A 112,159-nucleotide genomic window follows, 5' to 3' on the forward strand; every position below is an offset into this window, starting at 1 on the left:
TGGGCCTGGCGGCAGAAGCGCGTGCTGAAGATCCGTGAAGGCTGCGACCTGATGCTGACACTGCTGCCGTTTGAGGCGCGGTTCTACGAAGAGCAGGGTGTGCCGGTGCGCTTTGTCGGCCACCCGCTGGCCGACACCATCCCCCTCGAAGCGGATCGGCAGGCGGCGCGCAGTGAGCTTGGCCTGGGCCATGGCCCGGTGGTTGCACTGATGCCAGGCAGCCGTGGTGGGGAGGTCGGGCGCCTGGGCGCGCTGTTCCTCGATGCGGCCGAGCGCTTGCGCGAGCGGGTGCCAGGTGTGCGCTTCGTGCTGCCGTGTGCCAATGCCGCGCGGCGTGCCCAGGTCGAGCAGATGCTCGAAGGGCGCGAGCTGCCGCTGACCCTGCTCGACGGCCAGTCGCACCAGGCCTTGGCGGCCTGTGATGCGGTGCTGATTGCGTCAGGTACCGCCACCCTGGAGGCCCTGCTGTACAAGCGGCCCATGGTGGTGGCCTACCGCCTGGCGCCGCTGACCTACTGGATTCTCAAGCGCCTGGTGAAAAGCCCCTACGTGTCGTTGCCCAACCTGCTGGCCCAGCGTGCGCTTGTGCCTGAGCTGCTGCAGGATGACGCCACCAGCGAAGCCCTGGCGCAGACCTTGGCCCCCTTGGTGGCCGACGGCAGCCAGCAGACCGAACGTTTCGACGAGATTCACCGCACCCTGCGCCGGGACGCCTCCAACCAGGCGGCCGAGGCGGTGCTGGCTTTGCTCAAGGACCACTGACATGCAAATAGGACTGGATTTCAACCTGGTCGAAGACCTGGTCGCCGGTGTCGATGAAGTCGGCCGTGGCCCGCTGTGCGGGGCGGTGGTCACCGCTGCCGTGATCCTCGATCCGGCACGGCCGATTCTGGGCCTGAATGATTCGAAGAAGCTCACCGAAGCCAAGCGCGAAGCGTTGTTCGACGAAATCTGCGAAAAGGCACTGAGCTTTTGCATTGCCCGCGCCGAGGTCGACGAAATCGACCGCCTGAACATCCTTCAGGCCACCATGCTGGCGATGCAGCGCGCGGTCGAGGGCCTGCACGTTACGCCCAAGCTGGCACTGATCGACGGCAACCGCTGCCCGAAACTCGCAGTGCCTGCGGCGCCGGTGATCAAGGGCGATAGCCAGGTGCCGGCGATCGCGGCGGCGTCGATCCTGGCCAAGGTGACACGTGACCGGGAGATGAGCGCGTTCGAGCTGATCTACCCCGGTTATGGCATCGGTGGGCACAAGGGCTACCCGACGCCGGTACACCTTGAGGCCCTGGCGCGGCTTGGGCCGACGCCCATTCATCGGCGTTCCTTCGCGCCTGTGCGGGCGGCCTGGGAAGCGCGTGAAGGCGTTGTCGATTCCTTGATTTAGCCTGTCAGTGCCGCTGCGCGGCCCTTCGCGGGGCTGCACAGTAGCCCCAAAATACCCTCGCTTTTACGCTACAATCCCGCCCTTGTCGTTCTGCTACAGGATCATCCATGTCGGTTCCCTTCGTTCACCTTCGCGTGCACTCCGAATTCTCGCTGGTCGACGGTCTGGTGCGGATCAAACCGCTGGCCAAGGCGCTGGCGGGGATGAACATGCCGGCGGTGGCGATCACCGACCAGAGCAACATGTGCTCGCTGGTGAAGTTCTACAAGACCGCCATGGGCGCCGGGATCAAGCCGATCTGTGGTGCCGACCTGTGGCTGGCCGGGGCCGACCCGGAAGCACCGTTGTCGCGCATCTGCTTCCTGGCGATGAACCCGACGGGCTACCGCAACCTCACCGAGCTGATTTCGCGGGGCTGGGTCGAAGGCCAGCGCAATGGCCTGGTGATTCTGCAGCGTGAATGGATCGCCCCCGCCAGCGAGGGCCTGATCGCCTTGTCCGCCGGCAAGGAAGGTGACATCGGCGCGGCGCTGCTGGGTGGCAGGGTTGAAGAGGCCGAAGCGCTGCTGCGCGATTGGCTGGGCATGTTCCCCGAGCGCTTCTACGTCGAAGTGCAGCGCACCAACCGCGCGCGCGACGAAGAATACGTGCACGCCGCCGTGGCTCTGGCCGACAAGGTTGGCGCACCGCTGGTGGCGACCAACGATGTGCGCTTCATCAAGCAGGCCGACTACGATGCCCACGAAACCCGTGTCTGCATCGGTGAGGGCTGGACCCTGGACGACCCGCGTCGCCCGCGTAACTACAGCGACCAGCAGTACCTCAAGAGCTCGGACGAAATGGCCGAGCTGTTCAGCGACCTGCCCGACGCCATCGCCAACACCGTCGAAATCGCCAAGCGTTGCAACATCCAGGTGCAGTTGGGCAAGCACTTCCTGCCCGACTTCCCCACGCCCAACGGCATGGGCATCGACGATTATCTGCGCCATGTCTCCCATGAAGGCCTGGAGGAGCGCCTGGCGGTGCTCTGGCCCAAGGAGACCACGCCAGACTATGAAGAAAAGCGCCAGGTCTACCTGGACCGCCTGAAGTTCGAGCTGGATATCATCATCCAGATGGGCTTCCCGGGCTACTTCCTGATCGTTATGGACTTCATCAAGTGGGCCAAGAACAACGGTGTGCCGGTGGGCCCGGGCCGGGGTTCGGGTGCCGGTTCGCTGGTCGCCTACGTGCTGAAGATCACCGACCTCGACCCGCTGGCCTACGACCTGCTGTTCGAGCGCTTCCTCAACCCTGAACGTGTATCCATGCCCGACTTCGACGTCGACTTCTGCATGGATGGCCGCGACCGGGTCATTGAATATGTGGCCGATGCCTACGGGCGTAACGCGGTCAGCCAGATCATCACCTTCGGTACCATGGCCGCCAAGGCGGTGGTGCGCGACGTGGCGCGGGTGCAGGGCAAGTCCTACGGCCTGGCCGACCGCCTGTCGAAGATGATCCCCTTCGAAGTCGGCATGACCCTGGAGAAGGCCTACGAGCAGGAAGAAATCCTGCGTGACTTCCTCAAGGGCGACGAAGATGCCCGCGAGATCTGGGACATGGCCCTCAAGCTCGAGGGCGTCACCCGTGGTACCGGCAAACACGCCGGTGGCGTGGTAATCGCCCCGACCAAACTCACCGACTTCTCGCCGATCGCCTGTGACGAAGAAGGCGGCGGCCTGGTGACCCAGTTCGACAAGGACGATGTCGAGGCCGCCGGGCTGGTCAAGTTCGACTTCCTCGGCCTGCGCACACTGACCATCATCAAGTGGGCGATGGAGACGATCAACCGTGAGCAGGCCAAGCAGGGCCTGCCGGACCTGAACATCGACTTCATTCCGCTGGATGACCGCAAGACCTACGAGCTGCTGCAAAAAGCCGAGACCACGGCGGTGTTCCAGCTCGAATCGCGCGGCATGAAGGAGCTGATCAAGAAGCTCAAGCCGGACTGCCTGGAAGACCTTATCGCACTGGTGGCGCTGTTCCGCCCGGGCCCGCTGCAGTCGGGCATGGTGGACGACTTCATCAACCGCAAGCACGGCCGCGCCGAGCTGGCCTACCCGCACCCGGATTACCAGTATGACGGCCTGCAGCCGGTACTGGCGCCCACCTACGGCATCATCCTGTATCAAGAGCAGGTGATGCAGATTGCCCAGGTCATGGCCGGCTATACCCTGGGCGGTGCCGACATGCTGCGTCGTGCCATGGGTAAGAAAAAGCCCGAGGAAATGGCCAAGCAGCGCGGCGGTTTCATCGAAGGTTGCGCCAATAACGGTATTGATGGTGACCTGGCAGGTAACATCTTCGACCTGGTAGAGAAGTTCGCCGGTTACGGTTTCAACAAGTCTCACTCTGCCGCCTATGGCCTGGTGTCGTACCAGACCGCCTGGCTCAAGACCCACTACCCGGCGCCGTTCATGGCGGCGGTGTTGTCGGCGGATATGCACAACACCGACAAGGTGGTGGTGCTGATCGAGGAAGTGCGCAGCATGAAGCTGCGCCTCGACGCGCCTGATGTGAACACCTCCGACTTCAAGTTCACCGTCAACGACGATGGCCGTATCGTCTATGGCTTGGGCGCGATCAAGGGTGTGGGCGAGGGGCCGGTCGAAGCCATCGTCGAAGTGCGTGCGCAGGGCGGGCCGTTCAAGGACCTGTTCGATTTCTGTGAGCGCGTCGACCTCAAGCGCGTCAACAAGCGCACCCTCGATGCGCTGATCCGCAGTGGTGCACTGGACCGCCTCGGCCCGTACTTCCATGACGAAATCAAGGCCTACCAGGCCAACATCGACCGCAACCGCGCAACCTTGCTGGCGGCGCTGGAAGAGGCGGTCAAGTCTGCCGAGCAGACCGCACGTACCGCCGACAGTGGCCATGTCGATCTGTTCGGCGGGTTGTTCGTGGAGGCCGATTCGGACGTCTATGCCAACCACCGCAAGGTCCGCGAACTCACCCTCAAAGAGCGCCTCAAAGGCGAGAAGGACACGCTTGGCCTGTACCTCACCGGCCACCCGATTGATGAGTACGAAAGCGAGATTCGCCGTTTCGCCCGCCAGCGCATCATCGACCTGAAGCCGTCCCGTGAGTCGCAGACGATCGCCGGCATGATCATTGCCCTGCGGGTAATGAAGAACAAGAAGGGTGACAAGATGGGTTTCGTCACGCTTGATGACCGCTCTGGGCGTATCGAGGCGTCGCTGTTTGCCGACTCCTTCATGGCTGCCCAGTCACTGTTGCAGAACGATGCCATGGTCGTGGTCGAAGGCGAGGTCAGCAACGATGACTTCTCCGGTGGCCTGCGCCTGCGGGTCAAGCAGGTGATGACCATGGAAGATGCCCGCACGCGTCTGGCCGAAAGCCTGCGCCTGAAAGTCGCCCATGACGCGCTCAAGGGCGACCGCCTGAACTGGCTGGGTGAGCTGATCACCCGGCACCGCGGCGGCTGCCCGATCACCCTGGAGTACACCGGCAGTGACGCCAAGGCCATGCTGCAGTTCGCCGATGAATGGTCGATCGACCCGGCCGACGGCCTGATTCAGGCACTGCGTGACCAGTTCGGGCGTGAGAACGTCTTCCTGCAATATCGTTGAATCGACGAATTTTAATCTCGACCTGAATGCGCCCGATCCCTTAAGGTAGGGCGCCAAACGGATCAACCGGCCGGCCGCCTGGCCGTAGACCCAAGACGGATGCCTATGAACCCGAATTTCCTCGATTTCGAACAGCCGATTGCCGACCTGCAAGCCAAGATCGAAGGGCTGCGCCTGGTGGGTAACGACAACTCGCTGAACATCAGCGATGAAATTGCCCGTCTGCAAGACAAGAGCAATACCCTGACCGAAAGCATCTTCGGCAACCTGACCAGCTGGCAGATCGCCCGCCTGGCCCGTCACCCGCGTCGTCCATACACCCTGGACTACCTGCAGCACATCTTCACCGAATTCGAAGAGCTGCACGGTGACCGCCACTTCTCCGACGACGCCGCGATCGTGGGCGGTACCGCGCGCCTGGATGGCCAGGCGGTGATGGTCATCGGCCACCAGAAGGGCCGTGAAGTGCGCGAGAAAGTGCGCCGCAACTTCGGCATGCCACGCCCAGAGGGCTACCGCAAGGCGTGCCGCCTGATGGAAATGGCCGAGCGCTTCAAGATGCCGATCCTGACCTTCATCGACACACCGGGCGCCTACCCGGGCATCGACGCCGAAGAGCGCAACCAGAGCGAAGCGATCGCTTGGAACCTGCGCGTCATGGCACGCCTGAAGACGCCAATCATCGCCACCGTGATCGGTGAGGGTGGTTCTGGCGGTGCGCTGGCCATTGGTGTGTGCGATCAGCTGAACATGCTGCAGTACTCCACCTACTCGGTGATCTCGCCAGAAGGTTGCGCTTCGATCCTGTGGAAGACCGCCGACAAGGCTGCCGATGCCGCCGAGGCCATGGGCATCACGGCCGAGCGCCTGAAGAGCCTGAACATCGTCGACAAGGTGATTCAGGAGCCGCTGGGCGGCGCCCACCGTGACCCGGCGCAGATGGCGGAAAGCATTCGTGCCGACCTTGTGCAGCAGCTGGACATGCTTGGCAAGCTTGATAATGACGCGCTGTTGGCTCGTCGCTACGAGCGTCTGATGAGCTACGGCCTCTGATGCATATTGCTGGGGCCGCTTTGCGGCCCCAGCGATTCCAAGCCGTGTGAGGCCCTCATGCTCAACCTCACCCCCTGGCTTCAAGCCCCCGCCTGGCACATCGCTTTCTCCGGCGGCCTCGACTCCACCGTCCTCCTGCACCTGCTGGCCGATTACGCCCGTACTCACCCAGCGCCTCCTCTGCACGCCATCCATATCCATCATGGCCTACAGCCTGCGGCTGACGCCTGGCCGGCGCACTGCACGCATGTCTGCGCCACGCTAGGCATCCCGCTCAGCGTGATACACGTCCAGGTCGCACCCGGTGCCAGCCTCGAGCAGGCTGCCCGCGATGCCCGTTACGCGGCATTCAAGCAACGGCTCGGCCCCGGTGAAGTGCTATTCACCGGGCAACATCGCGAAGACCAGGCAGAAACCTTGCTCTTTCGTCTGTTGCGCGGCAGCGGCCTGCGCGGTTTGGCCGCGATGCCGGCCCAGCGGGCGCTGGGGCAGGGCACCCTGGCCAGGCCATTGCTGGGGATTGCGCGCCAACAGTTGCAGGCGTATGCCCAAATCCAGGGGTTAAGCTGGATTGAAGACCCCTCTAACAGCGACACCGCCTTTGCCCGCAACTATTTGCGCGGCAAAGTGTTCCCCGTGCTGCAGCAGCGTTGGCCGCAGGCCAGCCAGAACCTGGCCCGTTGCGCCGAGCACCTGGGTGAAGCGCTGGGGCTGCTGGATGAAGTGGCCCAGGCCGATCTGGCCAAGGCCGGGGAGGGCGCTGCTGCGCCCTGGGCGCGGCTGGATTCCCTCGACCTTGCAGTGCTCACGGCGCTGACGCCCGCTCGTCAGCGCAATGCCCTGCAATACTGGCTCAGCGTTCGCACCCGGTTGCCCGACGCGCGTCACTGGGCTGGCTGGGCCGATCTGCGTGATGCCGCAGCCGACGCCCAGCCGGTCTGGCGCCTGGCCGACGGCCGGTTGCTGCGCAGCAACGGCCGTATCTGGTGGTTGAGCGGTGACTGGCTGCAGGCACCGCAAGGCGAGTTCGCCTGGCCCGAGCCCTCTGTGGTGCTGACATTGCCAGGCAACGGCAGTGTGCGGTTGACCGCGCCCCAGCCCCTGGCCGGGCTGTGTATCCGCTATCGCCAGGGCGGTGAAGTGCTTGAACTTGCAGGGCGCGGCCGGCGCGACCTGAAGCGTTTGCTCAACGCGCTGCAGGTGCCGTATTTCGTGCGTGCGCGCCTGCCGTTGCTCTATCAGGGCGAGCGCTTGCTGGCAGTGGCCAATCTGCCCGAACTCGGTCAGGCGGATTGCCAGCTGCATTGGCTGCCTCCGACGAACGCGCAAGGTTTGAGCTGAAGGGTACATTCCGGTAGACTACCCTCCCTTCTTGATACAACTTCTGTGCGTTCCTCGAAAACACAGCAGTTGCCGATTACCACGCAGTTTTTTGCTGGGCTGATTCTGGAAATGACGAGCGAGCTCCATGCCGGGGATACCCTGGTTTGTACAGACGCGGCAGTTTTTCGAGATGCACTGTGATTGACGCAGGTGATCGGGGGCTTCGGCCTTCCTTCGCTTTCTCCGGCGGCGCTGGCCGCCTTAACGCAGACTTCTAGGGTTTTTCATGACGCGCTACATATTCGTCACGGGCGGTGTTGTTTCTTCATTGGGGAAAGGCATTGCCTCGGCTTCCCTGGCGGCCATCCTGGAAGCGCGGGGGCTCAAGGTCACCATGCTCAAGCTGGATCCGTACATCAACGTCGATCCTGGCACCATGAGTCCGTTCCAGCACGGTGAAGTCTTCGTCACCCATGATGGCGCCGAGACTGACCTTGACCTGGGCCACTACGAGCGGTTCATCCGCACGACCATGACCCAGAACAACAACTTCACCACTGGCCGCATCTACGAGCACGTGCTGCGCAAAGAGCGTCGTGGTGACTACCTGGGCGCGACCATCCAGGTCATCCCGCACATCACTGACGAGATCAAGCGTCGCATCATCAAGGGTGCCGGCGATGCCGACGTGGCCCTGGTGGAAATCGGCGGTACCGTCGGCGACATCGAGTCGCAGCCGTTCCTCGAGGCCATCCGCCAGTTGCGTTTCGAAGTCGGCGCCAAGCGCGCGATGCTGATGCACCTGACGCTGGTTCCGTACATCGCCACTGCTGGCGAGACCAAGACCAAGCCTACCCAGCACTCGGTCAAGGAGCTGCGCTCCATCGGCCTGCAGCCTGACGTGCTGGTATGCCGCTCCGATCACCCGATCGACAGCTCGTCGCGTCGCAAGATCGCCCAGTTCACCAACGTTGAAGAGCGTGCGGTGATTGCGCTGGAAGACGCCGATACCATCTACAAGATCCCAGGCATCCTGCATGCTCAGGGCCTGGATGATTTCGTCACCGAGCGCTTCGGCCTGCAGTGCAACAGCGCCGACCTGTCCGAGTGGGACAAAGTGGTCGACGCCAAGCTCAACCCAGAGCACGAAGTGACCATCGCCATGGTCGGCAAGTACATGGAGCTGCTGGATGCGTACAAGTCGCTGATCGAAGCGATGAGCCACGCCGGCATCACCAACCGCACCAAGGTCAACCTGCGCTACATCGACTCCGAAGACATCGAGAACCAGGGCACCAGCCTGCTCGAAGGCGCCGATGCCATCCTGGTACCGGGCGGTTTCGGCCTGCGCGGCGTCGAAGGCAAGATCACTGCGGTGCAATACGCCCGTGAGAACAAGGTGCCGTACCTGGGTATCTGCCTGGGCATGCAGGTTGCCGTGATCGAGTTCGCCCGTAACGTGATGGGCTGGAAAGACGCCAACTCCACCGAGTTCGACCGCAACAGCGGCCACCCGGTCGTCGGCCTGATCACCGAGTGGGCCGATGCCACCGGTGCCGTCGAGACCCGCACCGAAGCGTCCGACCTGGGCGGCACCATGCGCCTGGGCGCACAGGATTGCCAGATCGTCTCGGGTTCCAAGGTTCACGACTGCTACGGCAAGGACGTGATTACCGAGCGTCACCGTCACCGCTACGAAGTGAACAACAACCTGCTGCCACAGCTGCTCGACGCTGGCCTGGTGGTCTCCGGTCGTTCCGAAGACGGCGCGCTGGTGGAAGTGGTCGAGTCCAAGGACCACCCATGGTTCGTCGCCTGCCAGTTCCACCCGGAGTTCACCTCGACCCCGCGTGACGGCCACCCGCTGTTCAGTGGCTTCGTCAAGGCAGCCCTGGCTCAGAAGAACAAGGCCTGATCAATGACCCAGAAGATCATTCGCGTCGGTAACATCGAGATCGCCAACGACAAGCCGTTCGTCCTGTTCGGCGGCATGAACGTTCTGGAGTCCCGTGACCTGGCCCTGAAGGTCTGCGAAGAGTACGTGCGGGTGACCGAGAAGCTCGGTATTCCGTACGTGTTCAAGGCCAGCTTCGACAAGGCCAACCGTTCGTCTGTGGCGTCCTACCGTGGCCCGGGCATGGAAGAGGGGCTGAAGATCTTCGAAGAGATCAAACGCACCTTCAACGTGCCGGTAATCACCGACGTACACGAGCCCTACCAGGCCGAGCCGGTGGCCAAGGTCTGCGACATCATCCAGTTGCCGGCCTTCCTGTCGCGCCAAACCGACCTGGTGGTGGCCATGGCCAAGACCGGCGCGGTGATCAACATCAAGAAGGCCCAGTTTCTCGCACCCCAGGAGATGAAACACATCCTGGCCAAGTGCGAAGAGGCCGGTAACGATCAGTTGATCCTCTGCGAGCGGGGTTCGAGCTTCGGCTACAACAACCTGGTAGTGGACATGCTCGGCTTCGGTGTCATGAAGCAGTTCGAGTACCCGGTATTCTTCGATGTGACCCACGCCCTGCAAATGCCGGGCGGCCGCTCGGACTCTGCCGGTGGCCGCCGCGCCCAGGTCACCGACCTGGCCAAGGCCGGCATGAGCCAGGGCCTGGCTGGTCTGTTCCTCGAGGCCCACCCCGATCCGGACAACGCCAAGTGCGATGGTCCATGCGCCCTGCGCCTGGACAAGCTGGAGCCGTTCCTGGCCCAGCTCAAGCAATTGGACGACCTGGTGAAAAGTTTTCCGACGGTAGAAACCGCGTAAAGCTCATTTCTCGGGTAAAGTACCGCCCGTTCTCTCCCTGACCGTTTGGTCAGGGAGTGCTTTTATCAGGCCTGCCTGCTGCATACCCCGCCTGGTGAAGTGCAAGGATTTCCTAAGCTGCGTTGTTTTCGTCAATTCTGGAGTGCTTACAACAATGGCAAAAATCGTCGACATCAAAGGTCGTGAAGTTCTCGATTCGCGTGGCAACCCCACCGTGGAAGCCGATGTACTGCTCGACAACGGCATCATCGGTAGCGCTTGCGCGCCGTCCGGTGCTTCCACCGGCTCGCGCGAAGCGCTGGAGCTGCGTGATGGCGACAAGAGCCGTTACCTGGGCAAGGGCGTGCTGAAGGCCGTCGCCAACATCAACGGCCCGATCCGCGACCTGCTGCTGGGCAAGGACCCTTCCGACCAGAAGGCTCTGGACCGCGCCATGATCGACCTGGACGGTACCGAGAACAAAGCCAAGCTGGGCGCCAACGCCATCTTGGCTGTTTCCCTGGCTGCCGCCAAGGCCGCTGCCCAGGACCAGGACCTGCCGCTGTACGCGCACATCGCCAACCTGAACGGCACCCCGGGCCAGTACTCGATGCCGGTTCCGATGATGAACATCATCAATGGCGGCGAGCACGCCGACAACAACGTCGATATCCAGGAGTTCATGGTGCAGCCGGTTGGCGCCAAGACCTTCTCCGACGGCCTGCGCATGGGCACCGAAATCTTCCATCACCTCAAGGCGGTACTGAAGGCTCGCGGCCTGAACACTGCCGTTGGTGACGAAGGCGGCTTCGCGCCGAACCTGGCTTCCAACGAAGACGCCCTGGCCGCCATCGCTGAAGCCGTGGAAAAAGCAGGCTACAAGCTGGGCACCGACGTGACCCTGGCCCTGGACTGCGCGGCTTCCGAATTCTACGAAGACGGCAAGTACAACCTGTCCGGCGAAGGCAAGTCGTTCGACGCCGAAGGCTTTGCCGACTACCTGAAAGGCCTGACCGAGCGCTTCCCGATCATCTCGATCGAAGACGGCCTGGACGAGTCCGACTGGGCTGGCTGGAAGATCCTCACCGACAAGATCGGCGAGAAGGTGCAACTGGTCGGTGACGACCTGTTCGTGACCAACACCAAGATCCTCAAGGAAGGCATCGAAAAGGGCATCGGTAACTCGATCCTGATCAAGTTCAACCAGATCGGTTCGCTGACCGAAACCCTGGAAGCCATCCAGATGGCCAAGGCTGCCGGCTACACCGCGGTGATCTCGCACCGTTCCGGTGAAACCGAAGACTCGACCATCGCCGACCTGGCCGTGGGTACTGCTGCTGGCCAGATCAAGACCGGTTCGCTGTGCCGTTCCGACCGCGTTTCGAAGTACAACCAACTGCTGCGCATCGAAGAGCAACTGGGTGCCAAGGCGGTTTACCGTGGTCGTACCGAGTTTCGCGGTTAAGCAAGAGATGGTAAAAAGACAGCAGCCGGAGCTGTAGGAACATTCGTACTGAATGTTCCTACACTTCCAACGGGTTTCTGTCGACGAAGCCTGGCCTCGGCCAGGCTTCGTGCTATTCGAGGCCCCGAAGTGAACAGTACGCGGCGGTCTTTTTAACCTGGATACCTTGATGCGCAGTCCCTATTGGTTGTTCCTCGTTCTGCTTCTGCTGTTGGGTGGCCTGCAGTACCGCCTTTGGGTGGGCAACGGCAGCCTGGCGCAAGTGACCGAGCTCAAGCAGCAGATCGCCGAGCAGCATGCCGAAAACGAGCGTCTGCTTGAACGTAACCGCGTGCTTGACGCAGAAGTCCTGGAGTTGAAGAAAGGTATGGAGACCGTGGAAGAACGGGCTCGTCATGAATTGGGGATGGTCAAAGAGGGCGAAACCCTCTTCCAGTTGCCGCAAAAATGACTGATACATTACCGGCCTTCTGGGCCGTGATTCCTGCTGCGGGCGTTGGTGCCCGCATGGCTGCCGACCGCCCCAAGCAGTACCTGGAGCTGGCCGGGCAGACTATTCTCGAGCACAGCCTCGACTGTTTTCTTGGCCACCCCACGCTCAAGGGCGTAGTAGTCAGCATTGCCGAAGATGACCCGTACTGGCCAGGCCTGCGCTGCGCCAGCGACCCGCGCATCCAGCGCGCGGCGGGTGGCCGCGAGCGCGCCGACTCGGTGCTCAACGCCTTGCTGCTGCTGCACGCGCAAGGGGCTTCGGACAACGACTGGGTACTGGTGCACGATGCTGCGCGGCCGAACCTTGCGCGTACCGACCTGGACAAACTGTTGTCAGCGTTGGCCAATGACCCTGTTGGCGGCCTGTTGGCAGTACCGGCGCGCGATACATTGAAGCGTGCCGATGCTACGGGCCGGGTCACGGCCACCGTAGACCGCAGCACCATCTGGCAGGCCTATACACCGCAGATGTTCCGCCTCGGCGCCTTGCACCGAGCGCTGGCCGAGTGCCTGGTTTCCGATGTGGTGGTCACTGACGAGGCGTCAGCCATCGAATGGTCCGGCCAGGCGCCGCGGCTGATAGAGGGCCGCAGCGACAACATCAAGGTGACCCGGCCGGAAGATTTGGAGTGGTTGCGCCAGCGCTGGGCTGGGCGGCGCTGAAGTCAGCCCAGTCGGTACTCCGGCAACCCCGCCAGCCCTTCTTTCAGGTAATCCACCAATCGCCGAACCTTCGGCGACAGATGCCGTTGCTGTGGGTACAGCGCCCACACTGCCGTATTCGGTGGCTGATGCGCCTCCAGCAGGGATACCAGCGCACCACTGTTGAGGTGCTCCAGCACGTAATAGTCCGGCAACTGGCACAGGCCCATCCCCAGCAAAGCCGCGTCCAGCACGGCTTGCCCGCTGTTGCAGCGCCAGTTGCCCTGCACCCGCTGGCTGATCTCGCGGCCGTCCTGCAGCAGCGCCCACAGGTCCGAACTGCCAATCAGGCAGTTGTGCCGGGCCAGTTCCGACAGGCTGTGCGGCCGACCGTAGCGCTCCAGATAAGCCGGCGAGGCACACAGGAACATGCGCCGCGGTGCCAGGCGGGCGGCAACCAGCCTGGAGTCGGCCAGCCGGCCGAGGCGAATGGCCAGGTCCATGCCTTCATGCAGCAGGTCCAGCGTGCGGTTGCTCAGTTCCACGTCAACCCGCAGTTGCGGGTACTGCGCCATGAAGCGCGTCACCAGTGGCACGATGAAACGCTCGCCATAGGCCACTGCACAGGTCATGCGCAGCAAGCCCTTGGGTTCGCTGGCCAGGTCGCCCATCGCGCGCAGGGCTTCATCACGGCCATCCTGCAGGCGTTGGCAGTGCTGCAGGAACGTCTGCCCGGCTTCGCTCAAGGTGACGCGTCGGGTGCTGCGGTACAGCAGGCGCGTCTGCAGGCGCTCCTCCAGCCGCGCGATCTGACGGCTGATATGCGAGGACGACACACCCAGTCGCTCAGCTGCGGCGGTGAACTGGCCAGACTCGGCCACCGCAACGAATTCGTCGATGCCTTCCCAGCGGCTGCTCATTGATTATCCCTGCATGGCAATAATGTTTTGTCTTTGCCTGGATTATTCATCAAAAAAGCATGAATTACACTGCGAGACTGAACTGACCTTCTGTCTGGAGACCTTTGATGATCAAGTCCCGTGCTGCCGTAGCCTTCGAAGCCAAGAAACCCCTGGAAATCGTCGAAGTGGACGTGGCCATGCCCAAGGCTGGCGAAGTGCTGCTGCGCGTGGTTGCCAGCGGTGTCTGCCACACCGACGCCTACACCCTGTCCGGTGCTGACCCTGAAGGGATCTTCCCCTCGATCCTTGGCCACGAAGGTGGCGCGATCGTCGAGGCGGTGGGCGAGGGCGTGACCTCGGTGGCCGTGGGCGATCATGTCATTCCGCTCTACACCCCGGAGTGCGGCCAGTGCAAATTCTGCCGTTCGGGCAAGACCAACCTGTGCCAAGCCATTCGCGCCACCCAGGGCAAGGGCCTGATGCCTGACGGCACCACGCGCTTCTCCTACAAAGGCCAGCAGCTGTTCCACTACATGGGCACGTCGACCTTCTCCGAGTACACCGTGCTGCCGGAAATTTCCGTGGCCAAGATCCAGAAGGAAGCCCCGCTGGAGAAGGTCTGCCTGCTCGGTTGCGGCGTCACCACCGGTATCGGTGCCGTGCTCAACACCGCCAAGGTCAAGCCCGGTGATACCGTGGCCATCTTCGGCCTTGGCGGCATCGGCCTGTCGGCGATCATTGGCGCAGTCAAGGCCAAGGCCTCGCGCATCATCGCCATCGACATCAACCCGGCCAAGTTCGAAATCGCCCGCCAGTTGGGTGCCACCGACTGCATCAACCCGAAAGAGTACGACCGCCCGATCCAGGAAGTGATCGTCGACCTCACCGACGGCGGCGTGGACTTCTCCTTCGAGTGCATCGGTAATGTGCAACTGATGCGCGCGGCCCTGGAGTGCTGCCACAAGGGCTGGGGCGAGTCGGTCATTATCGGTGTTGCCGGTGCCGGCCAGGAAATCGCCACCCGTCCGTTCCAACTGGTGACCGGTCGCGTCTGGCGCGGTTCGGCGTTCGGTGGCGTGCGCGGGCGCAGCGAGCTGCCAAGCTACGTCGACATGGCCGAGAAGGGCGAGATCCCGCTGGATACGTTCATCACCCACACCATGGGCCTGGAAGACATCAACAAGGCCTTCGACCTGATGCATGAAGGCAAGAGCATCCGTAGCGTGATCCACTTCTGAGGTCTGCCATGAGCCTGGACAACATCTCTTGCCAGAAGAGCTTCGGCGGCTGGCACAAGCGGTACCGTCATCACTCCAAGGTGCTCGGCTGCGACATGGTGTTTGCCGTGTACCTGCCGCCACAGGCCGAACAGGGCGCGAAGCTGCCGGTGCTGTACTGGCTCAGCGGCCTGACCTGCACCGACGAGAACTTCATGCAGAAGGCCGGCGCCCAGCGCCTGGCTGCCGAGCTTGGGCTGATCATCGTCGCACCCGACACCAGCCCGCGCGGCGAGCAGGTGCCCGGCGACCCCGACGGCGCGTGGGACTTTGGCCTGGGGGCCGGCTTCTACCTCAATGCCACCCAGCAACCCTGGGCGCAGCATTACCGCATGCATGACTACGTGGTGGAGGAGCTGCCAGCCCTGATCGAGGCGCACTTCCCGGCGTCCGACCAGCGCAGCATCAGTGGCCACTCGATGGGGGGGCATGGCGCATTGGTGTGTGCCTTGCGCAACCCGGGGCGCTACCGCTCGGTATCGGCGTTTTCGCCGATCAGCAACCCGATGGATTGCCCGTGGGGCGAAAAGGCCTTCAGCCGCTTCCTGGGTGACGATCGTGCACGCTGGCGCGAGTGGGATGCCAGTGTGCTGCTGGCGGAAACGCCTGCAGGCAGCTGCCCACCGTTGCTGGTGGATCAGGGCGACCGTGACGACTTCCTCGAGAAGCAGCTCAAGCCCGAGGCGCTGGAGCAAGCGGCGCGCAAAGGTGGGCATGAGCTGACCCTGCGTCTGCAGCCTGGCTATGACCACAGCTACTACTTCATCGCCAGCTTCATCGACACGCACTTGCGCCATCACGCGGCGGCACTGGGGCGGGTATAAGCGCAGCCCCAATACGGCACAAAGCAGGTAGAATCACGCCCTGACTCAATCAGGGCGTTTTTCTATGCGTATTGGCCATGGCTACGATGTGCACCGTTTCTGTGACGGTGATTTCATTACCCTGGGCGGGGTCCGTATCCCCCACAAACATGGCCTTCTGGCCCACTCCGACGGTGACGTGCTGCTGCACGCCCTCAGCGATGCCTTGCTCGGTGCCGCTGCGTTGGGTGACATTGGCAAGCACTTCCCCGATACCGACCCACAGTTCAAGGGCGCCGACAGCCGTGCGTTGTTGCGCCATGTGGTCGGCATCGTCCAGGGCAAGGGCTGGAAGGTGGGCAACGTCGACGCCACCATCGTCGCCCAGGCACCGAAAATGGCGCCGCACATCGAGACCATGCGCCAGTTGATCGCCGAGGACCTGCAGGTGGAACTCGACCAAGTCAACGTCAAGGCCACCACCACCGAGAAGCTGGGGTTCACCGGCCGTGAGGAGGGTATCGCCGTGCACGCGGTGGCCCTGCTGCTGCCAGCATGACCGAACTGGAACTGCTGGGCCCGCGCGCATCGGGCGAACCCCTGGGGACTGCGGTACTCAAGGCCGTGGCTGAAGACTTCCAGGTCGACGAGGTGCTGGACATTCCGTTGTCCGGCCAAGGTGAGCACCTGTGGCTGTGGGTTGAAAAACGCGACCTCAACACCGAAGAAGCCGCCCGCCGACTGGCTCGCGCCGCTGGCGTGCCGGCCCGTTCGATCAGCTATGCCGGGCTCAAGGACCGCCAGGCCCTGACCCGCCAGTGGTTCAGCCTGCACCTGCCCGGCAAGGCCGACCCCGACCTGTCGCGTGCCGAGGATGCCAGCCTGCGCGTGCTCAAACAGGTACGCCACCAGCGCAAGCTGCAGCGTGGCGCGCATTCGGCCAACGGCTTCACCCTCCGCCTGACCGGCCTTGCCGCCGATCATCAGGCGCTGGACGCGCGCCTGGAAGCGCTCAAGCAGCACGGTGTGCCGAACTACTTCGGCAGCCAGCGCTTCGGCCATGCTGGTGGCAATGTCCACGACGCGCTCGACTGGGCCGCACGCAAAGCCCTGCCCGAGCAGCGCAACGTGCGTTCGCGCCTGCTCTCGGCGGGGCGCAGCTACCTGTTCAACCAGATCCTCGCCGCCCGTGTTGCCGACGGTAGCTGGGCACGTGCGCAGGTCGGTGACCTCCTGGCATTCACCACTAGCCGTAGTTTCTTTCCTGCTACAGAGCAGGAATGTTCAGATCCGCGGCTGGATATTCTCGATCTGCATCCCACCGGTGCGTTGTGGGGCGAGGGCGAAACGCCCGCCGGGGGTGCCACTGGCGAGTTGGAAGCGGCAATTGCGGCACGGCAGCCGGCACTTTGCCATTGGCTGGCCCAAGCGGGCATGGATCACGAACGGCGCATTCTGCGGCTCCCTATTGGCGGCCTGACGTGGCATTATCCGGAGCCTGATATCCTGCAACTGGAATTCGTCCTTCCGGCCGGATGCTTCGCCACCGTAGTAGTGCGCGAAGTCGTGGATCTGGTGCCGGCAGGGCAGACGGACAGCCCATGCGTATTCTGATTTCGAACGACGACGGTGTTACCGCACCAGGCCTCGCCGCGCTGCATGCTGCGCTGGTGGATTACGCCGAGTGCGTGGTAATTGCCCCGGATCAAGACAAGAGCGGCGCCAGCAGTTCGCTGACGCTGGACCGGCCGCTGCATCCGCAGACCCTGGCCAACGGCTTCATCAGCCTCAACGGCACGCCGACCGACTGCGTGCACCTGGGGCTCAACGGGCTGTTGGCGCAGACGCCGGACATGGTGGTGTCGGGGATCAACCTGGGGGCCAACCTGGGCGACGACGTGCTGTATTCGGGCACGGTCGCCGCCGCGCTGGAAGGCCGCTTCCTGGGCAACACGTCGCTGGCGTTTTCGTTGCTGTCGCGCCAGCCCGACAACCTGCCCACCGCAGCCTACATCGCCCGGCGCCTGGTGGAGGCGCAGTCGCGCCTGCAGTTGCCGCCGCGTACCGTGCTCAACGTCAACATTCCCAACCTGCCGCTGGAGCATATCCGTGGCATCCAGCTCACCCGCCTCGGTCACCGGGCGCGGGCGGCGGCACCGACCAAGGTGGTCAACCCGCGCGGCAAGGAAGGTTACTGGATTGCCGTGGCTGGTGATGCGGAGGACGGTGGCCCTGGCACGGACTTCCACGCGGTGATGCAAGGCTACGTATCGATCACCCCGCTGCAACTCGACCGCACCTTCAACGATGCTTTCGAGCAGCTCGACGGTTGGCTGGAGGGCCTGCTCTGATGCGCGAGGACGATATGCTGCGCCGGGGTATCGGCATGACCTCCCAGCGCACCCGGGAGCGGCTGATACAGCGCCTGTGCGAAGAGGGCGTGGCGAACACCAAGGTGCTCGACGCGATCCGCCGTACCCCGCGCCACCTGTTCGTCGACGAGGCATTGGCGCATCGCGCCTACGAAGACACCGCACTGCCTATCGGCCACAACCAGACCATCTCGCAGCCGTTCATGGTGGCGCACATGAGCGAGCTGCTGCTTGAAGCAGGGCCGCTGGACAAGGTGCTGGAGATCGGCACTGGCTCGGGTTACCAGACGGCGATACTTGCCCAACTGGTCGAGCGGGTGTTCTCGGTGGAGCGCATCAAGGTGCTGCAGGATCGCGCCAAGGAGCGCCTGGTGGAGCTGAACCTGCGTAACGTGGTGTTCCGCTGGGGGGATGGTTGCGAGGGCTGGCAGGCGCTGGCACCCTACAATGGCATCATCGTCACCGCAGTGGCGCCCGAAGTGCCACAAGCACTGCTCGACCAGTTGGCGCCAGGCGGGCGCATGGTGATTCCGGTGGGCCCGGCAGGCGAGGCGCAGCAGTTGATGCTGATCGTGCGCGAGGAACACGGGTTCTCCCGGCGTGTCCTCGGGGCCGTGCGCTTCGTGCCGTTGCTCAATGGCCCGCTGGCCTGAACCACGGAATATTTACGGCAGCGACGAATTCTTGCGCCATCGCCCTGTCTATCTGGCGGGGTGATCCGCTATGGCGCTGCCGGTAGCGGGCTTTTGCAGCCGCCCACCTAATGCAGGTGGGCTCGGTTATAATTGCAACAATATTGCATTTCTTATCGTTATTTCGGTATTCGGCACCATGAGGGGAGCGCGGGTGGGGCACACAGGCATTCGGCAGCGCAAGGATTGGGCGGGTTTCAAGCTTCTGGTGCTTGCACTGGCCATGGGCACCTTGCTGGCGGGTTGCTCCAGCACCAGCTCGACGAGTGCGCGGGTGGTCGACCGTAACAATGCAGCGCCCAAGCGGCCGACGGTGACCTCCGGGCAATACATCGTCAAGCCGGGCGATACGCTGTTCTCCATCGCCTTCCGTTACGGCTGGGACTACAAGGAGTTGGCTGCCCGTAACGGCATCCCGGCGCCTTATACCATTCGCCCCGGCCAGCCGATTCGATTCAGCAGCGGTTCCACGGGCAGCACCACGGTGGTGTCCAGCCCGTCGTCCTCGAGCAAGACCACGGTCATCCGTCGGCCTGTTGGCAGCGCCGGCAGCGCACCTGCCAGTACCACCAAGCCGGCAACCACGGCCCCGACAACCCCTGCGCCGGTGGTGGCAACCGTGCCGGCTGCAGAGCGTGCGGTAGGGGGCTGGACCTGGCCGGCCAACGGGGTGCTGATTGGAAAATTTGCTTCAAACGGTAGTTTGAATAAAGGCATTGATATCGCCGGTGATTTGGGACAGCCTGTTTTTGCTGCGTCTGGTGGTGCAGTGGTCTACGCCGGGAGTGGCTTGCGGGGCTACGGCGAGCTGATCATCATCAAGCACAGCGATACCTACGTCAGTGCCTACGGTCACAACCGCAGGCTTTTGGTTCGGGAGGGGCAGCAGGTCAAGGCTGGGCAGTCGATTGCTGAAATGGGGTCCACGGGCACTGATCGGGTGAAGCTGCATTTCGAGATTCGCCGCCAGGGCAAACCCGTCGATCCACTCCAGTTCCTGCCACGCCGTTGATTGTTGTACCCGGCCTGTTCCTGTGATGTAGAGGGGACAGGCTCCAGCGCTGCCAGGGATACAGGTGCCGCTCGAGTCTGAGTTCGAACTCAGCAAAGGACTATAACAATGGCTCTCAATAAAGAAGCGCCGGAGTTTGACATCGACGATGACGTCCTCCTAATGGAGACGGGCATCGTTTTGGAAACGGATGTGGTGTCAGACGAACCTGCTGTACCTTCGGTTCGGACCAGGGCCAAGTCCGGCTCTTCGCTCAAGCAGCACAAGTACATCGATTACACTCGGGCACTTGATGCTACCCAGTTGTACCTCAACGAAATCGGCTTCTCGCCTCTGCTGTCGCCGGAGGAGGAAGTGCATTTTGCGCGCCTGTCGCAAAAAGGCGACCCCGCCGGCCGCAAGCGCATGATCGAAAGCAACCTGCGCCTGGTTGTCAAAATTGCCCGTCGTTACGTGAATCGCGGCCTGTCGTTGCTCGACCTGATCGAGGAAGGCAACCTGGGGCTGATCCGCGCGGTCGAGAAGTTCGACCCGGAGCGTGGTTTCCGTTTCTCGACCTATGCGACCTGGTGGATTCGCCAGACCATCGAGCGGGCGATCATGAACCAGACCCGCACCATTCGCCTGCCGATCCATGTGGTCAAGGAACTCAACGTTTACCTGCGTGCCGCGCGGGAGCTGACCCAGAAGCTCGACCACGAGCCCTCGCCAGAAGAAATCGCCACCTTGCTGGAGAAGCCTGTCGCTGAGGTCAAGCGCATGCTGGGGCTCAATGAGCGGGTTTCTTCGGTGGACGTTTCCCTTGGCCCAGACTCGGACAAGACGCTGCTCGATACCCTCACCGATGACCGCCCGACCGACCCGTGTGAGCTGCTGCAGGATGACGACCTGTCGCAGAGCATCGATCAGTGGTTGGGAGAGCTGACCGACAAGCAGCGCGAGGTGGTAGTGCGTCGCTTTGGTCTGCGCGGGCACGAGAGCAGCACCTTGGAGGATGTTGGCCTGGAGATCGGCCTGACCCGTGAGCGTGTACGGCAGATCCAGGTAGAGGGGCTCAAGCGTCTGCGCGAGATCCTCGAGAAGAACGGTCTGTCCAGCGAGTCGTTGTTCCAGTAATACGCTGTTCGCAAGCACAAGACGCCCCGATAGTTCGGGGCGTTTTTGTATGCGCGTAACAGCACTGCTGCACCGTAGCTGCCAGCCGGCATTGTGTAATGCGCCACCCCAGTAACATTGCGTGTAAGCGATTGCTTACTTGTTGTGTAAGCAATCTATGCAACCATCAGTAAATCATTGTCGTTTTCAGATCCGGTTTAATCCCAACTCATTGAAAAACATGATTTATTTGGATGCGAGGAAATGTGTCCACGGCAATATCCTGTGAGGTTCTGCGGTTGTCTGCCCCCCTGAAATCGCTAGTATTCGAACTGTGCACACGGACATGCACAGGCTTTCAGGGAGAAGGCCAAGGACATCGCAAGAAGCGATTTCATCAGGACGATGTTTGGGACAATCAGGGACTACGGAAAAAAATGTGGGCGGGTCAAACCGCCCCTTTTTTGTGCCTGCTGAAAATGAAAAAAGGCCCGCATGGGCCTTTTTCGTTTCCGGGCGCTATCAGCGTTCCAGGTCTGCAATCTTGCCAGTCTTGCCATCCCACTCTTCAGCGTCGGGCAGGGCGTCCTTACGCTCGGTGATGTTTGGCCAGATTTCCGCCAGTTCGGCGTTCAGCTCGATGAAGTTCTCCATGCCCGATGGCACTTCGTCTTCCGAGAAGATGGCTTGCGCTGGGCATTCCGGCTCGCACAGTGCGCAGTCGATGCACTCGTCCGGGTGGATGACCAGGAAGTTCGGGCCTTCGTAGAAGCAGTCCACCGGACAGACTTCCACGCAGTCGGTGTATTTGCATTTGATGCAGTTGTCGGTGACGACGAAGGTCATTTCTAGTTCTCTCCTCAGGCGACGGCGGCGGCCCTTCCTCTCAGGGCCGCGCGGTTTACGGGTATGTGGCTGCAGGCCAGGCTAATAACCTGCAGCACCAGCAAACCGCGGCGGATTCTACCAGCTTGTAGTGGGCGCCGTTATAACAGGTTCTTTAGTTGATATAGCATTTCGATAGCTTGGCGCGGGGTCATGTCGTCCAGGTCCAGCTTGCCCAGCTTCTCGATGGCCGGGTGTGGCAGGCTGGCGAACAGATCGCTCTGATGCGGGACGTGTAGCGCGTCCTTGGCCTTTGTGCTGTGCGGCTGCTCGTGCGGCAGGCTCGCCGTTTCCAGGCGGCCCAGGTGCTCGCGGGCACGCTGGATCACGGCAGTGGGCACCCCGGCCAGTTGGGCCACGGCCAGGCCATAGCTTTGGCTGGCAGGGCCTGGCAGTACGTGGTGCAGGAAGACGATTCGCTCGTTGTGCTCGGTGGCATTCAAGTGCACGTTGGCCACCAGCGGTTCGCTCTCCGGTAGTACCGTGAGTTCGAAGTAGTGCGTGGCGAACAGCGTGTAGGCGCGCAGCTGGGCCAGACGCTCGGCGGCGGCCCAGGCCAGCGACAGGCCGTCGAAGGTGCTGGTGCCGCGGCCTACTTCGTCCATCAGCACCAGGCTGCGGTCGGTGGCGTTGTGCAGAATATTGGCGGTTTCACTCATCTCGACCATGAAGGTCGAGCGCCCGCCGGCCAGGTCATCACTGGAGCCGATACGGGTGAAGATACGGTCCACCAGCGACAGCTCGCACTGGGCTGCCGGTACGAAGCTTCCGATGTGCGCCATCAGCACGATCAGTGCGGTCTGGCGCATGTAGGTGGACTTACCGCCCATGTTCGGGCCGGTGATGATCAGCATGCGGGTGCTATTGTCCAGGCCCAGGTCGTTGGCCACGAACGGCGTGGTCAACACTTGCTCGACCACCGGATGCCGGCCCTGTTCGATGCGCAGGCACGGCTCGTCGACGAAGCGGGGGCAATTCAGGTCGAGGTTCAGTGCGCGCTCGGCGAGGTTGCTCAGCACGTCCAGCTCGGCCAGGGCGGCGGCGCTGTCCTGCAGCGGTGCCAGGTGGCTGATCAGGGTTTCGAGCAAGGCATCGTAGAGCATCTTCTCGCGGGCCAGGGCGCGGCTCTTGGCCGACAGTGCCTTGTCCTCGAACGCCTTGAGCTCCGGCGTGATGAAGCGCTCTGCGCCCTTGAGGGTCTGGCGGCGAATGTAGTCGCCCGGGGCCTGTTCGGCCTGCTTGGTCGGCAGTTCGATGAAGTAGCCGTGCACGCGGTTGTAGCCGACCTTTAGGTTGGCAAGGCCGGTACGGGCCTTCTCGCGGGCTTCCAGGTCGATCAGGAACTGGCCAGCGTTCTCGCTGATCGCCAGCAGCTCGTCCAGCTCATTGTCGTAGCCGGCCTTGAGCACGCCGCCGTCACGGATCACCGCCGGCGGGTTGTCGACCACTGCCCGCTCCAGCAGGCTGGCCAGCTCCGGGTAGGTGCCGGTGATGGCCGCCAGGCGCGCCAGGTGCGGGGCTTCCAGTTCGGCCATGGCGTTCTGCAGCTCGGGCAGGGCGCCGAGGGCATCACGCAGGCGGGCGAGGTCGCGTGGGCGGGCATTGCGCAGGCCGATACGGGCGAGGATCCGCTCGATATCGCCGATTTCCTTGAGCTGCGGCTGCAGCTTTTCGAAGCGGTAGCCGTCGAGCAGGCAGCGGATAGAGTCCTGGCGCGCCTGCAGCACCTTGAGGTCACGCAGTGGGCGGTTCAGCCAGCGGCTCAGCAAGCGGCTGGCCATGGCGGTTTGGCAGCGGTCGATCACCGACTGCAGGGTGTTGTCGCGTCCGCCCGCCAGGTTGATGTCCAGCTCCAGGTTGCGGCGGCTGGCGCCGTCGAGGATCACCGTGTCGTCCAGGCGTTCGTGGCGCAGGCTGCGCAGGTGCGGCAGGGCAGTACGCTGGGTTTCCTTGGCGTAGGTCAGCAGGCAGCCGGCAGCGCCAATGGCCAGGGTCAGCTTGTCGCAGCCAAAGCCCTTGAGGTCTTTGGTTGCGAACTGCTGGCACAGCGCCTTGCGTGCCGAGTCGCGGTCGAAGTCCCAAGGCGCACGGCGGCGCGCGCCGGGGCGCTTCTCGGCGGGCAGGTCGCGCGGCCAGTCGTCGGGGATCAGCAGCTCGACCGGGTTGATGCGTTCGAGCTCGGCCAGCAGGTTTTCCCAGCCCTTGATCTCCTGCACGCTGAAGTTGCCACTGGTGATATCCAGCACCGCCAGGCCAAACAGGCGCTCATCGCCCAGCAGGGCGGCGATCAGGTTGTCGCGGCGCTCGTCGAGCAGCGCTTCGTCGCTGACCGTGCCGGGGGTGATGATGCGCACCACCTGGCGTTCCACCGGGCCCTTGCTGGTGGCAGGGTCGCCAATCTGCTCGCAGATCACCACCGATTCGCCGAGCTTGACCAGTTTGGCCAGGTAACCTTCGAGCGAATGGAAGGGAATGCCGCACATGGGGATGGACTGGCCCGCCGACTGACCGCGCGCGGTCAGCGTGATATCCAGCAGTTTCGCGGCTTTCTTCGCATCTTCGTAGAAGATCTCGTAAAAGTCGCCCATGCGGTAGAACATCAGCTGGTCCGGGTGCTGGTGCTTCAGCTTCCAGTACTGCTGCATCATCGGGGTGTGTGCGGAGAGATCAGACATTCAGGGCCTTACAGCGGGTGATCTGGTTGGCGATGGTAAACCGGCAATGGTACAGGCTTTTTCATCCAGATGCAGGCGGCTGCGGTAGGGCATGTGCGCGCAGTTCGGCGGGCAGTGATGGAGCTTCGCCGATTACTCCACTAGAATGCTCGGCCTTTTTGCCTGCCCCAGCCGTGACGTAGATGAACCTGTCCAGCAGTGTCCCTTATGTAAAGCAACAGCTGATCTACCTCCTTTATGGTGAGCGCCGGATTTATCAGCTGGAGGCCAAGTTCAGCATCCTCACAGCCCTGGCTCGCTGCAAGCCGGCCGAGCTGCCGGTGGTCCGTGTGCTGACCGACCAGCCGCAGGCCTTCGCAGGGTGGCCCGTCGAGGTGATCGCGCTGGATGAGCAGACGCTGCACGCCTGGACCGGGGACGGTGGCTACACGCATCGGCGCAAGGCCTGCGCCATTGCCTATGCCGGGCAATGGGCGGACAAGACGGTGTTCATCGATACCGACACGGTCTTCCTGCAAACGCCGCAGAAGCTGTTCAGCCAAGTAGATGTCGGGCAGTACCTGGTGGACGAAATCGAGATGAGCTGGGCCGAGGCGTCACGCAGTGACTACTACCGGGGCTTCACCACAGGGCTTGCCCGTGATGGCGCTGCGCCGGCCGCCGAGCTGCAGCTGTGCAACAGCGGCGTCATGGGCTTTACCCGTGACAACGCCGGTATCGCCGAGCGTGCGATCCAGCGTATCGATGCATGGACGCCCTACGCGCAAGCGTTGCACACCATCGAGCAGATCGCTTTCTCGTTCGAGTTGCACGGGGCGCAGATCAACCAGGCGCGTGGCGTGATCAGCCACTACTTTGCAATGAAGCAATACATCCACGCCATCCTCGAGATCTTCTTCGCCCGTCACGGTGAACACTTTGCTGCCAAGATGCCTGGCCTGGCCTTGAAGGTGCCGGCGCATCGCCCGGTGCCGTCCTGGCTCAACCGGCTATCGGTCAAGTGGAGCCTCAAGCGCGTGCCACCAGAGCTGCGCGGTATCGGCCGCAAGCTTCTTTATGGCAGTGTCATCGGCAGTGACGATTACCAGCGTGCTTGCAAGGTGATCTGGTGGCGTTCGGCGATCGAGGACATGCGCAAGCTGGGCGGCCTGGATTGGACCCAGGAGTGGCCAGCCGGGCTGCCTCGCCTTGGGCCGCGCGACGAGCTTGCGTTCAGTGCGATTGCCCGGGACAGCCTGAAGGTTTCCTGAGGCTGTACTGGTCATGGGGTGGTAGGGTAGTGCCCAGTCTTCAAGGAGCCTGACATGGACCCGATCACCACGCTTGCCGCCCGCCTGGGCGAACACCTGCGCCGCTTCAACGCCCAGGTGACCACCGCCGAATCCTGCACCGGCGGCGGCATCGCCGAGGCCATCACCCGCATTCCCGGCAGTTCGGCCTGGTTCGAAGCCGGCTACGTGACCTACTCCAATGCCCAGAAAACCCGCCAGCTGCGGGTGCCCGAGGCGCTGTTCGGCCAGGTGGGTGCGGTCAGCCAGGAAGTGGTCGAAGCCATGGCCCGGGGGGCGCAAGCCGCCAGCGGCGCACGGTTTGCGGTGGCGGTGAGCGGGGTGGCTGGGCCAGACGGTGGCTCGCCGGCCAAACCGGTGGGCACCGTGTGGCTGGCCTGGGCCGATGGCAGCCATGTCTTCAGCGAACGCCGCCAGTTTGACGGCGACCGCGATGCGGTGCGCCGACAAACGGTGATCGCCGCGCTAGACGGCTTGTTACAGCTTGGTGCCGAGTAAATCGACGACAGGGGTTTGCTCGCGCGCTTCGCTGTGGAATAATACTGGCTACTTATACAGGTATTCCGGCCATCAGGGCCAAGTCGAACACGTGAGGATTTCAATGGACGACAACAAGAAACGCGCCTTGGCTGCGGCCCTGGGTCAGATCGAACGCCAATTCGGCAAGGGCGCGGTCATGCGCATGGGCGACCACGAGCGCACTGGCATCCCGGCCATCTCCACCGGTTCCCTGGGCCTGGACATCGCCCTCGGTATCGGCGGCCTGCCAAAAGGCCGTATCGTCGAAATCTACGGCCCTGAGTCCTCGGGTAAAACCACCCTGACCCTGTCGGTCATTGCCGAAGCCCAGAAGAACGGCGCCACCTGCGCCTTCGTCGACGCCGAGCACGCCCTCGACCCGGAATACGCCGGCAAGCTGGGTGTCAACGTCGACGACCTGCTGGTTTCGCAGCCGGACACCGGCGAGCAGGCCCTGGAAATCACCGACATGCTGGTGCGTTCCAACGCGGTTGACGTGATCATCGTCGACTCCGTGGCTGCTCTGGTCCCCAAGGCCGAGATCGAAGGCGAGATGGGTGACATGCACGTGGGTCTGCAGGCCCGTCTGATGTCGCAGGCGCTGCGCAAGATCACCGGTAACATCAAGAACGCCAACTGCCTGGTCATCTTCATCAACCAGATCCGTATGAAGATCGGCGTGATGTTCGGCAGCCCGGAAACCACCACCGGTGGTAACGCCCTGAAGTTCTACGCCTCCGTGCGCCTGGACATCCGCCGTACCGGCGCGGTCAAGGAAGGCGACGAAGTGGTCGGCAGCGAAACCCGCGTCAAGATCGTCAAGAACAAGGTCTCGCCGCCGTTCCGTCAGGCCGAGTTCCAGATCCTCTACGGCAAGGGCATCTACCGCAACGGCGAGATCATCGACCTGGGTGTTTCTCAGGGGCTGGTGGAGAAATCCGGTGCCTGGTACGCCTACCAGGGCAACAAGATCGGCCAAGGTAAAGCCAACGCCGCCAAGTACCTGGCTGAGAACCCGGCCATTGGCGCCGAGATCGAGAAGCAGATCCGCGAGAAGCTGCTCAAGGCTGGTGCTGCCGCCGAAGCAGGCAAGGCTGCCGCAGTCGAGGCCAAGGCCGACGACGTGGCTGATGCCGAAGCCGGTTATTGATAGCGGTTGTAGATAGCCGATTATGTCCGCCGTACTCGACACCCCCGTCGCCATTCGGCGGACAGCCATGGACCTGCTCGCGCGACGTGAGCATGGTCGCGTCGAGCTGACGCGCAAGTTGCGTCAGCGCGGCGCTTCGGATGAGTTGATCGAGCCTGAGCTCGACCGGCTCGCCGAAGAAGGGCTGCTCAGCGAAGCCCGCTACCTCGAAAGCTTCATCCGGTATCGCTCCAATTCCGGCTATGGCCCTGCGCGTATACGCGAAGAGCTTGGCCAGCGCGGCCTGGCGCGTGGCGATATCGATAAGGCATTGCGTGAAAGCGGTGTGGACTGGGCGCAGCGGCTGATGGATGTCTGGCAGCGCAAGTTTGACGGCCAGCGCCCCCATGACCCCCGCAGCCGTGGCCAGCAGACCCGCTTTCTGGCCTACCGTGGTTTCTCCATGGAGATGATCAGCCGGTTGCTTAGTGGTCGCGACCTCGACGATTACTGAAACCTCGCGGTTCCTTGTAGGAGCGGCCTTGCCGGGGCGCCGGACCGGTCGGAAAGGGCTGCGCAGCGGCCCCAGGTTCTGTGTCGTTGCAGAGGGGCCGCTACGCGCCCCTTTCCGACCGGTCCGGCGCCCCGGCAAGGCCGCTCCTACAGAGGCCGCGATATTCGCAGAGGCCGGTTTACCCCCACCCGGCGGTGGGTGGTTCAATTGACCTTCAACGCCTCCCTGGCCCGCTGGGTCGTGTGCATGGGCTGCGGCTTGGCCCAGTTCTCCGGCAGGTTGATGAAGTCCACCAGTTCGCGCAGCCGGCCCTGGTCGCGGCCGTTGAAGGCGAACGACAGCCGGGTCAGGTGGCTGAAGTTACCTACCTCATGCTCCGCGCCACTGTCGGCGTGCTGGTGGTACTTGCCACTCAGGCGCAAATCGGCGAAACCTTCCTGAATGTCGTACAGCGCAGCCTCGCTGAGCGGGTGATGCATGCGGATCACGAACTGGTTCTTCAGCCAGCGGCTGGAGTGGTAGTTGCTGTAGAACTGGTTGATTTCCTCCACCGCCTCATCGGCGCTGTGCACCAGGCGCACCAGCTTGAGGTCGCTGGGCAGGATGTAGCGGTTCTCTTCGAGCTGGCGGCTGATGAAGGCCAGGCAATCGCGCCAGAAGCTGCCACCGGGTGAGTCGAGCAACACCACCGGCACCAAAGGGCTCTTGCCGGTCTGGATCAGGGTGAGCACTTCGAGTGCTTCATCCAGCGTGCCGAACCCGCCCGGGCAGAGCACCAGGCCATCGGCTTCCTTGACGAAAAACAGCTTGCGAATGAAGAAGAAGTGGAAGGGCAACAGTTTGTCGGTGCCGTCCACCGTGGGGTTGGCATGCTGCTCGAAGGGCAGGGTGATGTTGAAGCCCAGGCTGTGTTCGCTGCCGGCCCCTTCGTGGGCTGCAGCCATGATGCCACCACCGGCGCCAGTAATGACCATCAGGTCGGAGCGGGCCAGGGTGGCGCCCAGCTCGCGGGCCAGGGCGTACATCGGGTGTTCCAGTGGCGTTCGGGCCGAGCCGAATACCGTCACCTTGCGTCGGCCCTTGTAGCGTTCCAGGGCGCGGAACGAGTGGTCCAGCTCGCGCAGCGCCTGCAGGGTGATCTTGGCACTCCAGCGATCGGTGTCGTCGTGGGCCATGCGCAGGATGGTCAGCATCATGTCGCGGTACAGGGGCAGGTTGGGGCTGTTCGGTGCAACCAGTTGCAGTTGTTCGTCGATCTTGCTCAGGTCGATGTTGTTGTCCCTGAAATGATTGAACAACAGCTCATTGGGTTGGTAAGGCATTCAACGTCTCCTTCTGCAGCAAAACCTCTGACCGGGTCGATGGGGTGTCCCGGCCGCGACACTGCATGCGTCGCTGGCTGCTGATGCTCGAGTGTGCAGTTCGAGCGTTGCAGTAGGCCTTCAAGGCCAGGGTGCAGTAGCAATCAATCCATCTCGTCGATTCGGGTGTACTCGATATCAATCTAGACCCTCGCGCCTGATCGTGCCGCAGTCATTGCAGCCGCCGCTGGTCGGCGCGCACCCAATGGCGCTGAGGGTTTGGTTAACTGGGGAAGCGAAACGTATCGATGCAGGAGGTGGCGGTATGCATCGCTTGATCATCGAGGTGGACCAGCAGCTCTATCAGCAGCTGGAAAATGCGGCGCAGGTGCACCACCTGAGCCTTGAGGGAGAGTGTCGTCGCAGGCTTTCGGAGCTGGAGTGCCAGTCACGCTACCTACAGGCGCTTCTGGCAGAATTGCGCGCCGATGCCGAAGAAGAGCAGTGGCGCGCGCCTGATGACCAGCGGGTGGTCTAGGTCATCGGTTTACTTCTTTTTGTTGCCCGCAACGCAGCTTGCTGCATCGAATGCCTGGTCCATGACTGGTTGGTTGGTCTTGTACACCGTGAAGCGATAGACCATCACAGCGCCCTTGGACATCAGGTTACGGTAACCGCTGTTACGGCAAACGCTGTCTCCCAGTTGGCTGCGGACTTGTTCCGGGTTGCCCTGCATGCGCTCGGCATGGCTTTGGCGCACGCTCAGGTGGTTGACCAGGGCCTTGCCTTCGACGGTGTAGCCTTGGTCGAGGATGTCTTCGTTGACGGCGCGGGGCGTGCCGACGCTGCTCTCTTTGGCGACCTTCTGCAGCATCTTGTTCAGATCGTAGTCCTGCTTGGACGCCGCCTGGGCCGCCAGGGGCAGGGTGAGCAAAAGGCTCAAGGTCGGGACGATAAGGCGCAGCATGTATCTCTCCTGGTTCATTGACTGGCGGTTTGACATGCGCCGGCAGGTGGCGTTCCCTGAGGGGCGCTTGACGGCTGGTCGGGTACGCCAAAGTGTCGATTATAAGGGCCCGGGCAGTCCCGCTGCACGGCAAATGACGCCCGCTCTGGTAGACTTGCGTTTTGAGTTTCCGAGCCCTCGCAGTGTCCCTCTTCAACCTTTCCAAAGGCCTGCCAGCATGAGCCACGCGGTAGCGCGCCTGCGCGCCGAACGCCTGGCCCGCAGCAACAAGCCGTTCATTGCCCGGGGTTCTCGGGCCGTCCGTTGCCCGCAATGCCGGGTCATTGCCAGCCATTGCCTGTGTGCCTGGAGGCCCCGGGTGCCGGCGGAGTCGGGTGTGTGCCTGCTGATGCACGACACCGAGCCACTCAAGCCGACCAACACCGGTTGGCTGATTGCCGACCTGGTCGAGGACACCTCGGCCTTCGGCTGGCAGCGTACTGCAGTCGATGACAACCTGCTGGCGCTGCTCGAACAGCCTCAATGGCAGCCCTATATCGTCTTCCCCGGCGAGTTCGTTGCCCAAGAGCGGGTAGTCAACCAGGTGGTGCGCGAGCCCGGTAAACGGCCGTTGTTCATACTGCTCGACGCCACTTGGACCGAGGCGCGCAAGATGTTTCGCAAGAGCCCGTACCTGGACCGTTTCCCGGTGCTGAGCCTTGAAGCCGAACAGATGTCGCGCTACCGCTTGCGCCGTTCCAAGCGTGACGACCACTTCTGCACGGCGGAAGTGGCCGCCATGTGCCTGGAGCTGGCTGGCGATCAGCGTGCCTCGCAGGCCCTGGACGCCTACCTGGACGTGTTCAGCCTGCACTACCTGAGCGCCAAGCGGCATTTGCCGCTGGACGAGCAGGACGATGCGCATCAGCGTTTGCATACCTTCCTATAGTCCAAGGGGCAGTGACGCCGGATTGGTTCATAATGACGGGGCTGGCAGCCAGGGTGGGCGAGGACGGCAGGGCAATTGTCTTGACCACCCCGACCGTGCTCGGCATCCTTGGCGCCGATTCGGGCACGCCGAAAATGCTGTTACCCCGGACTTTGCCGTGCCTTTCCGCCAAGCGCCCTGACTACCCCGCACGCGCCTGGCACAGAACAGGATCCTTAGATCGATGGCCACTTACGAAATCCTGATTGCCGATGACCACCCGCTGTTTCGTGGCGCCCTGCGCCAGGCTGTTACCCTGGGCCTTGGCGCCGATGTACGCCTGGTTGAAGTTGCGAGCATTGCCGAACTGGAAACCCGCCTGAGCGAGAAAGCCGACTGGGATTTGGTGCTGTTGGACCTCAACATGCCGGGCGCCTATGGCTTCTCCGGGCTGGTCCTGTTGCGTGGGCAATACCCGCAGATCCCCGTGGTGATGGTATCGGCGCAGGAAGAAGCAGCGGTTGTGGTCAAGTCGCGCGAATTTGGCGCCAGTGGCTTCATCCCCAAGTCCAGCCCGCTGGAAGTGATTCAGGACGCCGTGCGCAAGGTGCTGGACGGCGAGGTCTGGTGGCCACCGCAGGCGTTCGAGAAAGTCGACGTTTCGGCCGAGGCCAAGGCTGCCAGCGAAGGGCTGGCCAGCCTCACGCCGCAGCAGTTCCGCGTACTGACCATGGTTTGTGAAGGTTTGCTGAACAAGCAGATCGCCTACGAGCTCAGCGTCTCGGAGGCCACCATCAAGGCCCACGTGACGGCGATCTTCCGCAAGCTGGGCGTGCGTACTCGCACCCAGGCGGCCTTGTTGCTGCAACAACTTGAATCGGTTGCCAGCCACTAACTGGCTGCTTCTTCACGCTTTTTTGACCCACGCTGGATTAGTCTGCCGGCCTTTTATCGGTGAAGTGACGCACATGTCGCCATTCAAAGGCCAGACCGGCCTCAAACGCATCTTCAACGCCGCCGGCTATTCGCTGGACGGCTTGCGCGCCGCCTTCAAGGGCGAGGCCGCATTCCGCCAGCTGGTCCTGCTCAACGTGCTGCTGATCCCGACGGCCTTCTGGCTGCCGGTCAGCCGCGCAGAGCGGGCGATCATGATCGCGGTGTGCCTGCTGGGCCTGATCGTCGAGCTGTTCAACTCGGCGGTGGAAGCCGCCATCGACCGTATTTCGCTTGAGCGCCACCCTTTGTCGAAAAACGCCAAGGACATGGGCAGCGCCGCGCAACTGGTGGCGCTGACCATGGTTGCCCTGGTCTGGGGTGTGATTCTGCTCTAGGCGATTGGTGGCAGCACGATCTCGTCACTGCGGGTAAAGCCCGCGGTGAAGTTGCGGCACAACTCAAGAAACTCGCGCATGGCCGACGTCTGGTACTTCTGCTTGTGCCAGATGAAATAGAACTGGCGCATCAAGTCCAGCTCCGGCGTTTCCACCGGTACCAGGCTGCCGCGGCGGAACGCATCGCGCAGGGCCAGGCGCGAGATGCAGCCGATGCCCAGGCCTGATTCCACCGCGCGCTTGATGGCCTCGGTATGTTCCAGCTCCAGGCGGATGTTGAGGTTGGCGCGATGATGGCGCATGGCCTGGTCAAAGGTCAGGCGTGTACCGGAGCCTTGCTCGCGAAGAATCCAGGCTTCCTGGGACAATGTCTGGATATCCGCGTGGCCTAGCGTCGCCAAGGGATGTTGTGGCGCGCAGAACACTACCAGCTCGTCCTCGACCCAAGGCTGAACTTCAAGGTCAGGGTGGTTGCAATCGCCTTCGATCAGACCCAGATCAATTTCGTAGTGGGCGACCTGGTGCACGATATGCGCAGTGTTCTGCACGTGCAGCTTGACCTGGCTTTCGGGGTGCACCTGCATGAAGCTGCCGATCAGCAGGGTCGCCAGGTAGTTGCCGATGGTCAGTGTGGCGCCGACCGCCAGCGAACCGAAGGCGGACTTGCCATTGAGCAGGTCTTCGATTTCCTTGGCCTGGTCGAGCAGGGCCACGGCCTGCGGCAGCAGTTGATGGCCCAGGGCGTTGAGGCTCAGGCGTTTGCCGGCGCGATCGAACAGCTGACAGCTGGATTGGCGCTCAAGCTCGGTGATGGAGGTACTGGCAGCCGACTGCGACAGCGACAGCAGGCCGGCGGCTCGAGAGACGCTTTGATGCTGGGCCACGGCCACGAAGACTTGAAGCTGACGGAGTGTGAATCGCATATCTATATAACCGATAACACATATCTTGATAATTCAGTTAACAGATATTGTCGCTGCCCCTAAACTATCGCGCAACTGCGCGTTTTGCGCGCGCTGCGTCTTTCTTCAGGAGCCCCATCGATGAGCAACATGAACCACGAACGTGTCCTCAGTGTGCACCACTGGAACGACACTCTGTTCAGCTTCAAGTGCACCCGTGACCCGGGCCTGCGCTTCGAGAACGGTCAGTTCGTGATGATCGGCCTGCAGCAGGAAACCGGTCGCCCGCTCATGCGCGCCTATTCCATCGCCTCGCCGAACTGGGAAGAGCACCTGGAGTTCTTCAGCATCAAGGTGCCGGACGGCCCGCTGACTTCCCAGTTGCAGCACTTGAAGGAAGGCGACGAGATCATCATCAGCAAGAAGCCTACCGGTACCTTGGTCCTCGACGACCTGAACCCGGGCAAGCACCTCTACCTGCTGAGCACCGGCACTGGCCTGGCCCCTTTCATGAGCGTCATCCAGGACCCGGAAACCTACGAGCGCTTCGAGAAGGTGATCCTGGTTCACGGCGTGCGTTACGTGAACGAGGTGGCCTACCGCGAGTTCATCACCGAGCACCTGCCGCAGAACGAGTTCTTCGGTGAGTCGGTACGCGACAAGCTGATCTACTACCCGACCGTGACCCGCGAGCCGTTCGAGAACCAGGGCCGCCTGACCGACCTGATGCGCAGCGGCAAACTGTTCAGCGACATCGGCCTGCCGCCGATCAACCCGCAGGACGACCGCGCGATGATCTGCGGCAGCCCAAGCATGCTGGATGAGACCAGCGAAGTGCTGGACAGCTTCGGCCTGAAAGTCTCCGCCCGCATGCGCGAGCCGGGTGACTACCTGATCGAGCGTGCCTTCGTCGAGAAGTAAGGCGCAGGCTGGTACGAAAAAGGCGACCCTCGGGTCGCCTTTTTTATTGCTGCTGAGGGATGTGCTGTTTGTGGGGGGGAAGGTCGCTGTGGGCTATTCGACGCGCGTCTCGCCGCTGTACACCAGAGTCTCCCGGCACCGCTTGCACAGGTACCGTCGCCCCTGGCGCACCAGCTTGTGCCGCTGTGCGGTAAACGGGAAATCACCTTGCGGGCACGGGCAGCGATAGATGTAGCGGGTTACCACGCGCCGTTGCACTTCATAGTTGTGGCAACGGTTGGGTGGCAGCTCATACACCCCACGCATGATCAGTTGCCACTCTTCGCCATGGGCCTGGATGCGCTCGCCAAACAGCTGGTGAGCCACAAGGTGCGCCACCTCGTGGGCAACAGTCTGGCGCAGGAAGTCTTCGTGGTTCTCGCGGTACAGCTGCAGGTTGAAGCGCAGCAGGTTCTCGTGCAGGTGGGCAACGCCGGCCTTCTGGCCGCGCAGTTTGAAGCTGACTTCCGGGCGCGGGAAGGGGCGTTTGAAGAAGGTTTCGGCTTGCTGGTAACAGGTTTCGACGCGTTGTCTGAGCAGCTCTGGCATGGCGGGGTAATTCTCCTTGCCCGGCATTATGCCGCAAGCCTTGGCGGCTTGCCGAGCCACCGGTCAGCGCACAGCCAGAGGCCGCCTTGCGGCGGCCTCTGGTTGATGCCCCAGTGTTGGTTGGATCTCGTTGGGTTGCTCTAGTTGGTGTAGACGGGCCCCACGCCCAGTCCCCAGATGATCACGGTCGCGGCCATGATCGCCACCAGTACCACAAGGCCTACCGCCAGCACCGAGCTGGAAAACAGGAAGCCTTCATCGGATGGAATGTTCATGAACGTCGGCAAGCCGACATACAACAGGTACACGGTGTAGCAGATGGCTGCAGTGCCGAGCAGCATGCCCAGCCACAGGTGCGGGTAGAGCGCCGCCAGGCCGCCGAGGAACAACGGCGTGGCGGTGTAGGTGGCGAAGGCAATGCACTGCGCCATGGACGGGTTGGCATCGTAGGTGCGCGCCATCCAGTGGATGAACGCGCCCATTACCGCCACCCCGGCGAGCATCGCCAGGTAGGACATGATGCTCATCCAGATGGCGCTTTCCATGGTCAGCATCACTGCCGGCCGGTCGCCAATCACCCAGCCGACCTGGGTGGTACCGATGAATGCGGAAACGGCAGGGATCGCCGCCAGGATCAAGGTGTGCGTCAGGTACATGTGGCTGATGGATTCTTCTTCGCCACGAATTTCCCGCCATTCCTGATCGGGATGGGTAAACAGCCCCACAACGTGATGAATCATGCCGATCACTCCTCTCAATGTTGCCAAACGCCCCCCAGATGGAGCGCAAGCGGCCCGAGGCCCGAACACCAATGCAAGCGGTAATGTGGCCTTATGTCGCAGTATAGGAAGCCGTTACCTGCACAAACCGCGCTTTTTAGAGCAAATTGCGCTGTAAGACCGCCTGCTGATTACCTTGAAGTCTTTATCGGAATGCCTACAGCGCCGCGCGGTTTGTGCGTAAAATAGCCGGCTTTTGTCACACCTCGCGGATCCAAGCGCTATGGGCACCCTCTCGGTCAACCAGAACAAACTGCAAAAACGCCTGCGTCGTCTCGCTGGCGAAGCCATCACCGACTACAACATGATCGAGGATGGCGACAAGGTCATGGTCTGCCTGTCCGGCGGCAAGGACAGCTACACCATGCTCGACGTTCTGTTGCACCTGCAAAAGGTGGCGCCGATCTCGTTCGAGATCGTGGCGGTGAACATGGACCAGAAGCAGCCCGGCTTCCCCGAGCATGTGCTGCCGGCCTACCTCAAGACCCTGGGCGTCGAGTACCACATCGTCGAGAAAGACACCTACTCGGTGGTCAAGGAACTGATCCCCGAAGGCAAGACCACCTGCTCGCTGTGCTCGCGCCTGCGCCGTGGCACCTTGTACACCTTCGCCGACGAAATCGGCGCGACCAAGATGGCGCTGGGGCACCACCGCGACGACATGGTCGAGACGTTCTTCCTCAACATGTTCTTCAATGGCTCGCTCAAGGGCATGCCACCCAAGCTGCGTGCCGACGATGGCCGTAACGTGGTGATCCGCCCGCTGGCCTACTGCAGCGAGAAGGACATCCAGGCCTACTCGGACATGCGCGAATTCCCGATCATCCCGTGCAACCTGTGCGGCTCGCAGGAAAACCTGCAACGCCAAGTGGTCAAGGACATGCTGGTGGAGTGGGAGCGTAAGCACCCGGGCCGTACCGAGAGCATCTTCCGCGCCATGCAGAACGTCGCGCCGTCGCAGTTGGCGGACCGCAATCTGTTCGACTTCACCAGCCTGAAGATCGACGAAAGCGCCACGCCGCGTTTTCTCGACGTGCTGAACATCTGACCCCATGCGCGATTACCAGTGGCTGCATGAGTACTGCCTGAACCGCTTCGGCTCGGCCCAGGCCCTTGAGGCCTTTCTGCCGCAGCCACGCACGCCTGCGCAACTGCGTGACATCAGTGACGATCGCTACCTGTCGACCTTGGCCCTGCGCGTGTTCCGCGCCGGGCTCAAGCACAGCCTGGTAGATGCCAAGTGGCCGGCATTCGAGCAAGTGTTCTTTGGCTTCGATCCGCACAAGGTGGTGCTGATGGGCGCCGAGCACCTGGAGCGGTTGATGCAGGACGAGCGCATCATCCGCCACCTGGGCAAGCTCAAGAGCGTGCCGCGCAATGCGCAGATGGTGCTTGATGTGGCAAAGGAGAAGGGCAGTTTCGGCGCATTCATCGCCGACTGGCCGGTGACCGACATCGTCGGCTTGTGGAAGTACCTGGCCAAGCAGGGCAACCAGTTGGGCGGCTTGTCGGCACCGCGGTTCTTGCGCATGGTCGGCAAGGATACGTTTATCCCGACCGACGACATGGCCGCCGCGCTGATTGCGCAGAAGGTGATTGACAAGCAACCGACCAGCCAGCGAGACCTGGCCTTGGTGCAGCAGGCGTTCAACCAGTGGCACGAAGAGAGCGGGCGGCCGTTGTGCCAGTTGTCGGTGATGCTGGCGCATACCGTCAACCATTGAGATTAGCGTTGCCCCGCGAATGGGCTGCAAAGCAGCCCTGAACTCAAGCCCCTTCGCCCGCCAGGCGCCGCTCATGCTGGAACTTCCAGCGCACGAACAGCAGCGCGCTGACGAACAGCCCCAGGCTCACGATCACCTCAATCCAGCCAAACACCGCCCGCGCCGGGTCGAACGCCGCCAGCACCCCCTTGATGAAGTAGATGTTCACCACAAAGCAGGTCCAGGCATGCGCCCGGGCACTGCCCGTGAGCATACCCGGCAGCAGCAACAGCAGCGGCACCAGCTCGACGGCCAGAATCACCTCGACCCGTGCCCCGTGCAAGTTGGCGAACCACAGGTTGTTCGCCACCAGCAACGCCATCAGCCCAAAAAAGCAGGCCAGGCTCAACGTTCGCGTCAGGCGTAGGCGCGGTGCCAGCCAGTCCAGCGGCGGCAACACCTTGGGCTTTCTAGCCACGCGCGGCCTCCAGGGCCTTGGCCGTGGTTGCCAGGCGTTGGCCGAGGGCGCGGCACAGGGTGATTTCGTGCTGATCGAGCTCACGCTTGCCGTCGGCACCGGCATGGTGGCTGGCGCCGTACGGTGTACCGCCGCCACGCGTCTCGAGCAATGCCGACTCGCTGTAGGGCAGGCCCATCACCAGCATGCCGTGGTGCATCAGCGGCAGCATCATCGACAGCAAGGTGGTTTCCTGGCCACCGTGCAGGCTGGCGGTGGAGGTGAACACCCCAGCCGGCTTGCCGACTAGCTCACCGCCCAGCCACAGGCTGCTGGTGCCGTCGAGGAAGTACTTCAGCGGCGCGGCCATGTTGCCGAAGCGGGTCGGGCTGCCCAGCACCAGGCCGGCGCAATGGCGCAGGTCGTCGAGGGTGGCGTACAGCGCGCCGCTGGCCGGGATGTCCGGGGCCACGGCTTCGCATTCGGTAGAAATCGCCGGCACCGTGCGCAGGCGTGCCTCCATACCGGCCATTTCGATACCGCGGGCGATGTGCCGGGCCATCTCGCTGGTGGAACCATGGCGGCTGTAATACAACACCAGGATGAAGGGCTGGCTCACGGCAGGATCTCCAGCACCTTCTCCGGCGGGCGGCCGATCACGGCGCGGTCGCCGGCCACCAGGATCGGCCGCTCGATCAGCTTAGGGTGCTGGGCCATGGCGTCGATCAGTTGCGCGTCGGTCAGGGCCGGGTTGGCCAGGTTCAGGTCCTTGTATTCGTCTTCGCCAGTGCGCAGCAGCTGGCGCGGGGCGATCCCCAGCTTGCCGAGCAGGGCCGCCAGGGTGGCGGTGTCCGGCGGTGTCTCGAGGTAGCGCACGATGGTTGGCGTCAGGCCACGGGCTTCGAGCAGTTCCAGCGCGCCGCGGGATTTAGAGCAGCGCGGGTTATGATAGAGCGTCAGGTCAGTCATGTCGGGTCGCATCCAGCTGGGTGTGGCGGCTATTCTAACCGCAGCGACTGAACCATTTGCTTGAAACTTCGAGAAGGATTGACCCATGGCAAGGCGTTTGGCAGCAGTACTGGCCATCACCGCGAGCCTATTGCTCGGTGGTTGCGGTGCCGACTACGGCGTGGACCAACACGGCAACACGGTAAAGGCCGAGCAGATCGAGGGGCACTGGCTGGTGCTCAACTACTGGGCCGAATGGTGCGGCCCGTGCCGTACCGAAATCCCTGAACTGAACGCGGCGGCCAAGCAATGGGCAGCGGACGGTATCAAGGTGGTTGGGGTGAACTTCGATGGCTTGCAGGGCCAAGACCTGAAGCAGGCTGCCGACACCTTGGGCATCGGCTTTACCGTGCTGGCGCAGGACCCGGCCGAGCGTTATGAACTGCCACGCAGCGAGGCGCTGCCGGTGACCTACATCATCGACGACAAGGGCAAGGTGCGTGAGCAACTGATGGGTGAGCAGACCCTGGAAGGGCTGCAGGCCAAGATCAAGGCGCTGAAGGGCGCTTGATGTAAATGGGGCTGCACAGCAGCCCCATTACCTTCAGCCTTCCTCAGGCCAGAACCGCAATGGCTTGCCCTCGGCCGGCCAGAAGCGCATCTGCTCCACAGGCGACACATCCCAGCGCTGTACGGTCTCCAGCGCCTGCAGGAAGCGTTTTTCCTGCTCCATCAGCGCCGGTGCGCACAGTTTGCGGGTTTTGCCGACCTTGCCGAAGCTCAGCTGCTCGCCGTCCAGCGTATAAGGTGCAAACCAGTGGTTGCAGCCACCATTGCCATACGCGCGACCATCACTGGCCAGGGTCAGGGTGAGGTGGCTGTAGTCAATCAGCGGGCGCTCGCCGATCCACTCCAGCACATAGCTGCGCTCCTGCTGCAGCTTCGACGGTTGCGCGGCGCAGCCGAGCAGGCCGGTGGCAATCAGCACGCCGGTCAGCAGATTTTTCACGCAGCGCTCTCCTGGCAACGCGGGCACAGGTGCTTTTCGCCACGGCTGGCCCAGCCCAGCTCAGCGATACGTGCGCTGGCAGCCGGTTGGCGGGCTTTCTTGCCCAGCTTGGCGTCCACCGCGAACTCGAAATCCAGCAGTGCGTCGCACTGGTCGCACGCGACCTGCCAGTTGAGGATTTCCAGTTCGTTGAACACCGGGCCGCTGGCCACGGCGACCCACTGGCCGCGCGGGTTGATCAGGTGTCGCACGCTTTCCACGGACAGGCGCATGGACAAGTCCTTGCTGCCCTTGAGGGTGACCAGCAAAGTGTCGCCCTTGTGCATCGAACCGCCGTTGCCGGTCACCTGATAGCGACCGGGTACCAGGGCGCGGCACTCGATCAGGGTGTGTTGCGGGTTGAATAGGGTGTAGCGGAAATCGTGCTCGACCATGGGTCCTCCAGAAATGCCGCGTATCCTAGCATTAACCCAATACCAGATTCTGTGGATTGCCTGCCATCCAGCAGTTGATGTTGTCCAGCGTGGTGGTGGCGATGGCGTCCAGGGCTTCGCGGGTCAGGAAGGCCTGGTGGGCGGTGACGATCACGTTGGGGAAGGTCAGCAGCCGGGCCAGCACGTCGTCTTGCAGTGGCAGGTCGGAGCGGTCTTCGAAAAACAGCTGGGCCTCTTCCTCGTATACATCCAGGCCAAGGTAGCCGAGCTGGCCGCGCTTGAGCGCGTCGATCAGGGCCGGGGTGTCGACCAGGGCTCCTCGGCCGGTGTTGATCAGCATTGCCCCGGGTTGCAACTGCGCGAGGCTCTGCGCGTTGATCAGGTGCCGGGTGTGCTCGGTCAGCGGGCAATGCAGGCTGATGATGCGCGCTTCGCGCAGCAACTCGGGCAGTGCCAGGTAGCGGGCGCCGAGGGCCAGCAGCTCCGGGTTGGGGTAGGGGTCGTAGGCCAGCAACTGGCAGCCGAAGCCGGCCATGATGCGGGCGAAGGCAGCGCCGATCTGGCCGGTGCCGACCACCCCGACGGTCTTGCCGTGCAGGTCGAAGCCGGTCAGGCCGTGCAAGGTGAAGTCGCCTTCGCGGGTGCGGTTGTAGGCCCGGTGCAGCCGCCGGTTGAGGGCGAGGATCAGGGCCACGGCGTGCTCGGCCACGGCGTGTGGCGAGTAGGCCGGTACCCGCACCACGGCCAGACCCAGGCGTTGGGCGGCGTTCAGGTCGACATGGTTGTAGCCCGCCGAGCGCAGGGCGATCAGGCGCGTGCCGCCCGCAGCCAGGCGCGCCAGCACCTGGGCGTCGAGTTCATCGTTGATGAAGGCGCAGACCACCTCGTAGCCATCGGCGAGGGGCGCGGTGTCCAGGGTCAGGCGGGCAGGCTGGAAGTGCAGGTCCAATAAAGTGCCGGCGGCGGCCTGGGTAAAACTCTCCTGGTCGTAGTGCTGGCTGCTGAACAACAGGGCGCGCATGGTCGGGCTTCCTTTACGAGGGGCTGGGTATTTTAGCCGCCTGGCCTGTCAGGCATTCAGGTGAGCCTGACAGGCCAGCCGGTTGATCGCGCTGTCCAGCTCATCCAGTGCCTGCTGTGCAAGCGGATGCTCCTGTTTGAGCAAGGTCTCGCTGCGCTGGCATGCCGCCCGTAGTTGCGGCACGCCGCAATAACGCGAAGCGCCGTTGAGGCGGTGTACCTGCTCGATCAGCGTGGTGTGATCGTGCGCTTCACGCGCAGCGCGTATCGCCTCGCGATCGGATTCCAGCGACGCCAGCAGCATGGCCAGCATGTCGGCCGCCAAGTCGGGCTTGCCGGCTGCCAGGCGCAAGCCCTCCTCGGGGTCCAGCACCTTCAGTTCGTCACTGTTGGCCAGTTGTTCTGCCAGGCGTTCCTGCTGTGGCATGCCAAGGCTCAGGCCGGTCCACTTCATCACCACCTGGGCCAGCTGCCGCTCGCTGATCGGCTTGGTCAGGTAGTCATCCATGCCAGCATGCAGCAGGGCGCGTTTCTCGTTGGCCATGGCATGCGCGGTGAGGGCGACGATCGGCAGCGGGCTGCCGTTCTGGGCGTTTTCCCACAGGCGGATCTGCTCGGTACAGGCGCGGCCATCCATGCCGGGCATCTGCACGTCCATCAGCACCAGGTCGAACGGCTCGTCCTGTACTGCCTGCACCGCCGCGTAGCCATTGTCCACCGCCAGTACCTCGGCACCGAGGTCTTCGAGCAGGGTCTGCACCAGCAGCAGGTTGGCCGCATTGTCATCAACGCAGAGGATCTTCGGCTGACGCTGGCCGCTGTGGACGTTTGGCTCGCCGAGCGGGCGACGTGGCTGCACCAGCTCCAGCAACAGCCGACGCAGCTTGCGCGTACAGGTCGGTTTGGACAGCAACTGGCCATGCCCATTGGGCAGGTAGGGGTGATACAGCGCCTGCTCGGTGGTCGGGCACAACACCACGCATTGGCATTGGTAGCGCTCAAGGTGCAGGTGATATTCCCCGAGCTGCTCTGGTGTGAGGTTGCCCAGGTTGGCGCCGAGCACCGCGAAGTCGAAGGGGTGGCCAGCCTGGTGGGCGGCCTGCACGGCATGCAGCAACTGATCGAAAGAAGCGAACAGGCTGACGCTCAGGCCGCAGTCCTCAAGCTGATGCTCCAGTGCCTGGCGCGCCAGCTCATGGCTGTCGACGATGGCCGCGCGCCGCCCCAGCAGCGGTTGCAGCGGCAGGTCTTCGGCATCGTCGTGGGCCTTGGGCAGGTTGAGGCTGATCCAGAACTGCGAGCCTTCACCCGGCGTGCTGTCGACGCCGATCTCGCCGCCCATCTGCTCGATCAGGCGCTTGGAAATCACCAGGCCCAGGCCGGTGCCACCGGGCTGGCGAGCCAGCGAGTTGTCGGCCTGGCTGAAGGCCTGGAACAGGGTGCGCACATCCTGCGGAGACAAGCCGATACCGGTGTCCTGCACGCTGATGCGAAGCTGTGCGCTGTCTTCGCGTTCGTCCTCGAGCATGGCGCGCACGACGATCGTGCCTTCGCGGGTGAACTTGATGGCGTTGCTCACCAGGTTGGTGAGGATCTGCTTGAGGCGCAGTGGGTCGCCGACCAGTGAAGACGGGGTGTCACGGTAGATCAGGCTGAGCAGTTCGAGCTGCTTGGCGTGGGCGGCAGGGGCGAGGATGGTGAGGGTGTCCTGGACCAGGTCGCGCAGGTTGAACGGAATGCTGTCGAGCACCAGCTTGCCGGCCTCGATCTTGGAGAAGTCGAGGATCTCGTTGATGATCCCCAGCAGGTTGTCGGCGGACTTCTCGATGGTGCTCAGGTAATCCAGCTGGCGCGGCGTCAGTTCGCTTTTCTGCAGCAGGTGGGTGAAACCGAGGATGCCGTTGAGCGGGGTGCGGATCTCGTGGCTCATGTTGGCCAGGAACTCCGACTTGATCCGGCTGGCCTCCAGGGCTTCCTTGCGGGCCATGTCCAGCTCGATGTTCTGGATCTCGATGGTTTCCAGGTTCTGGCGCACGTCTTCGGTGGCCTGGTCAATGCTGTGCTGCAACTCTTCATGGGCGCTGTGCAGGGTCTCGGCCATGCGGTTGATGCCGCGGGCCAGCTCGTCCAGCTCATGGCTGCCCATGGCCGGCAGGCGTTCGTCGAGGTGGCCGTCCTTGAGCTGATTGACCGTGTGCTTGATGCGTTTGATCGGGTCGTTGATGGTGCGGCTCATGCGCAGGGCCAGCAGGCCGCTGAGGGCCAGGCAGGCGAGGATCAGCAACAGGCTGGTGAACAGGTTGCGGTAGCCCCGCAGCAGGGTGCCGTCATGCGACAGTTCGATTTCGACCCAGCCCAGCAGGCGTTCGGCCTCGGCTGGCACCGCATCGGTGGCCAGGTCGCGGTGGTGGCCGAAGACCGGCATCAGGTAGCGGGTGGCATCATTGCCGGTGCGTTGCAGCAACTGGGTGCCGGTGCCGCCGCTTGGCGGCTGGTTGAGCATGCTCGGGCCGGCATGGGCCAGGCGCGTGCGGTCCGGGGCAAGGAAGGCAACGGCGCGCACATCGGCTTGCTCCAGGGTCTGTGCGGCAATCCGCTCCAGTTGCGCGGGCGCCAGGCGGGCCATGGCGGGCGCAGCCAGTGGCGCCAGTTGCTCGGCGATCATCTTGCCGCGTTGCAGCAGCTGGGTGCGCAAATCGCTTTGCTGCAACCAGGTGAAATAACTGCCCAGTACCAGCGCCATCAGGCCGGCAGGCAGCAGGGCCAACAACAGGACCCGGCTTCTGATTCCCAAACGATCGAGCACACTTGCCTCCTGTCATGTGCCTGGACGCCGTCAACCGCGTGACGGACCAAGCCGGGAAGTTACTCCGCCTGTTCCGGTATTGCACTCATTTGTCTGTCTTTTCGTGGCCTTGGCAAGGCATTGGTCGCAGGGCGGTTGCTTACAGCCGAGCGGATGCTCAATAATTGCGCAATTGAGAATGCATGGCAGTTGCTAATGAATCCCGTAGCTATTCACGCCTCCAACATCCTCGCGATCGAGGATGACCCGGTACTGGGCGCCTATCTGCACGAAGAGCTGCAGCGGGGCGGTTTCCAGGTGACCTGGTGCCGCAATGGTCTCGAAGGCCTTGAAACGGCAGGCCGTCAGGCCTTCGATGTGGTGCTCATGGACATCCTGCTGCCCGGGCTCAACGGCCTGGATGCACTGGCCCAGTTGCGCCTGCGCAGCGCCACGCCGGTAATTCTGATGTCGGCGCTGGGCGCCGAGGCCGATCGTATCAGCGGTTTTCAGCGGGGCGCCGACGACTACCTGCCCAAGCCCTTCAGCATGGCCGAACTGCAGGTGCGCATCGAGGCGATCCTGCGGCGTGTGGCCCTGGAGCGGCGTCATCAGCCGCAGCAGGAAGCCGTTTCAGGCGGTTTGCAGTTCGACGAAGCGCTCAGCGATGTACGGCTCGAAGGGCGCCTGGCCGGCCTCACCCCGAGCGAATACCGGCTGCTCGAGATCCTCAACCGCAACCTGGATGAGGTGCTGAGCAAACCCTTCCTTTATCAGCAGGTTCTGCAGCGGGGTTACTCGCGGCATGATCGCAGCCTGGACATGCACGTCAGCCAGATCCGCCGCAAGCTCAAGGGCATCGGCTACCAGGAGCGGCAGATCCGCACCGTCTGGGGCAAGGGCTACGTGCTCAGCGCCAGCGAAATGGAGTAAGCCATGCTCGACCGCCATTCACTGTTCTGGAAGCTGGCCATTCTGTTGGTGGGCTTCTGCCTGCTGATGATCGGCCTGAGCTACACCTGGGGCCGGCACATGGAAACCCAGAACGCCTTCCTTTCCGAGCCGGCGCGGCAGTTGCTGCGCGGCTACGCGGCCGAGGCCGAACGGGCCTGGCGCAGCGGCGGGCGAGCAGGGCTGGACCAGTGGGTGGGCGAGATGCACCAGCGCGAGCGCGGCTGGGTCGGCGTGCTCGACAGCAACCTGCGGCCGCTCGACAGCGCCACCCTGCGCCCCGATATCATGCAAAGGCTGACGCGCCTGCGCAGCGTCGACTGGCCCATGAGCCGGCGCAGTGTCGACCAACCTTGGCTGCGCATTCCATTCCCGGGGGCGCCGGAGCAGGGCATGCTGGTGATCGAGCTGCCTGAGCGCCTCAACCCCGGCCAGTACCGTGTGCTGTGGCGGGTGGTGACCAACGGCATCATCCCTGGTCTGTTCACCCTGCTGCTGTGCGTGGGCCTGTACCGCATGCTGATCGTGCCACTCAACCAGTTGCGTGAGCAGGCCAATGCCTGGCGCGCCGACCAACTGTCGGCGCGCCTCGACCCGCGCACCATTGCCCGGCATGACGAGCTTGGCGAACTGGCCCGGGCGTTCGACCAGATGGCCGACCGGCTGCAGGGCACGGTGGCCCTGCAGCAGCAGATGTTGCGCGACCTGTCCCACGAAATGCGCACGCCGCTTAGCCGGCTGCGTGTGGCCTGTGATGGCGAAACCGACCTGCAGGGCCTGCGCGAGCGGCTGGCGCGTGAGGTGGACTGCATGCAGCAATTGGTCGAGGGCACCTTGCAACTGGCCTGGCAAGACGCCGAGCGCGCGCCGATGAACCTGGAGCCGATCCAGGTCCAGGCGCTGTGGGAGCTGCTCGCCGAAGATGCCAGTTACGAAAGCGGCTGGTCACCCGCGCGGCTGCGCTGTGAACTGCCCGCCAGTTGCTGGGTGCAGGGCAATCTCAATTACCTGGCCCAGGCGCTGGAAAACCTGCTGCGCAATGCCATCCGTCACTCGCCGGCCGACGGCCTGGTACGCCTCGGCGGGCAGCGCGAGGGCAACCACTGGTGGCTGTGGCTGGAGGATGAAGGCCGGGGCGTGGCCGAGGAGGACCTGGAACGGATCTTCGCGCCGTTTTCCCGGCTGGATGGTTCGCGCCCCGGCGACGGCGGGTTCGGCTTGGGCTTGAGCATTGCCCGCAGCGCCATCCAGCGCCAGGGCGGGACCTTGTGGGCGGAGAATGGCAAGCGGGGCCTGCGCTTGTGGATGCGCCTGCCCGTGCATGAACCCGCAGCCCGCGAACAGGGCGACAAGCGGCCGCAGCGCCCCGCTTATAGCGTGTAGCTATATGCATCGCAGATTGCGTGATATGGCCGGGAAAGGTTTGCCGGTATGATAGGCGCCCCTGCCGTCCGGATTGTGAAATACGCCATGACCTTGCAGTACCCAACCATCGCCGATTGCGTCGGCAATACGCCCCTGGTTCGCCTGCAGCGCATTGCCGGAGAGACCAGCAACACGCTTCTGCTCAAGCTCGAAGGCAACAATCCCGCCGGCTCGGTCAAGGACCGCCCGGCGCTGTCGATGATCACCCGCGCCGAACTGCGCGGCCAGATCAAACCTGGCGACACGCTGATCGAGGCCACCTCGGGCAACACCGGCATCGCCCTGGCGATGGCGGCAGCGATCAAGGGTTACAAGATGATCCTGATCATGCCGGACAACTCCACCGCCGAACGCAAGGCCGCCATGACGGCCTACGGCGCCGAGTTGATCCTGGTGACCAAGGAGGAGGGCATGGAAGGTGCCCGTGACCTCGCCGAGAAGCTGCAGGCCGAAGGCCGCGGCCTGGTGCTCGACCAGTTCGCCAATGGCGACAACCCGATCGCCCACTACAACAGCACCGGCCCGGAGATCTGGCAGCAGACCCAGGGCAACATCACCCATTTCGTCAGTTCCATGGGTACCACCGGCACCATCATGGGCTGCTCGCAGTACCTCAAGGAGCAGAACCCGGCGGTGCAGATCATCGGCCTGCAGCCGATGGAAGGCTCGGCTATCCCGGGCATCCGTCGGTGGCCGGAGCAATACCTGCCGAAAATCTTCGACGCCAGCCGCGTGGACCGCGTGGTCGACATGTCGCAGCAGGAAGCCGAAGACATCACCCGCCGCCTTGCCCGTGAAGAGGGCATTTTCTGCGGCGTGTCTTCCGGCGGTGCGGTCGCGGCGATGCTGCGCCTGTCCCACGAGGTGGAAAACGCGGTAATGGTCGCAATCATCTGCGACCGTGGTGACCGATACCTGTCCACTGGCCTGTTTGACCCGAGCTAAATGTCCAAGAAGAAAAGCAACAGCGGCCTGCGCTTCCAGCCAGCCGGTGGCAACCGTAGCCCTCAGGTTCCCGTGGGCAAGAAACAGCGCCTGGATATCGAGCGCCTGGCCGGTGACGGCCGTGGCATCGCCTTCCATGAAGGGCGTACCTGGTTCGTCAGCGGCGCGTTGGCCGGTGAGGCCGTCGAGGCCCGCGTGCTCAATGCCCGCGGCAAGGTGGTGGAGGCGCGCCTGGAACGCGTGCTGCAGGCCAGCCCCGAACGGCGCGAGGCGCCGTGCCGGCACTATGCGCGCTGTGGTGGCTGCAACCTGCAGCATTTGCCCCACGAAGGGCAACTGGCGCTCAAGCAGCGCACGCTGGCCGAGCAACTGCAGCGGGTTGCCGGCATACAACCCGACGCATGGGCCGCCCCGCTGAGCGGGCCGGAATTCGGCTACCGACGCCGGGCGCGGGTAGCCGTGCGCTGGGACATCAAGGCGCGTCAGCTGGAAGTCGGCTTCCGTGCCGAAGCCAGTCAGGAGATCATTTCCATCGACGAATGCGCGGTGCTGGTACAGCCCTTGCAGTCGATTCTGCGTCACTTGCCGACCGCCTTGCGTGCGTTGAGCAAACCGCAGGTAATCGGCCATGTCGAGCTGTTCAGCGGCACTGCCGAAGCCGTGCTGGTACGCCATGTCGCGCCGCTGGCGGAAGATGACCTGGCACGCCTGCAGGCATTTTGCAGCGAGGCCGGGACGCAGCTCTGGCTGCAGGGTGAAGGTGAGCCGGCGCCCGTGGATACGGCCGCGAAACTGGGCTTTGCCCTTGAGCCCTGGCAGTTGGAACTGGCCTGGCGCCCCGGCGACTTCGTGCAGGTCAACGCGCAGGTCAACACGGCGATGATCGAGCAGGCCCTGGCCTGGCTCGCACCCACGGCCGACGAGCGTGTGCTGGACCTGTTCTGCGGCCTGGGCAACTTTGCCCTGCCGCTGGCCCGCCAGGCCCGTGAAGTGGTGGCGGTGGAAGGTGTACAGGCCATGGTCGATCGGGCTGCGGCCAATGCCCGAAACAACAATGTGCATAACGCACGGTTTTTTCAGGCCGATTTATCGCAGCCTTTGGCAGGTGCCGAATGGGCCGCCGAAGGCTTTTCTGCGGTACTCTTGGATCCACCGCGCGACGGTGCTTTCGAGGTGGTGCGAGATATCGCCCGCCTCAAGGCCAAGCGGCTGGTCTACGTATCGTGCAACCCGGCCACGCTGGCGCGAGACGCCCAGGTGCTGGTCGGTCAGGGGTACCGGTTAAAAAGGGCCGGGATTCTCGACATGTTTCCTCAGACGGCGCATGTCGAGGCCATGGCGTTATTCGAGGCGGGCTAGCAGACTGGCCCGTTGGTGGGGTTGCCAGGGAATGGCGGCCACACAGTGGAAGCCTGCGTACCCGCGTGGTGCGCTGTATGGAAAGGTAAAACAAAGATGGTACAGGTGAGAGTGCACCAGCCGGTCAACACCGACGGCAGTATCAATCTCGAAGCATGGCTGGATCATGTGGTAAGCGTCGATTCGGCCCTGAATCGCGCGGAACTCAAAGAAGCCTGCGAGTTCGCTCACGAAGTCGAGAGAAAGGGTAACCCTGCCAAGCATTCCTGGGCCGACGGTACGTCCAGCTTCCAGGCGGGCCTGGAGATCGCCGAAATTCTCGCCGACCTCAAGCTCGACCAGGATTCGCTGGTAGCGGCCGTCATCTACCGCTCGGTGCGCGAAGGCAAAGTGACCTTGGCCGAAGTCAGTCAGCGCTTTGGGCCGGTGGTGTCCAAATTGATCGACGGCGTGCTGCGCATGGCGGCCATCAGTGCCAGTCTCAGCCCGCGCCAATCGTTGGTGCTGGGCTCCCAGGCGCAGGTCGAGAACCTGCGCAAGATGCTCGTGGCCATGGTCGACGATGTGCGCGTGGCGCTGATCAAGCTGGCCGAGCGCACCTGTGCAATCCGCGCGGTCAAGGCTGCCGACGACGATAAACGCCTGCGTGTCGCGCGCGAAGTGTTCGACATCTATGCACCACTGGCTCACCGCCTGGGTATCGGTCACATCAAGTGGGAGCTGGAAGACCTGTCTTTCCGTTACCTCGAACCCGACCAGTACAAACAGATCGCCAAGCTCCTGCACGAGCGCCGGCTGGACCGCGAGCGCTTCATCAGCGACGTGATGAACCAGTTGCAGAACGAACTGCTGGCCACCGGCGTGAATGCCGATATCAGTGGCCGGGCAAAACACATCTATTCGATCTGGCGCAAGATGCAGCGCAAAGGCCTGGAATTCAGCCAGATCTACGATGTGCGCGCAGTGCGCGTGCTGGTGCCGGAGATCCGCGACTGCTACACCGCATTGGGCATCGTTCATACGCTGTGGCGGCACATCCCCAAGGAGTTCGACGACTACATCGCCAACCCCAAGGAGAACGGCTACCGCTCGTTGCACACGGCGGTGATCGGCCCCGAGGGCAAGGTGCTGGAGGTGCAGATCCGTACCCATGGCATGCACGAGGAAGCCGAACTGGGCGTGTGCGCGCACTGGCGCTACAAGGGTACCGACGTCAAGCCCAGCTCCAATCATTACGAAGAGAAGATTTCCTGGCTGCGCCAGGTGCTCGAGTGGCATGAAGAGCTGGGTGACATCGGCGGCCTGGCCGAACAGCTGCGGGTCGACATCGAGCCTGACCGGGTCTATGTGTTCACCCCCGACGGCCATGCCATCGACCTGCCCAAGGGCGCTACACCGCTGGACTTCGCCTACCGCGTGCACACCGAAATCGGTCACAACTGCCGCGGCGCCAAGATCAACGGGCGTATCGTGCCGCTCAACTACAGCCTGCAGACGGGCGAGCAGGTCGAGATCATCACCAGCAAACACGGCAACCCCAGCCGTGACTGGTTGAACTCCAACCTGGGTTACGTCACCACCTCGCGGGCACGGGCGAAGATTGTCCATTGGTTCAAGCTGCAGGCACGCGACCAGAACGTGGCGGCCGGCAAGACCTTGCTCGAACGTGAACTCAGCCGCCTGGGCCTGCCCCAGGTGGACTTCGAGCGCCTGGCCGAGAAGACCAACGTCAAGACCGCCGAAGACATGTTCGCCTCGCTGGGTGCGGGTGATCTGCGCCTGGCGCACCTGGTCAACGCCGCCCAGCAATTGCTCGAGCCCGAGCGCATCGAGCAGATCGAGCTGGTGCAACGCAAGCCCACCGGGCCGCGTACCGGCAAGCGCGGCGATATCCAGATCCAGGGTGTCGGCAACCTGCTGACGCAGATGGCCGGCTGCTGCCAGCCGCTGCCAGGCGATGCCATCGTCGGCTATATCACCCAGGGCCGGGGTGTGAGCATCCACCGCCAGGACTGCGCTTCGGTGCTGCAACTGGCAGGCAAGGAGCCAGAGCGGATGATCCAGGTCAGTTGGGGGCCGATCCCGGTGCAGACCTACCCGGTCGACATCGTCATCCGTGCCTACGACCGCCCAGGCTTGCTGCGTGACGTGTCGCAGGTACTGCTCAACGAGAAGATCAACGTGCTGGCGGTCAACACCCGCTCGAACAAGGAAGACAACACGGCGTTGATGTCGCTGACCATCGAGATTCCAGGCCTGGATGCGCTTGGGCGCTTGCTGGGGCGGATCTCGCAGTTGCCGAACATCATCGAGACGCGGCGTAATCGTACGCCTTGAGACTGGGGTGGCAGCTTCGCGGGTTCACCCGCGAGCAGCCACCACCGGAGGACCTTGCTTAATGACCTACACCCTCGAAGACCTGCTGCACCTCATGGCCCGCCTGCGTGACCCGCAACATGGCTGCCCGTGGGATTTGCAGCAGGACTACGCCAGCATCGTCCCGCACACCCTCGAAGAAGCCTACGAGGTCGCCGACACCATCGAGCGCGGCGATTTCGAGCACTTGCAGGGCGAGCTCGGCGACCTGTTGTTCCAGGTGGTCTACTACAGCCAACTGGCCCGGGAAGAGGGGCGTTTCGCCTTTGACGGGGTGGTCGACAGCATCACCCGCAAGCTGATCCGCCGCCACCCGCACGTATTCCCCACCGGCGAGCTGTACGCACCGGTGGGCACGCCCAGCCTGAGCGAGGCCGAGGTCAAGTTGCGCTGGGAACAGATCAAGGCCGAAGAGCGCGCCGAAAAGAGCGAGCCTGAACAGCTGTCGCTGCTCGATGATGTGCCTGCGGCATTGCCGGCGCTGTCGCGGGCAGCCAAACTGCAGAAGCGTGCGGCCACGGTCGGTTTCGACTGGCCTGACGCATTGCCGGTGCTGGACAAGGTCCGCGAGGAGCTGGATGAAGTCCTGCAGGCCATGGCCGACGGTGATGCCGATGCCCTACAAGACGAGGTCGGCGATCTGCTGTTCGCCACCGTCAACCTGGCCCGCCACCTCAAGCAAGACCCGGAGCATGCCCTGCGCCGCGCCAACCGCAAGTTCGAGCGACGTTTCCGCTTTATCGAACAGGCATTGCGCGACAGCGGTCGGCCCATCGAAGATTGTAGCCTTGACGCGCTGGATGCCCTTTGGGGTGAAGCCAAACGTCAGGAAAAGAACCTGCCCAGCTGCGGCTGAGCTGTTGCATAAGTGAGTGAATTCATGAGCCTTTCCCTTCGCGACCAATTGCTCAAAGCCGGTCTGGTCAACCAGAAACAGGTCTCGCAGACCAACAAAGCCGAAAAGAAACAAAAGCGCCTGGAGCACAAAGGCCAGGTCGAGGTGGATGACACCCAGCAGCGCCTCGCCAAGGAAGCCATGGCTGACAAGGCCAAGCGTGACCAGGAGCTTAACCGCCAGCAGCAGGAAAAGGCCGAGCAAAAGGCCCGTGCCGCGCAGGTCAAGCAGTTGATCGAAGCGACTCGCCTGCCCAAGCTCAACAGCGAGGACTACTACAACTTCGTCGACGACAAGAAGGTCAAGCGCATTGCCGTCAATGCCCTGATGCGCAGCAAGCTGAGCAATGGCTCGCTGGCGGTGGTCTCTTTCGCTGGCGGCTACGAGGTGATTCCGCGTGAGGCGGCGGTGAAGATCCAGGAGCGCGACCCGCATCGCGTGCTGCTGCTCAACACCCACGTCGAAGAGGCCAACGAGGATGACCCTTATGCGGCTTACAAGATCCCTGACGACCTGATGTGGTAAGCATGAAAAACCCCGCCTAGGCGGGGTTTTCTTTTGAAGGCGGTGTCATTGCGTGGCGCGCAGGTTTTCCAGGTCTTCGAGCTCTACCCGATACTGGTGGGCTTCATGTTCGTTGTGAAACATTCCGACCAGTTGGCCCTGCTGGTGCACATCCCAGATCCGCACGCCAGCGGCCAGGCCTTCGTGGGACATTTTCGATTCGTCGCGTTCGGTTACTTGGACTGTCATCGGTAAACTCCACTTTTCAGTTGGCTGCGGCACTGTGTCGCAGGTCTTCTTTATAGAGTTTGTTAGCAGCCTAAGTAAATAAAACGGGCATGAAACAAGTTTCATGTAAGGGCGGCCAGGCAAAAAGAAGCCCCGCACAAGGCGGGGCTGCAGGTGCTTCAGGCTGCGGTTGATCAGTTACCCTTCACCGCCTTGCCATCGACCGTGCCATCCTGCAGCACGATCACATACTCCTTGCCATCGGTTTCGACCTGGCGCAGTTGCACCAGCAGGTAGTCCCAGTTCTTGGCGAACCACAGCTCGGTGATGCGCTTGCTTTGGCTCGGGTCGCGCACGCGCTCGACCTTGACCGCATCGACCTGGCCGGTCTTGGTGGTGACCTTCTCGGTGCCCAGTACGCGGAAGTCGTAGGTGTCGATCTCGTCACCGTCGACCACCTGGTAGGTCATGCTCTTCTTGCCGGCGGCCACGTCATGCTGCAGCGCCAGCTGGTAGGACGACTTGTCGAGCACGCCGCGGTTGAGCGGCAGGCTGACGGCATCGCCGCGGTCGCTACCGGTGACTTTCTTGCTGTTCCAGTCGAAGTTCAGGTCGACCTTCTTCGCCTTGCCCAGGCCGCCACGTTCGAAGTGATACTTCTGCGGCAGCAGGGTGTCGTTTTCCAGGCGCAGGGTGCTTTGCTCGGTCAGGCTGGCGATCATCATGGAAGCCCGGAAATTGAGGTCCCAGGTACCATTGGCATTCTTGACCAGGCTGCGTTCGGCGGTGCCGCTCATGGGCAGCTGCTTCCAGTCGGCGGTGTAACTGGCCGAGAAAGGCTTCAGATCAGCTGCCTGGAGGGGCAGGGCGAGCACGGCGAGAGCCAAAAGCAGGGCGCGACGCATATATTCTCCTAGGGTCGAATCAAGTGACCGCTGGCCGCCAGAGGCTGGCCATCCAGTAACGCACCGTGTTCACCCAGACGCAAGCGTCCTTCGGCGAACCAGTGCACCGCCAGCGGGTAGATCTGGTGTTCCTGGTGGTGAACCCGCTGGGCCAGGCTTTCAGCGGTGTCGTCCGACGTCACCGGTACCACAGCCTGTACGACCAGTGGGCCGCCATCGAGTTCCTCGGTGACGAAGTGTACGCTGCAGCCATGCTCGGCGTCGCCTGCCTCCAGAGCCCGGCGATGGGTATGCAAGCCCTTGTACTTGGGCAGCAGCGACGGGTGGATATTGAGCAGGCGGCCCTGATAGTGGCGCACGAAACCGCCACTGAGGATGCGCATGAAACCGGCCAGCACCACCAGGTCGGGCGCAAAGCCGTCGATGCGTGCCATCAGCGCCGCATCGAAGGCTTCGCGGCCGTCGAAGCCGGTGTGGTCCAGCACGGCGGTATCGATGCCAGCGGCTGCAGCGCGCTGCAGGCCGTAGGCATCGGCGCGGTTGGAAACCACCGCACGGATGCGCACCGGGCTGTCTTCACTGCGGCAGCTGTCGATCAGGGCTTGCAGGTTGCTGCCGGAACCCGACAGCAGTACCACTACATTGCAGGTCTTGCTCGGCATCAGTGTGCCTTGAGGTTCTGCAGCTCGACCTGGGCGGCGCCTTCGGCGGCCTGCTCGATGCGGCCGATGACCCAAGGCTGTTCGCCTTCTGCACGCAGCACGTTCAGGGCGTTTTCGACCTGGTCCTGGGCTACGCAGATGACCATGCCGACGCCGCAGTTCAGTACGCGGTGCATTTCATGCTCGTCAACGTTGCCTTGTGCCTGCAGGAAGTCGAATACCGCCGGGCGCTGCCAGCTGGCCACGTCGACCACGGCCTGGGCGTTCTTTGGCAGTACGCGCGGGATGTTGTCCAGCAGGCCGCCACCGGTGATGTGGGCCATGGCCTTGACTGCGCCGGTCTGCTTGATCAATTGCAGCAGCGGTTTGACGTAGATGCGGGTCGGCGCCATCAGCAGGTCGGTCAGTGGCTGGCCGTCGAGCTGGGTGTTTTCGATGTCCGTGCCGGACACTTCGAGGATCTTGCGGATCAGCGAGTAGCCGTTGGAGTGCGGACCGGAAGACGGCAGGGCGATCAGCGCGTCACCGGTGGCAACCTTGGAGCCGTCGATGATCTCGGCCTTTTCCACGACGCCGACGCAGAAGCCGGCCAGGTCGTAGTCTTCGCCTTCGTACATGCCTGGCATCTCGGCGGTTTCGCCACCGACCAGCGAGCAACCGGCCAGTTCACAGCCGGCACCGATGCCGGTGACTACGGTGGCGGCGACGTCGACGTTGAGCTTGCCAGTGGCGTAGTAGTCGAGGAAGAACAGCGGCTCGGCACCGCATACCACCAGGTCGTTGACGCACATGGCGACCAGGTCCTGGCCGATGCTGTCGTGCTTGTTCAGGTTCAGGGCAAGGCGCAGCTTGGTGCCGACGCCGTCGGTGCCGGAGACCAGAACCGGCTGCTTGTAGCCGGCCGGGATCTCGCAGAGGGCGCCGAAGCCGCCCAGGCCACCCATGACTTCAGGGCGTGCGGTGCGTTTTGCCACGCCCTTGATGCGTTCGACCAGTGCTTCGCCGGCGTCGATGTCTACACCGGCGTCCTTGTAGCTCAGGGAGGGTTGCTTGCTCATTGATCCAGGCCTTTAGGAGGGAGGGATTCTTAAAAACGACCATGACGGCCAAGGCCGGCTGTGTAAGCGGCGGCTGCCTGAAACGTCAGAGGTCTGCGAAGGCGCGCGATTTTATCAGGGTTGCCGTGCAGCGGCCATCCTCAGGCCGACGGGCAGGGGTCGAAAGCGTTAAAAAGGTGATGGGGGGGAGGGGGCTTGCTTGGTTTTTTTGGGAGCAGAGGTAAGGTTTGAGGTTTGTGTGCTCTACAAATTCCCACGGCCTGCGCCTGGCAGTCACGCGCCCCCCTGTATAAGGTGTAGCCATAGAGGAGCATTTTTCGTTCCACCGCGGTCACAACCTGCACGTTAACGGCCCGTTTCACCTAGTTTCTGGACAGGAATCCTTCATGCATCTTCTCAAAAATCTGGCAGCGGGATGCCTTGCCCTGGTGGCTGTCGCCGCCCAGGCCGAAACCGTCTCCGGGCTCTACCAAGTGCGTGAGCCGCTTGCAGGGCAGGGCGCCGAAGCCCGTACCCAGGCAACCGGCAAGGCCCTCGATACCTTGATTCTGCGCCTGACCGGCGACCCGAAAGCGGCGCAAAACCCGGCTTTGGCGGAGTTGCGCAAGGACCCGCAGCAAATCATCAACCAGGTCGGTACCGAAGCCGGCCCGCCCGAATCGGTACTGGTCGAGTTCGACCCCGGCAGTACCGAACGTGCCTTGCGCAAGGCCGGCCTGGCCCTGTGGGGCAGCAACCGGCCGTCGATCATCGGCTGGTGGCTCAACGACAGCGTCGAAGGTAGCAACCTGGTCGGCGACGGCCAGGCCACTGCCCAGCCACTGCGCCGTGCGGCACAGCACCGAGGCTTGCCATTGCGCTTGCCGCTGGCCGACCTGCAGGAGCAACTGGTGGCCAACGCCAAGCAAATCGAGGCCAGTGACCCAGCGCCGCTGCGCGAAGCGTCCGAGCGCTACGCGGCCGATGCACTGCTGGCGGTCCACGCCCATGAAGCGGATGGCAAATGGCAAGGCAGATGGCAGTTGTGGGTGGGTGACCAGCGCGAGCAGGGTAATGCCGAGGGCGCCGACCAGGCGGCCTTGGCCGACGCGGTGATGCTGGCGGTGAGCAGCCGCCTGGCGCCGCGCTATGTGACCCGCCCTGGTGCCAGCAGCCAGCTGCAGCTCCAGGTGCAGGGGATGAACCTGCAGCGCTACGCCGAATTGAGCCGGGTGCTCGAACCGTACGGCGCGCGACTGAAGATGGCCGAAGGCAGCACGCTGACCTACGGTGTCACCGCCAACCGCGAACAATTGCGTGCCCAACTGGGGCTGGCCAAGCTGCAGGAAGTGCCGGCCGAGCAGGTCCCCGCTGTACCCGTGGTCCCCGCGCCTGCACCTGGCGCTGCCGCAGAGCAGCCCGCAGTGCCCAAGCCGTTCGACGGCCTGCGTTTTCGCTGGTAAGGAGTACCGACCGTGACCGATATGCGCCGCTGGATCTGGCTGGGTGCGGCACTGCTGTTCGCCGTGCTGCTATATAGCTTGCACAACATTCTTGCCCCCTTTCTGATCGGTATTCTGCTGGCTTATCTGGCAGACCCTCTGGTTGACCGCCTGGAGCGCCTGGGGCTGTCACGCACCTGGGGCGTGGTGGTGGTGTTCAGCCTCTTCACCCTGCTGTTCATGGCCCTGCTGCTGGTGCTGGTGCCGATGCTGGCCAAGCAGCTGCTGCGCCTGTACGAGCTGGCGCCGCAGATGCTCGACTGGTTGCAGCATCAGGCGTTGCCTTGGGTGCAACACCGCCTTGGCCTGGCCGATGGCTTCTGGAAGTTCGACAAGATCAAGGCAGCCATTGGCGAGCACATGGGCCAGACCACCGACATCGTCGGCATCGTGCTGTCCCAGGCGACGGCTTCGAGCCTGGCCTTGATGGCCTGGCTGGCCAACCTGGTGCTGATCCCGGTGGTGGGGTTCTACCTGCTGCGTGACTGGGACCTGATGATGGCCAAGTTGCGCAGCCTGCTGCCGCGCCAGCGCGAGTCGCAAATAGTGGGGTTGGCGCAAGAGTGCCATGAAGTCCTGGGCGCGTTCGTCCGCGGCCAATTGATGGTGATGCTCGCGCTGGGCGTCATCTACTCGGCAGGGCTGATGCTGGTGGGGCTCGAACTCGGCCTGTTGATCGGCATGCTGGCGGGGTTGGCAGCCATCGTGCCGTACATGGGCTTCATCATCGGTATTGGTGCGGCGTTGGTCGCCGGCCTGTTCCAGTTCGGTGGCGACCTGTATCCGATGCTGGGCATCGTTGCGGTGTTCATGGTCGGCCAGGCGCTGGAAGGCATGGTGCTGACGCCGTTGCTGGTGGGCGACCGTATCGGCTTGCACCCGGTGGCAGTGATCTTCGCCATTCTTGCCGGTGGCGAGTTGTTCGGCTTCACCGGTGTGCTGCTGGCGCTGCCGGTGGCGGCAGTGATCATGGTGCTGCTACGTCATGTGCATGATCTGTACAAAGAGTCGGACATGTATGACGCCGATGTCGATCCGCAGTTGTAAATTACCCAGTCAGACCGAGCAGAGCAGGTCGCAAGCCTTTGATTTTGCTTGTGCTCTTCTGCTCCCTGATTGTGCCGTCCGCGTTGCGGGTATAGACTTTGCACACTGTCCACCAAAGGCCCCCTGTGGTCCCAGCGACCGCCCGCGAGCATGAAACCACCGATCCAGTTGCCCCTGGGTGTGCGCCTGCGCGATGACGCCACCTTCATCAACTACTATCCGGGCGCCAATGCTGCGGCATTGGGCTACGTCGAGCGCCTATGCGAAGCTGACGCCGGCTGGACCGAGAGCCTCATCTACCTGTGGGGCAAGCAGGGTGTCGGCCGCACCCACCTGTTGCAGGCCGCCACCCACCGCTTCCAGCAGTTGGGCGAACCCGCCGTTTACTTGCCGTTGGCGCAACTGCTCGAGCGCGGTGTCGAATTGCTCGATCACCTCGAACAGTACGAGCTGGTGTGCATTGACGACCTGCATGTAATTGCTGGCAAGGCCGACTGGGAAGAGGCCATGTTCCACCTGTTCAATCGCCTGCGTGACAGTGGCCGTCGTTTGCTGCTGGCGGCCTCCAGCTCGCCGCGCGAGCTGCCCATCAAGCTCGCCGACCTCAAGTCGCGGCTGACTCTGGCACTGATCTTCCAGATGCGTGGCATGTCCGATGAAGACAAGCTGCGTGCCTTGCAGTTGCGTGCCTCGCGCCGTGGCCTGCACCTCACCGATGAGGTCGGGCATTTCATCCTTACCCGCGGTACCCGCAGCATGAGCGCACTGTTCGATCTGCTCGAACGCCTCGACCAGGCATCGCTGCAGGCGCAGCGCAAGCTGACCATCCCTTTCCTGAAAGAAACCTTGGGCTGGTAAGCCCCTGAAAATCCTGGGCTAGAGCGGCAAAACGAAAAAGTCACATCTTTTTCGATAAAATTTGCAAATGGCCATGATAGAGGGCATAGTTTCCCCCTTCTAAAGGATTACAGACACGGTCGTGCCCATGCTAAAGCGCTTCGCACCCCTCGTGCCCCTCGCACTCGTGACCCTGCTTTTCGGCTGCGCGGCCCAAGGCCCGGTATCCCAGCCCCAGGATCACACCCCGATCGACGCCCAATCGGCGTTCAAGGCCAAAGCCTCGCCTTCGTCCGTATTCGGCGAACCGGAAGAGCTGGCCACCGAAGATGATCTGGCGGCCTTCTCCAGCAACAGCAAGCCTTATCAGCTGCCGGTTCTGGCTGACAGCATTCTCGAGCGCGGCATGGCGTTGATCGGCACCCGCTACCGCTTCGGTGGTACCTCGGAGAAGTCAGGCTTCGATTGCAGCGGCTTCATCGGTTACCTGTTCCGCGAAGAAGCCGGCATGACCTTGCCGCGTTCGACGCGTGAAATGATCAACGTCGATGCCCCGAAAGTGGCCCGTAACAAGCTCAAGCCAGGCGACCTGCTGTTCTTCAGCACCAATGGCCGCGGCCGGGTCAGCCATGCCGGCATCTACTTGGGTGACAACCAGTTCATCCACTCCAGCAGCCGCCGCAGCGGTGGTGTGCGCATCGACAGCCTCGGTGATCGCTACTGGAGCAAGACCTTCATCGAAGCCAAGCGAGCCTTGGCGATGGCGCCGACCAACATCGCGCGCAACTGATACCCCGATGATGTACCGTGCCACGGCGGCGATGCTTTAAAAAAGCTCGCCGCCGTGCGCATTTACAGAAAGCGTCTAATCTAAATTCTCAACACTTTTCGGCTGCGGTCCAGCGGTCTCAGACAGGATGTTCTGGCCATGGTAATGATGGCGCGCTTCGCATTCCTCTCCCTGGTGGCATTGCTTGCTGCCTGCTCCAGCCGCGCGCCTGCGCCGGCCCCTGTGGTCAAGCCGCAGGTCTCCTACAGCCAACTGCCTGATGCTTCGCCGATTGCCGACGACGTGTTGATCCGCGCGATCGGGCTGGTGGGCACGCCTTACCGATGGGGTGGCAATACGCCTGACTCCGGGTTCGATTGCAGTGGCCTGATCAAGTATGTCTATCGGGATGCCGCTGGCATCAGCTTGCCGCGCTCGACGCGGGAGATGATCGTCATGCGTGCGCCGACCGTGGATGCGAAGGCGCTGCAGTCAGGTGACCTGGTGTTCTTTGCCACCAGCGGCGGGTCGCAGGTCAGCCATGCCGGCATCTACGTGGGGGAGGGGCGTTTCGTGCACGCACCGTCCACCGGTGGCACGGTGCGTCTGGACTACCTGTCCAACAGTTACTGGGCCAAGGCTTACCTGCAGGCCAAGCGGGTGATTCCCCAGGGGCATCTGGCGCAAAACCCCTGATCGCCTGAAGGCGGCCCGGCAAGGCCGCCTTGACTCACCGTTACCGCGCAGCGCTCACCCGCCAGATCATATTGCCCACGTCATCTGCCACCAGCACCCCACCGCGCTGATCGTTGATCACGCCCACCGGCCGGCCCATGGCCTTGCCATTGCCATCCAGAAACCCGGTGAGCAGGTCGACGGGCTTGCCGACAGGCTTGCCGGCACTGTCGAACGGCACGAAAATCACCTTGTAGCCACTGTGTGGCTTGCGATTCCATGACCCGTGCTGGCCCACGAATGCGCCTTGCCCGAAAGGCGCTGGCAGTACACCTGGCTCGGCGAACGTCAGCCCCAGTGAAGCCGTGTGCGGGCCGACGGCATAGTCCGGCACCAGTGCCTGGGCGACCTTTTGCGGCGCCTGTGGCTGGACCCGCTGGTCTACGTGCTGGCCGTAGTAGCTGTAGGGCCAACCATAGAAGCCGCCGTCCTTGACCGAGGTAATGTAGTCCGGCACCAGGTCGCTACCGATTTCGTCACGCTCGTTGACTGCCGTCCACAGTGCGCCGCTGTGTGGCTCCCAGGCCAGGCCATTGGGGTTGCGCAGGCCGCTGGCGTACAAACGCTGCTGGCCGCTGGCCGGGTCCACCTCCCAGATCGCCGCCCGCCCTTGTTCCTTGTCCAGGCCGTTTTCCCCCACATTGCTGTTGGAGCCAACCGTCACGTAGAGTTTCTTGCCATCTGGGCTGGCGATCACGTTCTTGGTCCAGTGATGGTTGAGCGGCCCGCCCGGTAGCTCGACCACCTGCTGGCCCTTGTCGCGTATCTGCATGGCCCCGGGCTCGTAGTGAAAACGCAGCAGCTTGTCGGTGTCGGCCACATAGAAGTCCTTGCCCACCAACGCCATCCCGAATGGGGAATTCAGGCCTTCCAGGAAGGTACTGCGAATTTCTGCGACGCCATCATGATCGGCATCGCGCAGCAGGGTGATGCGGTTGGCGCTGGGTACAGCGGCGCCGGCACGTTTCATCGCCTTGCCCATGGCCCAGCCACGCAGGCCTTTGCCGTCCTCGGGTTTTGGCGGCGCGTTGGTTTCGGCTACCAGCACGTCACCGTTGGGCAGTACATAGAGCCAGCGAGGGTGGTCGAGTTTGTCGGCGAAGGCCGCTACCTGCGTGCCCGTTGCAGCCTTGGGCTTGCCGCCGTCCGGCCAGCCGATGGCAGGGGCGATGTTGATGGTCGGAATCAGCGTTGCATGGGGTTCTGGCAACTGCGGCGAGGGGCCACTGCCTTCGCTGACGTTCAACAGTGCTGTGTCGCCGCAGCCCACCAGGCAGGCACTGATCGCCCAGGGTAAGACGTAGCCGATGTGGCGCATGTTCAATGCCCTCAGGAGATGATCTTTCATTATTCAGAGCACGGCGCAACATGACTGGTTCAGCCCGGGGCGAACAACACCCGGCTGCGCAAGGCCATGCTCAGTGGTTATCTTCGTTCCTGCGCCCCGTTCGATTGACGCTCCCGCCCCAACCCTCTAACCTTCGCGGCGTGTTTCAGGTGCCCTGCCAGCCTCGTCTGAGCAGGGTGAAACTGGGAAGCCGGTGGGCGCCAGCAAAGGCGCGATTCCGGCGCTGCCCCCGCAACGGTAGGTGAGTCAAAGGTCGCGCACAGCCACTGGATGCCAGCATCCGGGAAGGCGCGCAGGCCCGGGCCAAGGCCCGCTCGCAAGCCCGGAGACCGGCCTGATACAGCCAACGGCATCACGGAGGGTGATGCGCGGTGCACCGTGGCCTACGGCCACTGCTCCTGCGCGCTCTGTGTCTGCCTGCCTATCGACCTGTCGCCGCCTTTCGCGTGGCGTCAGCCTGCGGAGACCCCTGATGAGCGAACCCACCGAACGCGACGAACGCCACTTGGCGCGCATGCAGCGCAAAAAGGCGATCATCGACGAGCGTATCGCCAATTCCCCCAACGAATGCGGCCTGCTGCTGGTGCTGACGGGCAATGGCAAGGGCAAGAGCAGCTCAGCTTTCGGCATGCTCGCCCGTGCCCTGGGCCATGGCATGCAGTGCGGCGTGGTGCAGTTCATCAAAGGCCGCAACAGCACTGGCGAAGAGCTGTTCTTCCGGCGTTTTCCCGAGCAGGTGCGTTATCACGTGATGGGCGAAGGCTTTACCTGGGAGACCCAGGACCGCCAGCGTGACATCGCCGCCGCTGAGGCCGCTTGGGCGGTGTCGCGCCAGCTGCTGCAGGACCCGACCGTGCAGTTCGTGGTGCTCGATGAACTCAATATCGCCCTCAAGCATGGTTACCTCGACCTCGACCAGGTGCTGTCCGACATCCAGGCCCGCCCGCCGATGCAGCACGTGATCGTCACCGGTCGCGCGGCCAAGCCTGAAATGATCGAGCTGGCCGACACCGTCACCGAGATGGGCATGCTCAAGCACGCCTTCCAGGCGGGTATCCGTGCGCAGAAAGGCGTCGAACTGTGACTCAGATGCGACACTGCCCGGCGGTATTGATTGCAGCGCCGGCTTCCGGCCAGGGCAAGACCACCGTCACCGCCGCCTTGGCCCGCCTGCACCGCAACCTTGGGCGCAAGGTCCGGGTGTTCAAATGCGGGCCCGACTTTCTCGACCCGATGATCCTCGAACGTGCCAGCGGCGCGCCGGTCTACCAGCTCGACCTGTGGATGATCGGCGCCCAGGAAAGCCGCCGCCTGCTGTGGGACGCAGCCGGGGAGGCCGACCTGATCCTGATCGAAGGGGTCATGGGGCTGTTCGACGGTACGCCGTCGAGCGCGGACCTGGCGCGCCACTTCGGCGTGCCGGTGCTGGCGGTAATCGACGGCACGGCCATGGCCCAGACCTTTGGCGCCCTGGCCCTGGGGCTGGCGCGTTACCAGACCGACCTGCCGTTTGCCGGTGTGCTGGCCAACCGGGTCGGCAGCCTGCGCCATGCGCAGCTGCTCGAAGGCAGCCTGACCGAGGGGTTGCGCTGGTATGGCGGCCTGTCGCGTGAACGCGGTATCGAACTGCCCAGCCGTCACTTGGGGTTGGTCCAGGCCAGCGAACTGAACGACCTGGATGCCCGCCTGGATGCTGCGGCCGAGGCGCTGGGTGCCAGTTGCGATGCTGCTTTACCCCCGCCGGTGGCGTTTGCCGAGCCCGAGCCACAGCCGGCCGCCGTGTCATTGGCCGGTGTGCGCATTGGCGTGGCCCGGGACGAGGCGTTTGCGTTCACCTATGGTGCCAACCTCGACCTGCTGCGCAACCTAGGCGCGCAACTGGTGTTTTTCTCGCCACTGCATGACCGTGAACTGCCAACCGTGGACAGCCTTTACCTGCCGGGCGGCTACCCCGAACTGCACCACCACGCGTTGGCGGCCAATACTGCCATGTGCGCGGCGATCCGTGACCATCACGGGCAGGGCAAGCCCTTGTTGGCCGAATGCGGCGGCATGCTCTACCTGCTCGACGCACTGACCGATGTGGCGGGGGAGCGTGCCGAACTGCTCGGTTTGCTGGCGGGCGAGGCGACCATGCAGAAACGCCTTGCAGCCCTGGCCTTGCAGGCCGTGGAGCTGCCGGAAGGTACCCTGCGTGGGCATACCTACCACCACTCCCTGACCAGCACCGAGCTGACACCGATCGCCCGTGGCCTGAGCCCCAACGGCGGGCGTGGCAACGAGGCGGTGTATCGCCTGGGACGTCTGACGGCATCCTACGTGCACTTCTACTTCCCCTCCAACCCTGACGCGGCGGCGGCGCTGCTGCGACCATGAGCCAACACGCTTTCAGCGACGCCGAGCGCGCCGCCGTGTACCGGGCCATCGGCGAGCGCCGCGACATGCGTCATTTTGCCGGTGGCGAGGTGGCCCCGGCGCTGCTTGGTCGCCTGTTGGCCGCGGCGCATCAGGCCCCCAGCGTCGGGCTGATGCAGCCCTGGCGGTTCATCCGTATCACCCAGCGTGGCCTGCGCGAGCGCATCCAGGCGCTGGTCGAGGAGGAGCGGGTACGCACCGCCGATGCCCTGGGTGAACGGTCCGATGCGTTCATGGCCCTCAAGGTCGAAGGCATCAACGATTGTGCTGAGCTGCTGGTGGCCGCCTTGATGGACCAGCGCGAGCCGCACATCTTCGGCCGTCGCACCTTGCCGGAAATGGACCTCGCCTCGCTGGCCTGCGCCATCCAGAACCTGTGGCTGGCGGCGCGAGCCGAAGGCCTGGGGATGGGCTGGGTGTCGTTGTTCGACCCGCTGGCCCTGGCCGAGCTGCTGGGCATGCCTGCCGGCGCCAAGCCGGTGGCCGTGCTGTGCCTGGGGCCTGTGACCGAATTCTATCCGGCGCCAATGCTGGTGCAGGAAAACTGGGCCGAACAACGCCCCTTGAGTGACATGCTGTATCACAACCAATGGGGAGAGCGGCCATGAGCGTTGCCTTGCTGACCGTGGCCGGGGTGGCCCTGGATGCCTTGCTGGGCGAGCCGCAACGGCGTCATCCACTGGTGGCGTTCGGCAACATGGCCGCCAACCTGGAGCGCCGCCTGAACGCTGGCGGGCGCGGTTGGCGCAGCCACGGGGTGAGCGCCTGGTTCATTGCCGTGGTGCCGCTGACCCTGGTCGCATTGATCCTGTCCTGGCTGCCGTACATCGGCTGGCTGGTGGACGTGCTGGCGCTGTATTGCGCCCTGGGGCTGCGCAGCCTTGGCGAGCATGTGTTGCCGGTGGCCAACGCGTTGCGCCAAGGCGACCTGGAAGAGGCACGGCGGCGGGTCGGCTACCTGGTCAGCCGCGAAACCCGCGAGCTGGACGAGCCCGCCGTGGCCCGGGCAGCCACCGAGTCGGTGCTGGAGAACGGCAGCGATGCCGTTTTTGCCGCGCTGTTCTGGTTTGTGCTGGCTGGCGCGCCCGGTGTGGTGTTGTACCGGCTGAGCAATACCCTGGATGCCATGTGGGGCTATCGCAACGAGCGTTTCGAGCGGTTTGGCTGGTGCGCGGCGCGTATCGACGATGTGCTCAACTATATTCCCGCAAGGCTGGTGGCGCTGACCTACGCGCTGCTCGGCAAGACTCGCCTGGCCCTGGCCTGCTGGCGCAACCAGGGGCCACTGTGGGACAGCCCCAACGCAGGCCCGGTGATGGCAGCCGGTGCCGGCGCGCTGGCGGTCGAACTTGGCGGCCCGGCGGTGTACCACGGTGAGCTGCACGAGCGGCCGCGCCTGGGCGAAGGGCCGATGGCCGATGCCGACGCCATCGAGCGCGGCTGGAGCCTGGTGCAGCGGGGTGTGTGGCTGTGGGTACTGGTGATTTGCCTGGGGGCTTACTGGAATGCTTGAACACGGTGGTCGTCTGCTGCGTGCGGTGCATCAATACGGCATCGCGCGTGAACATTGGCTTGACCTGTCCAGCGGCATCGCCCCTTGGTCTTACCCGATCCCGCCGATTCCCCTCGACGCCTGGGCGCGCCTGCCGGAAACCGAAGACGGCCTGGAAGAGGCCGCGCGGCAGTATTACGGCACTCGCCAGCTACTGCCGGTAGCCGGCTCGCAGGCCGCGATCCAGGCCTTGCCGTTGTTGCGCCCGGCTGGCCGGGTCGGCGTGCTGACCCCTTGCTACGCCGAGCATCCGCACGCCTGGCAGCGGGCAGGGCATCAGTTGCTGGAGCTGGATGAAGCCGAGGTCGAGGGCGCGCTCGACAGCCTCGATGTGCTGGTGCTGGTCAACCCCAACAACCCGACCGGCCGCCAGGTCAGCCGCGAGCGCCTGTTCGACTGGCATGGCCGCCTGGCAGCCCGCGGAGGCTGGCTTGTGGTCGACGAAGCGTTCATGGACAACACCCCCGCTCATAGCGTGGTCGACTGCGCCGAGCGGCCAGGCCTGATCGTGCTGCGTTCGTTTGGCAAGTTCTTTGGCCTGGCCGGTGTCCGGCTGGGCTTCGTGGCGGCTCAAGCAAGCCTGCTGCAGCGCCTGGCAGAGCTGCTTGGCCCTTGGACTGTCAGTGGCCCGACGCGGGTGCTGGCTCAGGCCTGTTTTGCCGACCACACCGCCCACCTGTTGCAGATCGACCGCTGCGCCGCCAGCAGCCAGCGGCTCGCGGCCTTGTTGCGCAGCACCGGCCTGGCCCCGAGCGGTGGCTGCGACCTGTTCCAGTACGTGCGCAGCGAACGTGCCGCGCACCTGCATGACTTTCTCGCCCGGCACGGCATCCTGGTTCGCCTGTTCGCGCTGCCGGCCGCCGTGCGCCTGGGCTTGCCTGCCTGCGCTGCGGACGAACAACGCCTGGCCCAGGCCCTGGCCGACTATCAAAAGGAAACGGCATGACCACGCTCATGGTGCAAGGCACCACCTCCGATGCCGGCAAGAGCACGCTGGTGACCGCGTTGTGCCGCTGGCTGCTGCGCCAGGGCGTCGGCGTGGTGCCGTTCAAGCCGCAGAACATGGCGCTCAACAGCGCGGTGACCGCAGACGGTGGCGAAATTGGCCGGGCCCAGGCCGTGCAGGCCCAGGCTTGCCGGCTGGCGCCGCACACTGACATGAACCCGGTGCTGCTCAAGCCCAACAGCGACACCGGCGCCCAGGTGATCATCCACGGGCGCGCGGTCACCAGCATGAATGCAGTGGCCTATCACGACTACAAGGCCACCGCCATGCAGGCCGTGCTGGCCTCGCACCAGCGCCTGAGTGCTGCGTACCCGGTGGTCATGGTCGAAGGTGCAGGCTCGCCTGCGGAGATCAACCTGCGTGCCGGCGACATCGCCAACATGGGCTTTGCCGAAGCGGTGGACTGCCCAGTGATTCTGGTGGCCGATATCAATCGGGGCGGGGTCTTCGCGCACCTTGTCGGCACCCTAGAATTGCTGTCGCCGAGTGAGCAGGCACGGGTCAAGGGCTTTGTCATCAACCGCTTTCGCGGTGATATCGCCCTGCTTCAGCCGGGCCTGGACTGGCTGGAAGCGCGCACCGGCAAGCCGGTGCTGGGCGTGTTGCCGTATGTCACCGACCTGCACTTGGAGGCCGAGGACGGCATAGATGTACGCCAGGCAGCCAAGCATGAGCGTGTATTGAAGGTGATCGTGCCGGTGTTGCCGCGCATCAGCAACCACACCGACTTCGACCCGCTGCGCCTGCACCCACAGGTCGACCTGCAATTCATCGGGCCAGGCCAACCGATACCGCCTGCGGACCTGATCATCCTGCCCGGCTCGAAAAGCGTGCGTGGCGACCTGGCGCAGCTGCGCGAGCGCGGCTGGGATACCGCCATTGCCCGCCACTTGCGCTACGGCGGCAAGCTGATTGGTATCTGCGGCGGTTTGCAGATGCTCGGGGCGCAGGTGCACGACCCGCTGGGGCTGGAAGGGCCGGCGGGCTCCAGCCCAGGGCTGGGGCTGCTCGAATACGCCACGGTGCTGGAGGCCGACAAGCAACTGCGCAACGTCACCGGTACCTTGAGCCTGGAACAGGCGCCGGTGTCCGGCTACGAAATCCATGCCGGCGTTACCCAAGGCGCGGCCTTGGAACAGCCTGCCGTGCAGCTTGATGAGGGGCGCTGCGACGGTGCCATCAGTGCCGACGGGCAGGTCCTCGCCACGTACCTGCATGGCCTGTTCGAAGGCAGCGAGTCGTGCGCCGCGCTGTTGCGCTGGGCCGGGCTGGCGGACGCACAGACCATCGACTACCAGGCCCTGCGCGAACGTGATATCGAGCGCCTGGCGGACCTGGTGGAAAAGCACTTGGACACCGCGCACCTGCGCACACTGTGTGGAGTCGCCTGAAATGCGCAACCTGATCCTTGGTGGCGCGCGCTCCGGCAAGAGCCGCCTGGCCGAACAGTTGGCCAGCGACAGCGGCCTGCCGGTGACCTACATCGCCACCAGCGAGCCGCTGGACGGCGAAATGAACGAACGCGTGCGCCTGCATCGCCAGCGCCGGCCTGCCGACTGGGGGCTGATTGAAGAGCCCCTGGCGCTGGCTGCCGTGCTGCGCCGCGAAGCAGCCGCAGGGCGTTGCCTGCTGGTGGATTGCCTGACCCTGTGGCTGACCAACCTGCTGATGCTCGACGACGACCAGCGCCTGGCCGAGGAGCGTGATGCGCTGCTCGACTGCCTTGAGCAGTTGCCGGGTACCCTCATTCTGGTCAGCAACGAAACCGGCCTGGGTGTGGTGCCCATGGGCGAACTGACCCGGCGCTATGTCGACCAGGCCGGCTGGTTGCACCAGGCCGTTGCCGAGCGCTGTCAGCGCGTGGTACTGACCGTGGCTGGCCTGCCCCTTATGCTCAAAGGACCTGCACTATGACTCAAGCCTGGTGGCGTGACGCCTGCCAACCCCTCGACAACGCCGCCATGGACCAGGCCCGCGCCCGTCAGCAGCAGCTGACCAAGCCTGCCGGTTCGCTCGGCCAGCTGGAAGGCCTGGCTGTGCACCTGGCGGGCCTGCAAGGCCGTGAGCGGCCCGCACTGGACCAGCTGGCCATCACCATTTTCGCCGGTGACCACGGCGTGGTCGAGGAAGGCATTTCAGCCTACCCGCAAGCGGTGACCGGGCAGATGCTGCGCAACTTCGTCGGCGGTGGCGCGGCGATCAGCGTGCTGGCCCGCCAGCTGCACGCCAGCCTGGACGTGGTCGACCTCGGTACCATCGACCCTACGCTGGAGCTGCCCGGCGTGAGGCATTTGCGCCTGGGCGCCGGCACCGCCAACTTCGCCCGCCAGCCCGCGATGACCGAGCGCCAGTTGCATGCCGCGCTTGAGGCGGGCCGTGACAGCGCCCTGCGGGCGGCCGCACAGGGTGCGCAGTTGTTCATCGGCGGCGAAATGGGCATCGGCAACACCACCGCCGCCGCCGCCCTGGCCAGCAACCTGCTGGGTTGCCCGGCCCGTGAGCTGAGCGGCCCAGGCACTGGCTTGGACACCGCCGGTGTGCGGCACAAGGCCGAAGTCATCGAGCGTGCGCTGATCCTGCATGGTCTGCGCGCTGACGACCCGCTGCAGGCGCTGGCATGCGTTGGCGGTTTCGAGATCGCCGCCTTGGCCGGCGCCTACATCGCCTGCGCGCAAGAGGGTATCGCGGTGCTGGTGGACGGCTTCATCTGCAGTGTCGCCGCATTGGTGGCGGTGCGCCTCAACCCGCAGTGCCGGGCATGGCTGCTGTTTGCCCACCAAGGCGCGGAGCCAGGGCACAAGGCCCTGCTCGAAGCACTGCAGGCCGAACCGCTGCTGGCGCTGGGCCTGCGCCTGGGTGAGGGCAGCGGTGCCGCCCTGGCGGTGCCTTTGTTGCGCCTGGCCTGCGCACTGCACGGGCAGATGGCGACGTTTGCCGAGGCCGCCGTGGCGGACCGCCCGGCATGATCCTCGACCTGCTGCGCCACGGCGAAACGGAGCAAGGTGGCCTGCGTGGCAGCCTTGACGATGCCCTGACCGAAAAGGGCTGGGCGCAGATGCGTGACGCCGTCGCCGAGGCTGGCCCATGGCAAGTGCTGGTCAGCTCGCCCTTGCAGCGTTGTGCACGGTTTGCCGACGAGTTGGGGGCACGGCTACACCTGCCGGTACAGCGCGAGGCGGGTCTGCAGGAGCTGCATTTCGGTGATTGGGAAGGGCGCAGCGCGGCGCAGATCATGGAAGACCAGGCCGACGCCCTGGGGCGTTTCTGGTCCGACCCTTACGCGTGTACGCCGCCCAACGGTGAGCCGGTCGAGGCGTTTGCCGAGCGCGTTCTGGCTGGCGTCGAGCGCCTGGGCCAGCAGCATGCCGGCAAGCGTGTGCTGCTGGTCACCCACGGCGGCGTGATGCGCCTTTTGCTGGCCCGGGCGCGTGGCATGCCCAGGGAGCACTTGCTGCAGGTGGAGGTTGCCCACGGCGCATTGGTCCGCCTGGTGCTGCGTGACGACGGCCAATGGGCCGAGGCGCACTGACATGCTGGCGTTCTGGATTGCCTTGCAGTTCCTCAGCAGCCTGCCGGTGCGCTTGCCCGGTATGCCCGAGCCACGCCAGGTGGGCCGCTCGCTGTTGTGCTACCCCCTGGTAGGGTTGCTGTTCGGCCTGCTGCTGTGGCTGGCCAGCGATCTTCTGCACGGCGCGCCCACGGCCCTGCATGCAGCGCTGCTGCTGACGCTCTGGGTGTTGCTCAGTGGCGCACTGCACCTGGACGGCTTGGCCGACAGCGCCGATGCCTGGCTCGGTGGTTTCGGTGACCGTGAACGCACGCTGCAGATCATGAAGGACCCCCGCAGCGGACCGATTGCCGTGGTGACCCTGGTGCTGGTGCTGCTGTTGAAATTCTGCGCCTTGTGGGCATTGGTCGAGCATAGGGTGGGGGGGGACCTGATCCTGGCGCCGGTGGTTGGCCGGGCGGCGATGCTTGGCTTGTTCCTCTGCACGCCTTACGTAAGGCCCGGGGGGTTGGGGCAGGCGCTGGCCGAGCATTTGCCACGTGCTGCTGCCGGGTGGGTCTTGTTGGGTAGCGCCGTCTTGTGCCTTGCCGTTGGTGGTTGGCCCGTGATCTGGGTACTGGTGGCGGTGCTGGGCGTGTTCGCCTGGCTGCGGCACGTCATGTGCCGGCGTCTGGGTGGCACGACCGGCGATACCGCCGGGGCGATGCTGGAGTTGCTGGAGCTGACCGTGGTGGTGGGGCTGGCACTCGCTCTCTGAGCGACTGCAGCAGGGCGAAGAAACTTCCAGCAACGTAACCGCAGCCACGCCCATCATGGACTTGGGCTTATCATCGGCCTCCCATTCACGCGGCCAGGGAGGCCCCTTATGCGCCACTGGATCTTTGCCAGCCTGTTTGCTTTTCTCGCCTTGCCCGTCACCGCTGCTGATCTGATCAGCTTCTGGAATACGCCCCGCCACGGCGGCAACAGTTTCAATCGGCTGGCTCCCGACCAAGCCTACTTCAATGCCTTGCGTGCCTATGGCGCTACCTGGGTTCGGCTGTCTTATGACAAGTGGCAGCCGGCGCAGCGCGACTTCCTGCTGGGTAGCGCTGATGACTATCAAGGCCTGGCCGCAACCGATCTGGTGCAGCTGCGGGCTGTGCTCGACCGTGCTCATCGGGCCGGGCTCAAGGTCGTCATTGCCCCCCTTTCCCTGCCTGGCATGCGTTGGTCGCAGAACAACCAGGGCCAGTTCGACGACCGCCTCTGGCAAGACAAACGCTACTGGTCGCAGGCCGCTGCGTTCTGGCGGGACCTGGCGCGTGAATTGAAGGACCATCCCGCCATCGCGGCCTACAACCTGATCAATGAACCTGCGCCTGAAAAACAGGGCGGTCTGGCCGAACATGCTGCCCCTGAGCAGATGAAGCGCTGGTATGCACAAGCGCAGGGTAGCGCCCGCGACTTGCCAGCGCTGTATGAGCAATTGGTGGCGGCCATCCGTGAGCAGGACCCAGACACACCGATCATGGTCGATGCAGGCTGGTATGCCGCCGCCGATGCTTTTGGTTACTGGCCCGCGCCGCTGACAGACAGCCGGGTGCTGTACAGCGTACACATGTACGAACCCTATTCCGCCACCAGTGCGCCGAACATGACGCGCAAGCAACCCTTTGCCTACCCCGGCCCTGTACCGTTCGCCGGGCTGACGCAGCAGTGGGATGGCCAGCGTGTGCAGCAATACCTGCAACAACCGCTGGCCTGGAGCGAAGCGATGCACGTGCCACGCTCACGCCTGGTGGTGGGGGAGTTCGGTTGCATGCGCCGGTTGCCAGGCTGCCAGCGCTACCTGGAAGACGTGCTCACGGTGCTGGATAGCAACAAGTTGCATTGGGCGTTCTACAGCTTCCGTGAAGACAGTTGGGATGGCATGGACTACGAGCTGGGCAGTGCCAAGGTGCCGTGGCGCTACTGGCAAGCCATTGATCAGGGCGCGCGGGACCCTCTGGCACGCAAGGCTACGGCGGAATTCGAGCCGATCAGCAAACGCCTGAAGCCTGAATGACCTTTCGCTGATAGTTGAAATTTCTTGCAACACTCATGACGCGGGTATATACACGTATCCATGTTGACCAGTGAATGCATCTGCACCCATTTACGTCGAGCCGCCCGTGGGGTGAGCCGGCATTATGACGAGGCCCTTGCCGGCTTCGGCGTCAATGTCGCCCAGTTTTCCCTGTTGCGCCACTTGCAGCGCCTCGACCGCCCCAGCATTACCAGCTTGGCCGAGGCCATGGGCCTTGAGCGCAGCACCTTGGGGCGCAACTTGCGCGTGCTGGAAGCCGATGGCCTGGTGGCCTTGGCAGGCGGCGACGACCAGCGCAACCGTGTGGTGCTGCTGACCGAGCCAGGCAAGGCGCTGTTGCAGGCGGCTTACCCGGCCTGGGAGCAGGCTCAGGAGCTGCTGGTCGAGCGCCTGGGTGTTGGGCAGCGCGATGAGTTGGTACGTTTGCTGGAACAGCTGGCCTGAAGTGATACGACTATAAACGGGTATATACCCGTAAACCTTGCGATGTGCTGGAGATAACGACAATGACTTCGGTGTGGCGAACCAGCGGGTGGGTACTGATGGGGGCAGCGCTGATTCTGGCGCTGTCCTTGGGTGTGCGACACGGTTTTGGCCTGTTTCTGGGGCCGATGAGCGCCGACTTTGGCTGGGGGCGTGGGGTGTTCGCCTTCGCCATCGCCTTGCAGAACCTGGTGTGGGGGTTGGCGCAGCCGTTCGCCGGTGCCTTGGCCGACCGCCTGGGTGCGGCGCGGGTGGTGATCATCGGCGGCATCCTGTACGCCGTCGGGTTGATCCTGATGGGCATGGCCGATTCGCCCTGGTCGTTGTCGTTGAGTGCCGGGCTGCTGATCGGCATCGGCCTTTCCGGCACCTCATTCTCGGTCATCCTGGGTGTGGTCGGGCGCGCCGTGCCTGCCGAGAAACGCAGCATGGCGATGGGGATTGCCAGTGCTGCCGGTTCATTCGGCCAGTTCGCCATGTTGCCAGGCACGCTTGGCCTGATTGAGTGGCTGGGCTGGTCCACTGCGCTGCTGGTGTTGGGCCTGCTGGTGGCATTGATCGTGCCGCTGGTCGGCATGTTGCGCGACCGCCCGTTGCCTAGCCATGGCGCTGAGCAGACCCTGGGCCAGGCCTTGCGTGAGGCCTGCTCGCATTCGGGGTTCTGGTTGCTGGCGCTGGGTTTCTTCGTTTGCGGCTTCCAGGTGGTGTTCATCGGGGTGCACCTGCCGGCCTACCTGGTCGATCAGCACCTGGCAGCCACCACGGGCACAACGGTGCTGGCACTGGTTGGCTTGTTCAACATCGTCGGCACCTTCACCGCCGGCTGGCTGGGTGGGCGCATGTCCAAGCCGCGCTTGCTCACTGGGTTGTATCTGCTGCGCGCGGTGGTGATCGTGTTGTTCCTCTGGGCGCCCGTGACCCAGGTCAGTGCCTACCTGTTCGGCATCGCCATGGGCTTGCTCTGGTTGTCTACCGTACCGCTGACCAATGGCACGGTGGCGACGTTGTTCGGCGTGCGCAACCTGTCGATGCTGGGCGGTATCGTGTTCCTGTTCCACCAGTTGGGCGCCTTCCTGGGTGGCTGGCTGGGCGGGGTGGTGTATGACCGCACGGGCAACTACGACCTGGTCTGGCAGATTTCGGTACTGCTCAGCCTGCTGGCTGCGGCGCTCAGCTGGCCAGTACGTGAGCGCCCGGTCGCCCGCCTGCAGGCCCAGGCCGCATGAACCGCTACCTGGCCCAGGGGCTGCTGGCCGCTGCCGCTGTCGCTCTGCTGGCGCTGGTAGGGTGGGGGTGGCACAAGGGTGGGTTGGCGTTGATGCAACTGGGCATGAGCGTTTGTTAGGCGCTACCCTGCAAGTTCATGGATTGTCTTGCCGGAGAAACGAACGATGCGTGCACATTGGTTGATGGTGCCTGTGCTGGGCCTGCTTGCCGCCACGTCGAGCTGGGCTGCGGATTGCCCCGCCTTGTTGCAGGGCAGCCTGCCGGAGTTGCGTGGCAAGGGGCAGGTCGACCTGTGTCAGCGCTTTGCCGGCAAGCCGCTGGTGGTGGTCAATACGGCCAGCTATTGCGGGTTCGCGCCGCAGTTCGAGGGGTTGGAGGCAACGTACAAGGCGTACCACGAGCAGGGGCTGGAGATGCTCGGTGTACCCTCCAATGACTTCAAGCAGGAAGACCCCGATAGCGAAAAAATTGCCAACGTCTGCTACGCCAATTATGGCGTGACCTTCACCATGACCAAGGCCCAGGCGGTACGCGGCAAGGATGCGATACCGCTGTTCAGCGAGCTGGCAAACCAGAGCAGTGCGCCGAAGTGGAACTTCTACAAGTATGTGGTTGACCGCAAGGGCAAGGTGATCGGCAATTTTTCCAGCCTGACCAAGCCGGATGACCCCGCCTTCAGGGCTGCGATCGAGAAGGCCATCGCATCGCAGCCGTAGTGCTTTTCCTTCGATTCAATGAGGGTGAACAGTGATCGCCACCAGCCGCACCACCAGCGGCCTGACCATCAACACGCAGACAAACGCCACCGGCATGGCCAGTTGGTAAGCCTTCAGCACATTGCCCAGGTACTGCGGATTCACCCCAGCATTGGCGGCCGTGATCACAAAGCACATCAACAGCGCCATGATCGATGACATGTAGAACGCGAAAACGTAGGGTGTGGCGCTGGGGCGCAGTTTGCGCCGGCTGCGTGTCGGGGACAGGTCGTTCATGCGAACTCCAGAACAGTAAGTGAGGGCGCAGGTTAGCAATCACCTCTGCAGGGCTTGTAGACCACCGTGGTTGAGTTCTTTATAAAGAGATTCTTACGAATCCAAAGGGCGCAACATGGACCTGCTTAATGCCATTCGCAGCTTCATCAAGGTGGTCGAAGCCGGTAGCATCGCTGCAGGTGCACGCAACCTGGGGCTAAGCCCGGCGGCAGTGAGCCAGAACCTGGCACGGCTTGAAGCGCATCTGCAGGTACGCTTGCTCAGCCGTACCACGCGCAGCATGGCGCTGACGCCGGCGGGTACGCTCTATTACGAGCGGGTCAGGCAGGTAGAGCGTGATCTGGCCCAGGCCGAGCTGGCCGTCACCACGCCCGACAGTGAGCCCCAGGGCCGGCTGTGCATTGCGTCGACCTCGGCCTTCGGTCGCCATGTGCTGGCGCCGTTGATCCCAGCATTCAGTGCCCGTTATCCGCAGCTTTCGATAGAGTTGGTAACGACTGATCGGCGGGTCAACCATGCGCGCGAAGATGTGGATGTCAGCCTGCGCATCGCCCCGCAATTGGAAGACCAACTGCTGGCCAGGCACATCGCGCGTATCCCCTTCATTTGCTGCGCCTCGCCCGGTTACTTGGCCAGCGCCGGTGTACCTGCCACGCCCGAAGCCCTGCGCGAGCACCGCTGCCTGGTGTTCCGTTACCCGGTGGATGGCCGCTTCCTGCGGTGGGGCTTCATGCGCGACGGCATGCGTTTCGAGGCGGAGTTTGGCACCGTGCTGATCAGCGACGATATCGATGCCCTGACCCAGATGGCGCTTCACGACGGCGGGATCACCCGGCTGGCAGCCTTCATCGTTCAGCCTTACCTGGCCACGGGCGAACTGGTGCCTTTGTTCGAATACAGCGACAGCGGCCAGGCCTATGCCCAGACCGAGCCGATGGATATCTACCTGTGCCTGGCTGATCGTTTCGCCATGACCGCCAAGGTACGTGCCTTCACGGACTACCTGCGCGAATGCCTGGGTGACAGCTGGCAGGTCCAGGCATGAAAAAACCGCCACAAGGGCGGTTTCTCCATGCGCGGGATGACTCAGAAGCGGTAGGTAAGGGAGGCACCGACGCCGTGAGCGCTGTTCTCGTACTTGGCCTGGTAGCTGCCTTTGGTCGCGCTGACCTGGTTGACCTTGGTGTCTTCCTCCCACAGGTAGGAGTAGGCCACGTCGATGGTCATGTCTTCGTTCGGGCTCCAACCCGCACCCAGGCTGAACACCTTGCGATCGCCAGTCGGGATGCGCGGTGAGCGGTCGTGGTTGTTGGTTGGCGACTGGTCGACGGTGAAGCCGGTACGCAGCACCCACTCCTTGTTGACCTTGTAGGACGCGCCGATGGCGTGTGCCCAGGTGTCGTGCCAGTTCTGCTCTTCGGTGATGGTCTGGAACGCGGAACCGGCCAGCGGCGCTGGCACATCGTTTTGCACGGTGATGTCTTTCAGGCGGCTCCAGCGGGTCCAGGTGCTGCCTGCGTACAGGGTCCACTGGTCGTCGAGTTCGTGGGTGACCGAAAGGTCGACGGACTCTGGCGTCTTGATCTTCAGGGTGGCGTCGAACTTGTTACCGTTGAACGGCCCGATCAGCGGGGTGCTGACGCGGGTCTTGCCTTCGAGCTTGTAGTCGACCATCGAGTGGTAGGTCAGGCCGATGCGGGTGCTGTCGGTGGCCTGGACCAGGATACCGATGTTGTAACCCACGGCGGTGTCGTCGCCCTTGATCTTCACTTCACCATCGTTGCGGCCAGGGGTGAACGGGTTGATCAGGCTCGAACCCAGTTCACCCTTGATGCGGTTGATGGTTGGGCCGAAACCGATCGAGACCTTGTCGTTGAAGGCGTAGCTGATGGTTGGCTGGAAGGTCACGACCTCGACGTGGCTCTTTTTGCCCCAGTAGCGGGCGGCATCGTCGCTGCCGTAGTCGGTCACCAGGCCGAAGGGCACGTACACGCCGAAACCGACGCTCCAGTGATCATCGATCGGCTTGACGTAGTACCCCATCGGTACGCCGACCAGCGGCACCATGTCACCGTCGGTTTCCCCCCCGAGGTTACTGCCACGGCCCGAGATATCGGACTTGGCGATGACGGCGGCGCCGCCCACGGTGATCTGTTCGCGTTTGAGGCGGGACATGCCGGCCGGGTTGCCAAACACGGTGCTGGCATCATCGGCAGAAGAAGAACGTCCCGCGAAACCTGTCCCCATGCTGCTGATGCTCTGTTCGTTCAGGGCGAAGCCGCTGGCGAGCAGTTGGCTGGAAGCAAGCGCAACGGCTACGCCGAGGGAGGTTTTGAGCATTACTTTTTTCATTATTAGAAACTCCTTGGGATCTCCGGGGCGAAAAGCTACCAACAAATCGCGCGCCGCGCTATAGCCTCAATCACAGGAGATAGAGCGGTTTTGTAGGACAATCCGACCAAAATTCCATTTTTTCCAGTAATGCTGTAGGGCGTTTCCTAAGATGCCTGAGGCAATCTCTGATCTATGCAGGTGTGCCAGGCTTGAGTGAAGTCGCGCAGGCGACCCTGGGGGTGGAAAACCTGCCGCCAGATACGCGCCAGGCCCAGCAGGTCGTCAGCCGCCGGCAGCGCCGTGGCTTGGGCTTCGACAAGCATCCAGGCAATGGCGGTGGAGTAGCGCAGGTTTACCGTGAGTTCCAGGTGGGGGCCGCCGAGAAAGGCGTGTTGGCTGGCCAGGCCACGGACCAGGCTGGCGAGGTCCGGATCGCGGGCGAGATACTCGTCCCAGAGCGCCTGGTGGCGGGTTTCGCCGATGCGGTAGAGGCCATGGCCACGTCGGTCGTGCAAGGCTGAGCCGAGTGCCGACTGGCTGGCGGCAATGCCCAGCAACAACGCTTCGGCGCTAGGGCAGTGACGGTTCAGGTAGACCAGGGTTGGCCGGATAACATACAGACACAATTCATTCGCAGCGATACCCATAATGCCCTCGAGCAAGTAAGGGCCGGACGGGCGCTGGAGCTTGGCAGCTGGTGAATGATCAGGCCCGCCGGAAGCGGTTAGCACCGCTCGAGTTGAAGTGTAGTGTGATAATCGTGGTGTAAAGAGCTGTTTTTAAATCAATTGCTGCCTGACGTCCTTGGCTATATGCCGTGCGGCAATTACGCCAAGAACGATCGGGCAGGGTGTCGAAATAGCGATTCAGCGCTTGAATACCGAGGTATTCGCCGCTCACGCAGTGAGCGACTGACGCGTCCGGGCGATTACCGCCTGCAGGGGTTCCTTGCGGCTGTACTGATCGGCGTACAGGCGTTCGGTGTGGCAGGCGACGCCGTGTTCGTCCACCAGGGTAAAGCTGAAGCTGCCCTTGCGAGGGGCAACGATAAGGCACTTCAACGGCGAGAAGGCCTGGGAGAGGGTGCCAATGGCAGCCTGAATGTGCGGATGAGTTTGCATATTATTGGAGGTTCCTGCTTTAAACACGGAGGATATGATCCGTGCATGATAGAAACGTTCCAGTGACGCCTTTATTAAGGGACGAACGAACCTGACTGGAACAAAGCAGTCAGAGGGAGCGCAATCAAATAGTGGGCGCTTGGGCTGACTGGTAGGTACTTCAGAGGGCAGGCAGCACACCGGGGCCAAGGTTCTAGGCCATCGGGGTGGGATCCTGATCAATCTGCTAGGTGATTCGAGCTTGGGCAGCGTATGGCTGGCGAAGGAATCATCGAGTGGGCCGGTCCTGGTTTCAGCAGGCTTCGCTGTTGGGGGAGCGATTCTGCAAGGACGCTTAAGGCCAATTGACTTTCAGCTTGGTACTAACGAGGCACACCTTACCGAGAATAGAACGGTTTGGCAAATGTTTCTGCAAGGGTGCAGGCTAGCCGAGCAGTATGGCGCTTCTTTCGCAGGCTGTGAAGAGGGGCAAATGGCTGGCATTGCCGTGGATGTACTCATTTTGTGCACTCGAATGAGGGCTTGTGGTGCACTTGTGCACATTTGGCGCGCAAGCTGTAACACGGCGGCAACAGGCGCCGAGAGCCTCGCCAATGACTTGACTGGGGGGCTAAGTCAATGAAAAAAAACACTAATTTTTGCTGGTGAAAAAATCGTCAGTTTGACTGGAGCCCCCAATTCACGGGGGTTTTGGGGCCACCGAAGGGGGTTGTCCACCGAGTTATCCACAGGAACTGTGGATTGTCCCGAGCGCTTGCTCTAGGACGGGCGTGCCAGCAAACCAGGGAACTGTCTGACAATCTTCGGGCGCCCGTAGACCGGTTGGTCATCCACTTGAAAACGTCAAGAAAAGATCATCGAAATTATTTTTCAATCCTCGATAAATCGACAGGCCACGCCAGGAAAAATGGAGTAGAGTGGCGCGCCTTTCGAGTTACCTTTCCTGTTGCTCATGAAGTTTCGCAGTAAACACCTCGCCAACCCGGCTGATGCGTCGTCAGTGCCCCCACCCAAACGCTTTTCCCTGAAAGTGGCCCTGTGGCTGCTCGACAGCCCGCGCCTGGGTGACAAGCCTCAGGTCAAGCACCTGGCTGGTCGCCTGCTGAAACAGCCGGCCCGCCAAGGCGTGGTGGTGGCCCAGAGCCGGTTGGGGCAGATGCTGTGCCGTGATTGTGGCAACGCCCGGGACCGGCGCATCGGCCACGAACTGCTGCGCCAGGCTGCCCGTGCCGGTGATCGGCGGGCGCAGCTGGAGTATGCAAGGTTATGCCAGGCCAACGCGCCTGAGCAGGCCCGCTACTGGCTGGAACTGGCGGCCGCGCAGGGCTCGCAGGAAGCGCGGCGGCTGCTGGGGCAGTGGTTTTCAGGCTGAGCGCTGCTTGGCTACTAGCGGCCCTTATGCGGGCGCAGGCAACCTGCCTCCCAGGCTGATAAGCTGCGCAGCATTCATCAAGGTTCGATCGGGGTAACCATGACAGTGGATCTGGCCAGCATTCTGCTGGGCTTGGTGGTGGGTGCAGTGCCCTGCCTGGGTTGGCTCATGCAGGTGCAGCGTCGCCAGGGGGCCCGGCAGGGTGAACAGGCCCTGCTCGAAGAGCGCCTCAACGCCGCCCAACTGTCCCTGGCCGGGCTGCAGGCGCAACTGGAGGCCGGTCGCGACGAGATCAGCGACCTCAGCGAAGCCAACACCGTCAAGCAAGCCCAGCTGGCAGCCCAGGGCCGTGAACTGGAACTGTTGCAGATCGACCGCGACAACGCCCGCGATGCCGCCCACGCCTGGAGCCTTGAACGCGCCAACCGTGAAGCCGAGCTACGGCGCCTGGAAGCCCAGACCGCACGGCTGGACGCCGAACTGCGCGAGCAGCAGGAGAGCCACCAACAGCGTCTCGAAGACCTGCAAGAGGCCCGCGACACCCTGCGCGCGCAGTTCTCCGACCTGGCCACGAAAATCTTCGACGAGCGCGAGCAACGCTTTGCCCAGACCAGCCAGCAGCACCTGGGGCAAATGCTCGACCCGCTCAAGGAGCGTATCCAGGCCTTTGAGAAGCGCGTCGAGGAAAGCTACCAGCAGGAAGCACGCGAGCGTTTCTCGCTGGGCAAAGAGTTGGAGCGCTTGCAGCAGCTCAACCAGCGCCTGTCCGATGAAGCCACCAACCTCACCCAGGCCCTGAAAGGCCAGAAAACCCAGGGCAACTGGGGCGAGATGATCCTTGAGCGGGTACTGGAGCACGCCGGCCTTGAGAAGGGCCGCGAATACCAGACCCAGGTCAGCCTCAAGAGCGCCGATGGCGAACGTTTCCAGCCCGATGTGCTGATCATGTTGCCTGGCGACAAGCAGGTGGTGGTGGACGCCAAGGTCAGCCTCACGGCGTACCAGCAGTTCGTCGGCAGCAATGACGAGGCCGCGCTCAAGCAGCACGTGCAGTCGTTGCGCAGCCACGTCAAAGGCCTTTCGAGCAAGGACTATAGCCGCCTCGAAGGCTTGCACAGCCTGGATTTCGTGCTGCTGTTCGTGCCCATTGAGGCCGCCTTCTCGGCAGCCCTGCAGGCCGAGCCCAACCTGTTCCAGGAAGCCTTCGACCGGCACATCGTGATTGTCAGCCCGACCACGCTGCTTGCCACCCTGCGGGTGATCGACAGCCTGTGGAAGCAGGAACGCCAAGGCCAGAACGCCCGCGAGATTGCCGAGCGCGCCGGTTGGCTGTACGACAAGTTCGTGCTGTTCATCCAGGACCTGGACGAACTGGGCAGCCGCTTGCAGCAGGTAGACAAGGCCTATGCCGCAGCGCGCAACAAACTGTGCGAGGGGCGTGGCAACCTGGTCAGCCGCTCCGAGCAGCTGAAGTTGCTTGGCGCCCGTGCCAGCAAGAGCCTGCCGGCAGACCTGCTGGAACGGGCGCTGTCTGATGAAACCCCGGCGGGCGAAGCGCTTACTGAACCAGGCTCAGATGCCGATTGAGCAGGGCGCGCAAGGCGGCCGGCTTGACCGGCTTGGCCAGGTAATCCAGGCCTGACGCGTGCACCAGGGCGATGGTCTCTTTACTGCCGTCGGCGCTGATCACCACCCCAGGCACCGGCTCGCCGAGCCGTGCGCGTAGCCAGCCCATCAGTTCGGTGCCGGTCTCGCCGTCGTCCAGGTGGTAGTCCACCAGGGCCAGGTGCGGGCGCATGCCCTTGGTCAGCAAAGCCTCGCATTCGGCGCGGTTGCGCGCGGTCCAGACCTGGCAGCCCCAACGGCTGAGCAGGCTGTTCATGCCGATCAGGATGCTGTCTTCATTGTCGATGCACAGCACGTTCAGCCCGGCCAGCGGCTGGCCAGACTGTTCCACCGGCGCACTCGGTGCGGGTGCAGCCTGGCGGGCAATCGGCACGCTGACGCGGAACACCGTGCCTTTGCCGGGCCACGAGCGCACTTCGAGCGAATGGCCGAGCACCCGGCACAGGCCATCGGCGATCGCCAGGCCCAGGCCCAGGCCTTTCTCGGCGCGGGTCTGGTGGCTGTCCAGGCGTTTGAATTCCTGGAAAATCTCCTGCAGCTTGTTGTCGGCGATGCCGGGGCCACGATCCCAGACTTCCAGCCACAGGCGCTCACCCTGGCGACGGGCACCGAGCAGAATCGGGCTTTTGCCATAGCGCAGGGCGTTGGTCAGGAAGTTCTGCAGCACCCGGCGCAGCAGTTTGATGTCGCTGTCGACCCGCAGGCGGCTGCCGCGCAGGCGGAACTCCAACCCTTTTTCGGCGGCCAGTACCTTGAACTCGGCGCCCAGGGTGTCGAACAGCTCATTGAGGGCGAACGGCTTGGCGTCCGGGGTGATCTTGCCGTTCTCCAGGCGCGAGATGTCCAGCAGGTCACTGATCAGTTCTTCGGCCGAGCGTAGCGAGCTGTCCATGTGCTGCACCAGTTGCTGGGCCTCGTCATTCATGCCTTCGGCCTGCTGCGACAGGGCGGCCGAGAACAGCCGCGCGGCGTTCAGCGGTTGCATCAGGTCGTGGCTGACCGCGGCCAGGAAGCGGGTCTTGGACTTGCTCACGGCTTCGGCCTGGCTCTTGGCTTCGGACAACGCCTGGTTGAGCTGCGACAGCTCATGGGTGCGTTCCGCCACCCGTTGCTCCAGGCCCTCGTTGGCATCGCGAAGCGCCTGTTCGGCTTCGCGGAACGGGGTGATGTCGGTGAAGCTCATGACAAAGCCGCCGCCGGGCATCGGGTTGCCGATCAGTTCGATGACCCGGCCGTTGGGGAACAACCGTTCGGAAGAATGCGCGCGACCCTGGCGCATCCAGTGCAGGCGCCGGGCCACGTGCACCTGCGCCTCGCCTGGGCCGCACAGGCCGCGCTCGGCGTTGTAGCGGATGATGTCGGCAATCGGCCGGCCCACGCTGATCAGCCCGTCAGGGTAGTTGAACAGTTCCAGGTAACGGCGGTTCCAGGCCACCAAGTGCAGGTTCTGGTCGACCACGCTGATGCCCTGGTTGATGTTTTCGATAGCGCCTTGCAGCAGCGCGCGGTTGAACTGCAGCACCTCGCTGGCTTCGTCGGCGATGCGCACCACGTCTTCGAGCTGCATGTCGCGGCCTTCGATGGCGGCCTTGACCACGGCGCGGGTCGACGAGGTGCCAAGCACGCCGGCGAGCAGGCGTTCGGTGTGTTCGATCCAGTCGCCGTCGGCGTTCTGGTTGGGGTTGAAGCCTTTGCCCTGGCGGTAGGCGAAGCGGATGAAGCTCTGCCGGGCACGTTCTTCGCCGACGAAGCGCGAGGCCAGGGTCAGCAAGTCGTCGATCTGCACGGCCAGCAGCGGTTTGCTGCTGGGCCGGGCGCTGGTCTGCTGGCCGATGAAGCGCCCGGCCTGCCAGTGTTCCGACACCCGCGTGCGCGACAGCACCGAAACCCAGGCGAACAGCGTGAAGTTACCCGCCAGCGACAGCACCACGCCCTGGGTCAGCGGGCTGATCGGCAGGTTCAGCGGGTTGCCATGCAGCCACGCCAGGCCCGGGAACAGCGCCAGCGACCAGCCCACGCTGTGGGCGGCAATGGGCAGCACCAGGGTGTAGAACCACAGGAAGATGCCGGCGGCCAGGCCTGCGAACACGCCGCGCCGGTTGGCCTGCTTCCAGTACAGCGCGCCGAGCATGGCCGGGGTGAGCTGGGTCACCGCGGCGAAGGCGATCTGGCCGATGGTCGCCAGGCTTGCGGTGGAGCCCAGCAGGCGGTAGCTGACATACGCCAGCAGCAGGATGACCACGATGGTCACCCGGCGTACCGAGAGCATCCAGTGGCGGAAGGCTTCGAATGGCCGCTCGGCATTATTGCGGCGCAGCAGCCAGGGCAGCAGCATGTCGTTGGAAACCATGGTCGACAGGGCCACGGCCTCGACGATGACCATGCCGGTGGCGGCCGAGGCACCGCCGATGAAGGCCAGCAGGGCCAGGCTCGGGTGGGCTTCGGCCAGGGGCAGGCTGATCACGAACGAGTCGGACATCACCGTACCGGGCAACAGCATCTGCCCGGCCAGGGCGATCGGCACCACGAACAGCGCGGCCAGGGCCAGGTACATCGGGAACACCCAGCGGGCCAGGCGCATGTCCTGCGGTTCGATGTTCTCCACCACGGTGACATGGAACTGCCGCGGCAGGCAGATGATCGCCATCATGGCCACTGCGGTCTGCACCACCATCGAGGGCCAGTTGATGGTCTCCTGCCAATAGCTTTCCAGCTGGATCGACTGGCGTGCCTGGCTGAACAGGTCGTCGAAGCCGTCGTACAGGTTGAACACCACGAAGATGCCCACGGCGAGAAAGGCCAGCAGCTTGATCAGCGACTCGAAGGCGATCGCCAGCACCATGCCGCGGTGGTGCTCGGTCACATCCAGGCTGCGCGTGCCGAACACGATGGCGAACAGCGCCAGCACCAGCGACACCACCAGTGCGGTGTCTTGCACCCGGGTGCCGGTGGCATCGGCATTGGCACCGATCAGCAGGTTGACGCCCAGCACGATGCCTTTGAGCTGCAAGGCGATATAGGGCAGCACGCCGACCAGGCAGATCAGCGCCACCACCACCGCCAGGGTCTGCGATTTGCCGTAGCGCGCGGCGATGAAGTCGGCGATCGAGGTGATGTTCTGCTGCTTGCTGATCAGCACCATCTTCTGCAGTACCCAGGGTGCGAAGATCATCAGCAGCACTGGGCCCAGGTAGATCGGCAGAAATGCCCAAAGCTGTTCGGCGGCCTGGCCGACCGCGCCAAAGAAGGTCCAACTGGTGCAGTACACGGCCAGCGACAGGCTGTACACCCAGGCACGCAGCTTCGGCGGCAACGGTGTGCTGCGGCGGTCGCCGTAAAAGGCGATGGCGAACATGATGGCCATATAGGCCAGGGCGACCACGGCGATCAGCCCGCTGGACAACGACATGAAAACTCCGGAGCAAAAAAGATAACGCGGTCCCGATCAACCAGTCTGGCACGCAGGCGGCGGTTCGTCAGCGCAGACGATGGTCGCAGTGGCGAGTCGTCGCAGGGCGTTGCTCAAGCGGCAGCGCCAACATCAATGCCTGCGGGTGCCCATCCAGTAGAACACTGCCGCCAGTATCACGGCGTACGGCCGCTGGGTAGTGCTTGACGGCGGCGAGCATTGCCATCTCCTTGTCGTGCGGGTTTGCCGGGTATCAGCATAAGGCAGCAGAGGGCTTGCCAGCAGCAGCTTTTACCCTGCAGATTTGTGGCTTTCCGCGCCCGGCGCGCCTCCAACGCTAAAAGCCCCTCAGGAACAAGGACGATGAGTCATCCCTCGCAATTCACCTTGCTCGGCAAGCGGCGCTTCTTGCCGTTTTTCATCACCCAGTCGCTGGGTGCGTTCAACGACAACCTGTTCAAGCAGTCGCTGATCCTGGCGATCCTGTTCAAGCTCAGCCTGGGCGACGGTGACCGTTCGATCTGGGTCAACCTGTGCGCCTTGCTGTTCATCCTGCCGTTCTTTCTGTTCTCGGCACTGGGTGGGCAGTTTGGCGAGAAGTTCGCCAAGGACGCGCTGATCCGTGCGATCAAGCTGGCCGAGATCGGCATCATGGCCATTGGCGCACTGGGCTTTATCACCAACCACCTGGCGCTGATGCTGGTAGCCCTGTTTGGCATGGGCACCCATTCGGCGCTGTTCGGGCCGGTGAAGTACTCGATCCTGCCCCAGGCCCTGCGTGAAGAAGAGCTGGTGGGTGGCAACGGGCTGGTGGAGATGGGCACCTTCCTGGCCATCCTGGCCGGCACCATCGGCGCGGGTGTGATGATGTCGTCGGGCAGCTATGCCACGGTGGTGGCGGGTGGCGTGGTCGGCACGGCCGTGCTGGGCTACCTGGCCAGCCGCTGGATCCCACGGGCCGCCGCCGTGTCGCCGCAGATGCAACTGGACTGGAACATCTTCAAGCAGTCTTGGGTGATCCTGCGCATGGGCCTGGGGCAGACGCCTGCGGTGTCGCGCTCGATCGTCGGCAACTCCTGGTTCTGGTTCGTCGGCGCCATCTACCTGACCCAGATCCCGGCGTATGCCAAGGACTGGCTGCACGGCGACGGCACGGTGGTCACTCTGGTGCTGACCCTGTTCTCGGTGGGCATTGCTCTGGGTTCGCTGCTGTGCGAGCGGCTGAGCGGGCGCAAGGTGGAGATCGGCCTGGTGCCGTTCGGCTCGTTTGGCCTGACCCTGTTCGGCCTGCTCTGGTGGTGGCATTCCGGCGATGTGCCGGCTGCGCCTGTGCCGCACGACTGGCTGGCGCTGCTGGGCATGAGCCAGGCCTGGTGGATTCTGTTGTCGATCGTGGGGCTCGGGGTGTTCGGCGGCTTCTACATCGTGCCGCTGTATGCGCTGATCCAGGCGCGCACGGCCGAGGACCAGCGGGCCCGGGTAATCGCTGCCAACAACATCCTCAATGCCTTGTTCATGGTGGTGTCGGCGGTGCTCACCATCGTGCTGCTGGGGCTGGCCGAGCTGAGCATCCCGCAGCTGTTCCTGGTGGTGTCGTTGCTCAATATCGCGGTCAACGCCTACATCTTCAGCATCGTGCCCGAGTTCACCATGCGCTTTTTGATCTGGCTGCTCAGCCACTCGATGTACCGCGTGGAGCACCGCGACCTCGAACGCATCCCCGACGAAGGTGCGGCGCTGCTGGTGTGCAACCATGTCTCGTTCGTCGACGCCCTGCTGCTCGGCGGCGCGATCCGCCGGCCGATCCGCTTCGTCATGTACTACAAAATCTACAACCTGCCGGTGCTCAACTTCGTGTTTCGCACCGCAGGCGCCATCCCGATTGCCGGGCGCAGCGAGGATGAGGGCACGTACGAGCGCGCCTTTGCGCGCATCGCCGAATACCTGGCGGCGGGTGAGCTGGTGTGCATCTTCCCGGAGGGCAAGTTGACCGGCGACGGCGAGATCGATGCGTTCAAGGGTGGGGTCAGCCGCATTCTCGGTGAAACCCCGGTGCCGGTGATTCCCCTGGCGTTGCAGGGGCTGTGGGGCAGCTTTTTCAGCCGTGATCCGGGCAAGGGGTTTTTCAAGCGCTTGTGGTCGCGGGTGACCATCGTGGCCGGCGCTGCGGTTCCGGTGGAGGCTGCGCAGCCTGAGTTGTTGCGCGAGCAGGTCAGCCGCTTGCGCGGCGACCTGCGTTAAGCGGGCATGGTCAGCTGGCGCTGACTTTCAGGCCGATCAGGCCACAGATGATCAGCGCCACACTGACCAGCCGTACCAGGGCCATGGACTCGCCGAACAGGATGATCCCGGCGATCACCGTGCCCACGGCGCCAACGCCGGTCCAGATGGCGTAGGCGGTGCCCAGCGGCAGTTCTTTCATGGCCAGGCCCAGCAAGCCCAGGCTGATGACCATGGCGCCGACGGTAAGCACGGTGGGGAGCGGGCGGCTGAAGCCGTCGGTGTACTTCAGGCCTACCGCCCAGCCGACTTCGAACAGGCCGGCGAAAAACAGGATGATCCAGGACATAGGTGCCTCCATTGTTGCCAACGATGGGGCCGTCCCCGGAGTGGTCACGCGGTGCGTCGTGAGGCCGTCCCCACAGTGGGCAATAGGGTGCACATTTTCTGATGGCTGGGCAAGTCAGTGCCTGGCAGGTTCGCCACGTTCATCTACCGGCAAAGGCGCTTCCATACGGCGGAACCAGGTCGACAGCAGCGCCCCCGAAATATTGTGCCAAACGCTGAACAGTGCGCTCGGCACCGCCGCCAATGGCGAGAAATGCGCCGCCGCCAAGGCTGCCCCCAACCCTGAGTTCTGCATGCCCACCTCCAATGCCAGCGACTTGCGCTGGGCCAGTGGCAGTTTGCAGAGCTTGCCGGTGAGGTAACCCAGCAGGTAGCCGAAGCTGTTGTGCAGCATCACCACGGCCATGATCAGCAGGCCCGACTCGGCGATTTTCGCCTGGCTGGCCGCCACCACCGCACAGACGATCATGACGATGCTCACCACCGACACCAGTGGCAACACCTGCACCGCCGCCTGCACCCGCGCGCCCAGCAGGCGCTGGGCCAGCACGCCGAGCACGATCGGCAGCATGACCAGCTGCAGGATCGACCAGAACATGTCCATGAACGAGACCGGCAGCCAGGCCGAGGCCAGGAACCAGATCAACGCCGGGGTCAGCAGCGGGGCGAGCAGGGTGGTGACGGCGGCAATCGCCACCGCCAGCGCCAGGTCGCCCTTGGACAGCCAGACCATCACGTTCGAAGCCGTGCCGCTAGGGCAGCAGCCGACCAGGATCACGCCCACGGCAATCTCGGGCGGCAGGTGGAACAGCTGGCACAGTAGCCAGGCCATGCCTGGCATGATCACGAAGTGCGCCACCACCCCCAGCATCACCCGCCAGGGCTGGCGGGCGAGGGCGGCGAAGTCATCGAGCTTGAGGGTCAGGCCCATGCCGAACATCACCAGGCCCAGCAACGGTACGATGGCCACTTTCAGGGCGATGAACCATTGCGGTTGCAGGAAGGCCAGCACGGCGAATACCAGCACCCAGAGGGCAAAGGTATTGCCGACGAAGCGGCTGAGGGCGGCGAGGGCACGCATGGGCAGGTCCTTGTACTTATAGAGATGCAGTTTTCGAGGGCCTCTTCGCGGGGCGAGCCCGCTCCCACAGGTACCCCGATGAGCTTGAGATCAAGCGGGGTACCTGTGGGAGCGGGCTCGCCCCGCGAAGAGGCCGGTACTGGCTGAGAATACGTCCCAGCCCAGCCCCGACATTTCATGCCACTCAGACCCCTTGCGGAATCTCCTCCCCACCCAATGCCTCGAACAGCACCGGCAGGAATTCGGTAAAGGTCATCATCATCAGCAGGAAGCTGGCATCGAACTGCTGCTGGGCTTCATCGCCGCCATCCTGTTCTGCCTGCTCTTGCAGCAGCTCCTCGAACTTCAGGCGCTTGATGACCATCTTGTCGTCCAGCACGAACGACAGTTTGTCCTGCCAGGCCAGGGCCAGCTGGGTGACCACCTTGCCGGTGCTCAGGTGCAGCTGGATTTCTTCGCTGGTCAGGTCCTGGCGCTTGCAGCGCACGATGCCACCATCTTCGGCAGTGTCGCGCAGCTCACACTCGTCCAGTACATAGAAGCCTTCGGCGGCTTGCTGCGACTTGACCCAGTCGGTCATGGTGGCGACGGGTGCGATCTTCACGGTTGCCGGGCGTACCGGCAGCGAGCCCATCACTTCACGCAGGGTCGACAGCAGGTCTTCGGCACGCTTGGCGCTGGCCGAGTTGACCAGGATCATGCCCAGGCGCGGCGCGATGGCGGCGAAGATCATCGAGCGCCGAATGAAGGCACGCGGCAGGAAGGCCTGGATGATCTCGTCCTTGATCTGGTCGCGTTCCTTCTTGTAGACCTTGCGCATCTGCTCGGTCTCGATCTCTTCGACCTTTTCCTTGACGGCGTCATTGACCACGCTGCTTGGAAGGATACGTTCTTCCTTGCGCGCGGCGATCAGCAGGAACTCGCCGCTGACGTGCACCAGGGGAGCGTCTTCGCCCTTGCCGAACGGCGCGACGAAGCCATAGGTGTTCAGCTCCTGGCTGGCGCAGGGACGGGCCGGCTTGCTGGCCAGGGCGGTTTCCAGCGCTTCGGCGTCGAATGGAACATCCTGGGTCAGGCGGTAGGTCAGCAGGTTCTTGAACCACATGAGGGGCAATCTCTCCTTAATGCATAAGGCGGGCATTATTCTCCGAGCAGTGGTTCCCGTCCAACCCTGTCAGAGGGCCAGCACCTATATATAGAAGAAGAAAAGACCAGCGTTGCTAGGTCTTTGAAAGGCTTCGAAAAATTTTTTAAAAAAGTCGAAAAAAGTGCTTGCCAGGGTGGGGGCTCATCCGTAGAATGCGCGCCACACCGAGACGAAAGGGTGATTAGCTCAGCCGGGAGAGCATCTGCCTTACAAGCAGAGGGTCGGCGGTTCGATCCCGTCATCACCCACCACTCGATGTATAGCGCAGCGGTAGTTCAGTCGGTTAGAATACCGGCCTGTCACGCCGGGGGTCGCGGGTTCGAGTCCCGTCCGCTGCGCCATATTCAACTTCCAGGGCCCACTGAACACCCGGAAGTTACAGGAAAAGCGACCTTAGGGTCGCTTTTTTTGTTTCTGCTTTTTGAGGCGTTCTGCGGTTCAGCACGGCCCCTGTGGTAGCGGGCCGGCGTTGGCGGTGCAAGGCCGCATCAACGCATGCGTTCTTCCTTGCGCAACGTCAGCACTTCAACCCCTGCTTCGGTCACCGCCACCGTATGTTCCCACTGCGCCGACAGCGCATGGTCGCGGGTAATCACCGTCCAGCCATCCTTCAAGGTCCGAGTGCCACGCCCGCCCTGGTTGATCATCGGTTCGATGGTAAACACCATCCCGGGCTTGAGCTTCATGCCCATGCCGCGCTGGCCAAAATGCAGCACCTCGGGCCCTTCGTGCATCTGCTGGCCAATGCCATGGCCGCAATACTCGCGCACCACGCTAAAGCCGGCTGCCTCGGCATGTACCTGGATGGCATGGCCAATGTCGCCAAGCGTCGCCCCGGGGCGCACTTGCTCGATGCCTTTCCATAGCGCGTCGTAGGTCGTTTCGACCAGCCGACGCGCCTCGTCGTTGATCGGGCCAATGCAGTACATTTTCGACGAATCGGCGATGTAGCCGCCTTGTTCAAGGGTGATGTCGACATTGATGATCGACCCCTCGTTGAGCACCTCATCCGCCTTCGGCATGCCGTGACACACCACGTGGTCCACCGAGGTATTCAGGGCGTAAGGGAAACCGTACTGGCCCTTGCTTGCCGGCCGAGCCTTGAGCGTTTCGACGATATAGCGCTCGGCGTGGTCGTTGATCTGCATCGTGGTCACGCCGGGGCGTATGAAACCATCGAGTTCAGCGAACACTTGGGCCAGCAACCGGCCGGCGTTGCGCATCAGGTCGAGTTGGGCGGGGGTTTTGAGGATCACCTGGGACATGGGGAGAAGGCAGTAACTCTGGCAGAAATGTGCCCCAGCATAGCGCCACGGGCCTTCGCGGTGCCACCGCATGGTGCGGCAAACCGGCCCCGCACGGGCGCGCGGGCCGCCAGCGAAGAGGCCCGCACAGCTGGCCCGCTAATTGCTGACTGACCCCTACCCAGGGCAATCAATGCCGATTGCCCGCACCTCTTCACGACAAAGGCGCCGTGTTGCCCCGCTTGCCATGCAAGCGGGGGCAGCCGGCGCCTTTTGCGTTTCCCAAGGAGACCGGCCCATGAGCAGCAGCGAAGTACGCAGTGTCTGCCCGTATTGCGGCGTCGGCTGTGGCATCGTCATGCGCGTTGCCGATGGCAAGGTCAGCAAGATCAGCGGCGACAAGCAGCACCCCAGCAACTTTGGCCGCTTGTGCACCAAGGGCCTGACCGCGCACGTGCCGCTGACCGCCGCCGGGCGCATGGAGGATGCCTACCTGCGTCAGCAGCGCAGCCAGCCGCCGGTGCGCGCCAGCATGGATCAGGCCATTGCGGCCACCGCCGCACGCCTGCGCGGCATCGTTGACCAGCACGGCCCGGATGCCGTGGCGCTGTATGTGTCCGGGCAGATGTCGCTGGAGGCCCAGTACCTGGCCAACAAACTGGCCAAGGGCTTTATCCGCACCCGCCATATCGAGTCCAACTCGCGCCTGTGCATGGCCAGCGCCGGCAGTGGCTACAAACTGTCGCTCGGTGCCGATGGCCCACCTGGCAGTTACCAGGACTTCGAGCACGCCGACGTATTCCTGGTAATCGGCGCCAACATGGCCGACTGCCACCCGATTTTGTTCCTGCGTCTGCTGGACCGGGTCAAGGCCGGCGCCAAGCTGATCGTCGTCGACCCGCGGCGCAGCGCCACCGCCGACAAGGCCGACCTGTTCCTGCAGGTACGCCCCGGCAGCGACATGGCCTTGCTCAACGGCCTGTTGCATCTGCTACACCGCAACGGCCACACCCACCCCGACTTCATCGCTCGCCACACCGACGGCTGGGACGAACTGCCAGCCTTTCTCGACGACTACAGCCCCGAGCGCGTGGCCGCCATCACCGGGCTGGCCGAGGCCGACATCATCAAGGCCGCCGAATGGATCGGCCGTGCCAACAACTGGATGAGCTGCTGGACCATGGGCCTGAACCAGAGCATCCACGGTACCTGGCACAGTAACGCCCTGTGCAACCTGCACCTGGCCACCGGCGCTATCTGCCGCCCCGGTAGCGGGCCTTTCTCGCTGACCGGCCAACCCAACGCCATGGGCGGCCGCGAGATGGGCTACATGGGGCCCGGCCTGCCAGGCCAGCGCTCGGCGCTGGTGGAAGACGACCGCGCGTTCGTCGAACAGCAGTGGCAACTGCCACCAGGTACCCTGCGCAGCGAAGGCGGCGAGGGTACGGTGGCGCTGTTCGAACAGCTGAAAGCAGGGGACGTGAAAGCCTGCTGGATCATCTGCAGCAACCCGGTGGCCAGCGTCGCCAACCGCCAGCAGGTGATCGACGGCCTGCGCCGGGCCGAGCTGGTGATCTCCCAGGATGCGTTTCTCGACACCGAGACCAACCGCTATGCCGATATCCTCCTGCCTGCGGCACTGTGGGCCGAAGGTGAGGGCGTGATGATCAACAGCGAGCGCAACCTCACCTTGATGCCACGCGCCGTGGCGCCTCCTGGCCAGAGCCTGCCGGACTGGCAGATCATCGCCCGGGTGGCCTGCGCGATGGGCTATACCGACGCGTTCGATTACGCCGATGCCGAAGCGGTGTACGACGAGATTCGCCGCTTCCATAACCCCGCCACCGGCTACGACCTGCGCGGCATCGGCTACACCGACCTGCGTGCGCAGCCGCGCCAGTGGCCATGCGCACCAGGGCGTGACAGCGACCGCAGCCCATTGCGCTACCTGAACGATGGCAGCAGCCAGACGCTGCTGCACGACGCCCAGGGCCAGCGCCCGGCGCTGGCGTTCCCCACCGCCAGCGGCAAGGCCCGCTTTTTCGCTCGGCCCTGGTTGCCGGCAGCGGAGTTGCCGGATGACGCCTACCCCCTGGTGCTCAACACAGGCCGCGTGCAGCACCAGTGGCACACCCTGACCAAGACCGGCAAGGTGCCGGCGCTGAACAAGCTGGAGCCTGGCCCTTTCATCGAAATCCATCCCGAGGACGCCGCACGGCTTGGCATCGCCGAAAAGGACCAGGTGGCCATTCGCTCTCGCCGTGGTCAGGCCGTGCTGCCGGCGCGCATCAGCGACCGGGTCATGCCAGGTAACTGCTTCGCGCCGTTTCACTGGAACGACCTGATCGGCGAGCAGTTGGCCATCAATGCCGTCACCTGTGATGCGGTCGACCCACTGTCGCTGCAGCCCGCCTTCAAACACTGCGCCGTGGCCCTTGAGCGGGTTGCCGGCGAACGTATCGACGCCCTCGACCTGAGCGGCGCCACTGCCCACCCGGAGTCTGCCCACATGCCGACCGCCACCCTGTCTCGTCTGCTTGGCCTGGACAACCTGCCGGCCCCGGCGCTGGCCGAGCAAGAGCGCCATTACCTGCAGGGCTTCTTGCTTGGCCTGGAGCAGGCCCGCGCCGAGGGTGTGCCAAGCCTGCCGGCTAGCGCGCCACTGGCCGCTAACCGACGGTGGTTCGTTGATGGCCTGCTGGCGGGCGTGTTCGCGCAGCCTTCGGCGCTGCCCAGCCGGGTGCTGGAGGCGCCGCAGCACCAGGTGCTGTGGGCCTCGCAGACCGGTAACGGCGAGGCGCTGGCCGAGCGCTGTGCCGAGCGCCTGCGTGACGCCGGCTTGGCGGTGCGCCTGAATTGCATGGATACACTCAGCCCGCAGCAGTTGCGCGGTGCTGCCAGTGTGGTGCTGATCGCCAGTACCTTCGGCGATGGCGACGCGCCCGACAGTGCGGCGCTGTTCTGGCAGGCACTGCAAGGCGAGGAGGGCGGCCACTGCGCCGATGTGCCCTATGCCGTATTGGCCCTGGGCGATTCCAGTTACGGCCAGTTCTGCGGGTTTGGCCGCAAGCTCGATCAGCGCCTGGCCGAGCTGGGTGGGCGGCGACTGCTGCAACGGGTGGATTGCGAGCCGGATTACGATGAGGCATTCGCCACCTGGCTCGACGCCTTGTTGGCGCGGTTGGCTGACGCCGCCGCGCCCCACGCCAGTGACGCGCCTTCGCCTGCGCAGGCCTGCAGCAAGCAGCAGCCATGGTCGGCCACCTTGCTGGAGAACCGCGTGCTCAATGCCCCGGGTGCCAGCAAGGAGACGCGCCAGTTGGTGTTCGACCTGGCTGGCAGCACCTTCAGCTACCAGGCGGGCGACGCCCTGGGCGTATGGCCGCGCAACTGCCCGGCGCTGGTCGAAGAGCTGCTGGCGCTGATGCGGCTCGATGGCCAGACCCTGGTCGAGGTCAAAGGCCAGGCCTCACTGCCGCTGGCCGATGCCATGGAGGCGCACCTGGAAATCGCCAAGGTCACCCCGGCGCAGTTGCAGGTGTTCAGCCAGAGCGCCGAGGCCCTGCGCCGGTTGCTCCAGCCCGAGCACAAGGCCGAGCTGCAAAACTGGTTGTGGGGGCGGCAGTTGGCGGATGTGCTGCGCGAGTTCCCCCAGGACCTGCCCTTGGTCACCTGGCTCGACCTGTTAAAACCCTTGCAGCCACGCCTGTACTCGATCAGCTCCAGCCCGTTGGCGCACCCTGGCCAAGTTCACCTGACCGTCTCGACCGTGCGTTACGGGCAGCGCAAGGGCGCTTGCTCGACCTTCCTCGCCGACCGCGCGCACGGCATCAAGGTGGCGATCTTCCCGCAGGCCTCGAAGCATTTTCGCCTGCCCGAGGACGATAACGTGCCGGTGATCATGGTTGGGCCGGGCACCGGCATCGCGCCGTTTCGGGCGTTTCTCGAAGAACGAGAAGCGCGTGGGGCACGCGGGGGCAACTGGCTGTTTTTCGGCGAGCAGTATGCGGCCAGCGACTTCTATTACCAGGCACAGTTGCAGGCATGGCAAGCGACAGGCCACTTGCGTCTGGATACCGCGTTCTCCCGCGACCAGGCCGAGAAAATCTATGTGCAGCAGCGCCTGCACGAGCAAGGCGCCGACCTTTGGCGCTGGCTGGAGGCGGGTGCCTACTTTTATGTGTGCGGTGATGCCCAGCGCATGGCCAAGGATGTGGACAGCGCGCTGCGCAGGGTCGTCGCCGAGCACGGTGGCATGAGCGAGGCCGCGGCGGATGCGTATGTTGAAGGGTTAAGCAAGGCCAAGCGTTATCGGCGCGATGTGTATTGAGTGCACCGGGATGGGGATGGGTGCACCTTGGCTGTGCGGTTTTTTCTGGAATGTCCGATGACTTTTCTGGCCCTGTCGCGTTTGAACAGGCGATACAGCATTTGGCACATTCCCTGCTTTATCACGTTCACAACACGCCCCACTGATCAACGGCGATCAACCAGGGGCACACCCTGATGAGTACAGGCAAAGGCGCCTGGAGCTTCCGCTCCAGGCGTTTTTTTTTGATCGAGGATCGGCTATGACGGCAACAGCGAACGGCAGGCAACGAGAGCAACTGGTGATTGTCGGCAACGGCATGGTCGGCCACCACTGCGTCGAGCAATTGATCGAGCGTGGCGCCTTGCAGCACTTCGAGGTGCGGGTGTTCGGTGAAGAACGCCAGCGTGCCTACGACCGTGTGCACCTCTCCGAATACTTCGGCGGCAGCTGCGCCGAGACCCTGGCGATGTGCGAGCAGGGTTTCTACCCTAGCCAAGGCGTGCACCTGCACCTGGGCGAAGCGGTGGTGGAGATCGACCGCACGCGCCGCGAGGTGGTTACCCCCCAAGGCCGCTACGCGTACGACCAGTTGATACTGGCCACCGGCTCCTACCCGTTCGTCCCGCCGATCGAAGGGGCCAGCGGCAACGCTCGCCTGGTCTACCGCACCCTCGACGATCTCGATGCAATCCGCGCCGCCGCCAGCAATGCCCAGCGTGGCGTGGTGGTGGGTGGCGGCCTGCTGGGCCTGGAGGCGGCCAATGCACTCAAGTCCCTGGGCCTGGAAGCGCATGTGGTGGAGTTTGCCCCACGCTTGATGCCGGTGCAGCTGGACAGCGAGGGCGGTGCGGCGCTCAAGGCACAGATCGAGGCCCTGGGCGTGGGCGTGCACCTGTCCCGCGCCACCCAGTCGATCAGTGCCGGTGAGGGCTATCGCTACCGCATGAACTTCGACGGCGGCGAACACCTGGAAACCGACCTGATCGTGTTCTCCGCCGGCATCCGCCCGCAGGACGCCCTGGCCCGCGCATGCGGGTTGGACACTGCCGCGCGGGGCGGGGTGGTGGTCGACAACCACTGTCGCTCCAGCGATGCGCGCATCTTCGCCATCGGCGAGTGCGCGTCGTGGAACGGCAGCGTGTTCGGCCTGGTTGCGCCGGGCTACAGCATGGCCCGTAACCTGGCGGCGCTGCTGGTGGGGGATGCCGCGGTTGCCTTCACCGGTGCCGACATGTCGACCAAGCTCAAGCTGCTGGGCGTGGATGTCGGCTCGATCGGCGATGCCCATGGCGCCACGCCAGGCTCGCGCAGCTACCGCTTCATCGACGAAGCCAACGCCGCCTACCGTCGGCTGGTGGTGGATGCCAGCGGCAAGCATGTGCTGGGCGCGGTGCTGGTGGGTGACAACAGCTACTACGACACCCTGTTGCAGTACGCGCAGAACGGTATAGCCCTGCCTGCCGACCCGGCCGCGTTGATCCTGCCACAAACGGGCGGCGCTCCGGCCCTGGGTGCCGATGCCCTGCCCGACAGCGCGACCATCTGCTCGTGCCACAACGTCAGCAAGGGCGCGGTCTGCGCCGCCATCGACAGCGGCTGCAGCGACCTTGCCTCGGTCAAGGGCTGCACCAAGGCGGCCAGCGGTTGCGGCGGCTGCGCGGCCTTGCTCAAGCAGGTGTTCGAGCACGAACTCACGGCCCGCGGCGTGACGGTCGACAAGAGCCTGTGCGAACACTTTGCCTACACCCGCCAGGAGCTTTACGGGCTGGTACGGGTTGGCGGTATCCGCACTTTCCATGACCTGCTCGTGCGCCATGGCAAAGGCCATGTGGGCTGCGCTATCTGCAAGCCGGCGGTGGGCAATATCCTTGCTTCGTGCTGGAACCAGCCGATCATGGACCCGGCGCTGGTACCGCTGCAGGACACCAACGACACGTTCATGGCCAACATGCAGAAAAACGGCACTTACTCGGTGGTGCCGCGCATACCGGGCGGTGAAATCACCCCCGACAAGCTCATCGTCATTGGCCAGGTGGCCAAGAAGTACGACTTGTACACCAAGATCACCGGCGGCCAGCGCATCGACCTGTTTGGGGCCCAGTTGCACGAACTGCCGCTGATCTGGGGCGAGTTGATCGAGGCCGGCTTCGAGACGGGCCATGCCTACGGCAAGTCGACCCGCACGGTGAAGTCATGCGTGGGCAGCACCTGGTGCCGTTATGGCGTGCAGGACAGCGTGGCCATGGCCCTGCGCCTGGAGGACCGCTACAAGGGCCTGCGCAGCCCGCACAAGCTCAAGTTCGCGGTATCCGGCTGCACCCGCGAATGCGCCGAAGCGCAGAGCAAGGACATCGGCGTGATCGCCACCGACAAGGGCTGGAATCTCTACGTCTGCGGCAACGGCGGCATGCGCCCGCGCCACGCCGAGCTGTTCGCCACCGACCTGGACGACGACACCTTGGTACGCCTGATCGACCGCGTGCTGATGTTCTACATCCGCACCGCCGACAAGCTGCAACGCACCTCGGTATGGCGTGAAAACCTGGAGGGGGGGTTGGCCTACCTCAAGCAGGTGATCCTCAACGACAGCCTGGGCCTGGCAACCGAGCTGGAAGCACAGATGCAGCATGTGGTCGATCACTATGAATGCGAATGGGCCAACGCCCTCAACGACCCGGAAAAGCTCAAGCGCTTCCGCACCTTCGTCAACGACCACCGCGCCGACCCGGACGTGCACTTCGTCCGCGAGCGCGAACAACGCCGCCCTGCTGCAGCGTTGCACCTGATTCCCACTGTCGAGGAGGCTGTCTGATGAACCTGTCAAATACTGCTGTAGCGCACCAACCCAACTGGCAAACGGTCTGTCAGGCCCGCGATTTGGTTGCCGATTCCGGCGTGGTGGTGTGGCACGAGGGGGCCCAGGTGGCGCTGTTCTATCTGCCAGGGCAGGAGCAGGCGTTGTATGCGTTGGACAACCGTGACCCGCGCTCGGGGGCCAACATCATCGGCCGTGGGCTGGTGGGGAGTGTGCAGGGCCAGCTGGTGGTGGCGGCGCCGCTCTACAAGCAGCATTTCAGCCTGCACAGCGGGCATTGCCTGGAGGATGCCGCGCAGCGGCTGCGGGTGTGGCCGGTGCGCTTGAATGGTGAGGCGGTCGAGTTGGCGGGGGGCTGATGAATTGTTGAACCCCCGGACGCTGTTCGCCGTAGGATTTTCGCCGTATGGGAGATCGAGCGCCGCCCGCGCGGCGCTTCGCGGGGCAAGTCGGATCGCCGCACCGCCGCTCCCACATCTGTTTCGGGCCAGTTATGCCTGATGCATTGGCGCGCGGCCCTTTGGTGCCCGCCACAATATCGCGTCGTACAAACAAGGCGGTCGCGCGCAAATGGCACAGGCCTCACTGGCCCGAAACAGATGTGGGAGCGGCGGTGCGGCGATCCGACTTGCCCCGCGAAGCGCCGCGCGGGCGGCGCTCGATCTCCCAGGCGACAAAAACGCTGCGGCGAGCACTATAAAAGCTGCCCACTCCCCCCAATGCGGTAAGCTTCAGGCCATGAACCTCGACACCCGCATCAAGTACCGCCACCTGCTGTGCTTCCTGGAAATCGCCCGGCAGGGCAGCCTGGCCAGGGCTGCCGATAGCCTCGCCATCAGCCAGCCAGCGATTTCCAAGACCCTCAAGGAACTCGAAGAGCTGCTGGAAGCACGCCTGTTCGAACGCAGCCGGCACGGCGTCGAACTGACCCCGGCCGGCACCCGCTTCATGCGCTACGCCGGGCCCAGCGTACAGGCCCTGCGCGATGGCGTGAGCAGCCTGCGCGGCGAAGCACGGGCGCCGTCGCAAGTGCGCATTGGCGTGCTCTCTACCGTCGAGGGCTTGTTGATGCCCGAAGTGCTGTGCCGCCTGCATCAGCGTCATGAGGCGTTGCTGATCAGCGTGGTGACGGGGGCCAGTGCGCAGTTGCTCGGGCAGTTGCGCCTGGGTGAGCTGGAGCTGGTGGTCGGGCGCATGACCGATAGCCCGCAGATTCAAGGCCTGTCGTTCGAGCACCTGTACAGCGAGTCGATGAGCCTGGTCGTGCGGCCGGGGCACCCGCTGCTGGCCACCACGCCAGTGGAACGGGCGCAGGTGGGGCGCTATCCGCTGGTCTTGCCACCCCCTGGCACCACCATTCGCCAGCACGCCGACAGCCTGTTCGTTCAATGTGGTGTGCAGCTGCCGGCGCAGCGCTTGGAGACCTTGTCGTTGGCCTTGAGCCGCCGCTATCTGCTGGGCAGTGATGCCGTGTGGGTGGCACCGCGCGACGCCGTGCTGATCGACCTTGGCCGTGGCGAACTGGTCGAACTCGACCTGGGCGTGCGCGAGCCGGGCGGCTCGGTCGGCATCTGTCGCAATGCCGCCTTGCCGCAGAGCCTGCCGGGGCAGTGGGTGTGCGAGGTGCTGCGCGAGGTGGCGGGGCAGTACCGCGAGGGTAGCTACCCCTGAACCCGTGCTGTCAGCAGGGCACTGAGCGCCTTGAGGTTGTCATCGCTCAGGCTGCCGCTGGCCGCCATCAGGCGTAGCTGCGCCTGCAAGATGGCATAGCGCTGGCGGGCCAGTTGCAGGCGGGTGCGGGTTAGCTGCTGCTCGGCATCCAGCACGTCGCTGCTGATGCGCGCGCCTGCCTCGAAGGCGTGCGTGGTGATCCGCAGGTCACTCTGGCTGGAGCGCATGGCCTGTTGCAGGGCCTGGTACTGACTGATGCCGCCCGTCAGGTTGAGGTAGGCCTGGCGCGCCATGAAATCAGCTTCGCGCCGTGCATCTTCCAGCTCATCTTCGGCCGCGCCCTGCAGGGCACGCGCCTCGCGGGTACGGCTCTGAGTACCGCCACCGGCATACAGCGGCACGCTCAGTTGCACGCCAACCACCGTCTGGGTGTATTTCTCCTCGGGTACGGTGACGTCGTAAAGGCTGCCACCGACCGAGGCAAAACGGCCATGCGCGGCCACCAGGTCGAGGGTTGGCAGGTGGCCGGCTCGTTGTTTTTCCACTTCCTGCTCGGCGATCAGTTGGCGCACCTCGGCGGCCTGCACCTTCAGGTTGTGCTGGCGTGCCTGGTCGGTCCAGGCATCCAGCCGGGCCGGTTGCGGGCCACTGAACGCCACCTCGTCATCGAGCCTGGCCAACTCGCCCGGCGTGCTGCCGGTCAGCCTCGCCAATGCCTGCTGGTTGAGGCGCAAGGCATTGCCGGCGGCAATCTGTTCGGCCTGCGCCAGGTCGTAGCGGGCCTGGATGCGCTGCACTTCGTTTTCGGTCCCCGAGCCCTCGCGCCGAAAGCGCTGTGCCTTGTCCAGCTGCTGGCCAAGGGTCTGCATTTGCTGGCGGCTGGTGCCCAGTTGGTCTTCGGCAAGCAACAGCTCGAAGTAGGCGTCGGCCACGCGCAGTATCAGGTCCTGGCGCGCGGCCAGCAGGTCGATTTCGCCCGCCGTTGCCAGGGCCTTGCCCTGTTCATGGCCGATGACGTTCTGCCAGCGCAGCAGGGGCTGGATCAATACCAGCGCGTAGGCATTGGAGTTGTCGCGGTTGCGGCTGGCCGCCCCGCTGTGCTCGCGGTCGACCCAGGCTGCGCCGCTTTCCAGGGACAGGTGCGGCAGCAACGTGGCGAGCCCCTGCGGGGCCTTTTGCGCGGCCGCCAGCTGGCGTTGCTGGGCGGCGGCATAGGCCATGTCATGCCCCAGGGCCTGCTGGTAGGTCTGGTACAGGTCGCGGGCCTGTACGGGGCTGGCGCAGACCAGCGCCAGTATCAGCACCGCTAGGCGGATTCGTGTGCATTGTCCGAGCACGTCGCGGACTCCTTTGCAAGTGAGGGCTTGTGTTGGCGGGGGTTGCGCATCAGTAGCACCATCGGGACGCCGATCAGCATCACCGCACCGAGCAGGCCGAAGAGCATGCTGAAACCGAGCATCTGCGCCTGCTCCCGGGCCTGGACGAAGGCCAGCAGGGCGTTGGCCTGGTCAGCGCCGAGCAGCTCGGTGGAGAGCCGCCGCGGGTCGAGGCTGGCCAGGTCCCAGCCGCTGGTGACCAGGCGGTTTTCGTCGACATGCTCGGCGAGCTGCCGGTAGCGCGCCCAGGAAAAACGCGTGAGCAGGGTGGCGGCGATGGCGATACCGACGCTGCCTCCGAGCTGGCGCATCAGGTTGAGCACGCCCGAACCTACCGAGATCAGCTGTACCGGCAGTTGGCGCATGGCCAGGTTGGTCAGCGGCACGAAGATCATGCCCAGGCCGAACCCCCGGATGATCAGCGGCCAGTACAGTGTGTCGGGGTTGCTCTGCAGGGTGAACTGGGTATGCAGGTACATGGCGTAGCCGTAGACCAGGATGCCCACGCAGATGAAGTAGCGCTCATCGATGCGGTTTTCCTGCGACAGCTTGCCGATCACCAAGGTGCTGACCGCGCTGGCCAGGGCCCCAGGGAAGATCACCAGGCCGCTCTGGTAGGCACTTTGTTCGAGCAGCGTCTGTAGCAGCAGGGGCACCATGAACAGCGTGCTGTACAGGCCGAAACCGACGCAGAAGGCGCACACCGAACCCAGCAGGAACTCGCGGTTGTTGAACAGCGCCAGGTTGACGATCGGGTTGCTCACCCGCCGCTCCCAGTAGCAGAAGCCCACCAGGCCAAGCAGCGCCAGGGCCAGGCACAGCAGGCTGAGGTCCGACTCCAGCCAGTCCCAGTGCTCGCCGCGCTCCAGCAGGATCTGCAAGCTGCCGACACCGACGGCAAGCAACAGGAAGCCCAGGTAGTCGATGCTCTGCGGGCGCCGCTCGTTGGGCGAGTCGCCCACGCACAGCCAGGCCAGCAGCAGGGCCAGCGCACCAATGGGCAGGTTGATCAGGAAGATCCAGTGCCAGGAGAACTCATCGATCAGGTAGCCCCCCACCGACGGGCCGAGGGTCGGCCCCATCATCACCCCGACGCCATACAAGGCCATGCCTGAGCTGACCTTCTCCTTGGGGAACACGTCATAGATGATCGCCTGCGAGATGCCCAGCAGGCCGCCCCCGGCCAGGCCTTGTATCACGCGCCACAGCACCAGCTGCCAGAGCTCCTGGGACACGGCGCAACCGAGTGACGCCAGCACGAACAGCGCCGATGACACCAGGTAGTAGCGGCGCCGGCCAAACCAGGCAGACAGCCAGCCGCTGGCTGGCAGGATCACCACATTGGCCACGATGTAACCGGTAGAGATCCAGGAGATTTCGTCCACCGACGCGCCAAAGCTGCCCATCAGGCTTGGAATGGCGACGTTGACGATGGTCACGTCGAGCAGCTCCATCATCGAGATCAAGGTAACCGTCACGGCCACCAGCCAGGGCGACTTCATAGTGCCTGCCCGCTGTCGCGGGTATCGACCTCGACGAACACGCTCATGCCTTGGCTAAGTGCCTGTTGCATGGCCGTGGGCAGTTGCCGGAACTCGATCCGTGCCTGGATGCGCTGCACCACCTTGGTGAAGTTGCCGGTGGCGTTCTCCTGCGGCAGCAGCGAGAACCGCGCACCGGTGGCCGGTACCAGGCTGTGCACCACACCCTCGAACTGCTGCCCGGGAAAGGCGTCGACGCTGATGCGTGCCGGTTGGCCGACCCGTACTCGGCCGATCTGGGTTTCCTTGAAGTTGGCCACCACCCACATGCGCTCGGTGCTGACCAGGCTCAGCAGCTTTTGCCCGGCCACCACGAATTGCCCAGGCTGCACATCCTTGTGCACGATGACCCCGGCCCGTGGCGAGGCCTGCCGGGTATCCTGCAGCTCGATACGGGCCAGGGCCAAGGCCGATTCGGCTGCCTTGATCCGGTACTCTTCCACCTTCAGTGCCGCCTGGTTGGCCAAGGTGCCTTCACGGGCGGCAGTGGAGTTGTCCCGGGCAGCCTGCAATTGATGGTTCAGGGCATCGAAGCGGGCGCGCGCGGCTTCCAGGTCCTGGGTGCTGACCACACCCTGCTCGGCCAGCCGTTGCGTGCGCCGATAGTCGCTGCGGGCCTGCTCGGCGTTGGCCACCAGTTGTCCGATGGTGGCCTGTGCTGCCTGGCTGCGTGCGGCGGCACTGCGCACCTGGCTGTCCATCAGGCCAGGCATGCCGCCCTGGCCTGTGGCGACCAGCGCGCCCAGATAATTGGCTCGGGCCTGTTCGAGCCGCTGCTGGTATTCGTCCTCACGCACCTGGAACAGCAGGTCTCCCTGGTTCACCCGGGTGTTCTCGTGCACTGGCACTTGTACCACCACGCCGCTCAGCCTGGCCCGAATAGGGATGATCACGCCTTCCACTTCGGCGTTGTCGGTGCTGACGTACTGCTTTGCGTATTGCCAGCGTTGCAGCCCCAGTACGGCCAGGCCTGCGATGACCAGCACCGATACTGCCAACTTGGTGTACTTGCCTTTCACCATGTCACACGCTCTCGTCCTTGTCGTTTAAGGCCATTGCCCCTTGCCTGCGGCCTGCGCAGGCAAGGGGCAATGCTCAGCTGGCTGCCGCCACGCAAGTGGCTTGCGCAGTCGCGGTGGCGCGCTGGTTGAGCAGTTCGAACACGCCGTCCCACAGCACGGTACGGGCTACCAGCGCATCGGCTGCACTCTTGGCCAGCGCCTGTTGCTGTGCGGGTTCGCTGACGATCTCGGCGATGATGCGTTTGGCCGCCGGGCCGTGATCGTCACCGTCCATCTCGATGTGGCGCTTGAGGTAGTAGGTCAGCATCGGCACGCTGGCTTCCTCGATCGCCCAGCGCTGCAGCAGGCCGCCGAACATGTCGGGGATGATGTCCTCGCGGCCGAAGAAGAAGTACGCCAGTACCTGCTCGGTCGAGCCATGCAGGGCAACGTCGAGGGTCTTGCTGACGAATACCTTGGCCGGCAGCGGGATGTCGACGTTGGTCAACGCCTGGGCCAGTGGCACGCCTGCTTGCAGCAGGGCCTGGAATTGACGGAACGGGCCAGTGTCGGCGCCAATCTCGTCCATGGCGCTGAGGTACAGGTCCAGGTGGCTGATGAAGCCGCCGCCAGGGTGCTCGTCGGTTTCTTCGCCGGTGACGATCTCGTTGATCAGCCGCGCGGCAATGATGTGCCGCGGCGGCAGCCAGGGCAGGGTGACGCAGGTCAGGTCGCGCTGGATACGCTTGAGCAGCGTCATGAAATCCCACACGGCGAACACGTGGTTCTCCATCAGCAGGCGCACGTCATCCAGCGAGCTGATCCTGGCGAACAGGGGGTGTGCCAGCAGGGTGCGGCGTTCATTCTCGATCATTGCATCAACATCAAAAGACATACTCGGCTCCTTGAGTGTGGGGGCGGTGTACCGGGCGCTGATTACTGCCCGGGGCGGCCTGGCGGTGGCATTGCTTGCCAGGCGCCGGCATAGGGGAAACGTGCCTTGCAGTAGCGCAAGGCGCCGAAGAAACGCGGTTCGAGCAGCGCCTGGCGGCCTTCGTACCAACCGCTGGCGAGCAGTTGGCGGTGCAGCCGTGGCAGGCGCCAGCACGGCACCCGCGGGTACAGGTGGTGCTCCAGGTGATAGTTGGAGCCCAGGTGCAGCAGGGTGCTCAGCCAGGCGGTGCGCGAGCGTGCCACCGGCCGGTCGACGCAGGCCTCGAAGGCATGCTCCTGATAGGCGTTGAGCGCGGAAATCAACAAGGCCAGCAACAGGCACCCAGCCATCGCCGGCAGCAGCACCGGCCACTTCGTCGCCAGCGCCAGCCACAGCGCCGGCCACAGCAGTTGGCAGGCCAGATTGACCCTGGCCAGCAAGCGGATCTGCTTGTCCGGAAGCGGCAGCGTGCCTTCGACCTTGGCGCCGGGCAGGGCCAGGCGCACGGTCTGCAGCAGGTACCAGGCGGTGGCATGCAGGCGTGACACCAGCAGCCGGGTCACGGCCAGGCGATAGCGCCGCAGCAGGCGCCAGTCCGGGTCCTTGGGGCTGCCGTTATGGCGATGGTGCTGCCAGTGGTCGACGAAGTAGCCGGTGACGCAGAAGCCGGTCAGCATCGAGCTCAGCAACACCGCCAGCATGCAGCTGTACAGGCGGTTTTCGCTAAGGTTGAAGTGGAAGCCCTCGTGACCCAGGATGCCCTGCAGAAACAGGCCGTAACCCGCCGGCAGCAGCAGTGGAAGGGCCAGCGGCCATGCCTGCGGCAGCAGGCTGAGGGTCTCCACCAGTACTGCCAACGGGACGGCGAACAGCAGCAACGCATAGCCGACCACCCAGGTGGTTTCCAGCGCCGACGGCTTGAGCAGGCTGCGGTCCGGGCGTAGCGTGGGCTTGTCCAGTGCCAGTTGCGTCATCGGCCTGCCCTCAGTCGATCAGTTCGGGCTTGAGCGACAGCTGCCCGGCGTTGCTCAGGCGGCGCAGGCGCAGGCTGATGAACGCGTCGACCACGCTCGGCAGCCAGCGGGCGGTGTACATGGCCACGCTGCCGAGGAAGGTCAGGCCACGGTTGCGCAGGCCACGCTGGGTGCAGGCACGTACCAGGCCATTGCTGGCGTCATCGAGTTTTTCTTCCAGCGACAGCAGCACGCGCTCGCCGCGCTTGAAGCTGACCAGGCGCTTGACCGACAGGCCGACCCGTTCGGCCGGGTCGTGAATGGCCGTGTCGATGAACCCAGGGAACACCGTTACCACGTCCAGTTGCCCGGGGTACTGCATACGCAGTACATCCGAATAGGCACTCATGGCCCGTTTGCTGGTGGCATAGGCGGCGACGTAGGGCGCGTTCACCAGGGCAAACAGCGAAGACACGTTGACCACCTTGCCCTGCGTGCGCAGCAGCGCCGGCAAGAACCGCGAGGTCAACTGCCAGGGGGCCAGCAGGTTGATTTCCAGGGCGCGGCGCACGTCGTCGTTAACCCCCGTCTCGCCGCGCTCCAAGGTCAGCACCCCGGCATTGTTGACCAGGATGTCGATGTCGCCGAAGCGCTCCAGGATCGAGGCGGCGGCTTCGTCCAGGCGCTCGCGGTCGCACAGGTCGAGCAGGTAGTAGGCATCGAAGTTGAGGGCCGTGTGCGGTTCGAGCCGGTCGATGCCGATCACGGTTGCACCTTGCTGCTTGAGCTTGCGCGCGGTTTCCAGGCCTAGGCCGCGTGCCGCGCCGGTGATGACGACGATCTTGTTGAGCAGTTTCACAGGGTGACTCCATTGGCAATGCTGAAGGTGGCGCCATGCAGGTAGCGGTCGAGGTTGGCCGTCATGCTGAAACGCCCGGGAGGGTGGAACTGCAGGCCACGGGTGCTGGCCAGCCAGTCGCAACTCAGGTTCGAGCGGATGAAGGCCAGGCCACCGAGCATCTGGTGGGCCAGGTCGGAGGCGCTGGCCAGTTGCTGCTCGATGCCGTAGCGGGTCAGCAGCAGGCGCGCGAGCAAGTCATCGGCGTCGCCTTGCAGCTGATCGACCTCATGCGCCAAGCCCTCCAGGGCGCTCAGGCACAATTGCAGTTGGCAGGCCAGTTGCACCCGTTGCTGGTCGCTCCAGCGGCGCTCGTCGATCGCCCGCTCCACCAGGCCCATGCAGGCCCCCAGGTAACTGGCGCTGATCAGCAGCTCGAACCAGATGAAACCGATGGTCTGTACATCGCCCAGCTGCGACTTCAACCCGGCGGAGAAGATCATCTTCTCGCTGACGTACACATCCTCCAGGCGCAGTTCCAGGCTCTGTGCACCGGCCAGGGCGCTGTTGCCCCAGAACGGGTGGTGGCTGATGCCCGGTGCGGACGCGGGGATGAGGGCGATCATCAGCTCTTCGCCGTGCTCGCTGGCCCGGCTGAAGCTGGCAGTCAGCAGGTCCATCGAGCGGGTCAGGCTGCACGGTTGCTTGCTGCCGCTCAGGCGTACGCCGTCGGCCAGTTGCAAGGCTTCCATGCCGGCATCGAGGATGCCGCCACCGGGCACGCCCTCAGCGAAGCCGGACGCCAGCAGCAGGCGCTGCCGGGCGATGGCTGACAACAGCAGGCCTTCGGCGCCTGTGCCCTTGGCGGCAACCGCGACCAGGCTGGCCACGGAAAACTGATGCATGGTGCTGGCCACAGCCAGCGAGGGCGACAAGGCGCCGAGGGCAAGCTGCACATGCAGCGCTTCGCGCGCGCTGGCCCCCAGGCCACCGCCAGCCCCGGGCACCAGCAAGGCAACCGGCCCGTTCTGCTTGAACCAGTCCACCACCGGGCTGCCTGCCGCCTCGCGCTGCTCGAATGGCAGTTCTGTCAGCAGGTCGGCGAAGCCTGGGGCAAAGCGGTTCAGGGTTTGCCTGGCGTTTTGCAGGAGTGGCAACGGCATGGCATCAATCCTTGATCTGGCTGTTCGGGAACAGGCCACTGATGATGGCGCTGATGTTGTCGTGGATGGCTTGCCGCGCTACCGGGTCGAGCATGTCGGCAAGCATCGGCAGGCCCAGGTCGAAGCACGAGCGGAAGGCAATGCTGGCGCCCTCGGCGGTTTCGCTGACTTGCCAGGAGCCGGAGAAGTGGTCGATGTCGCCTGCGGTCTGGCGGAAGTGGATATGCAGGTTGTCGGGGTCGAAGACATCGCGTTCCTGCCACTTGAGAATGCCGCTGTGGAAGTTCACCTCCCAGTTGCTCAGCACCTCGTGCTCATGGATCGATTCGATCTCGATGTTGCGCACCGATTCGCACAGCTGGGGGTAGAGGCTGAAGTTGCTGATGGCGGCGTAGACCTGTTCGGCACTCTGGCTGGGAACATGGGCGGTCAGGCTGACTTCTTTCATTTCGGTGTCCTATTCGAAGGTGCGGGCAAGGGCGCGGGCGAAACCGCCAAGCAGCCATTCAACGTCGCTGTCGCTGTACAGGGCTGGCGGTGTCAGGCGGATTACCCGGTGATCGTTGAGCGAATGGTTGACCACGATGCGTTGGTCGATCAGGTGCATGACCATGTTTGCCGCCAGCCCGGCGTCGACGAACTCGAGGCCGAGCAGCAGGCCGGCGCAACGCAACTGCACCTGTGCGCCGCGCGGGTGTTGCCGCAGCACGGTCTGCAGGCCCAGCTGCAGGCGTTGGCCCAGGGCTGCGGCGCGCTCCACCAGCTGTTCGCGCTGCATCACGTCGAGGGTCGCCATCACTGCGGCCATGGCCAGCGGGTTGGCGCCGAAGGTGGAGGTGTGCATCAACGGGTTGCGATTGAGCGGCGCCTGCATGTCGGCGTTGCAGACCATGGCGCTGACCGGCACGCAGCCACCGGACAGGCTCTTGCCGACCAGCAGGATGTCGGGCACCACTGCCTCGTGGTCGCAGGCCCACCAGCGACCGGTGCGGCCCAGGCCAGACTGGATTTCATCGGCAATCAGGATTGCGCCGTACTGGTCGCACAGTTTGCGCACCTGCTGCAGGTAGCCGGCCGCAGGCACGATCACCCCGGCTTCGGCCTGTACCGGCTCAAGGATCACGCAGGTGCGTTCGGGTTGTGCCTGCAACTGCAGGCGTAGCGCCTCGGCATCGCCAAAGGGCACGAAATGGCTGTCGCCCAGGCGGTCGGCGAACGGTGTGCGATACAGAGCCCTGCCGGTGACCGCCAGTGCGCCAAGGGTCTTGCCGTGGTAACCACCCTGGGTAGAGATCACGTGCTGGCAGCCATTGAGCCAGGCCAGCTTGAGCGCCGCCTCGGTGGCTTCGGTGCCGGAGTTGCAGAAGTACACATACTGCAGCGGGTCTGGGCATACCCCAGCCAGGGCCGCAGCGGCCTGGGCCTGGAACGGGTTGAGCATCAGCTTGCTGGCCATCGGGTGGCTGTGCAGCTGGCGGCTGACCTGCTCGACGACCTGCGGGTGCGAATGCCCGAGCAGGAACACGCCATAGCCACCGGCATCCAGGTAGCGATTGCCGTCCATGTCGTACAGATAGACGCCTTCGGCACCCACCTCGATGGGCAGGTTCATCATCGAGGCCAGGCGGGCATAACCCGCATTGACATGGTCACGGTACTGCGCGCGCACGCGCTCGGCATCAAGCCCTTCGGGCAGGGGGGTGAAGCTGTTCATCGTTCAGGCCTCCATGGCCAGTTCGCCACGGCGCTCGCCCGCTGCCGGAATCTTCAGCATGCGTTGCATGGCCGAAAGCTTGGGCGCCAGGCATGCCAAGGTAAGCGCCAACTCCTGGCGCGGTGAGCGCTGGGCCAGGCGCTGGGCCGGCAACAGTTGCTCCAGGGAGCTGGGCAGCGGCTGCAGCAGGCTGGCGTAGCGGCACAGTTGGGTCGCCCGGCCGAGGGCTGCGCGGATGTTCTCTTCGAGGGCCGGCAGGAACACCGGGCGTACCAGGCGTTCGTAGATGTCCGGGTTCATGCAGCGCGGGCGCTGGAAGGGTGTGCTCTGGTCTTGCATTTGTTCGCACATGAGGTCGAGCAGGGTGCGGATATCCAGCGCCTGTGGGCCGTTGGTGAGGAAGTAGTCGTCACCGATCAGGCGCTGATCCAGCGCACTGGCGATGCCGGCAGCTGCCACGTCGCGGGCGATGACATCGACACGGCCGCCCTCAGGGCAGGGGATGATCGGCAGGTAGCCCGACATCATCAGCCCCATGGTCAGGTGAAAGCCCTGCAGCATGGGCATGTGGCCGCTGTGGCTGTCGCCGATGATGATCGACGGGCGAAAGATCGAAACCGGTACGCCGGCCTCACGCACCAGGGTCTCGGCTTGGCGCTTGACCACTTCGTACGGGGTCGAGGGCATCACCCCTGGGTGGTAGTCACAGGGGTGGGTGAAGGCAGTGCTGATGTGGTACAGCGGTACGTCGGCATCGCGGACAAACTGCAGCACCTGCTCGGTGCCTTGGTAATTGACCGAGAACACCGCTTCGGCATGGCCATCCAGGCGGGTAATGGCCGCGCAGTGGATGACCCAGTCGACCCGTTTGGTCAGCGCCAGGTAGTCCGCGTGGGACAGGCCCATGTGCGGTTGGCAGATGTCACCGCGCAGGGTTTCGACCCCAGGGTGGCGAATGCTGCTGCGCCGGGTCAGGCAGACCAGGTGATAGCGCTCGGCCAGTTGGTCGATCAGGGTATCGCCCAGTACACCGGCTCCGCCGGTAAGGAAAACGGTCAGCCGCGTTTGTCCAGACATGGACTAGCACTCCTTGCTCGCTAGGTTGATGAAGTGGCCCGTCTGCCTGGCAGCCGCAAGGGGGCCAAGGAACCGGAGCGATTAAAAAAGCCGACCTGTGTGCCTGTGTTTCAGTGGCAACGGCCGGCAAGCGGCCCTGCGCCTGGGTGGAGACCCCGATCGGCGCGGGCTGGAGGGGATGATGGCGATTTAGAACTGCTGATTCTTGAACGAATCGCTTGTATTGCGCAGTACCACGGCGACGCGGCTGGGCGACATGCCGACCATGCGCCGCATCATGCGGGTGAGGTGGGCTTGGTCGGCGAAGCCGCCGGCGATGGCGGCATCGCTGAGGCTGGCGTCGTGGGCGAGGGCATGGCAGGCACGTTCGAGCTTGCGCCAGATGATCCATTGCGACAGTGGCACGCCCATCTGGTGCGTGGCGAAAAAGCGCAGGCGTGGGCTGGACAGGCCTACCGCGCTGGCCGCGCGCGACACCGCGCCGATGCCCGCCCAGTCCTGGCGCAGCAGGTGCAGGGCATTGGACAGGCGTGGGTCGAAGCTGTCAGGGGGCACCAGCTTGAGTTCCAGGGCTGCGACTACCTCATCGAAGTTGGCCGCCTGGCGCACGCAATCGACGATGTCAGGGCTGACCGCTGCCTTGCCGCTCTCGTCGAGCAGGGCTTTCAATGCGCGGCCAAGCGGCGCGTCCGGGTAGAAGTAAAGGAAGGCAACGCGGTCGGCGTTGGGCAACGAGCGATGGTCGACGGAGGGCCCGATCAGTACCCCCGGTGCACTGAGGGTATGGTTACCGAACTCCACGGTGATGTCGTAGCGCAGGCCGATGCACAGCTGGATGGCGACGTGGGCGTGGGCTGCGGTTTGGTCGGTCTTGCCGGTGTAGCCCAGCCAGTAATCACCGAAAGTTACTGCTCCGTCCCATCTCATTGTGCATCCCTGAAGCCCGTTCTAGACAGCCTGGCCGCGCCCGGGCCAGCATCCTGAAAGCGGCAGATGATAGCGTTATGGTATATCTTGGTCGATACAAAGCGTAACGAATGATCTTTTGCACTAATTAAGGCTTTTCTGATGCATGCAAGGCTGTTGAACTAATCAGTGTTTACCCGCTCCTATGCCGGTAGCCATTGGTCACGGCCGCCTGCTAAGCTCGCGGCTTTACCCTGATTGCCCTTATGGCGCATGAACAAGGAAATAGCATGAAACAGCATCGTTTGGCGGCTGCGGTTGCCCTGGTAGGCCTCGTATTGGCTGGCTGCGACCAACAGGCCAGCAGCCCCGAGCTGAAGACTCCGGCACAGAAAGCCTCCTACGGTATCGGCCTGAACATGGGCAAAAGCCTGGCTCAGGAAGGCATGGAAGACCTTGACTCCAAAGCGGTCGCGCTGGGCATCGAAGACGCGGTCAGCAAGAAAGAGCAGCGCATCAAGGACGAAGAGCTGGTAGAGGCCTTCACCTCGCTGCAGAAGCGCGCCGAAGAGCGTCTGGCCAAGGCCAGCGAAGAAGCCGCTTCCGCCGGCAAGAAGTTCCTCGAAGACAACGCCAAGAAGCCAGGCGTGGTCACCACCGCTTCGGGCCTGCAGTATGAAGTGATCAAGAAGGCCGACGGCCCGCAGCCCAAGCCGACTGACGTGGTCACCGTTCATTACGAAGGCAAGTTGACCGATGGCAAGGTGTTCGACAGCTCCGTCGAACGCGGCAGCCCGATCGACCTGCCGGTCAGCGGCGTCATTCCAGGTTGGGTCGAAGGCCTGCAACTGATGCACGTCGGCGAGAAGTACAAGCTGTTCATCCCGGCCGAACTGGCTTACGGCGCCCAGAGCCCGAGCCCGCTGATCCCAGCCAACTCGGTACTGGTATTCGACCTTGAGCTGATCGCCATCAAGGACCCGGCACAACTGCAAGGTGCAGAGCCGGAAGCCGAAGCACCGGCGCAAGCGCCTGCCGAAGCCCCAGCAGAAGAACCGGCCAAGTAATACTGGCTGCTTTTGCAGAAAACGCCCCGTCTTGACGGGGCGTTTTCGTTTCGGCGGTAGGCGCTTGGAAGAACCTCTGTCGGCTGATACTGTCCGAGCAATAGCAGCGTGATGAAGTAGGATGCTTCTGACGCAAATCGTTTGCGCAACTGAAACGACT

The 112,159-nt window shown here is 63.8% G+C and carries 107 protein-coding genes, 2 tRNA genes and 1 riboswitch (1 of these 110 running past the window's edge); of the genes, 68 read left to right on the plus strand and 41 right to left on the minus strand.

Annotated features, from left to right (window positions below):
- The 10 genes from lpxB to ispD all read left to right on the plus strand — a co-directional run.
- Positions 1-762: the 3' portion of a lipid-A-disaccharide synthase gene (lpxB, locus tag CKW22_RS10520; protein ID WP_095064087.1), read on the plus strand. The gene continues 366 nt to the left of window position 1, outside the view; 762 of the gene's 1,128 nt are visible here — the last part of the coding sequence; the start codon falls outside the window, past its left edge; the stop codon is at positions 760-762.
- A gap of 1 nt (position 763) precedes the next feature.
- The gene (gene rnhB / locus CKW22_RS10525) at positions 764-1,387 is read left to right on the plus strand and encodes a ribonuclease HII (protein ID WP_033700872.1); all 624 of its coding nucleotides are present in this window, start codon (positions 764-766) and stop codon (positions 1,385-1,387) included.
- Positions 1,388-1,494: 107 nt separating this feature from the next.
- Positions 1,495-5,019, plus strand: a complete 3,525-nt coding sequence (gene dnaE, locus CKW22_RS10530) for a DNA polymerase III subunit alpha (protein WP_033700870.1) — start codon at positions 1,495-1,497, stop codon at positions 5,017-5,019.
- Positions 5,020-5,124: 105 nt separating this feature from the next.
- Entirely contained in the window at positions 5,125-6,072 is a 948-nt protein-coding gene (locus CKW22_RS10535; protein ID WP_033700869.1) for an acetyl-CoA carboxylase carboxyltransferase subunit alpha, read from the plus strand.
- A gap of 57 nt (positions 6,073-6,129) precedes the next feature.
- Entirely contained in the window at positions 6,130-7,413 is a 1,284-nt protein-coding gene (gene tilS / locus CKW22_RS10540; RefSeq protein ID WP_095064088.1) for a tRNA lysidine(34) synthetase TilS, read from the plus strand.
- 268 nt (positions 7,414-7,681) lie between these two features.
- Positions 7,682-9,310: a CTP synthase gene (locus CKW22_RS10545; protein ID WP_033700866.1), complete on the plus strand. Its 1,629-nt coding sequence runs from the start codon at positions 7,682-7,684 to the stop codon at positions 9,308-9,310.
- Between the two features lie 3 nt (positions 9,311-9,313).
- Positions 9,314-10,159 carry a 3-deoxy-8-phosphooctulonate synthase gene (kdsA, locus tag CKW22_RS10550; RefSeq protein WP_033700864.1) on the plus strand — a complete coding sequence of 282 codons (846 nt, stop codon included), beginning with the start codon at positions 9,314-9,316 and terminating at the stop codon, positions 10,157-10,159.
- A gap of 154 nt (positions 10,160-10,313) precedes the next feature.
- Complete coding sequence (eno, locus tag CKW22_RS10555; protein WP_033700863.1) at positions 10,314-11,603, plus strand: phosphopyruvate hydratase; 1,290 nt, start codon at positions 10,314-10,316, stop codon at positions 11,601-11,603.
- Positions 11,604-11,772: 169 nt separating this feature from the next.
- Positions 11,773-12,054, plus strand: coding sequence for a cell division protein FtsB (gene ftsB, locus CKW22_RS10560; protein WP_004375443.1), 282 nt, complete (start codon positions 11,773-11,775; stop codon positions 12,052-12,054).
- On the plus strand, positions 12,051-12,758 hold the full coding sequence (ispD, locus tag CKW22_RS10565) for a 2-C-methyl-D-erythritol 4-phosphate cytidylyltransferase (protein WP_047581638.1): 708 nt from the start codon (positions 12,051-12,053) through the stop codon (positions 12,756-12,758). The genes ftsB and ispD overlap by 4 nt, the downstream gene beginning before the upstream one ends.
- Before the next feature lie 2 nt (positions 12,759-12,760).
- Here ispD and CKW22_RS10570 read toward each other — a convergent pair whose 3' ends face one another.
- Positions 12,761-13,657 (minus strand): LysR substrate-binding domain-containing protein, encoded by an 897-nt coding sequence (locus CKW22_RS10570; RefSeq protein WP_047581641.1) that lies wholly within the window; start codon positions 13,655-13,657, stop codon positions 12,761-12,763.
- Between the two features lie 107 nt (positions 13,658-13,764).
- Between CKW22_RS10570 and CKW22_RS10575 the strand changes: the two genes are divergently transcribed.
- The 8 genes from CKW22_RS10575 (at position 13,765) to rpoS (ending at position 20,911) form a co-directional block, all read left to right on the plus strand.
- Complete coding sequence (locus CKW22_RS10575; RefSeq protein ID WP_033700860.1) at positions 13,765-14,877, plus strand: S-(hydroxymethyl)glutathione dehydrogenase/class III alcohol dehydrogenase; 1,113 nt, start codon at positions 13,765-13,767, stop codon at positions 14,875-14,877.
- Between the two features lie 8 nt (positions 14,878-14,885).
- The gene (gene fghA, locus CKW22_RS10580) at positions 14,886-15,740 is read left to right on the plus strand and encodes an S-formylglutathione hydrolase (protein ID WP_033700859.1); all 855 of its coding nucleotides are present in this window, start codon (positions 14,886-14,888) and stop codon (positions 15,738-15,740) included.
- Positions 15,741-15,804: 64 nt separating this feature from the next.
- Entirely contained in the window at positions 15,805-16,278 is a 474-nt protein-coding gene (gene ispF, locus CKW22_RS10585) for a 2-C-methyl-D-erythritol 2,4-cyclodiphosphate synthase (RefSeq protein WP_033700858.1), read from the plus strand.
- Complete coding sequence (truD, locus tag CKW22_RS10590; protein WP_033700857.1) at positions 16,275-17,333, plus strand: tRNA pseudouridine(13) synthase TruD; 1,059 nt, start codon at positions 16,275-16,277, stop codon at positions 17,331-17,333. The genes ispF and truD overlap by 4 nt, the downstream gene beginning before the upstream one ends.
- Positions 17,321-18,070, plus strand: coding sequence for a 5'/3'-nucleotidase SurE (surE, locus tag CKW22_RS10595; RefSeq protein ID WP_033700856.1), 750 nt, complete (start codon positions 17,321-17,323; stop codon positions 18,068-18,070). Before truD ends, surE begins: the two co-directional genes overlap by 13 nt.
- A 35-nt stretch (positions 18,071-18,105) precedes the next feature.
- The gene (locus CKW22_RS10600; protein WP_162181156.1) at positions 18,106-18,744 is read left to right on the plus strand and encodes a protein-L-isoaspartate(D-aspartate) O-methyltransferase; all 639 of its coding nucleotides are present in this window, start codon (positions 18,106-18,108) and stop codon (positions 18,742-18,744) included.
- Positions 18,745-18,937: 193 nt separating this feature from the next.
- On the plus strand, positions 18,938-19,795 hold the full coding sequence (locus CKW22_RS10605; RefSeq protein WP_047581647.1) for a peptidoglycan DD-metalloendopeptidase family protein: 858 nt from the start codon (positions 18,938-18,940) through the stop codon (positions 19,793-19,795).
- Positions 19,796-19,903: 108 nt separating this feature from the next.
- Complete coding sequence (rpoS, locus tag CKW22_RS10610; RefSeq protein WP_033700853.1) at positions 19,904-20,911, plus strand: RNA polymerase sigma factor RpoS; 1,008 nt, start codon at positions 19,904-19,906, stop codon at positions 20,909-20,911.
- A 501-nt stretch (positions 20,912-21,412) separates the two neighbouring features.
- Here the strand turns inward: rpoS and fdxA are convergent.
- Positions 21,413-21,736 (minus strand): ferredoxin FdxA, encoded by a 324-nt coding sequence (fdxA, locus tag CKW22_RS10615; protein ID WP_027595821.1) that lies wholly within the window; start codon positions 21,734-21,736, stop codon positions 21,413-21,415.
- A 140-nt stretch (positions 21,737-21,876) separates the two neighbouring features.
- The gene (mutS, locus tag CKW22_RS10620) at positions 21,877-24,450 is read right to left on the minus strand and encodes a DNA mismatch repair protein MutS (RefSeq protein WP_033700852.1); all 2,574 of its coding nucleotides are present in this window, start codon (positions 24,448-24,450) and stop codon (positions 21,877-21,879) included.
- A gap of 182 nt (positions 24,451-24,632) precedes the next feature.
- On the opposite strand from mutS, the gene CKW22_RS10625 reads away from it, so the two are divergent.
- The 4 genes from CKW22_RS10625 to recX all read left to right on the plus strand — a co-directional run bounded on the left by CKW22_RS10625 (position 24,633) and on the right by recX (position 27,901).
- On the plus strand, positions 24,633-25,700 hold the full coding sequence (locus tag CKW22_RS10625) for a hypothetical protein (RefSeq protein WP_095064089.1): 1,068 nt from the start codon (positions 24,633-24,635) through the stop codon (positions 25,698-25,700).
- Positions 25,701-25,754: 54 nt separating this feature from the next.
- Positions 25,755-26,237, plus strand: a complete 483-nt coding sequence (locus CKW22_RS10630) for a CinA family protein (RefSeq protein WP_033700850.1) — start codon at positions 25,755-25,757, stop codon at positions 26,235-26,237.
- 103 nt (positions 26,238-26,340) lie between these two features.
- A complete protein-coding gene (gene recA, locus CKW22_RS10635; RefSeq protein WP_033700849.1) occupies positions 26,341-27,408 on the plus strand; it encodes a recombinase RecA in 1,068 nt (355 codons plus the stop codon).
- 22 nt (positions 27,409-27,430) lie between these two features.
- Complete coding sequence (gene recX, locus CKW22_RS10640) at positions 27,431-27,901, plus strand: recombination regulator RecX (protein WP_033700848.1); 471 nt, start codon at positions 27,431-27,433, stop codon at positions 27,899-27,901.
- A 203-nt stretch (positions 27,902-28,104) separates the two neighbouring features.
- On the opposite strand, the gene CKW22_RS10645 is transcribed toward recX, so the two are convergent.
- Positions 28,105-29,223, minus strand: a complete 1,119-nt coding sequence (locus tag CKW22_RS10645) for an LOG family protein (RefSeq protein ID WP_033700846.1) — start codon at positions 29,221-29,223, stop codon at positions 28,105-28,107.
- Positions 29,224-29,527: 304 nt separating this feature from the next.
- On the opposite strand from CKW22_RS10645, the gene CKW22_RS10650 reads away from it, so the two are divergent.
- Positions 29,528-29,740, plus strand: a complete 213-nt coding sequence (locus CKW22_RS10650; protein WP_095064090.1) for a hypothetical protein — start codon at positions 29,528-29,530, stop codon at positions 29,738-29,740.
- Between the two features lie 9 nt (positions 29,741-29,749).
- On the opposite strand, the gene CKW22_RS10655 is transcribed toward CKW22_RS10650, so the two are convergent.
- The gene (locus CKW22_RS10655) at positions 29,750-30,169 is read right to left on the minus strand and encodes a quorum-sensing-regulated virulence factor family protein (protein ID WP_033700844.1); all 420 of its coding nucleotides are present in this window, start codon (positions 30,167-30,169) and stop codon (positions 29,750-29,752) included.
- Between the two features lie 217 nt (positions 30,170-30,386).
- On the opposite strand from CKW22_RS10655, the gene CKW22_RS10660 reads away from it, so the two are divergent.
- From CKW22_RS10660 to CKW22_RS10670, 3 genes are all read left to right on the plus strand, one after another.
- On the plus strand, positions 30,387-31,097 hold the full coding sequence (locus CKW22_RS10660; RefSeq protein WP_047581651.1) for a tRNA-uridine aminocarboxypropyltransferase: 711 nt from the start codon (positions 30,387-30,389) through the stop codon (positions 31,095-31,097).
- A gap of 223 nt (positions 31,098-31,320) precedes the next feature.
- A complete protein-coding gene (erdR, locus tag CKW22_RS10665) occupies positions 31,321-31,971 on the plus strand; it encodes a response regulator transcription factor ErdR (protein WP_027595831.1) in 651 nt (216 codons plus the stop codon).
- Positions 31,972-32,044: 73 nt separating this feature from the next.
- Entirely contained in the window at positions 32,045-32,407 is a 363-nt protein-coding gene (locus CKW22_RS10670) for a diacylglycerol kinase (protein WP_027595832.1), read from the plus strand.
- Here the strand turns inward: CKW22_RS10670 and finR are convergent.
- Positions 32,404-33,330: a LysR family transcriptional regulator FinR gene (finR, locus tag CKW22_RS10675; RefSeq protein ID WP_033700841.1), complete on the minus strand. Its 927-nt coding sequence runs from the start codon at positions 33,328-33,330 to the stop codon at positions 32,404-32,406. The genes CKW22_RS10670 and finR overlap by 4 nt on opposite strands.
- 120 nt (positions 33,331-33,450) lie before the next feature.
- Between finR and fpr the strand changes: the two genes are divergently transcribed.
- Positions 33,451-34,230, plus strand: a complete 780-nt coding sequence (gene fpr / locus CKW22_RS10680; RefSeq protein ID WP_033700840.1) for a ferredoxin-NADP reductase — start codon at positions 33,451-33,453, stop codon at positions 34,228-34,230.
- Positions 34,231-34,323: 93 nt separating this feature from the next.
- On the opposite strand, the gene CKW22_RS10685 is transcribed toward fpr, so the two are convergent.
- Positions 34,324-34,818: a SprT family zinc-dependent metalloprotease gene (locus tag CKW22_RS10685; RefSeq protein ID WP_033700839.1), complete on the minus strand. Its 495-nt coding sequence runs from the start codon at positions 34,816-34,818 to the stop codon at positions 34,324-34,326.
- A gap of 140 nt (positions 34,819-34,958) precedes the next feature.
- Complete coding sequence (locus CKW22_RS10690) at positions 34,959-35,558, minus strand: Yip1 family protein (RefSeq protein ID WP_033700838.1); 600 nt, start codon at positions 35,556-35,558, stop codon at positions 34,959-34,961.
- Between the two features lie 262 nt (positions 35,559-35,820).
- On the opposite strand from CKW22_RS10690, the gene ttcA reads away from it, so the two are divergent.
- On the plus strand, positions 35,821-36,645 hold the full coding sequence (gene ttcA / locus CKW22_RS10695) for a tRNA 2-thiocytidine(32) synthetase TtcA (protein ID WP_033700837.1): 825 nt from the start codon (positions 35,821-35,823) through the stop codon (positions 36,643-36,645).
- A 4-nt stretch (positions 36,646-36,649) separates the two neighbouring features.
- A complete protein-coding gene (locus tag CKW22_RS10700; RefSeq protein WP_047581654.1) occupies positions 36,650-37,321 on the plus strand; it encodes a DNA-3-methyladenine glycosylase I in 672 nt (223 codons plus the stop codon).
- A 43-nt stretch (positions 37,322-37,364) separates the two neighbouring features.
- Here CKW22_RS10700 and CKW22_RS10705 read toward each other — a convergent pair whose 3' ends face one another.
- The 3 genes from CKW22_RS10705 to arsC are packed head-to-tail and all read right to left on the minus strand — an operon-like array spanning position 37,365 to position 38,726.
- Positions 37,365-37,778, minus strand: coding sequence for a DUF2069 domain-containing protein (locus tag CKW22_RS10705; RefSeq protein ID WP_033700835.1), 414 nt, complete (start codon positions 37,776-37,778; stop codon positions 37,365-37,367).
- Complete coding sequence (gene wrbA, locus CKW22_RS10710) at positions 37,771-38,376, minus strand: NAD(P)H:quinone oxidoreductase (protein ID WP_033700833.1); 606 nt, start codon at positions 38,374-38,376, stop codon at positions 37,771-37,773. The genes CKW22_RS10705 and wrbA overlap by 8 nt, the downstream gene beginning before the upstream one ends.
- Positions 38,373-38,726 (minus strand): arsenate reductase (glutaredoxin), encoded by a 354-nt coding sequence (gene arsC, locus CKW22_RS10715; RefSeq protein ID WP_033700832.1) that lies wholly within the window; start codon positions 38,724-38,726, stop codon positions 38,373-38,375. Before arsC ends, wrbA begins: the two co-directional genes overlap by 4 nt.
- A gap of 85 nt (positions 38,727-38,811) precedes the next feature.
- On the opposite strand from arsC, the gene CKW22_RS10720 reads away from it, so the two are divergent.
- Positions 38,812-39,276 (plus strand): TlpA disulfide reductase family protein, encoded by a 465-nt coding sequence (locus CKW22_RS10720; RefSeq protein ID WP_033700831.1) that lies wholly within the window; start codon positions 38,812-38,814, stop codon positions 39,274-39,276.
- Positions 39,277-39,309: 33 nt separating this feature from the next.
- Here CKW22_RS10720 and CKW22_RS10725 read toward each other — a convergent pair whose 3' ends face one another.
- The 4 genes from CKW22_RS10725 to CKW22_RS10740 are packed head-to-tail and all read right to left on the minus strand — an operon-like array spanning position 39,310 to position 43,974.
- A complete protein-coding gene (locus tag CKW22_RS10725) occupies positions 39,310-39,714 on the minus strand; it encodes an META domain-containing protein (RefSeq protein ID WP_033700829.1) in 405 nt (134 codons plus the stop codon).
- Positions 39,711-40,148 carry a hypothetical protein gene (locus CKW22_RS10730; RefSeq protein ID WP_033700828.1) on the minus strand — a complete coding sequence of 146 codons (438 nt, stop codon included), beginning with the start codon at positions 40,146-40,148 and terminating at the stop codon, positions 39,711-39,713. Before CKW22_RS10730 ends, CKW22_RS10725 begins: the two co-directional genes overlap by 4 nt.
- A 31-nt stretch (positions 40,149-40,179) precedes the next feature.
- Positions 40,180-41,169, minus strand: a complete 990-nt coding sequence (locus tag CKW22_RS10735) for a 2-hydroxyacid dehydrogenase (protein ID WP_095064091.1) — start codon at positions 41,167-41,169, stop codon at positions 40,180-40,182.
- A 48-nt stretch (positions 41,170-41,217) separates the two neighbouring features.
- The gene (locus tag CKW22_RS10740; RefSeq protein WP_033700825.1) at positions 41,218-43,974 is read right to left on the minus strand and encodes a response regulator; all 2,757 of its coding nucleotides are present in this window, start codon (positions 43,972-43,974) and stop codon (positions 41,218-41,220) included.
- Between the two features lie 195 nt (positions 43,975-44,169).
- Between CKW22_RS10740 and CKW22_RS10745 the strand changes: the two genes are divergently transcribed.
- The 7 genes from CKW22_RS10745 to CKW22_RS10775 all read left to right on the plus strand — a co-directional run bounded on the left by CKW22_RS10745 (position 44,170) and on the right by CKW22_RS10775 (position 52,429).
- A complete protein-coding gene (locus CKW22_RS10745; protein ID WP_095064092.1) occupies positions 44,170-44,886 on the plus strand; it encodes a response regulator transcription factor in 717 nt (238 codons plus the stop codon).
- A 3-nt stretch (positions 44,887-44,889) separates the two neighbouring features.
- Positions 44,890-46,287, plus strand: coding sequence for a sensor histidine kinase (locus tag CKW22_RS10750; protein WP_033700823.1), 1,398 nt, complete (start codon positions 44,890-44,892; stop codon positions 46,285-46,287).
- A gap of 87 nt (positions 46,288-46,374) precedes the next feature.
- On the plus strand, positions 46,375-47,274 hold the full coding sequence (gene cysM, locus CKW22_RS10755) for a cysteine synthase CysM (RefSeq protein ID WP_047581666.1): 900 nt from the start codon (positions 46,375-46,377) through the stop codon (positions 47,272-47,274).
- Complete coding sequence (gene rlmD, locus CKW22_RS10760; RefSeq protein WP_095064093.1) at positions 47,275-48,633, plus strand: 23S rRNA (uracil(1939)-C(5))-methyltransferase RlmD; 1,359 nt, start codon at positions 47,275-47,277, stop codon at positions 48,631-48,633. It abuts the gene before it with no gap.
- Between the two features lie 96 nt (positions 48,634-48,729).
- Positions 48,730-50,970 carry a GTP diphosphokinase gene (gene relA / locus CKW22_RS10765; protein ID WP_033700819.1) on the plus strand — a complete coding sequence of 747 codons (2,241 nt, stop codon included), beginning with the start codon at positions 48,730-48,732 and terminating at the stop codon, positions 50,968-50,970.
- Between the two features lie 61 nt (positions 50,971-51,031).
- On the plus strand, positions 51,032-51,865 hold the full coding sequence (mazG, locus tag CKW22_RS10770) for a nucleoside triphosphate pyrophosphohydrolase (protein ID WP_095064094.1): 834 nt from the start codon (positions 51,032-51,034) through the stop codon (positions 51,863-51,865).
- 24 nt (positions 51,866-51,889) lie between these two features.
- Positions 51,890-52,429, plus strand: a complete 540-nt coding sequence (locus CKW22_RS10775; RefSeq protein ID WP_033700817.1) for a DUF2058 domain-containing protein — start codon at positions 51,890-51,892, stop codon at positions 52,427-52,429.
- Between the two features lie 45 nt (positions 52,430-52,474).
- On the opposite strand, the gene CKW22_RS10780 is transcribed toward CKW22_RS10775, so the two are convergent.
- The 4 genes from CKW22_RS10780 to purM all read right to left on the minus strand — a co-directional run bounded on the left by CKW22_RS10780 (position 52,475) and on the right by purM (position 55,261).
- The gene (locus CKW22_RS10780) at positions 52,475-52,657 is read right to left on the minus strand and encodes a hypothetical protein (protein WP_033700816.1); all 183 of its coding nucleotides are present in this window, start codon (positions 52,655-52,657) and stop codon (positions 52,475-52,477) included.
- Positions 52,658-52,830: 173 nt separating this feature from the next.
- A complete protein-coding gene (locus tag CKW22_RS10785; protein ID WP_033700814.1) occupies positions 52,831-53,541 on the minus strand; it encodes a DUF3108 domain-containing protein in 711 nt (236 codons plus the stop codon).
- 8 nt (positions 53,542-53,549) lie between these two features.
- Positions 53,550-54,203: a phosphoribosylglycinamide formyltransferase gene (purN, locus tag CKW22_RS10790; protein WP_095064095.1), complete on the minus strand. Its 654-nt coding sequence runs from the start codon at positions 54,201-54,203 to the stop codon at positions 53,550-53,552.
- Entirely contained in the window at positions 54,203-55,261 is a 1,059-nt protein-coding gene (gene purM / locus CKW22_RS10795; RefSeq protein ID WP_033700811.1) for a phosphoribosylformylglycinamidine cyclo-ligase, read from the minus strand. The genes purN and purM overlap by 1 nt, the downstream gene beginning before the upstream one ends.
- 386 nt (positions 55,262-55,647) lie before the next feature.
- Here purM and CKW22_RS10800 point away from each other — a divergent pair, with 386 nt between their 5' ends.
- From CKW22_RS10800 to CKW22_RS10820, 5 genes are all read left to right on the plus strand, one after another.
- Positions 55,648-56,703, plus strand: a complete 1,056-nt coding sequence (locus tag CKW22_RS10800) for a DUF2066 domain-containing protein (RefSeq protein ID WP_047581677.1) — start codon at positions 55,648-55,650, stop codon at positions 56,701-56,703.
- Between the two features lie 12 nt (positions 56,704-56,715).
- Positions 56,716-57,789: an AI-2E family transporter gene (locus tag CKW22_RS10805; RefSeq protein WP_033700808.1), complete on the plus strand. Its 1,074-nt coding sequence runs from the start codon at positions 56,716-56,718 to the stop codon at positions 57,787-57,789.
- Between the two features lie 150 nt (positions 57,790-57,939).
- Positions 57,940-58,647, plus strand: a complete 708-nt coding sequence (hda, locus tag CKW22_RS10810) for a DnaA regulatory inactivator Hda (protein ID WP_027595859.1) — start codon at positions 57,940-57,942, stop codon at positions 58,645-58,647.
- Between the two features lie 127 nt (positions 58,648-58,774).
- On the plus strand, positions 58,775-59,416 hold the full coding sequence (locus CKW22_RS10815) for a C40 family peptidase (protein WP_033700807.1): 642 nt from the start codon (positions 58,775-58,777) through the stop codon (positions 59,414-59,416).
- Between the two features lie 138 nt (positions 59,417-59,554).
- Entirely contained in the window at positions 59,555-60,091 is a 537-nt protein-coding gene (locus tag CKW22_RS10820; protein WP_033700806.1) for an NlpC/P60 family protein, read from the plus strand.
- A 40-nt stretch (positions 60,092-60,131) separates the two neighbouring features.
- Here CKW22_RS10820 and CKW22_RS10825 read toward each other — a convergent pair whose 3' ends face one another.
- A complete protein-coding gene (locus CKW22_RS10825; protein ID WP_047581681.1) occupies positions 60,132-61,448 on the minus strand; it encodes a sorbosone dehydrogenase family protein in 1,317 nt (438 codons plus the stop codon).
- Positions 61,449-61,608: 160 nt separating this feature from the next.
- A riboswitch (cobalamin riboswitch) is annotated at positions 61,609-61,831 on the plus strand.
- Positions 61,832-61,950: 119 nt separating this feature from the next.
- On the opposite strand from CKW22_RS10825, the gene cobO reads away from it, so the two are divergent.
- From cobO to CKW22_RS10895, 15 genes are all read left to right on the plus strand, one after another.
- Positions 61,951-62,562 (plus strand): cob(I)yrinic acid a,c-diamide adenosyltransferase, encoded by a 612-nt coding sequence (gene cobO, locus CKW22_RS10830; RefSeq protein WP_095064096.1) that lies wholly within the window; start codon positions 61,951-61,953, stop codon positions 62,560-62,562.
- Positions 62,559-63,854 (plus strand): cobyrinate a,c-diamide synthase, encoded by a 1,296-nt coding sequence (locus tag CKW22_RS10835; protein WP_033700802.1) that lies wholly within the window; start codon positions 62,559-62,561, stop codon positions 63,852-63,854. Before cobO ends, CKW22_RS10835 begins: the two co-directional genes overlap by 4 nt.
- Positions 63,851-64,501 carry a 5,6-dimethylbenzimidazole synthase gene (gene bluB, locus CKW22_RS10840; protein WP_033700801.1) on the plus strand — a complete coding sequence of 217 codons (651 nt, stop codon included), beginning with the start codon at positions 63,851-63,853 and terminating at the stop codon, positions 64,499-64,501. The genes CKW22_RS10835 and bluB overlap by 4 nt, the downstream gene beginning before the upstream one ends.
- Entirely contained in the window at positions 64,498-65,406 is a 909-nt protein-coding gene (gene cbiB / locus CKW22_RS10845) for an adenosylcobinamide-phosphate synthase CbiB (protein WP_033700800.1), read from the plus strand. Before bluB ends, cbiB begins: the two co-directional genes overlap by 4 nt.
- On the plus strand, positions 65,399-66,391 hold the full coding sequence (cobD, locus tag CKW22_RS10850) for a threonine-phosphate decarboxylase CobD (RefSeq protein WP_095064097.1): 993 nt from the start codon (positions 65,399-65,401) through the stop codon (positions 66,389-66,391). Before cbiB ends, cobD begins: the two co-directional genes overlap by 8 nt.
- Positions 66,388-67,842: a cobyric acid synthase gene (locus CKW22_RS10855; protein ID WP_047581685.1), complete on the plus strand. Its 1,455-nt coding sequence runs from the start codon at positions 66,388-66,390 to the stop codon at positions 67,840-67,842. Before cobD ends, CKW22_RS10855 begins: the two co-directional genes overlap by 4 nt.
- Before the next feature lies 1 nt (position 67,843).
- On the plus strand, positions 67,844-68,365 hold the full coding sequence (cobU, locus tag CKW22_RS10860; protein WP_033700796.1) for a bifunctional adenosylcobinamide kinase/adenosylcobinamide-phosphate guanylyltransferase: 522 nt from the start codon (positions 67,844-67,846) through the stop codon (positions 68,363-68,365).
- On the plus strand, positions 68,362-69,417 hold the full coding sequence (gene cobT, locus CKW22_RS10865; RefSeq protein WP_095064098.1) for a nicotinate-nucleotide--dimethylbenzimidazole phosphoribosyltransferase: 1,056 nt from the start codon (positions 68,362-68,364) through the stop codon (positions 69,415-69,417). Before cobU ends, cobT begins: the two co-directional genes overlap by 4 nt.
- Complete coding sequence (locus CKW22_RS10870) at positions 69,414-69,980, plus strand: histidine phosphatase family protein (RefSeq protein WP_033700794.1); 567 nt, start codon at positions 69,414-69,416, stop codon at positions 69,978-69,980. The genes cobT and CKW22_RS10870 overlap by 4 nt, the downstream gene beginning before the upstream one ends.
- A gap of 1 nt (position 69,981) precedes the next feature.
- Positions 69,982-70,716 (plus strand): adenosylcobinamide-GDP ribazoletransferase, encoded by a 735-nt coding sequence (locus tag CKW22_RS10875; protein ID WP_095064099.1) that lies wholly within the window; start codon positions 69,982-69,984, stop codon positions 70,714-70,716.
- A 108-nt stretch (positions 70,717-70,824) separates the two neighbouring features.
- Entirely contained in the window at positions 70,825-72,006 is a 1,182-nt protein-coding gene (locus CKW22_RS10880) for a glycoside hydrolase family 5 protein (RefSeq protein WP_050506129.1), read from the plus strand.
- 60 nt (positions 72,007-72,066) lie between these two features.
- A complete protein-coding gene (locus tag CKW22_RS10885) occupies positions 72,067-72,471 on the plus strand; it encodes a MarR family winged helix-turn-helix transcriptional regulator (RefSeq protein WP_047581691.1) in 405 nt (134 codons plus the stop codon).
- A 62-nt stretch (positions 72,472-72,533) separates the two neighbouring features.
- Positions 72,534-73,736 carry an MFS transporter gene (locus CKW22_RS10890; RefSeq protein ID WP_033700791.1) on the plus strand — a complete coding sequence of 401 codons (1,203 nt, stop codon included), beginning with the start codon at positions 72,534-72,536 and terminating at the stop codon, positions 73,734-73,736.
- Positions 73,733-73,855 (plus strand): hypothetical protein, encoded by a 123-nt coding sequence (locus CKW22_RS27800; protein WP_077068591.1) that lies wholly within the window; start codon positions 73,733-73,735, stop codon positions 73,853-73,855. Before CKW22_RS10890 ends, CKW22_RS27800 begins: the two co-directional genes overlap by 4 nt.
- A 46-nt stretch (positions 73,856-73,901) precedes the next feature.
- The gene (locus CKW22_RS10895) at positions 73,902-74,453 is read left to right on the plus strand and encodes a glutathione peroxidase (RefSeq protein WP_033700789.1); all 552 of its coding nucleotides are present in this window, start codon (positions 73,902-73,904) and stop codon (positions 74,451-74,453) included.
- A gap of 15 nt (positions 74,454-74,468) precedes the next feature.
- On the opposite strand, the gene CKW22_RS10900 is transcribed toward CKW22_RS10895, so the two are convergent.
- Positions 74,469-74,729, minus strand: a complete 261-nt coding sequence (locus CKW22_RS10900) for a DUF2798 domain-containing protein (RefSeq protein WP_033700788.1) — start codon at positions 74,727-74,729, stop codon at positions 74,469-74,471.
- 115 nt (positions 74,730-74,844) lie between these two features.
- On the opposite strand from CKW22_RS10900, the gene CKW22_RS10905 reads away from it, so the two are divergent.
- The gene (locus tag CKW22_RS10905) at positions 74,845-75,774 is read left to right on the plus strand and encodes a LysR family transcriptional regulator (RefSeq protein WP_033700787.1); all 930 of its coding nucleotides are present in this window, start codon (positions 74,845-74,847) and stop codon (positions 75,772-75,774) included.
- Between the two features lie 41 nt (positions 75,775-75,815).
- On the opposite strand, the gene CKW22_RS10910 is transcribed toward CKW22_RS10905, so the two are convergent.
- The 3 genes from CKW22_RS10910 to CKW22_RS10920 form a co-directional block, all read right to left on the minus strand.
- Positions 75,816-77,081: an OmpP1/FadL family transporter gene (locus tag CKW22_RS10910; RefSeq protein WP_033700786.1), complete on the minus strand. Its 1,266-nt coding sequence runs from the start codon at positions 77,079-77,081 to the stop codon at positions 75,816-75,818.
- Positions 77,082-77,227: 146 nt separating this feature from the next.
- Entirely contained in the window at positions 77,228-77,710 is a 483-nt protein-coding gene (locus CKW22_RS10915; protein ID WP_047581696.1) for a hypothetical protein, read from the minus strand.
- A 249-nt stretch (positions 77,711-77,959) separates the two neighbouring features.
- Positions 77,960-78,184 (minus strand): hypothetical protein, encoded by a 225-nt coding sequence (locus tag CKW22_RS10920; protein WP_033700783.1) that lies wholly within the window; start codon positions 78,182-78,184, stop codon positions 77,960-77,962.
- Between the two features lie 952 nt (positions 78,185-79,136).
- Here CKW22_RS10920 and CKW22_RS10925 point away from each other — a divergent pair.
- Complete coding sequence (locus tag CKW22_RS10925; protein WP_033701508.1) at positions 79,137-79,556, plus strand: tetratricopeptide repeat protein; 420 nt, start codon at positions 79,137-79,139, stop codon at positions 79,554-79,556.
- Positions 79,557-79,769: 213 nt separating this feature from the next.
- Positions 79,770-81,143 (plus strand): DNA recombination protein RmuC, encoded by a 1,374-nt coding sequence (rmuC, locus tag CKW22_RS10930; RefSeq protein WP_162181154.1) that lies wholly within the window; start codon positions 79,770-79,772, stop codon positions 81,141-81,143.
- On the opposite strand, the gene CKW22_RS10935 is transcribed toward rmuC, so the two are convergent.
- Both CKW22_RS10935 and CKW22_RS27465 read right to left on the minus strand, forming a co-directional pair.
- Entirely contained in the window at positions 81,115-84,591 is a 3,477-nt protein-coding gene (locus CKW22_RS10935; RefSeq protein ID WP_033700781.1) for a hybrid sensor histidine kinase/response regulator, read from the minus strand. The genes rmuC and CKW22_RS10935 overlap by 29 nt on opposite strands.
- Before the next feature lie 67 nt (positions 84,592-84,658).
- A complete protein-coding gene (locus CKW22_RS27465; protein ID WP_156056792.1) occupies positions 84,659-84,811 on the minus strand; it encodes a hypothetical protein in 153 nt (50 codons plus the stop codon).
- A gap of 143 nt (positions 84,812-84,954) precedes the next feature.
- Between CKW22_RS27465 and CKW22_RS10940 the strand changes: the two genes are divergently transcribed.
- Positions 84,955-86,832 (plus strand): MFS transporter, encoded by a 1,878-nt coding sequence (locus CKW22_RS10940; RefSeq protein WP_033700780.1) that lies wholly within the window; start codon positions 84,955-84,957, stop codon positions 86,830-86,832.
- A gap of 10 nt (positions 86,833-86,842) precedes the next feature.
- On the opposite strand, the gene sugE is transcribed toward CKW22_RS10940, so the two are convergent.
- From sugE to rdgC, 3 genes are all read right to left on the minus strand, one after another.
- The gene (sugE, locus tag CKW22_RS10945) at positions 86,843-87,160 is read right to left on the minus strand and encodes a quaternary ammonium compound efflux SMR transporter SugE (RefSeq protein WP_033700779.1); all 318 of its coding nucleotides are present in this window, start codon (positions 87,158-87,160) and stop codon (positions 86,843-86,845) included.
- A 114-nt stretch (positions 87,161-87,274) separates the two neighbouring features.
- Complete coding sequence (locus CKW22_RS10950) at positions 87,275-88,240, minus strand: bile acid:sodium symporter family protein (RefSeq protein WP_033700778.1); 966 nt, start codon at positions 88,238-88,240, stop codon at positions 87,275-87,277.
- Between the two features lie 184 nt (positions 88,241-88,424).
- On the minus strand, positions 88,425-89,345 hold the full coding sequence (gene rdgC / locus CKW22_RS10955) for a recombination-associated protein RdgC (RefSeq protein ID WP_033700777.1): 921 nt from the start codon (positions 89,343-89,345) through the stop codon (positions 88,425-88,427).
- A 217-nt stretch (positions 89,346-89,562) separates the two neighbouring features.
- Between rdgC and CKW22_RS10960 the strand changes: the two genes are divergently transcribed.
- Both CKW22_RS10960 and CKW22_RS10965 read left to right on the plus strand, forming a co-directional pair.
- Positions 89,563-89,638, plus strand: a tRNA-Val gene (locus CKW22_RS10960).
- A gap of 13 nt (positions 89,639-89,651) precedes the next feature.
- A tRNA-Asp gene (locus CKW22_RS10965) sits at positions 89,652-89,728 on the plus strand.
- Between the two features lie 147 nt (positions 89,729-89,875).
- Here CKW22_RS10965 and map read toward each other — a convergent pair.
- Positions 89,876-90,652: a type I methionyl aminopeptidase gene (gene map, locus CKW22_RS10970; RefSeq protein WP_033700776.1), complete on the minus strand. Its 777-nt coding sequence runs from the start codon at positions 90,650-90,652 to the stop codon at positions 89,876-89,878.
- A gap of 277 nt (positions 90,653-90,929) precedes the next feature.
- On the opposite strand from map, the gene CKW22_RS10975 reads away from it, so the two are divergent.
- From CKW22_RS10975 to pcaQ, 4 genes are all read left to right on the plus strand, one after another.
- Positions 90,930-94,961, plus strand: coding sequence for a bifunctional nitrate reductase/sulfite reductase flavoprotein subunit alpha (locus tag CKW22_RS10975; protein WP_095064100.1), 4,032 nt, complete (start codon positions 90,930-90,932; stop codon positions 94,959-94,961).
- A 241-nt stretch (positions 94,962-95,202) separates the two neighbouring features.
- Positions 95,203-97,755, plus strand: coding sequence for a nitrite reductase large subunit NirB (nirB, locus tag CKW22_RS10980; RefSeq protein ID WP_095064101.1), 2,553 nt, complete (start codon positions 95,203-95,205; stop codon positions 97,753-97,755).
- Positions 97,755-98,117, plus strand: a complete 363-nt coding sequence (gene nirD / locus CKW22_RS10985; protein WP_047581705.1) for a nitrite reductase small subunit NirD — start codon at positions 97,755-97,757, stop codon at positions 98,115-98,117. The genes nirB and nirD overlap by 1 nt, the downstream gene beginning before the upstream one ends.
- Positions 98,118-98,496: 379 nt before the next feature.
- The gene (gene pcaQ / locus CKW22_RS10990) at positions 98,497-99,429 is read left to right on the plus strand and encodes a pca operon transcription factor PcaQ (protein ID WP_033700770.1); all 933 of its coding nucleotides are present in this window, start codon (positions 98,497-98,499) and stop codon (positions 99,427-99,429) included.
- Here pcaQ and CKW22_RS10995 read toward each other — a convergent pair.
- The 11 genes from CKW22_RS10995 to CKW22_RS11045 all read right to left on the minus strand — a co-directional run bounded on the left by CKW22_RS10995 (position 99,420) and on the right by CKW22_RS11045 (position 110,953).
- A complete protein-coding gene (locus CKW22_RS10995) occupies positions 99,420-100,766 on the minus strand; it encodes a TolC family outer membrane protein (RefSeq protein ID WP_033700769.1) in 1,347 nt (448 codons plus the stop codon). The two genes, pcaQ and CKW22_RS10995, sit on opposite strands and share 10 nt — an antisense overlap.
- Positions 100,736-102,307: a DHA2 family efflux MFS transporter permease subunit gene (locus CKW22_RS11000; protein ID WP_033700768.1), complete on the minus strand. Its 1,572-nt coding sequence runs from the start codon at positions 102,305-102,307 to the stop codon at positions 100,736-100,738. Before CKW22_RS11000 ends, CKW22_RS10995 begins: the two co-directional genes overlap by 31 nt.
- Positions 102,304-103,368 (minus strand): HlyD family secretion protein, encoded by a 1,065-nt coding sequence (locus CKW22_RS11005; RefSeq protein WP_047581707.1) that lies wholly within the window; start codon positions 103,366-103,368, stop codon positions 102,304-102,306. The genes CKW22_RS11000 and CKW22_RS11005 overlap by 4 nt, the downstream gene beginning before the upstream one ends.
- Positions 103,369-103,441: 73 nt before the next feature.
- The gene (locus CKW22_RS11010; RefSeq protein WP_033700765.1) at positions 103,442-104,242 is read right to left on the minus strand and encodes a DUF3050 domain-containing protein; all 801 of its coding nucleotides are present in this window, start codon (positions 104,240-104,242) and stop codon (positions 103,442-103,444) included.
- 41 nt (positions 104,243-104,283) lie between these two features.
- A complete protein-coding gene (locus CKW22_RS11015) occupies positions 104,284-105,255 on the minus strand; it encodes a fatty acid desaturase (RefSeq protein ID WP_047581709.1) in 972 nt (323 codons plus the stop codon).
- Positions 105,256-105,265: 10 nt separating this feature from the next.
- Positions 105,266-106,093 carry an SDR family oxidoreductase gene (locus CKW22_RS11020; protein WP_033700762.1) on the minus strand — a complete coding sequence of 276 codons (828 nt, stop codon included), beginning with the start codon at positions 106,091-106,093 and terminating at the stop codon, positions 105,266-105,268.
- Positions 106,090-107,235, minus strand: coding sequence for an isobutylamine N-hydroxylase (locus CKW22_RS11025; RefSeq protein WP_047581711.1), 1,146 nt, complete (start codon positions 107,233-107,235; stop codon positions 106,090-106,092). The genes CKW22_RS11020 and CKW22_RS11025 overlap by 4 nt, the downstream gene beginning before the upstream one ends.
- Positions 107,236-107,239: 4 nt before the next feature.
- On the minus strand, positions 107,240-107,683 hold the full coding sequence (locus tag CKW22_RS11030) for a type II toxin-antitoxin system RatA family toxin (protein WP_047581713.1): 444 nt from the start codon (positions 107,681-107,683) through the stop codon (positions 107,240-107,242).
- A 9-nt stretch (positions 107,684-107,692) separates the two neighbouring features.
- Positions 107,693-108,949, minus strand: a complete 1,257-nt coding sequence (locus tag CKW22_RS11035; protein ID WP_095064102.1) for an aspartate aminotransferase family protein — start codon at positions 108,947-108,949, stop codon at positions 107,693-107,695.
- 3 nt (positions 108,950-108,952) lie between these two features.
- Complete coding sequence (locus CKW22_RS11040; RefSeq protein WP_033700757.1) at positions 108,953-110,026, minus strand: SDR family oxidoreductase; 1,074 nt, start codon at positions 110,024-110,026, stop codon at positions 108,953-108,955.
- 189 nt (positions 110,027-110,215) lie between these two features.
- On the minus strand, positions 110,216-110,953 hold the full coding sequence (locus CKW22_RS11045) for an AraC family transcriptional regulator (protein ID WP_033700755.1): 738 nt from the start codon (positions 110,951-110,953) through the stop codon (positions 110,216-110,218).
- A gap of 269 nt (positions 110,954-111,222) precedes the next feature.
- Between CKW22_RS11045 and CKW22_RS11050 the strand changes: the two genes are divergently transcribed.
- On the plus strand, positions 111,223-111,999 hold the full coding sequence (locus CKW22_RS11050) for an FKBP-type peptidyl-prolyl cis-trans isomerase (protein ID WP_047581718.1): 777 nt from the start codon (positions 111,223-111,225) through the stop codon (positions 111,997-111,999).
- The last annotated feature ends 160 nt before the right edge of the window (positions 112,000-112,159 follow it).

It is taken from the genome of Pseudomonas sp. Irchel s3f19, from assembly GCF_900187555.1.
Classification (GTDB): Bacteria; Pseudomonadota; Gammaproteobacteria; order Pseudomonadales; family Pseudomonadaceae; genus Aquipseudomonas; species Aquipseudomonas capeferrum.

Coding starts and splice junctions, on each gene's coding strand:
- rnhB (WP_033700872.1), top strand. CDS start 764: ATGCAAATAGGACTGGATTTCAACCTGGTCGAAGACCTGGTCGCCGGT.
- dnaE (WP_033700870.1), top strand. CDS start 1,495: ATGTCGGTTCCCTTCGTTCACCTTCGCGTGCACTCCGAATTCTCGCTG.
- CKW22_RS10535 (WP_033700869.1), top strand. CDS start 5,125: ATGAACCCGAATTTCCTCGATTTCGAACAGCCGATTGCCGACCTGCAA.
- tilS (WP_095064088.1), top strand. CDS start 6,130: ATGCTCAACCTCACCCCCTGGCTTCAAGCCCCCGCCTGGCACATCGCT.
- CKW22_RS10545 (WP_033700866.1), top strand. CDS start 7,682: ATGACGCGCTACATATTCGTCACGGGCGGTGTTGTTTCTTCATTGGGG.
- kdsA (WP_033700864.1), top strand. CDS start 9,314: ATGACCCAGAAGATCATTCGCGTCGGTAACATCGAGATCGCCAACGAC.
- eno (WP_033700863.1), top strand. CDS start 10,314: ATGGCAAAAATCGTCGACATCAAAGGTCGTGAAGTTCTCGATTCGCGT.
- ftsB (WP_004375443.1), top strand. CDS start 11,773: ATGCGCAGTCCCTATTGGTTGTTCCTCGTTCTGCTTCTGCTGTTGGGT.
- ispD (WP_047581638.1), top strand. CDS start 12,051: ATGACTGATACATTACCGGCCTTCTGGGCCGTGATTCCTGCTGCGGGC.
- CKW22_RS10570 (WP_047581641.1), bottom strand. CDS start 13,657: ATGAGCAGCCGCTGGGAAGGCATCGACGAATTCGTTGCGGTGGCCGAG.
- CKW22_RS10575 (WP_033700860.1), top strand. CDS start 13,765: ATGATCAAGTCCCGTGCTGCCGTAGCCTTCGAAGCCAAGAAACCCCTG.
- fghA (WP_033700859.1), top strand. CDS start 14,886: ATGAGCCTGGACAACATCTCTTGCCAGAAGAGCTTCGGCGGCTGGCAC.
- ispF (WP_033700858.1), top strand. CDS start 15,805: ATGCGTATTGGCCATGGCTACGATGTGCACCGTTTCTGTGACGGTGAT.
- truD (WP_033700857.1), top strand. CDS start 16,275: ATGACCGAACTGGAACTGCTGGGCCCGCGCGCATCGGGCGAACCCCTG.
- surE (WP_033700856.1), top strand. CDS start 17,321: ATGCGTATTCTGATTTCGAACGACGACGGTGTTACCGCACCAGGCCTC.
- CKW22_RS10600 (WP_162181156.1), top strand. CDS start 18,106: ATGACCTCCCAGCGCACCCGGGAGCGGCTGATACAGCGCCTGTGCGAA.
- rpoS (WP_033700853.1), top strand. CDS start 19,904: ATGGCTCTCAATAAAGAAGCGCCGGAGTTTGACATCGACGATGACGTC.
- fdxA (WP_027595821.1), bottom strand. CDS start 21,736: ATGACCTTCGTCGTCACCGACAACTGCATCAAATGCAAATACACCGAC.
- mutS (WP_033700852.1), bottom strand. CDS start 24,450: ATGTCTGATCTCTCCGCACACACCCCGATGATGCAGCAGTACTGGAAG.
- CKW22_RS10625 (WP_095064089.1), top strand. CDS start 24,633: ATGAACCTGTCCAGCAGTGTCCCTTATGTAAAGCAACAGCTGATCTAC.
- CKW22_RS10630 (WP_033700850.1), top strand. CDS start 25,755: ATGGACCCGATCACCACGCTTGCCGCCCGCCTGGGCGAACACCTGCGC.
- recA (WP_033700849.1), top strand. CDS start 26,341: ATGGACGACAACAAGAAACGCGCCTTGGCTGCGGCCCTGGGTCAGATC.
- recX (WP_033700848.1), top strand. CDS start 27,431: ATGTCCGCCGTACTCGACACCCCCGTCGCCATTCGGCGGACAGCCATG.
- CKW22_RS10645 (WP_033700846.1), bottom strand. CDS start 29,223: ATGCCTTACCAACCCAATGAGCTGTTGTTCAATCATTTCAGGGACAAC.
- CKW22_RS10650 (WP_095064090.1), top strand. CDS start 29,528: ATGCATCGCTTGATCATCGAGGTGGACCAGCAGCTCTATCAGCAGCTG.
- CKW22_RS10655 (WP_033700844.1), bottom strand. CDS start 30,169: ATGCTGCGCCTTATCGTCCCGACCTTGAGCCTTTTGCTCACCCTGCCC.
- CKW22_RS10660 (WP_047581651.1), top strand. CDS start 30,387: ATGAGCCACGCGGTAGCGCGCCTGCGCGCCGAACGCCTGGCCCGCAGC.
- erdR (WP_027595831.1), top strand. CDS start 31,321: ATGGCCACTTACGAAATCCTGATTGCCGATGACCACCCGCTGTTTCGT.
- CKW22_RS10670 (WP_027595832.1), top strand. CDS start 32,045: ATGTCGCCATTCAAAGGCCAGACCGGCCTCAAACGCATCTTCAACGCC.
- finR (WP_033700841.1), bottom strand. CDS start 33,330: ATGCGATTCACACTCCGTCAGCTTCAAGTCTTCGTGGCCGTGGCCCAG.
- fpr (WP_033700840.1), top strand. CDS start 33,451: ATGAGCAACATGAACCACGAACGTGTCCTCAGTGTGCACCACTGGAAC.
- CKW22_RS10685 (WP_033700839.1), bottom strand. CDS start 34,818: ATGCCAGAGCTGCTCAGACAACGCGTCGAAACCTGTTACCAGCAAGCC.
- CKW22_RS10690 (WP_033700838.1), bottom strand. CDS start 35,558: ATGATTCATCACGTTGTGGGGCTGTTTACCCATCCCGATCAGGAATGG.
- ttcA (WP_033700837.1), top strand. CDS start 35,821: ATGGGCACCCTCTCGGTCAACCAGAACAAACTGCAAAAACGCCTGCGT.
- CKW22_RS10700 (WP_047581654.1), top strand. CDS start 36,650: ATGCGCGATTACCAGTGGCTGCATGAGTACTGCCTGAACCGCTTCGGC.
- arsC (WP_033700832.1), bottom strand. CDS start 38,726: ATGACTGACCTGACGCTCTATCATAACCCGCGCTGCTCTAAATCCCGC.
- CKW22_RS10720 (WP_033700831.1), top strand. CDS start 38,812: ATGGCAAGGCGTTTGGCAGCAGTACTGGCCATCACCGCGAGCCTATTG.
- CKW22_RS10730 (WP_033700828.1), bottom strand. CDS start 40,148: ATGGTCGAGCACGATTTCCGCTACACCCTATTCAACCCGCAACACACC.
- CKW22_RS10735 (WP_095064091.1), bottom strand. CDS start 41,169: ATGCGCGCCCTGTTGTTCAGCAGCCAGCACTACGACCAGGAGAGTTTT.
- CKW22_RS10745 (WP_095064092.1), top strand. CDS start 44,170: ATGAATCCCGTAGCTATTCACGCCTCCAACATCCTCGCGATCGAGGAT.
- CKW22_RS10750 (WP_033700823.1), top strand. CDS start 44,890: ATGCTCGACCGCCATTCACTGTTCTGGAAGCTGGCCATTCTGTTGGTG.
- cysM (WP_047581666.1), top strand. CDS start 46,375: ATGACCTTGCAGTACCCAACCATCGCCGATTGCGTCGGCAATACGCCC.
- rlmD (WP_095064093.1), top strand. CDS start 47,275: ATGTCCAAGAAGAAAAGCAACAGCGGCCTGCGCTTCCAGCCAGCCGGT.
- relA (WP_033700819.1), top strand. CDS start 48,730: ATGGTACAGGTGAGAGTGCACCAGCCGGTCAACACCGACGGCAGTATC.
- mazG (WP_095064094.1), top strand. CDS start 51,032: ATGACCTACACCCTCGAAGACCTGCTGCACCTCATGGCCCGCCTGCGT.
- CKW22_RS10775 (WP_033700817.1), top strand. CDS start 51,890: ATGAGCCTTTCCCTTCGCGACCAATTGCTCAAAGCCGGTCTGGTCAAC.
- CKW22_RS10780 (WP_033700816.1), bottom strand. CDS start 52,657: ATGACAGTCCAAGTAACCGAACGCGACGAATCGAAAATGTCCCACGAA.
- CKW22_RS10785 (WP_033700814.1), bottom strand. CDS start 53,541: ATGCGTCGCGCCCTGCTTTTGGCTCTCGCCGTGCTCGCCCTGCCCCTC.
- purN (WP_095064095.1), bottom strand. CDS start 54,203: ATGCCGAGCAAGACCTGCAATGTAGTGGTACTGCTGTCGGGTTCCGGC.
- purM (WP_033700811.1), bottom strand. CDS start 55,261: ATGAGCAAGCAACCCTCCCTGAGCTACAAGGACGCCGGTGTAGACATC.
- CKW22_RS10800 (WP_047581677.1), top strand. CDS start 55,648: ATGCATCTTCTCAAAAATCTGGCAGCGGGATGCCTTGCCCTGGTGGCT.
- hda (WP_027595859.1), top strand. CDS start 57,940: ATGAAACCACCGATCCAGTTGCCCCTGGGTGTGCGCCTGCGCGATGAC.
- CKW22_RS10815 (WP_033700807.1), top strand. CDS start 58,775: ATGCTAAAGCGCTTCGCACCCCTCGTGCCCCTCGCACTCGTGACCCTG.
- CKW22_RS10820 (WP_033700806.1), top strand. CDS start 59,555: ATGGTAATGATGGCGCGCTTCGCATTCCTCTCCCTGGTGGCATTGCTT.
- CKW22_RS10825 (WP_047581681.1), bottom strand. CDS start 61,448: ATGCGCCACATCGGCTACGTCTTACCCTGGGCGATCAGTGCCTGCCTG.
- cobO (WP_095064096.1), top strand. CDS start 61,951: ATGAGCGAACCCACCGAACGCGACGAACGCCACTTGGCGCGCATGCAG.
- bluB (WP_033700801.1), top strand. CDS start 63,851: ATGAGCCAACACGCTTTCAGCGACGCCGAGCGCGCCGCCGTGTACCGG.
- cbiB (WP_033700800.1), top strand. CDS start 64,498: ATGAGCGTTGCCTTGCTGACCGTGGCCGGGGTGGCCCTGGATGCCTTG.
- cobD (WP_095064097.1), top strand. CDS start 65,399: ATGCTTGAACACGGTGGTCGTCTGCTGCGTGCGGTGCATCAATACGGC.
- CKW22_RS10855 (WP_047581685.1), top strand. CDS start 66,388: ATGACCACGCTCATGGTGCAAGGCACCACCTCCGATGCCGGCAAGAGC.
- cobU (WP_033700796.1), top strand. CDS start 67,844: ATGCGCAACCTGATCCTTGGTGGCGCGCGCTCCGGCAAGAGCCGCCTG.
- cobT (WP_095064098.1), top strand. CDS start 68,362: ATGACTCAAGCCTGGTGGCGTGACGCCTGCCAACCCCTCGACAACGCC.
- CKW22_RS10870 (WP_033700794.1), top strand. CDS start 69,414: ATGATCCTCGACCTGCTGCGCCACGGCGAAACGGAGCAAGGTGGCCTG.
- CKW22_RS10875 (WP_095064099.1), top strand. CDS start 69,982: ATGCTGGCGTTCTGGATTGCCTTGCAGTTCCTCAGCAGCCTGCCGGTG.
- CKW22_RS10880 (WP_050506129.1), top strand. CDS start 70,825: ATGCGCCACTGGATCTTTGCCAGCCTGTTTGCTTTTCTCGCCTTGCCC.
- CKW22_RS10885 (WP_047581691.1), top strand. CDS start 72,067: ATGTTGACCAGTGAATGCATCTGCACCCATTTACGTCGAGCCGCCCGT.
- CKW22_RS10890 (WP_033700791.1), top strand. CDS start 72,534: ATGACTTCGGTGTGGCGAACCAGCGGGTGGGTACTGATGGGGGCAGCG.
- CKW22_RS27800 (WP_077068591.1), top strand. CDS start 73,733: ATGAACCGCTACCTGGCCCAGGGGCTGCTGGCCGCTGCCGCTGTCGCT.
- CKW22_RS10895 (WP_033700789.1), top strand. CDS start 73,902: ATGCGTGCACATTGGTTGATGGTGCCTGTGCTGGGCCTGCTTGCCGCC.
- CKW22_RS10900 (WP_033700788.1), bottom strand. CDS start 74,729: ATGAACGACCTGTCCCCGACACGCAGCCGGCGCAAACTGCGCCCCAGC.
- CKW22_RS10905 (WP_033700787.1), top strand. CDS start 74,845: ATGGACCTGCTTAATGCCATTCGCAGCTTCATCAAGGTGGTCGAAGCC.
- CKW22_RS10910 (WP_033700786.1), bottom strand. CDS start 77,081: ATGAAAAAAGTAATGCTCAAAACCTCCCTCGGCGTAGCCGTTGCGCTT.
- CKW22_RS10915 (WP_047581696.1), bottom strand. CDS start 77,710: ATGGGTATCGCTGCGAATGAATTGTGTCTGTATGTTATCCGGCCAACC.
- CKW22_RS10920 (WP_033700783.1), bottom strand. CDS start 78,184: ATGCAAACTCATCCGCACATTCAGGCTGCCATTGGCACCCTCTCCCAG.
- CKW22_RS10925 (WP_033701508.1), top strand. CDS start 79,137: ATGAAGTTTCGCAGTAAACACCTCGCCAACCCGGCTGATGCGTCGTCA.
- CKW22_RS10935 (WP_033700781.1), bottom strand. CDS start 84,591: ATGTCGTTGTCCAGCGGGCTGATCGCCGTGGTCGCCCTGGCCTATATG.
- CKW22_RS27465 (WP_156056792.1), bottom strand. CDS start 84,811: ATGCTCGCCGCCGTCAAGCACTACCCAGCGGCCGTACGCCGTGATACT.
- CKW22_RS10940 (WP_033700780.1), top strand. CDS start 84,955: ATGAGTCATCCCTCGCAATTCACCTTGCTCGGCAAGCGGCGCTTCTTG.
- sugE (WP_033700779.1), bottom strand. CDS start 87,160: ATGTCCTGGATCATCCTGTTTTTCGCCGGCCTGTTCGAAGTCGGCTGG.
- CKW22_RS10950 (WP_033700778.1), bottom strand. CDS start 88,240: ATGCGTGCCCTCGCCGCCCTCAGCCGCTTCGTCGGCAATACCTTTGCC.
- rdgC (WP_033700777.1), bottom strand. CDS start 89,345: ATGTGGTTCAAGAACCTGCTGACCTACCGCCTGACCCAGGATGTTCCA.
- map (WP_033700776.1), bottom strand. CDS start 90,652: ATGTCCCAGGTGATCCTCAAAACCCCCGCCCAACTCGACCTGATGCGC.
- CKW22_RS10975 (WP_095064100.1), top strand. CDS start 90,930: ATGAGCAGCAGCGAAGTACGCAGTGTCTGCCCGTATTGCGGCGTCGGC.
- nirB (WP_095064101.1), top strand. CDS start 95,203: ATGACGGCAACAGCGAACGGCAGGCAACGAGAGCAACTGGTGATTGTC.
- nirD (WP_047581705.1), top strand. CDS start 97,755: ATGAACCTGTCAAATACTGCTGTAGCGCACCAACCCAACTGGCAAACG.
- pcaQ (WP_033700770.1), top strand. CDS start 98,497: ATGAACCTCGACACCCGCATCAAGTACCGCCACCTGCTGTGCTTCCTG.
- CKW22_RS11000 (WP_033700768.1), bottom strand. CDS start 102,307: ATGAAGTCGCCCTGGCTGGTGGCCGTGACGGTTACCTTGATCTCGATG.
- CKW22_RS11005 (WP_047581707.1), bottom strand. CDS start 103,368: ATGGTGAAAGGCAAGTACACCAAGTTGGCAGTATCGGTGCTGGTCATC.
- CKW22_RS11010 (WP_033700765.1), bottom strand. CDS start 104,242: ATGTCTTTTGATGTTGATGCAATGATCGAGAATGAACGCCGCACCCTG.
- CKW22_RS11015 (WP_047581709.1), bottom strand. CDS start 105,255: ATGACGCAACTGGCACTGGACAAGCCCACGCTACGCCCGGACCGCAGC.
- CKW22_RS11025 (WP_047581711.1), bottom strand. CDS start 107,235: ATGCCGTTGCCACTCCTGCAAAACGCCAGGCAAACCCTGAACCGCTTT.
- CKW22_RS11030 (WP_047581713.1), bottom strand. CDS start 107,683: ATGAAAGAAGTCAGCCTGACCGCCCATGTTCCCAGCCAGAGTGCCGAA.
- CKW22_RS11035 (WP_095064102.1), bottom strand. CDS start 108,949: ATGAACAGCTTCACCCCCCTGCCCGAAGGGCTTGATGCCGAGCGCGTG.
- CKW22_RS11040 (WP_033700757.1), bottom strand. CDS start 110,026: ATGTCTGGACAAACGCGGCTGACCGTTTTCCTTACCGGCGGAGCCGGT.
- CKW22_RS11045 (WP_033700755.1), bottom strand. CDS start 110,953: ATGAGATGGGACGGAGCAGTAACTTTCGGTGATTACTGGCTGGGCTAC.
- CKW22_RS11050 (WP_047581718.1), top strand. CDS start 111,223: ATGAAACAGCATCGTTTGGCGGCTGCGGTTGCCCTGGTAGGCCTCGTA.